Genomic DNA, 115,343 nt, shown 5'->3' with positions numbered 1-115,343 from the left:
CAGAAAGCATTCTCCAGTCCAAGTGCAATATCGTTGTCATCCAGCATAAATGCCATGTATTGTCTAAGCAATTCAAGCACCATAAGTGCGGCCGCTGCATTGTCACATTGATGTGAGCCCTGCATGCGTATGCGAACGTCCAGATCACGGAACGGGCCTGTAAAATGAAAAGATTGTCCGTTCTCATTGCTGTCCAGTCTATGATAAGAGAATTGATCTCCAGCCAAATACACGCTTGATTGAAGCTGCTGTGCTTTCTCCTGAATCACCTTCACAGCTTCGGGTTGAGTCGCGCAAGTCACAACGGGTACTCCCGGCTTGATAATACCTGCCTTTTCTCCAGCAATCTGCTCAATCGTATCTCCGAGCACATCCGTATGATCCATACCAATGTTGGTGATGACGGACACAACAGGTGCGACAATATTCGTTACGTCCATCCTTCCCCCTAGCCCCGTCTCCCATACCACAACGTCAGGGTAACACTCCTCTGCATAGTACAGAAGCGCGAGAGCCGTGGACACCTCAAACATCGTGGGTGATCCAAGCGGAGTGGAGGCCATTTCCATGACCAGTGGATGTAATCGGTTCGAAAGCTTAAGCAGGATTTCTTCAGGAATATCCTCACCGTTGTATTGAAAACGGTTTGTAAACTTGGTGATATAAGGCGACGTAAAGGTACCCACATCATATCCAGCCTGAAGAAGCACTGACGTCAAAAAAGCGCAAGTCGAACCTTTGCCGTTCGTTCCCGCGACATGAATAAATTTGAGACGTTGGTGTGGGTTGCCTAACATGGACATCAGACTCTCGATTCGTTCCAATCCAGGTCGGATGCCAAAAGGAATAAGGCCATTGATCCAGTCCACGGCCTCGTTATACGTAAGTAAAGGAGCTGCTGCATCTGTCCCGTCTAATTCCGTCATCTGATTCACCTTCGGTCCCGAGTTTGAGTGAAAAAAGCGGCCGGATGGCATAATGGCTCTCCATCCGACCCAAATATATTAACCTTTAAGTTCCTTGATTCGTGCAATCACTTTATCCCGTTTATCGGAATAATCTGCTTGCTTGGCGCGCTCTTCCTCAATAACTTTGGCAGGAGCTTTGGCAACAAAGCCTTCGTTCGCCAGCTTTTTCTCTACACGGAGAACTTCGCCCTCAAGGTTCTCCAACTCTTTCTCCAAACGAGCCACTTCCTGCTCGATATCAATAAGACCTGCGAGCGGCAAGTATAGTTCTGCCCCCGTAATGATCGCAGTCATTGCCTTATCCGGTGAGTTTAAATCCAGCCCACTATCGAACTCGGACGTATTACAGAAACGTTTGATGTAGTGACTGTTACGCGCAATGATGCTGGACGTCTCAGCACTATTTGCTTTGACCATCAACTCGATCTTTTTGCTCATCGGCACGTTCACTTCTGCACGAATATTTCGCACTGCACGAATGGTATCCATGAGCAGGTTCATCTCGGCAACAGCCTCTGGGTTCTCAAGAGCAGGATCATATACCGGCCATGATGCCAGCGTAATGGTCTCACCTTCATGCGGCAGATGCTGCCAGATCTCTTCGGAGATGTATGGCATAAACGGATGAATCAGGCGCATGGTCTGATCCAGCACATAAGCAAGCACGGATTGTGTTTTCTTCTTGGCAACCGGATCTTCCCCATAGAAGGACAGCTTAGCAAACTCAATGTACCAGTCACACAGGTCATCCCAGATAAAGTTATACAACACACGACCCGTCTCCCCAAATTCATACGCTTCGATTAGACGCGTAATATCGCGGGAAGTTTCGTTCAGACGATGCAAAATCCAATAATCCGCTGTACCAAGCTCTCCGCTAATGTCACGTTCCTCATAGGTGAATCCTTCCAGATTCATCAATGCAAAGCGCGAAGCATTCCAGATCTTGTTGGCGAAATTACGTGCCTGTTCCACCCGTTCCCAACGGAAACGGAGATCCTGACCTGGCGTGCTGCTGGTTGAGATCATGTAACGCATTGCATCTGCGCCGTATTTCTCAATCACATCCAGCGGATCTACACCGTTGCCCAGTGATTTGGACATTTTGCGTCCATCTGCATCACGAACAAGACCATGCATCAGCACATCCTTGAACGGAATCTCATCGGTGAATTCCAATGCAGTGAAAATCATACGTGAAACCCAGAAATATATGATGTCATACCCTGTCACAAGTACACTTGTCGGATAATAACGTTGCAGATCTTCCGTATCTTCCGGCCAGCCTAATGTGGAGAAAGGCCATAATCCGGAGCTAAACCATGTATCCAGAACGTCTTCATCCTGTCTGAGCTTGCGTCCAGCATACTCTGGCAGCGTTGTTGGATCTTCAGCAGATACGATGATTTCACCCGTTTCTTCATCATACCAAGCAGGAATACGATGTCCCCACCACAGTTGACGTGAAATACACCAGTCACGAACGTTTTCAATCCAGTTCAGATAGGTTTTCTCAAAACGATCCGGAACAAAATTAACCCCTTCGCCGCTCTGTTGTTTCTTAATCGCTCTCTCTGCAAGTGGCTTCATCTCAACAAACCACTGTGTAGATAGATACGGTTCAACAACAGCTCCAGTACGCTCACTGTGTCCAACCTGATGCGTGTGATCTTCGATATCGATTAATACGCCTTGCTCTTTCAAGTCAGCAACAATCTGCTTGCGGCATTCACTGCGATCCAGTCCCTGATACTTACCTGCCTCTGCATTCATTGTGCCGCTCTCATCCATTACCGTAATTTGAGGCAGATCATGACGAAGACCTACTTCAAAGTCATTCGGATCATGTGCAGGCGTGATTTTAACTGCACCACTTCCGAACTCTTTATCCACATAATCATCAGCGATAATTGGAATTTCGCGTCCAATGATAGGCAGTACAAGTACTTTACCAATCATGTCTGCATAACGCTCATCCTTCGGATGTACAGCAACCGCTGTATCACCCAGCATCGTTTCAGGTCGCGTTGTTGCCACGGTAACGTAGCCACTTCCGTCTTTGAGCGGGTAACGCAGATGGTACAAGTGACCCTGAACTTCTTTATATTCAACCTCAATGTCGGACAGAGCTGTCCGGTTCACCGGATCCCAGTTAATGATCCGTTTGCCTCGGTAAATAAGGCCTTTTTCATACAATTGAACAAATACTTTGCGAACCGCTTGGGACAGACCTTCATCCAACGTAAAACGTTCACGTGAGTAGTCAAGCGACAAGCCCATTCTGCCCCATTGCTGACGAATGGTAGTGGCATATTGATCTTTCCAGTCCCATACTTTCTCCAAAAACTTCTCGCGTCCCAGATCATAACGGGTCAGACCTTCTTCACGCAGTTTCTGCTCCACTTTGGTCTGGGTAGCAATGCCTGCATGGTCGGAACCCGGAAGCCACAGTGCATCATAGCCCTGCATCCGTTTGGTGCGGATCAGAATATCCTGTAGTGTAAAGTCGAGCGCATGCCCGATGTGCAGCATCCCGGTCACATTTGGGGGTGGAATTACAATCGTATACGGCTCGGCATCTTTACGTTGACCGGCTTTGAAATATCCGCGCTCCATCCAGGTGGAGTACCATTTGTCCTCTGCCGCTTTAGGATCGTAAGTGGTCGGCATTTCTGTTGCAGCTGATTTTTTTTCCTCAGACATGTGTCATTCCTCCGTTACTTCATCATCTTCGCCAAAAAAAACAAAAAAAACCTTTCATCCATCAAAGGACGAAAGGTTAGCTTTCGCGGTACCACCTTTGTTTCACGCCGACAGCAAGATAGACTTCACCCTCTGTACATGACGTGACACTTCAAGCAGATAACGGCTGCTACCGGCCCATCCTACCTCAGAAATAAATGACGATAGATCTCATTCATCTCTTGTATTCAAACAGGCAACTCCCGGGCGACTTCGATCAGTTGGTTCCTGCGGAATCTCACAGCGCTGCAATTCCACTCTCTGAAAGGTCATACTGTCTACTACTCCCGTTCCACGTTGTTCTTCAAAAAACCTACACACATCATACCTTGCTCGTGCGCGATAGTCAACCTGACAATAGCGGATAAAGAGCGCTGGAATGCAGGTTTAGGACGAATCATGCAAAAACCCGCAATCCTCAAGGGGATCACGGGCCGTAACGAAGGCTTTAACTTCGAATTAAGGGATGTATAATATCTGACCTTCTTCCACAACCTGCTCAGATAATCGGTTATACAACTGAAGTTCCCTCGTGCTCAATTGATATCGATCTGCAATGGCATCCAGTGTATCTTCTCGCTGAACGATGCACAGTTTCACCTTGCGGAATGGAGTCTGGTCCACGATCGTTCCCAGGAACAGGTTCTTCCATTCCACATCATCAGCTTGATATGTTTCTTCCTGTACCACACCCGCAGGAACCTCATCGCCTCGCTCCACTTCAGCATCGCGTGCCGCTCTGCCCGAGGATAACAAGGAAGAGATACCTACGCCCTCTTCTTGCCGTGGCGCGGATTCTTTTTTGCTGCCAAAAGCAACCTTCAGCTCCGGCTTGTCTTCCGTCTCAGCCACAGGTTCAGGAACAAATGCTTCGTTCTGTACGAACTCGTCTACCCCAGTCGCTTCAAAAGACGGCCGATCTTCCTCAGCGTTGCCTGATTCGGACGAAGCAAATACACCTTGCCAGTTCTCCGCCTGTGATTCGCCCGGGACATCGGCAACTGCCTGATTCTCCTGCTGAGGTACAGATCTCGCTGATTCGAAGCGCCATACCTCTGGTGCGTCCGGTACATCCGGTGCTGCCAACTCACTAGATGATTGAGCAGTAGGCTCTGTGACTGCTTGATCTGCACTTCTCGAGTTCGCAGGCAATGCATCCACGGAAGGCTCGGACCACATAGAAGACTCTTCCTCGAGAGGCAGCAACGGATCTGATTCCGGATAAGAAGCTAGCCGGTCAGCGGTCTCAGCCATAAATGACGAGATGGGAGTAGGTTCACTGTATTGCTTATGAGATGCCAATTCATCTCCATCTGCTGTCAGAGATGCAAGATCTTCGTTTGCATCAGGTTGTCTGGGATCGTTAGCATCCTCTGCACTCTGCTCTTCCGACTGAATTGACTCGGTCGAAGACGGAGGCACATATTCCTGCTGCCATTCTTCGCTATTTCTTAAGGTCTCTTCTCTTGTGGACAGGTCAGCGAATTCCGGAGCACCATAGGCAAGTTCTGCTGCATTCGCAAGTCTCTCTTCCTCACTCCGCTGGAGCAGGTACTCTTGTGCAAATGTGTTGGGGGCGCTGCCTGTCTGTGCTGTTTCATCGGAACGGTTGGATTGCTGAGCATCAGGTGAGTGGACAACTGTAAACTCATCTGCTGACCACACTTGTGGCTCTTCAACAGGAAAGCCCTCGATGCCTCGCAGCGACAACACGCCTGTAATGTTCAGACTACGATTGGATAACAGATCCACGTCAAAATTTTCGATCTCGATGGAAATATCCTCAATCGATCTGACCCGGTTCAGCGGCACTGTGATCTCCACGGGAATAAAATGTTTGAGCTCCTCTGAAGCCTCATTTTCTCCTCTGTACGCACCTGTAAGTAAAAGATGCCCTCTTAACGTGGCATGATCATCCTGCCCTATGACTTGAATGCGCGGGTATAGTTCAATCTCCTCCAATTCCTCAATCGCAGGGACTCCCTCAGACAAATGAACGCGCTCATAAATATCGAACCGCAAACCATAAGGTTGATTCAACAAAGGTGGCGTCCTCCTTTCGGCATATGTTCACCATGATCCTTCTCATGGGACTGATCCATGGTCCAAATCCTTCGTTACCCCATCTATATGCCTTGAATGAGATGAGCATGCCACCTTTTGAAAAACCTTGTTATATAAAGCGAAATAGAGAATGTTGAACCTAGCCACTTCGATGACAGAATAACCTTCCGATCACTGTTATCCCCAGATTTTTTGATTCCCTTCTTCAAAGGGAAAATCCGGGGATAGCTTATGCTTCCGAAGCTTTCTTTCAGAAAGCTTTTAGGCGAACGCTCCGTTTCTTCACGTTATTTCTGTCCTCTCCGTTCTCGTGTAACTAGTAAAGTTCGCTCTATATCATTTATGAATACACCTTTTCACGTTCTGCCAATTGTGTGAAATCAGGCGGCCAAGGGTCATCCACTTCAATCACGGCTCCGGTTAAAGGATGACTAAACTTAAGCATCTCTCCGTGAAGTGCTTGTCGCCCAATGACATCCGCTCTACCTCCATACAACGCATCACCAATAAGCGGGTGTCCCGCGTAGCTCAGGTGTACACGAATTTGGTGTGTACGTCCTGTATCCAGCTTTAATCGCACAAGGGTTGCTCGTTCCCATACTTCGACGATCTCCACATGAGTAACAGCTTCCTGTCCACCTTCCGAGACACGCCTGCGCTGTTTGTGATGTCTATCCTTACCAATCGGAGCATCAATTTTGTGGAGTTCAAGGGGGATTTGTCCACCTGCAATGGCTATATAATGGCGACCAATCTCTTTGCGACGCATCGCTTCATCCAGTTTGCCGAGAGCAAAAGCATTTTTGGCATACAGAACAGGTCCAGTTGTATCCTCATCCAGTCGATGAACATGGCGTACGCTCGCCTGTATTCCGTTCATTTCATAATAAGAGGCAACCACATGATCCAGCGTGATGGCCTGATCGGTACGGCTTCCATCTGGATGCAGTTTCATACCTGCCGGTTTGTGCATAACCAGACAGAAATCATCCTCATACAATACATCCACATCAGCCCAGCGTGGCTCAACATCGATTGGCTGGGACGCAAAAAGGGCCAGCCGAAGCCGGTCCCCTGCAAGTTGTATTCCTCGGTTTGCTTTCAGCTGACGGAGCAGTTTCTCCGGAAACTGCAGCTCAGACAATAGCCATTGCTCTGCGGCCATCTGTTTGTCCAAACTGCCTGTTACGGCTTTCCCTGGCATCAGCTCCAGCCATTCCCCGCGGCGTTTCCAACTTTTGATGGTCATAGCGATTGAAGAGCTTTACGATTCGCCTCAATCGTATCGTCAATATCCTGCTCCGTGTGCACACCAGAGACAAACATGCCTTCGTATTGCGAAGGCGCAACACTCACACCTTGATCAATCATGGCCGCAAAATAACGACGGAATTGATCCAGATTGCTTTCTTTGGCAATATCATAATTGGTTACTGGAACGGCACTGAAGAATGGACAAACCATGGAACCCACACGGTTAATGGTTATCGCAATACCCGTCTCAGCTGCATTTTTCTCGAATCCGGCTTGCAGACGTGCGGACAATGTCTCCAGACGGTCATAGACCTCTGGTGTTAACAATTTGAGCGTTGTATATCCTGCTGCCATAGCCAGCGGGTTCCCACTCAGTGTACCCGCCTGATAGATTGGTCCTGTTGGAGCAATCTGTTCCATCAGATCCCGACGACCACCATAAGCACCAACCGGGAGTCCGCCACCGATAACTTTACCCAGACAAGTCAGGTCAGGTGTAACCCCATACCGTCCCTGAGCACAGTTCAACCCTACGCGGAAACCGGTCATGACTTCGTCAAAAATAAGCAGGCTGCCATATTGGGTCGTCAAACTGCGCAGGCCTTCAAGGAAACCGTAAGCCGGTGGTACAACCCCCATGTTACCTGCCACAGGTTCCACAATAACAGCAGCCAGTTCTTCACCATAACGTTCAAAAGCAAGCTTCACGGACTCCAGATCGTTATAAGGTACCGTAATTGTATTCACAGCTACACCTTCAGGTACACCTGGACTATCCGGTAGACCCAGTGTTGCAACACCTGAACCAGCCTTGATCAGCAAGCTGTCCGCATGTCCATGATATGATCCTTCAAACTTCAGAATTTTACTGCGTCCGGTTACCCCGCGTGCCAGTCGAATGGCACTCATGGTTGCTTCCGTGCCGGAATTAACCATCCGCACGATATCGATAGAAGGTACACGCTCACAGACCAGTTTTGCCATCTCGGTCTCCAGCAAGGTAGGCGCACCAAAGCTTGTTCCTTTGAGGGCTGTCTCACGCAAAGCTTCTACAACGTCAGGGTGTGCATGTCCCATAATGAGTGGGCCCCACGATCCCACATAGTCAATAAAAACATTGCCATCAATATCGTAGATTTTGGACCCTTCGCCGCGTTCTGCATAGATCGGAGTAAGTCCCACCGATTTGAATGCGCGTACAGGGCTGTTCACACCCCCGGGTATGTACTGCTTCGCTTCCTCAAACGCTCTGCGTGAGCGCTCATCATTGCGTCGATTACCTTGTTGTGCAGTCATGAATATCCTCCTTAATATAATTTATTTTATTTCTCAGCCAACCAGCGTGAAGCGTCTTTTCCGTAGTAGGTAATGATCATATCTGCACCTGCGCGTTTCATGCTGAGCAGGATTTCCATGGTAACTTTTTTCTCATCGATCCAGCCTTGAATCGCCGCCGCCTTCACCATGGCATACTCGCCACTTACATTATAGGCAACAAGCGGAAGATCAAATTGATCCTTGATGGTGCGCATAACATCCAGATAGGAAAGGGATGGTTTTACCATCAACATGTCCGCTCCTTCGAGCACATCCGTCTCTGCTTCACGTAAGGCTTCACGCGCGTTCGCCGGGTCCATCTGATAGGACTTACGGTCTCCGAATTGTGGTGTGGAATCTGCTGCTTCACGGAATGGACCATAAAATGCGGATGCATATTTAACAGAGTAGGACATGATCGGAATGTGACTGAATCCATTCTCATCCAGCCCGGCGCGGATCGCTTGTACAAATCCATCCATCATGTTGGATGGTGCAATAATGTCCGCTCCTGCTTTGGCTTGAGACACTGCCGTTTGCACGAGTAGATCCAGTGATTCATCATTTAATACATCTCCGCAGATGTGGCCGTCAATCTCCACGGTGTGTACCATACCGCAGTGACCGTGATCCGTGAATTCACACAGACAAGTATCCGCAACAACCAGCAATTCCGGGTACCAGGATTTGATCAATCTCGTCGCTTCCTGCACAATGCCATCTTCAGCGAAGCCAGATGAACCCACACTGTCCTTCGTCTCCGGAATACCGAACAATAACACGGCTGGAATTCCCAGCTCGGCAATTTCCGTTACTTCCTCCTGAAGACGATCCAACGAGAAGCGGAATACGCCAGGCATGGATTTAATTTCGGATTTTACATTTTCTCCATACGTCACATAGATCGGTTGAATAAAGTCATCCACGGTTAGATGGGTCTCTCTGACCATATTGCGAATACCTGTGGATTGGCGTAAACGGCGATGCCGTACAATTGGAAAACTCATACGTGTAAAACCTCCCTGAAAAAAGTTAAATAGAGCAAAAAGGGAAGCGCGCTGGTATCCTATCGAATTCAGCACGCTTCATATGTTGACATGATTACATGTGTATTAATTTCGAAGAGCGCCTTCTTTGGTGCCTGTCCGTTTCCAGTCGCATAGCACTGTGATCAAGCTATCCATCGTTGCTTCCTCTGCCATCAGTGTAACCTTTAGTCCAGCGGCTTCTGCCGTCTTCGCTGTAACAGGTCCGATACACGCAACCTCCACATCTTTCAATAAAGGCAATGGATCTTGCAACCCCATACGTTTCAACATACTCATGAAATTGGTAACCGTCGATGAACTTGTAAAGGTCACCGCATGAATACCGCCTTCTTCAAGCAGCTTGAGCAGTTCATCATCATCCTCACCAGCGAGGATCGTATCGTAGGTGATGGCTTCGGTGACCTGAAGTCCTCGTTCTCTCAACTGATCACGTAACCATGTACGTGCAAGATCACCGTGCGGGAGCAATACTCTCTGACCTTCCTTCAATTCGCTTTCAAAAGCCTCAAGCATGCCTTCGGCCTGGAAAGGACCTTTGACAACCTCTGCAATGATGCCATGTTTGCGCAAAGCATCTGCTGTGGAAGGTCCTACGGCAGCAATTCTCGCTTGATGAATCGAGCGAATGTCCTTGCCTTCCTGTTCCAGATGGCGGAAGAAAAACTCCACGCCGTTCACACTTGTGAAAAACACCCAATCATAGGTATTTAAAGCACTGAAGGCGTCTTTGACACTTTGCTGCGCAGATTCACTGGACGGCATGACCGTCTCAATGACCGGAAACTCATACGGTTCGCCGCCGAGTTCCTCAATGCGATTCACCAGTTCACTCGCCTGACTGCGAGCACGGGTTACCAGAATTCGTTTGCCAAACAGCGGCAGCGCTTCTGCCCATTTCAATTGTTCCCTTTGATTGACGACATCCCCCACCACAATAACAGCTGGCGGTTGGAAATTGGCTGCGATCACTTTCGCTTCTATATCTTCAAGGGTACCTGTAAGGGTATCCTGTTCCGCTCGTGTTCCCCAACGAATCAGAGCTACCGGTGTTTGCGCTGGACGACCATGACGAATCAATTGTTCGCTGATATATCCAATTTTGGCAACCCCCATCATAAATACAAGTGTGCCCGTTGCATTCGTCACTTTATCCCAATGGATACTGCGATCAAGCTTGTCCGGACTCTCGTGCCCCGTAATAATAGAGATGGAAGATGCATAGTCACGGTGAGTGACGGGAATTCCGGCATACGCAGGTACACTTATTGCAGCGGTAACCCCAGGTACAATCTCAAACGGAATTCCGTTTTTGTGCAGCAAATCTGCCTCTTCGCCTACACGTCCAAAGATCGTTGGATCGCCGCCCTTAAGCCGAACTACAACCTTGCCTTCAAGCGCCAGATCAACTAACAGTTGATTGATCTCTTCCTGTTTCATCGTATGCCGATCCGGGCGCTTGCCCACGTAAATCTTGACTGCGCCGGGTTTCATTTGTTTCAACAATCTCGGACTTGCCAAACGATCATAGACTACAGCATCAGCTTTACCGATGGATTCCCACCCTTTTACCGTAATCAGCTTTGCATCCCCAGGACCTGCCCCTACCAAAAAGACCTTTCCCACCATGTCTTCATCCCCTAACTTCTGCCAGTATCTGCTCTGCTCCCCGTTCAATCAATCTCCAAGCCACTTCTTCACCCAGACGAACCGGGTCCTTGCCGATCAGAGCTTCCTTAAGAATCAGTCCACCATCAGGCGTACCGACCATACCTGTTAATTGTAACGTGTTTTCACCATTCAGGGAATCTGCATCTTGCTGAGGCACCCACACCGCATGAGCACCGATCGGAACCTGGCAGCCCCCATTCAATACACTGAGAAAACGGCGTTCCGCCTGTACAGGAAATGCTGTCTCCGGATCATTATACAGCTGCAGCAAGTGCAACAGTTCCTCATCGTCTTCACGACATTCGATACCAAGCGCGCCTTGACCCACTGCCGGAAGGCAAGCTGTTTCAGTCAGGTACTCTGTGATTCGGTCTTCCCAACCCATACGGTACAATCCTGCAGCTGCCAGAATAATCGCATCGAATCCTTCGGTCTCCAGCTTCCGCAGACGGGAATCAATATTGCCGCGAATCGATTCCAATTGCAAATCTGGACGATAGGCTTTCAATTGACTCGACCGGCGCAGACTGCTTGTTCCGACTCTAGCTCCTTCTGGCAGTTGATCCAGAGTTAGTCCACCATTAGAGATCAGCGCATCCCGTGGATCTGCACGACGGGGAATAGCACCATTGATTAATCCTTCGGGTAACTCGGAAGGCATATCCTTCATGCTATGCACAGCCATATCAATCGTACGATCAAGCATCGCTTGTTCAATCTCTTTGACAAACAAACCTTTGCCTCCGACTTTTGACAACGTTACATCCAGAATGAGATCTCCCTTGGTAACAATCTTATGTATTTCAAAGTCAAAAGCTAATCCTTCCCGCTCACAAATATCGCGTAAATCCTGAATGACATGGCCTGTCTGGGTTAGCGCAAGCGCGCTCTGTCTACTTCCAACTTTAATTATACGCATATCTACACTTCCTCCTGATTACGGGATATCCAGTCCCCGATTTCTTCTTCGGTCCACCACCGAAAATGGCCTGTACGAATATCTTCTAATATGTTCATTTCAGTTAATTGCCGAAGCAACGTACTTCTGAGACTTGAACATGATACGCGTGACTTCACCTCGGTCCTCATCTGGTGCAAAAACTCAAGGTACGTCTCATACTCATCACCGAACTGTCGTTCGAGTGTGGCACGTATCTCCGCAGCTGCTGCCGGTCCCGCTCCTGCTGTGGATATCGCTATGCTTAATCTCCCACGCCTTACCACGCTTGGTGTAATAAAGCTGCTGTGCTTCGAAGACATTGCGTCATTCACCAATATGCCCGCAGCCTCAGCATCCCGAACCACAGTTGAATTGACCTCTGAATGGTCAGTCGCTGCATATACGAGAAAGGCCCCCCGCAAATCTCCATTGCGGTAGGACCGGTCTATCCATTGAATTCGGGATTCATGATGCAGTTGTTTTAATACGGGAGTAAGCTCCGGACTAATGACCGTAATCTGTGCCTCGGCATGCAGCAATCCCTTAATTTTACGTTCGGCAACATGTCCACCACCAACCACGCAGCACTTCTTGCCTGAAGTATTCACAAATATCGGCGTGTAACGGTCCATCCCCTTCACTCTCCCGTCCAACGATGAAACGCAGAATACGCATTGGATAAAAAACTTATTATGACAAATCCATACCCGATCAGTGTCCATCTTGCCATGATAATTGTAGAGAACTGTTTCCTTCTCTTGGATACGAAGTAACCCACATAGATGGCTATAGCAAGACCTGTCGAAATAACTTTGAGATCCAAGAGTAGAATCCAGCGTCTTTCCGCCACAATGGATAATACGGCAAGCATCACAGAAACACCAAGGAGCGGTGTTCCTATCAACGTAGCACCATCCATATACTTACCGATCACTTCCAGGCTTGGCAGCCGTCGCATCGTATCATTCCACTTTTTTTTCTTCAACTTACGGTGCAAGAACAGATATAACAAGGCAAATACCGTAGCAACGGTTAACGCCGCAAAACCAAGATTCGCCAAGGTAATATGCATGATAAGTAACCCATGTACCGTTTGCCAGTTATGCAGTGATATCTCTCCGGCCGTAAACCACAGTCGGTTTAATACCGTAACGGAAAAACCTACAACATTCAGCAACAAAATCACAAATTCGGAACGCTGAATGCGAGTCATGACGAGAGACATCAGCACAATACTGAATGAAAATATAAACAAAAAATCAAAGGTAGTGTAGATGGGAAAATGGCCTTCAGTCCACATGCGCAATATAACATGCGTTACCTGCAATCCCCAAACAACGACAAGAAACCCTGTGCCTGTCCGCTTCGCCCCCGCATTGCGTCGAATGCAGTCCGAGAAATAGAACAGTAGGCTCAGGGCATACATATAGATTAGAGCTTCATAGACTTGTTCAGCAAGGGTCAAGCTGCCCACCCGCCTTATACGCCTGCCGGAGCATAAGCCGGCACGGGGTCTTGCCGGTTTTCGTTAAGGTGAGCGGCTGGTTTCGCCAGAGCTGTGGCATCACTCTGACTCACTTTTTCAGCGGCCATCTCTACTGCATCTTCCAGAGCGAAAATCTGAGTAAACATGCGTAGAGCTTCATCACCTTGCTTCGTGCCTGCCATTTCCTTAATACGATTAATCGGATCTGTCGTCATTTGGTTCACAATACTCTTGGTCAAACGACGAATGACTTTACGTTGATGTTCATCGAGCTCAGGCAGTTTATTAAAGAGGCTATCCATCGTTTCTTCATGAATGGAGACACCTTTTTCCTGCAAAGCGCGAATAACGGGACGAACACCCAACGTTTTGAGCCAATGGTAATAATCCTCCATCTCAAGCTCGATCATTCTCTCAATCTTGGCAGCTTCCACCTTACGCATCTCCAGGTTGCTCTCCACGATTCCTTCCAGGTCATCAATGTCATAGAGAAATACATTGGATAATTCACCAATCGCCGGATCAATATCGCGTGGAACCGCAATATCAATCAGGAACAATGGACGAGATTGACGACGCTTCATGCTCTCCCGTACTACTGCTGCATCCATGACATAACGTTCAGCTCCAGTGGAACTAATCACAATATCAACTTCATTAAGTCGATCTAACGCCTGTTCCATCGTACAAGGTGTGCCCCGGAACTTGGCTGCCAATTCTTCAGCTCTTGCAAGCGTACGATTCGCCACGATGACCTCGGATGCCCCGTTGGCATAGAGATGTTTCACGGTTAGTTCACTCATCTTGCCGGCACCCAAAATGAGCACTTTCTTGTCTGTGAACATGCCAAAAATCCTCTTACCGAGTTCAACAGCAGCGTAACTGACAGATACGGCGCTCTCCCCGATGGATGTCTCCGAATGTGCCCGCTTACCCAGCGTAACGGCCTGTTTAAATAACTTATTAAACCAGGTACCTGTTGATTTCTCTTCCTGCGCTTTAAGAAAAGCCTGTTTCACCTGTCCAAGAATCTGAGTCTCACCAATGACCATGGAATCTAGTCCGCAGATGACACGGAACAAATGGCGCATGGCTTGATCATCTTCATATATATATAAGTGTTGCGTAAATTCTTCCCGTGGTACATTAAACCATTGTTCCATGAATGTTCGAATAAAATAACCACACATGTGAAGACGGTCCACCACAACATACAACTCGGTACGGTTACATGTGGCTACGATTACACCTTCCAATACACTCTTGGTCAGCTTGAGCTGCTGCAGCGCTTCAGACAAGTCCTTTTCTGCAAATGTGAATCGTTCCCTAACCTCTACAGGCGCCGTGCGATAATTCAAACCAACGACAACGATGTGCATTGCAAGTTCACCTGCCTAATAAATTTCCAATCAAAGTGCTTACTGCATATGTCTATCCATTTATGATTGACATGGTTAATTATATCACACATCATAGCCGTGACCGGGTCATTTTTATGAAATGTTTATGAAATCACCATGTTCATCATCATATGCACTGTCATTTATTGTAGTGTCTCACCAAAGTTCACTGTTATGCGTTAAAAAGTGTCGATTATGAATATTCATAACGATACGCATATTAAAACAAATAGCCATGGAATTATTCCATGACTATTAAAGTTTGGGAGGTTATGTGTCCATCCCGATATGTGAACATTGTGTATGCAATATACTTTTTATTTAAACCCGTTCAGTCTGGTTGTTCATCTCTGGTGTTTCAACTTGCAATTCGCCCAATCCACGTACCAACTTCTTTGCATACGTTTTTTCAGGCTTTAATACGGATACCAGGTAGTCAATAGCAAGCTGTGGATCTACGGTCTCCCCACAAGTGTAACAGTCTATTGCTGCAAAACCTCTCTCAGGATACGTATGAATGGAGAGATGGCTCTCAGACAATAGTACAAGTACGGTTGCTCCCTGTGGATCAAACTGCTTGGATTGTACGGACATCACTGTCGCGCCACATGCCTCCGCTGCTTCAACCATTTGGGCTTCCAGATACTCTGCATTGTTCAGTAGATTAAAGTCGACACCCCAAGTATCAACAGCAACGTGTCTTCCGAAAGTTGAATATTCCACCCTTCGGTTCCCCCTTCCTAGGAATAAAATGTTTGAAAAATTTCATCCGCTAGGACCTACGTCATTCACTTCCCGAGGGAAAAATCTCTCGCAACATATAATGTCCTGAGTGAATCCTGGTTCCTATATTGTTTTCAACGAGATTAAAAATAACATTGAATCAGAGTGAAATCAACCCTTTTCCAGAAGATTGTAAAATAAATATGCTCAATTCGGAATATTCGATTTCACATCAAAAAATCCCCCTGAAACCTCCGCATTGGCGAGTGCCACTGCCCGGAAGATACAGGGGAATTCATTATATACATACACGTTTATAAACATACAATTTTAAGCTAATAAGCTTCAAGCTCAAACAATCGTTTTTGATGACGAGCAAGCGTCTCATCAATATGATGGAGCTGATCAGCAGTCGCATCTTTTCTAGTATCCAGCAGTGAATCGATCTCGGCATACACACGGTTGATTTCGCGTTCTACATCTCTGGCCTGGAACAGATGTTGCAATTCAAGCAACGTATTTTTGTATTCATAGATCACTCGGGTGTTCTCCCCGGTCTTCTCCACAATTTTGCGGACAGTGCCTTGAGCATAAACATACGTCATGGTGAACCCTTTATAGATCCGATGAACGACCCCGTCACCTTTAAAAAGTCACAAAGAGCTTCCGGACAACATTGGTCAGATGCAGATTCACCAGGCGGCAAGATAACTCACAGATATAAAACCCTTCTATGCGGTCAAAAGGGAAATGCACTTCTTCTCCACTTACATCCCCCAGCACAACCTCCTGACAACCATTGTCCAACACCTTAACCCGGTGATGAAGCCTGCCATCTTCTGTCATGCGCAAAAACTGATGCATCTGGGGTTCTGACAATTTCAAAGTGGCCTTAACATACTCTGTGGCTAACCGCTGAGCCATACAAATCCCTCAATTCTTTCCCGATTGTTTTGTCTTCCTGCACATGTAGCAGTCATCTCAAAATTCTTCAGGCCGGCATGGCCGGTATTTTGGTACTGTTGGCAATATGCACCTATGCTCATTATACACTACCCTAACGTTATTTTTCTCCAGATCCAGATGATGAATTCTCACGAAATTCCATAAAAAACCGGATTAATCTTGATCTCATCAAAGATTCACTTAGCATGCTCACTTTCCTGCACTAAAACGATATACTATCTCGGTTATCCGTTAATTTCGTTGGTTTCTTCCTCATCAGAAGCACCCTCTGCATCCAGCACTGGTGCATACTTATCTATCTGAGCATGCCTGGTTATGATGTCCCATAACTCTTCTTTCCCCAATCCCTCTTCGGATGAAAACGGTACAAACAAATCCCCTGAACGAAGACCCAGTGATTCCTTAATGACTTTGATATGTTTGGCTCTGCGTGTTTTTGGAATCTTGTCCATCTTGGTCGCTACGACAACCAAAGGCAATCCGTTATGACGAAGCCACTCATTCATCATCTTGTCATCCTTGGATGGCTCATGTCTCATATCCACCATCTGCATAACCAGTTTCAATTCTTCGCGTCCCAACAAGTATTTCTCCATCATTTTGCCCCAGGCAAAGCGTTGCTCTTTGGAAACTTTAGCGTAGCCATATCCCGGGAAATCGACGAAGTAGAGATCCTGATTAATTTTATAATAGTTGAGTTGCTGTGTCTTACCCGGTGTTGAGCTCGTCCGAGCCAAATTTTTACGATTGATCAAACGGTTGATCAGGGAAGATTTTCCCACATTGGAGCGTCCCGCCAAAGCAATCTCTGGCAGACCGTCCTCGGGGTATTGTTCAGGCCGAACGGCACTGATAATAAATTCAGATTGATTTACTTTCATATTGTATCTTTCCTCTCTTGAACGCCTGTGCTATGCATCACCTGTTGAAGGTATTATGCCATGGATTGTTCTATCATACCAAAAAAACCGTTCCAGCGGACGCCGAAGCCTCCGCAGAACGGTCTAATCTTCATACGAACCTTTCGGATACGTGGATCACAGGTGAATTCCTGTCTGCTCAACAAGTGCATGCTGCAATACCTGATCCATATGGGCTACAGGGACAAACTCCACATCTTCCTTGATGCTGTCTGGAATGTCACGCAGGTCCCGTTCGTTATCCTTAGGCAATAATATTTTTTTATAGCCGGCACGATGGGCTGCCAGTGATTTCTCTTTCAGGCCACCAATCGGCAGCACACGTCCACGTAGTGTTATTTCACCAGTCATTGCGATATCCTTGGACACATGTTTGTTCGTCAAGGCTGAGATTAACGCTGTTGCCATCGTAATCCCGGCAGATGGACCATCCTTCGGAATTGCTCCTTCCGGAACGTGGATATGGATATCGTTCTTCTCATGGAAGTCAGGCGAAATTCCAAGCTGTGTAGCTTTGGAACGGGTGTAACTGAATGCGGCTTGTGCCGATTCCTTCATGACATCCCCCAGTTTACCTGTGAGAGTCAATTTACCTGTTCCAGGCACAACAGTCACTTCAATGACAAGGGTATCTCCACCCACTTCAGTCCACGCCAGACCCGTTACGGTACCAATCTGATCTTCAAGTTCGGCCATTCCATAACGGAACTTGCCAGGTCCAAGGTAGTCTTTGATCTCATCTGATGAGATGTTAATCTGACCTTCCACACCAGATACGATGTTCTTGGCAGCTTTCCGGCACAACGAAGCCATCTGCTGTTCCAGATTACGCACACCTGACTCCCGTGTATATTCACGAATTACACGCAACAACGCGTCATCCGGGATTTCCAATTGCTCTTCTTCCAGACCATGGTCCTGCTTCTGCTTGGGCAACAAATAGTTTTTCGCAATTTGCAGCTTCTCCAGCTCCGTGTAACCAGGGATGTTGAGCATTTCCATCCGATCCAGCAATGGACGCGGAATATTGTGTACCGTGTTGGCAGTTGTTATAAACATAACGTTGGATAAGTCAAACGGCAATTCGACAAAGTGATCACTAAACGTATTATTCTGTTCCGGATCAAGCACCTCAAGTAACGCTGCGGAAGGATCTCCGCGGAAGTCTGAAGCCATCTTATCGATCTCGTCCAGCAGGAATACCGGATTCAGTGAACCTGCCGTTTTCATCCCTTGGATGATACGCCCAGGCATTGCTCCTACATAGGTGCGTCGGTGACCACGAATCTCGGCTTCATCCCGTACGCCGCCAAGAGATATTCTTACAAACTCCCGACCCAGCGATCTGGCGATCGAACGAGCAAGTGATGTTTTACCGACCCCTGGAGGTCCAACCAGACAGAGAATTGGCCCTTTGAGCTTCTTGACGAGCTTCTGGACAGCCAGATATTCAAGCACACGCTCTTTGGGCTTTTCCAGTCCGTAATGATCTGCATTGAGCACATCTTCGGCTTTTTGGATATCCAGATCATCCGCTGTCATCTGACTCCAAGGAAGGCCAAGCAGCCAATCCACGTAGTTGCGAATGACTCCGCCCTCGGCTGAACTTGCAGGCATTTTCTCCAGTCGATCAATTTCTTTCTCTACCTTTTCTTTCACCTTGTCCGGCAAGCCGAGTTCTTCCATCTGAGTGCGAAGTTCCTCGACCTCACCCGCACGGCCTTCTTTTTCACCCAGTTCTTTCTGGATCGCTTTCATCTGCTCGCGCAAATAATATTCCTTCTGCGTTTTCTCCATCTGTTTCTTCACACGTTGGCTGATCTTGCGTTCAAGCTCCAGCACTTCGCGCTCATTGTTCAGGATATCCAGCAATTTCTCCAGACGTTCCCGAACGTCGATGGTCTCCAGAATTTCCTGTTTATCCTTGATCTTCAAGGACAGGTGACTCGTGATGACATCGGCCAGACGTCCTGGTTCTTCGATGTCAGACACCGCTGCGAGTGTCTCTGGTGTCACTTTTTTGGACAGATTAATATAATTCTCGAACTGGTTCAGAACAGTACGCATCAAGGCATCCGTCTCCGGATGGGTATTCTCCTCTTCAGGCAGCTCTTTAGCCAGTACTTCATAATATTCCTCGTTGTCCGTATATTCAATAATTTCAGCCCGTTCCAAGCCTTCCACGAGTACACGAATCGTACCGTTCGGAAGCTTCAGCATCTGTCTGACCTTGGCCACGGTTCCGATTCTGAAAATGTCCTCTTGTGTTGGTTCTTCAATATTTACTTCGGCTTGGGAACATAGGAGAATCAGATGTTCTTCTACCATCGCTTTTTCTAAAGCCTTGACCGATTTCTCCCGGCCCACATCGAGATGCAGTACCATACTCGGGTAGACGAGAAGTCCTCTTAAAGGCAGTAAAGGAAAACGACGACCTTTCGCTTTGCTCGGTCCCATCGCTTTCGCACCTCCAATGGCTCTCAGGTTGTAGTCATTCATTATTCTATCAAATGTTCACATAAAAAACCAATGAAGGGAAGCGCTTAGCAGCTTCCCGAATCTGTAACCTGTCCTGGACGAGGCACGTCCGCACGCAAATAGGAAGCGGATGCCGGTGGAAAAATCTCCGGTGCAGGTGCAACTGTCTCCTCTGCAAGCTTCGTTTGTTCCATCTGTTGTAATTCCGGAACCCAGGCAAATACTTCACGGAATACGTCCTGTACCGTATCTACCGGGATAACGCGCAAGCCATCCAGATTCTCAAAAATGGACTGCCAGTTCTCCGCGGGAATAATAACGGTCTTCGCTCCTGCCTGAAAGGCAGCCTCCACCTTGGCCAGCACGCCACCAATAGGCTTAACCCGACCATGAATACTGATCTCGCCAGTCATCGCTGTCTCATGATCCACAGGGCGTCCCTGAATGGCTGATGTAATGGCAGTCGCCATCGCAATCCCGGCAGATGGACCATCAATAGGCGTCCCACCTGGGAAATTCACGTGTAAATCGTAATCATTCGGACGAATACCCATGGCTTTTAATACGGTTAACACATTTTCAACCGACCCTTTGGCCATACTTTTTCGCCGGAGTGTACGCGAACCGCCTCCAATCTCTTCTTCATCCACAACGCCTGTAATGTTGATTCGGCCTTGATCTTTAAGAGCCGGAACAGCAGACACTTCGATCTCCAAAATGGTTCCCATATTCGGCCCGTATACCGCCAAGCCGTTAACAAACCCCACCTGCGGCTGTGTAGGGACCTTCCGATCAGGCCGTGGCTGAATCTGGCTGCTACCCGCCACCCACTCCACATCAGACGCCTGAAGCGTCTCACGCTTCTCTGTCAGCGCAAGTCCAGCAGCCAGCTGGATGATATTGACTGCTTCACGTCCATTGGTTGCATATCGCTTGACCACATCAACGGCATCCGGACATGGACTGAACCCTATTTTCTGAACAGCATCCTCTGCAATTCGCCCAATCTCCTCAGGCAACAAAGGACGGAAATAAACTTCCATGCAGCGGGAACGCAAAGCTGGTGGCAATTCATGAGGCGAACGAGTCGTTGCTCCAACAAGGCGGAAATCGGCCGGCAGGCCATTTTGAAAAATATCGTGGATATAAGCAGGAGTATGCGTGTCTTCCGAGTTATAGTACGCACTCTCCAAAAACACCTTGCGATCCTCCAACACTTTCAACAGCTTATTCATCTGAATCGAATGTAATTCACCAATTTCATCAATAAAAAGCATTCCTCCATGCGCTTTCGTCACAGCGCCCGGTTTTGGTTGGGGAATACCAGCAACGCCCATAGCTCCTGCTCCCTGATATATCGGATCATGAACCGAACCAATTAAGGGGTCCGCAATACCACGCTCATCAAAACGGGCTGTTGTTGCATCCAGCTCCGTGAATTTGGCGTCTGGCTTGAAAGGAGAAGATGGATTCTTCTTGGCCTCTTCCAACACAACCCTTGCGGCAGCTGTCTTCCCGACTCCGGGAGGGCCATAAATGATAACATGTTGCGGATTCGCACTGCATAATGCAGCTTTAAGGGCACGCAACCCATCTTTTTGCCCAACAATATCGTTAATGGTAGCTGGACGCGTCTTCTCCGACAGCGGCTTGGTGAGTGAGATCGAACGCAGCTTGCGCAGCTTCTCCAGTTCCTTGCGAGATTCACGCTCAACGGCACTGCGGTTTGTTTTCTGGCCACGCAGCAGGTTCCAGAAATACAAACCAATCACCACTCCAAAAAATAACTGAATCAACATGATGACCATACCAAATTCCATGTCTTCACATCCTCCTATTTTGTCGCTATTCTCATATGAGATCATGCTAATACTTGGTAGTATAGCCTTTTCAACGCGACGTAAACGGGCGATGCGGAATTTGTATGCGAGAAAATAAAAAGCCCGCCATCGCTGGCGAGCTTTTGTTGTAACAAGATATGAATCAATCAGTGCGAACGACCAGGAATAACACCTGTCTCTTCGTAGGCTTCGACGATTTTGTCGATCTCTTTTTTTAATTCCTCAACCATGATTTCTTCAGGCACTTTACGGATCATCTTGCCGTGACGGAACAAGAGACCTTCTCCACGAGCACCGGCAATCCCGATATCCGCTTCTTTGGCCTCACCTGGACCATTAACCGCACAACCCAACACCGATACTTTAATCGGCACCTTCAGTTTGGAGATATACTCTTCCACTTCGTTGGCAATGGAGAACAGGTCGATATCCAAACGTCCACACGTTGGGCAGGAGATCAATGTAGCTGCATTTGTGATGAGTCCAAATGTTTTGAGCAGATCACGAGCAACCTTGATTTCTTCTACCGGGTCCGCACTCAGTGAGATCCGCATCGTTGAACCAATACCCATAGAGAGCAAGGCTCCCATACCTGCGGAGCTTTTGATCGTACCGGAGAACAATGTACCCGCTTCGGTAATCCCGAGATGCAACGGATACGGAATGATTTGAGCCGCTTTGGTATACGCCTCAATCGCCATCGGCACATCCGATGCTTTGAGAGACACGATGATATCATGGAAATCAAGCTCTTCCAAAATACCAATGTGATACAATGCACTTTCTACCATAGCATCTGCCGTAGGATACCCGTACTTCTCAAGGAGATGGTTTTCCAAAGACCCCGCATTTACTCCAATCCGAATCGGAATGCCGCGGTCTTTACAAGCCTTAACCACTTCTTCCACTTTTGCACGTTTACCGATGTTCCCTGGATTAATCCGAACTTTATCGATGCCGTTCTCAATCGCAAGTAAAGCCAGCTTATAATTGAAATGAATGTCCGCTACGAGCGGTATATGAATGCGTTTTTTGATTTCCTTGATGGCTGCGGCAGCTTCCTCATTATTCACCGTTACACGTACCACTTGACAACCCGCTTCTTCCAGTCGCAGAATCTCTGCAACCGTTGCTTCAACGTCTGCCGTTTTGGTTGTACACATACTTTGGATAATGACTTCGTTACTGCCACCGATCGTTACGTTTCCCACTTTTACGGGACGTGTATCCTGTCTTAAATACATGAGTGATTTCTCTCCCCACAACGTCAAAGCTCCACCCTGACAGAGACATGAATTCGCCTTCTGCCAAAGTGGAGAACTGACAAGTCTATATTTCAGAGTTCAACGGGATTCAGGCCTTTATTAGGCGCTCTCTTCCTGCTTATCGTCCTTCGATTGGCTTAGTTCAGGCACGACTCTTTTCTCAACAACTTCTTCGGTAATGACACAGTTCGTAACATCTTCACGTGAAGGCACTTCATACATGATTTCCAGCATGATACCTTCAATGATGGCACGCAATCCACGTGCACCTGTGTTACGTTTAATTGCTTCTTTTGCAATCGCGAGCAATGCAGCTGGTTCAAATACCAGATTCACATTATCCAGCTCAAGCAGTTTTTGGTACTGTTTGGTAAGCGCGTTTTTTGGTTCGGAAAGAATCCGTACCAGCGTATCTTCATCCAGTGGCTCCAAAGTGGAGATGACTGGCAGACGGCCTACAAATTCCGGAATCAGACCAAATTTCAGCAAATCTTCCGGCAATACCATACCCAGGTATTCACCTGGTTTCAGATCTTTTTGCTCAGAAACAGTATTAAAGCCAATGACTTTTTTACCGATCCGGCGTTTGATCATTTGCTCCAGACCATCAAAGGCACCGCCGCAAATGAACAGGATGTTCGTTGTATCGATCTGAATGAATTCTTGATGAGGGTGTTTACGACCACCTTGTGGTGGTACAGAAGCCACAGTTCCTTCAAGAATTTTCAAGAGAGCCTGTTGCACACCTTCGCCCGATACATCACGAGTAATGGATGGGTTTTCGGATTTACGCGCTACTTTATCAATCTCATCGATATAAATAATGCCACGCTCTGCTTTTTCCACATCATAATCAGCAGCTTGGATTAGTTTGAGCAGGATGTTCTCTACATCCTCACCCACATAACCCGCTTCTGTTAATGACGTAGCATCCGCAATAGCAAAAGGAACATTCAGAATTTTTGCCATCGTTTGCGCAAGCAACGTTTTACCAGAACCTGTTGGTCCTAACAGCAAAATGTTACTCTTTGACAATTCAACGTCTTCAATTTTGCTTTGTGTGTTGATCCGTTTGTAGTGATTATACACGGCAACAGACAATGATTTTTTCGCTTGTTCCTGTCCAATAACATATTGATCCAGAATATTACGAATTTCTTTTGGTTTCGGAATATCTTTCAGGTCTACTTCTTCATCGTGACCAAGTTCTTCCTCAACGATTTCGGTGCAAAGTTCGATACATTCATCACAAATGTACACGCCTGGTCCAGCGACCAACTTGCGTACCTGCTCCTGAGATTTACCGCAAAAAGAGCATTTCAATTGCCCTTTCTCATCGTTAAATTTAAACATGAAACCACCCCTTTAGGAATTGATCGGTCTACTGAGCACCTGGTCAATAATGCCGTACGTCTTAGCTTCTTCAGCGCTCATGAAGAAGTCACGGTCGGTATCCCGCTCAATTTTCTCAAGAGGCTGACCCGTACGATCGACGTATATTTGATTCAGTTTCTGACGTGTTTTAATAATCCATTCTGCGTGTATCTTAATATCCGCAGCCTGTCCTTGAATGCCGCCAAGCGGCTGATGAATCATTACTTCGCTGTTTGTCAGCGCATATCTCTTGCCAGGTGCACCGGCTGTCAGCAATAACGAGCCCATGCTTGCTGCCATCCCTACGCCAAATGGTAGATACATCCGGCTTGATAAATTGCATCGTATCGTATATACCCATCCCTGCGGTGACAGAACCACCAGGTGAATTAATGTACAAGCTGATATCCTTCTCAGGATCGTCGGCTGCCAAAAACAAAAGCTGTGCTATGACAAGATTGGCTACATCGTCATCAATCGCACTGGTTAGAAAGATAATGCGATCTTTCAGCAAACGCGAATATATATCGTAAGACCGCTCGCCTCGATTAGTTTGTTCTATAACCATTGGCACCAGACTCATGAGACCAACCTCTTTTCTACATGTAATTAGACATAGGCCACCTGTAAAGCAAACCCAAATTCATTCTAACACTTTCCTGTGACAATGTCATTTTTCACAAGAGGGGTCAGACATCCGTTTGTTTACTTTTTAGCCTGATCATATTTAACCATGTTTTCTATGTATGTGCAAATTGAAGGCATCCTATGCCGTCTTGCCGTTTTTTATTTCATGAAGTACATAGGTATGTAAAAAGTGTACGTGGATCAATAAAATTAGTATTCATCCATATAATTACTTCATTTTCTATAAAATGGATGTCATAATTTAAAAATAAGGCACGCAATAATTCACGTGCCTTATCGTTTATTCAACTGACAAGTTGATAACAGCTTGTCTTATTTTTCGTCAGCTTCTGCAACAACTTCTTCAGCTGGAGCTTCAACTGGTTCAACAACTGTGCTGTTCTCAACGAGAACATCAATCGTTTTACGCAGTTTTACTTCATCGCGAAGGCTGTCCAGGGAACCATTACCTTCGAGGATGCCACGGATCTCATCAGCAGGACGCTTGTAAGATTCAGCCATTTTCTCGAGTTCTTGATTCACTTCTTCGTCAGATACTTCAATGTTTTCCGCTTTACCTACAGCTTCAAGCACCAGGTTGTTGCGAACACGTTTGGAAGCATCTTCTTGCATTTGTCCTCTCAGGTCAGCTTGAGTCTGGCCAGAGAAGCTCAGGAACATTTCAAGGTTCATACCTTGGTTACGCAGACGGTTGTCGAAATCACGCATCATGTTTTGTACTTCGCTCTCAACCATTGCAGCAGGAATGTCCACTTCAGCATTCTCAGCCACTTTTTCTACAACTGCATTTTCTTGTGCAGCTTTGGCTTCGTCAGCTTTACGGGATTCCAATTGTGTTTTCAGGTCAGCTTTGTACTCTTCAAGTGTATCGAATTCGCTAACATCTTTAGCAAACTCATCATCCAATGCAGGAAGCTGTTTGCGTTTGATTTCGTGAATTTTCACTTTGAATACCGCTTGTTTGCCAGCAAGTTCTGCTGCATGGTAGCTCTCTGGGAAAGTCACTTCTACGTCTTTGAAGTCACCTGTGGACAGACCCACAACTTGCTCTTCAAATCCAGGAATGAATGTGTTGGAACCCAGTTCCAGGGAATAACGCTCAGCTTGTCCACCTTCGAAAGGTACACCATCAACGGAACCGTCGAAGTCGATTACTGCAACGTCGCCGTTAGCAGCGGAACCTTCGTCAATTACAACGAGTTCAGCGTGACGTTGTTGAAGACGCTCAAGTTCTTCAGTCACTTCTGCGTCAGTTACTTCACCTTTTGCTACAGCAACTTCGATTCCTTTGTACTCACCAAGAGTAACTTCAGGTTTCACAGTTACTTTTGCTTTGAACTTGAATGTTTGTCCTTTAGCAAATTGTTCAACATCTACGTCAGGACGATCAACCGGGAAGATATCCGTTTGGTCGATTGCTTCTGTATAAGCTTCAGGAAGCAAAATGTCGATTGCTTCTTGATAAAGGCTCTCTACACCAAAACGTGCTTCGAAGATGGAACGTGGTACTTTACCTTTACGGAATCCAGGTACGTTTGCTTGTTTAACCACTTTATTAAAAGCTTTGTCGAGTGCTGCAGTTACACGATCTGCATCCACTTCAACCTCAAGAACCCCAAGGTTCTTCTCTATCTTTTCCCAAGTTGCTTTCATTGTATACTTTCCCCTCCAAAATTCACATGTTCACGTAGGCAATCACGTACAAAATAACCATTTTAGTATAAACAAGATTAGATTCTTTTTCAAGGGGAATCCCTTGATACGGTTTAAGGAAAACGTTTCCGGCCTCGATTAACCATCCAAACCGGCAGATACAAACTGTTTCATGGAACGATAAGCCTGCTCCAGTCGAAAGCGCATCGCGCCTGTCACAGCATACATTGAGCGGGTATTCTCCTCATCATGCGAACCACCCAGACTGTCTGCAACGGTCATATGTAGAGCTGCTGCCCATATATCTGTCATGGAATCATTTTCTTCCAGCATCGATACATAATCACGGGTTCCATACACCGCCATGACATATTGTATCCACAGTTCCTGGGCAAAATAAAAGAGCGTAGGTTCATGAACCTCCGTCTGATCTGCCACTCGTTCCAGAATCTGAACGATTTGGATTGGGAATTCCTCTGGTCTAAGAGGCACGGTGTCGATCTCGACTTCAACCTGCTCTTCACCTCTCGTAAACAGGATCATACCTTGAACACCTCGGCGACGCAAGGTTTGCAGCACCCGGAATTGAAGCAGAGGGTGAAGCGACTTATCTTTTAACCAACTTGTAAGTGCCTCGTCAATCTTCGGCAGATCAAGATAGGCCAGCTGCTCCAAAGCCAGCATCGTCTGTTCAGACAGCGGCTCCTCCATGACTGTGCGAAGCATCTTATCTGCATAGCCATCATCCTGTTCAAGCTTCATTCGAGCATGATGCCGTGCCATGTCTTCCTCACTAATCTCTTCTTCTTCTCGTTCTTCAAGCACGACAGGCGAGGTTTCTTCATATTGAGGAAACGCAGCCTGAAGCCATTCAAGCAGGGCCCGCCATTCATCATAGTGGCGCTCTTCCTGTCCCTGACATTGCAGCAAAAAGTGAAGCAATTTCATCGCTTCACCATACCGTTCATTTTCAAGCATAACTGTCAATTGAATCTGGTAATAGTCCAGCGTCTTAGGAAACAGCACAATATTGTTGTTATGCTCGGTTTCCGGGGTCGTGGATTCCTTAATGGGAGCACCTCCTCTATATCCTGAATATCCAGTTGGAATCAACCTAAATAGATGTATATATTAAAACGATTGTTGATCTATTTTTGAGTTCTCCTGATATTCTAACATAACCTTAAATATAATGAAAAAAACGTTACTGCCGCAAAATATCATATACGAAAAACAGTTTAAAATAAAATGCTTGATATTCCTGTATGCATATGATAACATCAATTTTGCTTGAAAAAATTCATGTCTCAGTAGCTCAGCTGGATAGAGCAACGCCCTTCTAAGGCGTCGGTCGGGGGTTCGAATCCCTCCTGGGACGTATTAAAAAGGAGCTTCCTTCGGGAAGCTTTTTTTGCGTTCTAGGGATGAGAACCCCAACGGTTCGTCGGAGCATTCACTTCGTTATATGCTCTATGCCGCTGTATTGGAGCGTCCGCACGAGGCACCCACGGTCCATTGGGTGTTTTTTCATTTCATTGCTCAATATTGACATAGAATGTTATGCTTACGGAGTGGATTATGTAACAATCCATACATATTAACTTCTTAGGAAACAGGAGATTTTATCAATGTCATCTTCAATACAGCAGCACTCACCTATCCATACCGAGGAAGAGCATTCTTCGACATCCAAAAGATTCGGCCTGTTGTTAGCAGGCATTATCGTCATCGCCGCTACCATGAGATCACCGATTACAGCAACCGGACCTGTAGTGGAGATGATCCGCTCAGATACAGGTATCGGCCATACAATGGTCGGGCTTCTGACCTCACTTCCTTTGCTTGCCTTTGCAGCAGTCTCTCCTTTTGCACCACGTCTTGCCAAGCGGTTAGGACTCGAATCTGCTCTGCTATTGGCTGTTATGATTGTAACCATTGGGGTGGCCTTACGCTTGTTGCCTTCCGTTCTCTCCTTATATGCAGGAACCGCAATTTTGGGGTGCGGCATTGCATTAAGCAACGTGCTTTTGCCAAGTTTGATCAAACGTGATTTTCCATTGCGGGTAGGTATCGTCACCGGATTATACTCTGTATCCATGAACATATTTGGCGCCATCGCCTCAGGTGTGAGTGTGCCCGTAGCAGGAGCCACATCTATGGGTTGGCGTGCTTCGTTAGGCATGTGGGCCTCGTTGTCCATATTGGCGCTTCTCTTGTGGCTCCCCCAGATCGCCGCAGGACGTCAGCGAATGTTATTCATAGCCACACAAAGTGAAGGGACGCCTGTACGTCTACGGACCTCTTCTCTGGCCTGGTTCATTACTTTATTTATGGGTCTGCAATCTCTAATATTCTATACAACGATTACCTGGCTTCCCGAGATTCTCGCTGAGCAAGGATTCAGCCCCACCTCAGCAGGGTGGATGCTCTCCCTAATGCAGATGGTTAGTGTACCGGCTACCTTTATCGTTCCAATCCTCGCTGGCCGAACGCGAGATCAGCGTGTTCTAACCGCGATAACGTGCTCTTCTTTAATTGTCGGGTATGCTTTATTGTTAACTGGTATCGCTTCGCTCGTTACCATTGGTGTCACGTTGGCAGGAATAGGTGCTGGAGCTTCATTTGGAATGGTAACCATGTTCTTCGTCCTTCGCACAAAAGATGCCAGACAAGCTGCCAGCCTGTCCGGGATGGCTCAGTCCTTCGGATATATGCTTGCTGCAGTGGGACCTCTACTGTTCGGCATGCTTCATGACTGGACAAAAGGATGGACCCTTCCGTTGCTAATACAGGTCATTCTGGCCATCGCTTTGCTAATCGCAGGGATTCAGGCCAGCAAAAATAGAATGATCGGTTAGCCATTTACAATTCATTTATAAAAACAAAACGGCCTCCATCCTGCAAATCAGGATGGAGGCCGTTTATGCATAGAACAATTCCTTCATTAATTTATTCAATTTTAATCAATTTCAATGAGGAATGAAGTTACTTCACTTTTACCTTAATCGTGTCTGTGCTGGTAACGCCGGCTGCGTTAATTAACTCTGCCCGATACGTATACGTGCCCGATGCTTTCCCGGACAGTGTAGTCACAGCACTTTGCGCATAAGGTGTAGCCGAACGGAGTTCTTGCGTATCAATCAACTTATCATTTTCATAGAGACGATACTCTGTAGCGTTGGTCCCCCACCACAGGTTCATGGTCACCTTATAATGGCCGTCGCCATCCCAGTTATCCTGAGAGAGAACCGCTTTGCCTGGCGTTGCGTTGGTAACCCGAACAGTCAACGTTTGACTACGCGTTGTTCCCTTGTCGTTAGTCAGCTCAGCCACGTACGTATACGTGCCATTGGCTTTGCCCGTGATCTTCGTCTGAGCAAACTGCGCCCAAGGTGCGTTGTAAGTCAACTTTTGCGTATCAACCAAAACCCCGTCCTCATATAACTTGTAGCTAGTTGCGTTCTCGCCCCACCACAGGTTCATTGTAACGATATACGCGCCCTCTGGTAAGCCGTTGCCTACCCAGTTATTGTGAGACAATACAGGCGTACCTGGGGCCTTAGTTGCCGGAGTTTCTGGTTCGGTCTCCACGGCTTCCAATTTCAGTGCCGTATTGGCTGTACCCGAAAGCCCCTGTTGGTCTTTTACCGTAAGTTCAACAGAATACTCGCCTGCTTCAATTCCCTCCAAAGGAAGGCTGAAGGTACCATCAGCTTGTACTTCAAAGACTCCTTCTTTATAAACCGAACCATCCTCTTTTTTCACAACATACGTTGCTTCCAGGGAAGCGGCCGGATCAAACGTGATGTCCCATCCGCTGGCAAGCGCAGGAGCTACACGGAAGTACAAGTCCTCCACGCTACCATTAAGAACAGCAGACTCATCCTCTTTGAACTCCAACGCTTCTGGTGCAGTTACAGCCGGAGCTGTCTTTTTCACCAAAAATGGCGAAGTGTCTTCCTTATAAGTTTTGCCGTCCGTACCAATAGTAGTGATGTCTACCGTATATAAACCATCAGGAATCTCAGTCACTTCATCGGTTGTGTAATCTGCATATGAGCCGTCCCAAGCAAGGTTGTATCTTGCATTGGCATTGAAGTTAAAATAGTTACCAAAGATGGAGCCGATATAACCATCTTGATAATATCCACCTTCCGGATTAAGACCATCATAGATCTCAATCAGGGCAAATGTCATTGGATTATAAAATTCCATCGCTACATTAAGGGTATCCAACGTACCATCAGCCTTCAATGGATAGTGGAATGGATTTTTTTCAGTACCTTTTACAGTTTCAATATACTTAACTCCACTCAACGTAACATTGAAATGAGCAACATATGGCACAGTAAAAGTATTGGTTCCATTCGAGAACTCGATGTATCCTTGTGCTTCTGTAGTTGCAGTAACCCCACGCGGAACGGTGATTGTCACTGCAAGTTCTTCCTCACCATTCAGAGTGAAGGAACTTTTATCTACGGCAACAGATACACCAGCGACATTACGAGTTGGATTCACATTTACGGTGTAATCCCCGCCACTACCATTCAGCGCTTCAACTTTAATCGTTTTGGTGATCGTCTTTTCATCTGTGCTCAGGAAATTACCGTAGTTGATACTTCCGGTGATATTTTCCTTTTCAACAACAGAGCCACTCTCCGTGTATTGAGTTACATCAAGCACTTTGACAAAAGCTGCAGGATCAATGGTATTAACAGCCTGAATACGGCCAGCACCTTGATCAAATACATCAAACTTGGTTGTATCCAGCACCTTACTATTGTTCATCAGTGCAACTTTGATATCAAATGGTGTCCATTCCGGATGCTTCTCGATCAGCAGCGCAATCAAACCTGCTACATGAGGTGTAGCCATACTTGTACCTGATTTACGATCATAAGCTTGTGCGTAATCTGCGTCTGGCTCATCCTTGCCGTAGGCAGGAATCGTAGACAAAATGCTTGTACCTGGTGCAACAATATCCGGTTTGATGTCCAGTGTTACCTTTGCAGGTCCACGTGAACTGGATGAATTCATTTCATCGCCCGGAGTTTGGGAACGTTCAAAATCACTAAAGCTCACTTCAACGGCTTGGCCTGCGTCCAGCTCAGCCTTGATCACATCTCCATCTTCCTTGGACATGCTCAGTGTTGGAATGAGTTCAAAGTTATCGCCCAGGCTTACACCGATTGGACCGGGAATGTTGTTATATACAATAACAGCCAAGGCTCCGGCCGCTTTGGCATTGGCGATTTTCTCTACAAATGCGAGTTCACCACGCTGTATTAATGCCACTTTACCTGTAAAATCCTTACCTTCAAAATCAGTTGGCTTACCCAGTGCTGCAAATTCAAGCTCATATTTTCCTGTCAAAACAGTTTCAGGGTCTGCTGACAAGCTCCATCCCATCAGATCCAGACGGTAAACCGACTCTGTAATAGCCAGTAGAGCTTCAGTCGGAGCAATTACAGACTCTTCTTCCACAGGGGCAGCTTCAGGAGAAGCTTCAACCGGTGCAGAAGGTGATGCTGATGGAGTATTTTCTTCTGCTATAGCTTCTTCTACATTCGGAACTTCAGCGTCGACAGGCGTTTCAGTTGTAATTCCATCTTGTTCTGATCCAGCAACTAAAGTTTTATCAGAAACCGCGTCCTCCACAGCTGCTGCACTTTCCTCAATAGCAGTTGCGGGTACACCTTGCTCTGAACCTTTAGACTCTTCTGTTCCAGGTGCCGTCCCCAGTTCAGGAGACTGTTCAACCTCTGGCACCGGTTGTTGTTCAGGTTGTGTCTCTTCGCCTTCCTCACCAATCCAGAAGTGAGTATCAGCTGTAATCACCTGGCTAGGTCCTGTAGAGTTACCTACCGTAATAGCCATTGCAGACGCACCTGGAGAACCGAGTGTATAACGGTTGGGTCCGCTGTTACCACTTGCTACAACCGCTGTCACACCAGACAACATCGCATTGTTCAGGGCAACTGAAGTAATATAACTCGGGTCGTTGGCTGCGTTACCCAACGAGAGATTGATTACGTCCATGCCATCTTGAACAGAACGATCAATTCCGCCGAGTACCCATGAGGTTTGACCACTACCATACGGTCCAAGTACACGGTAAGCATAGATATCTGCTTCAGGAGCAACACCAACAATACCATAGTCCCCCGCTTCGCGAGCAGCAACGGTACCCGCTACGTGCGTACCGTGAGATGTGTAATAAGGGCTTCCAAGCTCATTAAGCTCAGGCTCGCCCGATCCTTTCCATTCTTGATATGTTGTTTCATATGGATCATTGTCGTTTCCAACAAAGTCCCATCCGCCTTTGTAAGCTTCCTGCAAATTAGGATGTTCATAGTCAATGCCTGTATCAATGACTCCGACTTTAATACCATTTCCTTTGTAACCCAGATCCCATACTTCAGGTGCACCAATAAAAGGCGCTGTGTCTTTCATGTACGGATTCACTTCATCTGTTTCTGGCGCAATTGTAACTTCAAGGTCAGGATATACGCTGACCACGCCAGGTATTTGAAGCAATTGTCCCACCTGGTTTCCTTTAAGCTCAATCGCTACACCATTCAGGGCATATGCATATTCTTCCAATACTTCATGTTTGATTTTCTTCTGAGTGAGGCTATGTACAAATGACTGTTGTTGTTGCTCAACTTGAGTCACAGCCTTTGTTTCCATAGAGGAGGTAAAAGATTTTCCGGAGAGGGTTGATTCACCTTGCGCTACTGCAACAGGTTTATTGGAAAGCTCAACGATCACTCGGGTGTTCTCTCCACCCAGACCTTCCAAGCTTTTATCCAAAAATGGATCTGCGGCAAGTTTTGCTTCCCGTCCTGCAAGAATCTCTCTCCATTGTTTGGCTTCGGCTGTACTGGGTAAGTTGTCAAGCTGAATAACTGAATCTGCGGGAGCGGCTCCAGCAGCGGGGAGAATAATGGAAAAGACCATCAGAACACTTAATAACGTGGATATCAATCGTTTACTCAAGGCTTTGCCCCTCCTTTTAAATGTGAATACGTCACCAAATGATGGGTTCCTGCTGTTTGTGCGTACTGCAATACGCGCTCCAATTTCACCGCCTATCTGCAAGAAGGATTGACCCTTGGTAAATTATTCTATCAAAATACCACATTTTCCTTCTAAATACTTACAAATATGATATAGAAATTACTTATATGGGTCTTGAGTATGATGAAAATATCCATTTGTAATTATTTGTCGTTTGAATATTTCATTTTTAAAATAATGCATCAAAAAAAGACCAAGAGCCTCTTTATCCGAAAGAGATTCCTGGTGTATAGGGGAAGCGTGGTTAGCATACAAAGGATCTTGATAATTCGTTTAACATCGATAAAAATTGCTACATATCACAAAATTCTACTTATTCTGACTTCACGGCTTCAATACGCAGACGTTTGTAATCGGCATACAGAGCATCATCTTTCCAAAGGTGAGGCTTCACGATCTGACTGGTTTCCTTGCATATTTGTTGTATCTCTTCATGACTGAGACCCTCAAAATAGTCCCCTCCAAAATGAGTCAACCAGCCTACTATACCTTGCTCACCATCTTCCAATCTGGTAGGACGGTCATAGTGATAGGCATGACGCACCACAAAACCACGTTGCTCTAAAATATGGCTATATTCTCCGATCGACGGAAAATACCAAGGATTACGTTCCGATGCACGAATGCCCGTGTTTCGCTCCATAACCTGCTCTAATGCATTCACAATGGTCTGCACGTTCCCTTTACCACCAAATTCTGCGACAAAACGCCCTCCAGACTTCAAAGATTTCCATATACTATCCACCACTAATCGCGGGCTTCGCATCCAGTGCAGGGCTGCATTGGAGAAAACGGCATCATACAGTCTATTCGTCTCAAACTGATGACCGTCTCCTTCCACGAACTCAAGTTCAGGGAATTTCTCCCCCGCACGGCGAATCATGTCTGGCGATGCGTCCATGCCAATAACTTCAGCTCCGGTCAGAGAAATTTCATGCGTCAAATCCCCTGTCCCGCAACCCAGATCAAGAATGTATTCCCCTTTTTGGGGTTGAAGCCAAGAGATCAGATTTTTGCCGTATCCGGACACAAAAGCCAGTTTGTTGTCATACTCATCTGCTTGCCATTGATTTAATGATTTCATGAATACCACCGTCGCTTTCGTTATTGATATCCTCATTGTGGCATAGAATTGTTTATTCTTTAAATATATAAATTCTATATTGTTTATAGGTATTACAAATAAACCAATTCCCTCAAAACGCAAAAAAAACTTCCCGAAGGAAGTTTTCTTTTTTTACGTCCCAGGAGGGATACTCTCCTTCCAGTCGAGACTGCGAAGTAGTGCTAACGAAGCGAATGCTGCGACGAACCATTGGGGTTCTTCCCTTGAACGCAAAACAAGAAGCTTCCCGAAGGAAGCTTCTTGTTTTTTTACGTCCCAGGAGGGATTCGAACCCCCGACCGACGCCTTAGAAGGGCGTTGCTCTATCCAGCTGAGCTACTGAGACAAATATGTATAATAAATTTTCGGCGCGGTTCTTATTATACTCTGATTTCTATATTTTTCAATAGTTTTATAAAAAAATTAATAATTATACTTAACCACGGGTTCAAAAGGTCCGGTTTTCAGTACCGAGAAGATGGAATGAAGCTAGAAATGGAGTAGCGGAGCGTAGGCAAACTACGTGAGCAACGGACATTTCGGCTGAATTCCATATTCGATGTTGATGATGCCACTAGGCATCATTCGTAATCAAAGGCGATAAATGTACTTTACCGTATTATTCTCATACTCCAGTCCCTTTGAGAATATGATAGCTTGAACCAGGTTATATTGAGGAGATTGGGACATTTAGAGTAAGATTAACATCAGACATTTTCAATGTCAGAATTGCTGGGTAATCTTTTGCATACATACATTTCAATGATCCATTGAAGGAGAGAATCGTCATGAGACAACTTTTATCAGCCCTGTCCTACTTTAGTATTTTCTTTGCTCCGTTCCTGTTTCCGATCATTATATGGATTGTTGCCAAGGATGATTACATTGAGGGACATGCAAAACGTGCCTTATTCTCACATGTATTCCCCTTTCTCGCTGCCATTCCGTTATTTTATTTCTTCGTGACTGCGCATAGTCTGGGTTCCGCCGTTGGGTTTGTCATTTTATTCTTTGTGATTTACGGATTAAGCTTTGTGTACAATGTGGTTAAAGGGATTCAAGTACTGCGCGAGTATGCTTGATCACATCTCCACCTGATCTGACCATTGCATAACAAAACCCGCCGTTCAACAACGGCGGGTTTTCCAGTTACAGATACAGTCAGAGCAACCAGTAACAGCAACAGGTCACATCTACATGTAGCTCAACATCGAACTCTATCCCGCTAACACCACATGTATTGCCGGAGCGTTACCTGTTAAGCCTGCCCGATCAGATAACGCTGAAGTGTTGGACCAAGCAAACCAAAGGCAAACAACTCACTTTGAAACCGAGCTTTATCTTCTTCGACTGTCATGCCTTCACTGTTCTCAAATGCGGTATCTGTCGCCTCTTCAAACGCAGTATGCATATTATTGTTATACCAGTCGATCGCCGAATCGGAGTGATTGCGTACAATCCGAACAACTTCCAGCGAATTTCCGGGCTGTGTTGAGGCCACGTATACAAGTAACGACGGATCTCCGGCATTTCCAGGCTGCACTTCAACCTCTGCACAAGACAATCCATCTACCTCGGTTAATCTGCGTATTTTGGCATCTTGAATGGCATACATTCGTCATCGCGCTCCTTTTCCTTTGTGCTTATCATGTACTTTGTTCAATCTGGTATCGTGTCTCTGGTGTGCCCAATCGGTAAATCTCCCGATACACCTGTTGTAATACCGTTTCATACGCTCGGTTTACGGACTCCTCCGGTGTATCTGGCCATGGGAATACCATGCCAGGAAAGGCCTCTTCCTCCTTTTCCTGCATGAGGCTCAGCAGTCCCAGTAATTGCTCCGCTTCCTGCGGCGTTGCCTGAATGATCCATTCATACGATGTTACCGACGGATCCGGAATAACGGAGCGGCCCATGACAGACACATAATACTTCATACTGTCCATTGCATGTTCTCTCCTTCACAGGCATGTTGAGGCCGTTGTCCCTAGAACTAGTTTCCGAAGAGGACAGACATTTTATGCCTGCTTTCGGCATATATTTGTTACGACCTCTGACGAAAAAGACAACATTTGCTGGTTGCCAGTAACTAAGCAGCCATACGGATGAATGACTCGACCAAGAAAGGATGAACAAACCATGTGCGGTATTACCGGCTTCATACAGTGGAATCGGGATTTGACCCAGGAATCAGAGCTGCTGGTCCGTATGACGGATAGCTTGTCGAACCGAGGGCCCGACGCTTCAGGTACATGGATCTCCAATCCTTGTGCCTTTGGACATCGGCGTCTTAGTGTAATGGACCCCGAGAACGGCGCACAACCCATGCATGCGTTACAGGGAGATACCTCCTATACCGTCGTGTATAACGGAGAACTATACAATGCACCCGAGTTGAAAAAGGAATTGCTCCAGCGGGGGCATCAGTTCCGCACGCAATGTGATACGGAAGTGTTGCTCGCCTCTTATATTGAGTGGGGACCGGCATGTGTTGACCGGTTTAACGGTATTTTTGCTTTTGCCATATGGGATGGGGGACGCGAACAGGTTTTTATCGCACGAGATCGCCTTGGCGTGAAACCTCTGTTCTACAGTAATGCCAAAGACACACTCGTATTTGGCTCAGAGCCCAAAGCTCTGCTTATTCATCCAGATGTAGAAGCCGCTGTTGGCCCGGAAGGATTGGCCGAAGTGTTTATCGTAGGTCCTGCACGGACACCAGGACACGGCGTATACTCTTCACTAAGCGAACTCAAGCCTGCGCACGCGCTGATCTATAACCGAAACGGGATCCGAACCTATGCCTACTGGAAACTGGAAAGCCAGAACCACGAACATAACCTGGAAGAGACGGCAGCCGAGGTACGATCTCTCTTGCAAGATACACTGGAGCGCCAGTTGGCTTCGGATGTTCCAGTATGCTCTCTTTTATCAGGAGGACTGGACTCCAGTGCCTTGTCTGCATTAGCCGTGGATTATTACAACCGGACCGGGCAAGGCCAAGTCAGTACGTATTCTGTCGATTATGTGGATAATGCCAAGCATTTTCAGGCGCATTCCTTTCAGCCGGGTGCGGATGGACCCTGGATTAAGCGAATGGTGGATGAACTCAAGACCGACCATCACTGGATTGAGATTGAGAACGGAGAACTGGTTCATGCATTGACACAGGCCATGCTAGTAAGGGACCTGCCAGGTATGGCAGATGTTGACTCCTCGCTCTATTTGTTCTGTAAAGAAATCAAAAAAGGGGCCACGGTTGCCATCTCAGGCGAAGCAGCGGATGAAGTGTTTGGCGGTTACCCCTGGTTCCATCGAGAAGATATGCTGAACTCCGGTACGTTTCCGTGGTCTGTAGCGCCTGATATGCGAGCAGCCTTGTTATCCCCAGACATTAGGGAATGGATTCGGCCACTCGACTATTTGGCAGACCGCTATTCGGATGCAGTGGCTGAAGTGCCTCTGTTGGATGGAGAAACAGGTAAAGCTGCACAAATGCGGGTGATGTCCTACCTGAACATTACACGTTTCATGCCTACACTTCTGGATCGCAAAGACCGGATGAGCATGGGGGCAGGACTGGAAGTGCGGGTACCTTACTGTGACCATCGTCTGATCCAATATGTGTTTAACATCCCGTGGGAAATGAAAATAACCGGCGGGCGGGAAAAAGGTATTCTGCGCAAAGCACTCGAAGGTGTCCTGCCTGACGATGTGTTATATCGCAAAAAGAGTCCATACCCAAAAACACATAATCCGCAATATCTGGCCGCGGTCAAACAACAGGTACTTGATATCCTGGATGATCCCACATCACCTATTTTGCCTTTGATCGACAAAACTCAGATCCGCAATCTTGCGTCTTCACCAGATGCAGCTTCCAATCTTCCCTGGTTCGGACAGTTAATGTCAGGGCCACAGTTATTTGCATATCTGACTCAGATCAATACCTGGTTGCGGACATATAAAGTCGCTATTCGATAGAATTGCCTTTCTGATTTCCATTCACAAAAAAAAGACGTCCGGTGAACAGCATAACTGTTGCTCACCGGACATCTTATTGTTATACACAAATCAATTCATATGTGCTGAAATTGACATTGAAACCCGTCCATCGTTACATTTTTAGTGAACCTACTTTAATGTTTATTTCGTTCTCCCTTGCCGTGCTTATCGGTTAATGAATACCGGATTTCGCTCAAGCAGCCCGCTGCCAAACGTTTCCCTGAACGGGGAGTCCTCCATATGGATATAACCGATGTAACAGCCACATTTTTTCATGCAACAAGGCCGATCCTCAGACAAAGTCTGCAAACCATCGCGATATAGATGTCCAATGATTCGGCGATCCTTGTAACACCTCTTCACATGCCCGGACCCCTGTACATAAAATACTTCCGAACCGGCAGCACATCGTTTGCCCAAGCTCTCATAATCCTGCAGATTTCCTTCAAAAAGCGGATCAAGCCCACGTAAAAACTTAACCTCTTCCGGCGTGTAATACTTGGGCCGATCTTTGAAGGCATTTACCCACATATACACATCATCCGGCAAAGCCTGTCTCATGGACTCGATTGCGGGGAAAGCACTACGGAGTCCGACAGTACCGACACTAAAAGCAAGTCCCATCTGACGCAAGGTCAGACATTGTTTTACAAAAGAAGCCTCTTTTGTCTCACGAGGATGATACGTCGCCCAAAAGGCTGCTTTATTCGCATCCAGCTCTCTCGCCCAATCCAGTTTGACGGACAGGTTGGTTTGAATTGCAACTTTATCCACATGTGGCATATGTGACAGTTCAACCATCGCTTCCCGGTACCAACGACGCACCAAAGCTTCACCGTAGGGATTGAAGAATATCGAAAATTGATGCCCAGCACGCTCTTGCTCCCTGACCCAATTCACAAATTGACGCAATTGTTGTTCATCCACTTTCAATGTCTCTTTGGAATCCACGGTTTTGCTAAAAGGGCAGTATGGACAGTCGTAATTACAGGAAGACAACTTCCCCCGATAATACAAAGTCGCTCTCATGAGAATACAAACCCTTCCATCTGTTCACGAATTTCGGCAGATATAAGCCAATCTCCAATCGCATCGGAGTAACCTAGTCCTTCTTCTGTCAGACGCAGAACCTGCTTGCCCTCATCGCTCTCCAACTCCGCCATGCCCTCTGTCAACAGTTCAGCCAACCAGACATAGTCGGACATCACATCGGTACCAAAGCGCTGTTGGTAGTCAGACAACGTCAATCCCTCCCGATGCAGCAAGGCTTTCAGAATAAAGCGCCGTCTCTGTTCCTCACGGCTTAACACGATGCCATAATCCGCCACATCGTAGCGCTCAGTCGCTACATAATCGGCAATGATGCTCTGTGTGGCCTTGTAACTCACGCCGTACTTGGAAGCATAATGTACTTCACTCGTATAAGAGCGTGCGCCACACCCCAGACCAACCATGCCTTCCTCCTGACAGCTGTATGGCAGAAGTGCTTTCGAGGACGACTGTTCTTTGGCAAATCTGCGCATCGAATATTGCACATAACCTTTGCTTTTCAATGTCTCACGTGCAGCTATATACAGCTCCATCCGAATGTCAGGTCCCTGACGGCGAATATCATCAGGCTTTACGATTGTATTTTCCCGTGTGTACAAGGGATAGATAAAGATCTCGCCCGGTTCGTAGGCCAGCACTCTTTCCAGTGAATAGATCCACGATTCAACCGTCTGCCCTGGGAGACCATAGATCAGATCCAGATTTAACAATGGGAAATCGTACCGAGTAAGCTTCTCAAGCGCTCGTTCGACCTCCTGCGGTTTTTGTGGACGATAGATGGCAGATGCTTCAGCTTCAATGAAACTCTGGATACCCATACTAATACGATCCACACTTCGCTCCTTCATAATGGCCAGCTTGGCGTCCGTAACGGTATCCGGCGACGTTTCCACCGAAATCGATGCTTGCGCAGGGTCCAGCCCCATCACATGTTCAGCAATATCAAAAAGACGATTCAACTGAACCTCATTTAATAATGTAGGCGTTCCTCCACCAATCGCGAACCGGGAATACGGTCTTCGAGATGTAATGGGTGCCCACTGCTTCGCCTGACGTTCCAGAGCATCCACATAACGTTCATGCGTATCATCCCGTCGATCCGGCAGGGTGAACAGATTACAGAATCCGCAACGAGCAGCGCAAAAGGGAATATGCATATATAAAAAATACGTATCGGTATTTTCTCGTTCCCACAGTGTTCCTAACGGCAGTGGTGGGTCAAGCTCCCGATATGCGGTCTTGTGCGGATACGAGTATAAGTAAGAACGATAAGGGAATGCCAGTACTTCACTGAGACTTGTAGCTATATTGGATCCGGACTGTGTGGAATGGCCTGTTGTTGTATGTTGTAAATGTTCCTCCATCGGTTTCCTCCTGTCTCCGGTTGTTGTCCTCATAAGATCAATACATTCTATACTAAAAATTCACGGTAAGGCACCGTCCAGACGACATCATGCGCAAGCCGGTGTCCTTGATACCCGTCTTCACCGTAAGCTGTACCATGATCGGAAAAAGCCAAACAAAAGGTAGGCCGGGCTCGTTTCCTCATCGCCTCGAACAATGGCCCAAGAGCCTCATCTACATATCGAAGTGCAGCTCGCTGAGTCTCCACCGAGTCCTCCTTCGCTCCTTCTACAAAGTAACGATTGGGGCCATGAATGGCAGACACGTTCAAAAACATAAATATCTTTTCATCCTCCGCTGTCTGTTCAAGCAACTTTAATGCATGCTGTACCTGATGCTCTGTTGATTTGGGGTTGGTTACCCCAAAGTTCATTCGCCAGTAACTCTGTTGGAAATAGCTGGGCAATACTTTCGCAAGCGGGTTTTTTTTCGTAAAAAAAATGACGCCGCCAATACAGATGGTACGGTAACCTTCAGCTGCGAACCCGGATACGATATCCGGTGTATCAAACAACCAGGTGTGCGGATGTGTCTTGAGTCCGGTATTCCGGGAATGAAATAGCCGTACATGAGATGCCTTGTCCGTATTAGCAGGTGTCGGCATAAAGCCACCAAAAAAAGCATGGTGCGCCGCATATGTAAAACTGCCTGGGGTATGACGCTTCTCCCACGGACCCGAACCACATAGATTAGGACAATTCTCCTCTTCCAGCTTGGCTACGTCATATCGTAACGTATCCAGCGTAATCATTAACAAATCATGGGAGCCCACGATGGTGTTCATATCAGGCATGTTGAATAGGCTCCTTTCGTAAAAGTTCCATTTCCCACTCGTAGGTTCCGAGGCCATGATGCTCAACCCTGTATAACAGATCTCCAAACGGATTCACATCCAGCACATAGGCACGCGGATTCGACCCACTAGTAAGCATCACATCAATCCCGGCTGACCACGAGTTGGGAAATGCAGACATGGCTGCTTGCGCTACCGACCGAATCAGCGACATCCGCTGTTCATCCAACCCTGCTTCAGCAGGCAGCATACGCTCATTGCGCAGATGTAGATTAGTAATTGGCGTACGGCTCAGCCGCATAATCGCATGACCTGCCTGTCCACCCGCAACCAGTTGGCGAATATCGTAGGCCCGTTGATCAAGCGTGGCTTTGGGCATCCACCGTTCAATCTGTGCACCTTCTGCACATAAACAGTTCATCAGCGTAGCAATTTCTTCACTGCGGGTATACTTGCGTAGACGTCCTTCATTGAAAAAAATCGTCTTGCCCTGTCTCTGTTCCATCCCCATCGTTGTTACAGCGATTTCATCACCCGTTCTAGGATTGACTTGATAGGCAACAACTCCTGAAGCCCCGGAGCCACTTGCGAGCTTTACAAATACACGGTTCATACCGGCATATTGCATAGCTGTACGCAAGTCGGTGTAACTTCGAATCGGCTGTGAAGACTGGAGCGTAGGAGGTACCTGAACCCCATGAGAAGATAGATGCTGCTGACATGTTCTCTTGTCAAACATCAATTGGATATCGGCGGGATCATTCAAGAATCGGACTTCAGGCCATATTTCCCGAGACTCACGGCCGATTTGATCCAGACATGCTTTCCAGCCACGGAACCACTGGGCAGGAGCGTATATTCTTCCCCACTGCTGTTCCAGCGCGAGTGCCTGTTCTGCGGAAAATGCTTCTGCTCCCATTTCACCCGTTAATGTTGACGGTGACGTATCGTTCATAGCTCCAAGGAACAGTAGCTCACATTCCACTTCCCAATCCTCTCCAGGAGCATCAATCCGAATCAGGGGTACAGGCAGATTCGCATTTACTGTATCAGCGATGGTTCGTCCGTGTCTCCAATTCTGGAGCAATTGAGCATATGACAGTACAACCGCAGGTTTCAGACCCAATCTATGCCTAGCCTCTTGCAGCCCTTGTGTTCGTCGGTTATCAGGGTTTCCGATCAATAAAAACGGCTGATCTTGCGTTAGATCAGGTACATCTATTGGTTGATGCAGGCTTTCATTCATTTCCTTTACACCTGACATCGACTATTCCGTTAACGATGGATAGCGCCAGTCATCCTCATCACTCTGTTGCTGGTCGCTAACATCTACAGATATACCCGATTGGTTCCAGCGACTGATCATTTCATTGGTCATGTAATGGTAACTTAGATCAAGATGTTTCAGTTTCTTGATCTTGTCACTGGCAAGCAACGCCTCAGCCCCTTCATCGGACAACGTTCCTTGCGATAGATCCAGTACTTCAAGTTGATCCAGAATAGGTGCTTCAGCTGCTGCTTTGGCAATCTCATCCTGAATTTCACTGTCTTTCAGACCCAAGTAAACCAGCTTTGGAAATAATCCTTTTTCTAGCAAAGGGAGTACATCTTCAAGTGATCCATTGAAACCATAATTATCCACACCCAGGTACAGTTCCAGTTTACGCAATTCAGGCAACTTGGCATGGGTGATTGAAGATAACACTTCTTTCGGGAGACCACCACAAATAATAATCAATTCTTCAAGCTTGGCATGCTGGAGTGGTTCCAGACTGAGGCCGCTACTGCCCATTACAGAGAATGATTTTAATTCTGGAAAGGCACCTAACAGCGGTGTGAGATTTGTCTGGATAATCCACGATACTTCACATTCTTCGAATCCCATATCTCCAATAAACAGTTTCTTCAATGACGGAAAACTTGGAGCCGACTCGATAAGCGTACCCATGAACTCATCAGGCGAATTTTCATAAGCCTGTCCCCAATCTCCGATGACCAGACTTTCCAATGAGCTGGCCTCCGGTTTAGCCGCCAGTTCCTTTATTAACTTTTCCATACGAATGCCGTCCTCATATTCATCGTAAGATACAACAAGCTTCACTTCTTGCATGAGTAGATCCCTCCGTTTAAAGTTCATATGTGATTCGATAATTTGAATGTTACCCCATACCACACAAGGCTTGCAACTTCTTCCAACTCCAGTCCCAATGAGATTCCCAATCGTGCAATGTAAACCATTTCTCCTGTAGGTACAAGAACATATGTTCTGATGTGTAGTCGCAGAAAATAGCCCTCACCATTAGGTATATGGATGGACCTTCACCAAACCCGATCAAACACTTCATTTCATACAAAAAGCGTTAATGGCGGGTGAACCATTCCATCGGAATGTCCTGTCCCTCCATTAACGCTTTGATGTTCACATATCATGAAGTTAAATCAAGATGTTTCGTTTAGTCTCAGCCTTCAAGTCTGGATACAAGCGCTCTCAGCGCGTGACCACGGTGGCTAATCGCCTGTTTTTGCTCAAGCGTCAGCTCTGCCATCGTCATCTCGTATTCAGGTACATAGAAGAGTGGGTCATATCCAAAACCGCCAGCACCTGCAGCTTGAGCCGTGATCCAGCCTTCGGAAGTGCCTTCCGATTCATACTTATCACCTGTTGTCGGATCGTACAGTACCAACGCACAGACAAAACGAGCCGGACTTAGTAGCGGCTGTTCGGTGTCCTCACCGGATTTCAACGATTCCAGCGTCTCCAGCAACTTCGCATTATTCTGTGCATCCGTTGCTCCTTCGCCTGCATATCTCGCTGAATATACTCCCGGCTTCCCGTCCAACAGATCTACGCAAAGTCCTGAATCGTCTGCCAGAACAGGCAAACCAAGCGCATCACCAACCGCCTTGGCTTTCTTCCAGGCATTCTCCGCAAACGTTACGCCGTCTTCTATCACATCCGGCAGCTCCGGATAGTCAAACATGCTCTTAACCTCTTTACCAAGCGGTGCGAAAGCATGAGCGAATTCACGGACTTTACCCGCATTGCGGGTTGCAACAATGAGGATTGGGCTGTCCAAACTCATCTTAAGCTTCCCCTAATCCACGCGCGCCGATCTTGAGCGCAATCGGTCCGAGCACTTCTTTTTGACGCTCGATCATCTCCAAAATCCCCTGCTCGCCCAGTTCCAACATGGCGTTCAACTCACGGCGATCAAATGGAGCTTCCTCACCTGTTCCCTGAAGCTCGACGTATTTACCGCCGCCTGTCATCACCAGGTTCATATCCACCTTGGCTTTGGAATCTTCATCATAGTTCAGATCCAGTACAGGCTGTTCACCCACAACACCCACACTTACCGCAGCAATGAAATCCGTAATCGGGAATACTTGCAGTTTGTGTTGTTGGGAAATCTTGTTCACAGCAAGCGCCAGCGCTACAAACGCACCGGTAATGGACGTTGTGCGTGTGCCTCCGTCAGCTTGAATGACATCACAGTCCAGCGTAATCGTACGCTCACCAAGAGCATGCAAATTGACCACTGAGCGCAGTGCCCGACCAATCAGACGCTGAATTTCCATGGTGCGTCCAGTTAATTTGCCGCGATTGGCTTCACGTTGGTTCCGAGTATGTGTTGCACGTGGCAGCATGGAATATTCAGCTGTTACCCAGCCTTTTCCTTGCCCTTTCATAAAGGGAGGAACTCGTTCCTCCACTGTAGCTGTACAGATCACCTTTGTATCTCCAACTTCAATCAGTACAGAGCCCTCGGCGTATTTATTCGTGTTCACTGTTAAATTCAGCGGGCGCAGCTGTTCGCTGGTTCGTCCGTTTGATCTCATATTTTCTGCCTCCTACGACTTAAGCATCCTGTAATGTTGAGCTTGTTAACATTTTTACGAATCCCTTATATTTTACCAAAGAGTTCGATTAAAAGCATCCTTAAGCATTCCTTGCTCATTAAATCGGAATTTCGTTGATATATTCAGGCTTGGAAACCGGCGCACTGTAATCCCTGTTGTCGTCACCCATGACCGTTTTTTGGCCATTCCATTCGATCTGAACTTTGGCATCCTTGCTGGCTGTGTTCTCCGCAGTGGTTAATACGACAGACTGTAAAAGCTCGCTTGGCACGATATCCCCTTCGGCAAACATATCATCTTTCAAGGCAACCGTTACCGTGCCATCCTCTGCCGTTTTGACCGATTGCAGCTCTGTTCCGCCTGTCATGACCTCTTCCAATTCGCCACCTTTGTCAGGTCCCTTGATCAGTTCATTCAATGCTGCCTGCACCCGATCTTCACCAGGTGTAACCAGACGTGTCACCGGAACATAATATTGGATGCCTGCTGGCGAAGCAGCGGAGAAATAGACCGTTACCGGGCTGCTGTTCGTCACAAACGTATCACCCAGATCCAGATTAATTCCCACAGCCCGATTCAGCGGTTCAGGCAGCGGCGTGCTGTTCACCGGCATTTGCGTTAACTTTTTGCCATCCACCCAGATCTGCACATTCTCCACATCAGGAGTTCCCGTCAATGTCCACGTGACAGCTTCTAGCATTTTCCGTTCTTCCTTTGCATCATACTTGGCAAAATTACCCGAGAACTCAACGACCGCCAGCTTGTCATCCGCGTGAATCGTTACATTCTGCACAACCGTTCCCTGCGGGAGAACGCCCTGGAATCCTTCAGGCAGCATACCTGCATAGGCCCCGCCTGTGACAAGTGTATCCAGTGCTGTCTTTGGACTGCTGGCGTCTGTTCCAGAAGGAAGTGTCAGGGATACCGGAGCGAGCAGCCCCTGCTGGTCTTGCAGATATACCGTCGTTAATGGGAGCGTTGCGAGCGCACCATTCCCTTCGGCTGCTTGAATCATGGCTGCTTCCTGAATAGGCGGTGGTGGATCAACAGCTTCGGAAGACTGTGCTCCAAACATGCCGCAGCCTGACAATACCATAGGAATACTCAGCAGCGCTGCTGCCGATACCGTACGCAAAGATTGGATCTTTCTCATGATCACGTTCCCCCTCATCATTTTTACAGTTTGTACTACCATGTATACGAGCCTTTGTCCAAAAAATAACTAAAAGATAATCGCTTCGCTAAAAACTTATATATTATCTTTAAGAAACGTAAAACAGGTTAATAACGTATTAGGAAGCAAGAGTAGGGACATTGCTAACTTCAGAGGAGGAATCGCCCATGGAACATCCTGAGCAAGAAAAAATCCCTTACAGCCTGAATAGCCGCAAAGTGGCGGAGGCAACAAGGGAATGGCTGCATAAGCGGGGCGTCACGATCCCTGAGATCGCAGAGCTGGTTATGTTATTGCAGAAAAAGTACTATCCTGATCTTACGATGGAAGAATGTATTGAAAATGTGGAGAAGGTTCTCCGTAAACGCGAGGTACAGAACGCTGTCCTGACCGGTATTCAACTCGATATTCTGGCAGAACAGGGTCAACTCATATCTCCTTTGCAGGAGATGATTGAGAACGATGAAGGACTGTATGGCGTGGATGAGATTTTGGCATTCTCCATCGTCAATGTATATGGCAGCATTGGATTTACGAATTATGGTTATGTGGACAAGCTGAAACCAGGGGTGCTTGAACGACTTAATGACAAGAGCCTGGGCCCTGTCCACACGTTCTTCGATGATATTGTCGGTGCGATTGCATCGGCAGCGAGCAGTCGGATCGCCCATCGCAAACAATCCGAGCTTGAAGAAGCACTGGGAGAAAAACCTGTCAGTGATGACGCTGTATAATGCGTAACTCGTTTCATATCTGAAGTCATGTGGAACATTGGACATGTGTATGGATGCTTCGTGAAATAACTGTTCAATAAAATAACTGTTCATGGAAAAAGCGGCCAGATGGCCGCTTTTTTGCATGTGTAAGATACTTTTTGATGATCCACATGTTTTTATTTCAGATGTTTAGGTCGTACCTTTCCCACCAAACCAAAACCTTCAACCCAATTCTGCTCGGTAGGTGAACCAGATGTTGCCCGTTTCGGTCCAATCGTGATTTCCGGGCCTTTGCGCTCTCGCAACATGCCACGCAGCACAGTGATGCCAACGATGCTGAGTCCGGTAAATACATACATCATCCGCATGATAATGTTGCCTGAATCTGATCCTGTTACCATGCCGTGAACCAGCAGACTAATGAACACCGGGTAGGACAGCATGTGGAACATGAACCACCATTTGCTGCCCAGCTTGTTCCGCAGATCACTGGATAACAGGACAATCACTAATCCGTAGAAGGCTATCGTTCCCAGACCACTGCCAATCGGATGCACGGAGGCGGTAAAAGGAATCAGAAGTTCTCCCCAGGTAAATGGGCTGTAATGATCGATATATAACGTTAACGCATGTACGAGTCCAAGTCCGAAGGCGAGCCAGGTCGTTCGAGTATGCCATTTGAACATGGTCGCTTTAGGTTTGCCTTTGGCCATCGGCATCCCTTGAGCAATGCCCAGAAATACACCGACAAAGAGCAGCACATAAGCAGCAATCCCACTAATTCGAATGATATTCCACGTCGGCAGGTAATCTACAATCCATTGTGCCATAACCGGCTCCCCCATATCTGTTAGACTTGTCCCCGTTTATATCAGACTGAAGCGATGATCCGGATCAAAACCGGGCCAGTGCTCAGCGAGCGTATCCGTATTCCCTCTAAAATAAATACTCTCATCCCGTGTCATCCACAAGACGTCATGCCGATCGTAATGTCGGTTTAACCAACCCACCGCCTCGGCACTACCCAAAATGCAGACCGTCTTGGCAATGATCTCGCATTGCGAAGCATGCTGTCCCAGAACCGTACACTGCAATACGTCCGTATCTGCCGGCTCCATCGTCCGTGGGTCAATGAGGTGGTGTGCAAAGCTTCCATCCGTATTCTGCCATTGTCTGCGGGAAATACCCGATGTGGCAACAGCTCCTCGCTGTAAACGGATCGCTCCCGACACAGCACCCTGATTCTGCAAAGGATCTTCTACTTGCAAGGTCCACTGGGAATGGTCTGGTGAACCCCATACTTGAATATCTCCACCCGCGTTAATCAACCCCGCCGGAATATGCAACGTTCGCTGTAACCAGTCTGCGATACGCTCTACTGCCCAGCCCTTAACAATGCCTCCCAGGTCCAACTCAGCTCCGGGGTCCAGATGAACCATCCGACTACCTTCCCGCTGAATCCATCCCGGACGACTGTGGTCATGACGATCTTCCATCATTCCTGAGCTTTCAGGTGTTCTCGTTCGCAAAATGCGTTCAAGCAGCGGACGTTGCGGTTGTCGTTGTTGCACCTTCTCGAAGCTTAGATCATATCCCGAAGCCTGAAGAGCCTGCGAGATACCCGGTTGAAAAATCCCTTCAGTCAGTCCAATATATCCATAGGCCAGACTCAACACTTCATCCATCGCAGCGGAGATGGGTATCCATCCGGTTGCATGATTCAGACGATTCAGTTCACTGTCTGCCACAAATCGGCTAAAGCGCTGCTCTTGCGTCTCAAACCAATTCTTCACCACGGTTGCTGCATGTTCAGCTTCTTCCTGCCCAGCGGACAGCTGCACTTCAACATCCGTGTTCATTGCACGGAATTGAAATCGGAGCGGACGAGCAACTTGCTCCGTGCGGCTCATGATGCACCTGTACGTGACTGATAGTTGCCACTGCTGTATCCAGAGTCTTTACCCTGGTTATTTTGCCCGATACGCTGAGAATCTGAATAATTATCCTTGTTACTCACGCTCTGATCTGGCCGAGCTGCTTGTGTGCTATCGGATGTTCCATTATATTGACTATCATCATTATTATTGTCCTGCGTATTCCAGTTGTTGCTGTCCGTTGTGCTGTTGATCCATTCATCCATCACATCATCCCGCGTATCCACCTGGCTTGAAGCAGTAACGCTTGTATCCGTACCATTCGCTGCTGCATAAGCCACATCAAAGGCATCCGAAGTTCTTACATATTGAAAGAGTGCAGCCACGGTCAACGTTGCTGCCGCTGAAGCTTGCCATTTTCTCCATTGATTCCGTTTTCTTCTGGTCATCGCTCTTCCCTACTTTCTTTAGGGTGTGTCTCAAGACACGCCCTAGCGAAGTTCATAGATGTATCATAGGCGCGCTGGCTTAAAAATAGATGAATGAACCGTTAAGAGAGGCTAAAAAGGCCCAGAACAGGTGAATTTCCTGTCCCGAGCCTCTAAAGGTCGCATTATCATTTCATATCTATATCAACATACCTTTAAAATCGAAAATAGAACGTGCCATCCGGTTTCTGCTCTCGCTTCACTACTTCGCGTCGAATTAACTCCTGCAAATGGGCTAACGTCTCACTCATGGCAAACCGCAGTTGATGGGTACCCAGCCGATTCCCAAACATGTGCACACAGATGTCATAAGCATTCGCCGGTGACTCCTGAATTCGCTCTGTCATCTTCTGAAGACGTTCCTCGTGATGAGCCAGCAATTGTACTGTCCGTTCGGTGAACTGGGTAAAAGGATTCCGATGTCCCGGGTACGCATGCTTGACGTTCAGCTCCCCAAGACGTTCCAATCCTTCCATATAAGACAATAATGGCTGAGGGTCACTGCCGGGTTGCAGACTGATATTCGGTGAAATCTGTGGCAAAACTGCATCTCCGCACAGAATCTCCATGGACTCCGGCGCATAAAAGGATAAATGGCCTGGGGCATGTCCACCTGTCTCCACAGCAATCCAACGTTTCCCGCCCATATCGAGCCACTCGCCATCTTCAATAGGCGTGACATTCGGAAGTGGCGTGATCTGCGAAGCAAATGCCTTCATATGTTCATGTATCTGCTCAGTCTTGTCTTCCGGCATACCATGACAACCATAATAATCAGGTAATATTATATTGATGTGTGAATCAGGTCCCCACATATAATCAGCCTCTTTGCGGGAGCGTGTGGACATTCGAACGAGTGCCCCTGTCATCTGTTGCATCCAACCCGACAACCCAAGATGATCGGGGTGATGGTGGGTCAGTACAATTTGACGAATATCGCCAAAGGTCAGGCCGAGATCTGCCAACGCTTCACTCCACTCCTGTTCTGTTTCCGAATTGCGCGGTCCCGGATCTATAATGGTTATCTTTCCATCCGGTTCTGATAACAGATAACTGTTCACCCATCGTAAGGGAAACGACATGCTGATCTTGACCCGGTGTATGCCCTCTGTCATGGGCATCTCTTCTGTGCGCTTCATGTTATCCCCCTTCCAGACTGTCTCTGTTCACTCCACAGGACGATGACCCACAAAAATCATGCGTGGAGAAGTCTGCTCGTCATATTTCTCTTCGTCATAGCCACCATGTACCTGATCTACCCGGAGTCCGGCGGCACTTAACATCTGACTCAGTTGATCCCGTGTGTACAACTTCACACGCTCCTGATATACCCGCGGTTCATGTCCGGATGCGGTGTCCGTAATGCGAATCTCCTTCTGCACAAATCCTTCCTCAATCTTGCGATACTCCTCAATCCGCTGCCCCTCATCCTCTCGGACAGAGTGGGGCATCAGATGCCGAGTCACATAAGCCGTATTCATAAAATCAATAATATAGCTGCCACCCGGGCGAAGCATGCGATGAATGGCACGTAATACTTTCAATTGTTCTCCGTCCTCCAGGAAATAACCAAACGATGTGAACAGATTAACTACAGCGTCAAAGCCACCTTTCAACGGCAGTTCACGCATGTCCGCATGACACCACGATACTCGGTGTTCGGTGTCCATTAGGCGCGCTTCACGTAGAAGCACATCGGACAGATCAACTCCGGTCACTCGCAATCCTGCATCAGCAAGTGCCATGGAGTGCCGTCCCATACCGCAGCATAGATCCAATACTTCAGCATTGGGCTCAAGCTTCAACCAATTGATCATTTTATGTACTTCCTGATAGGCACCCTGCACATCCCGGTGCTTGTATACGAGAAGATAATCTTCTCCAAAACTCTTTTCATACCATTCCGTCATCCATTCTCGCCCTCCACTTGGTCACTGGCTCTCTATCTATAGTCACTGTTGTACAAGCCTGATCATTTCCCCTAGCTTTAATGTATTGTACCGTCTTTATTCTGCAAACTCAAAAAATTCCAGTGATTTTCCAACATTGAACAGCCAAAATGCACACGATATAATGTTAGACATATGCCTGCAGATCGGTTAATTATAAGCAACAGGAGGTGTTCTTATGATTCACATCGGACTTACCGGATGGGGGGATCAGGAAGATCTCTATCCAAACCGTACCAAAGCCAAAGACAAGCTCAGTCTATACGGACAATACTTCTCCACCGTGGAGGTGGATAGTTCTTTCTACGCCGTTCAGCCGCGAGATCGAATGGCACGATGGGCTGCCGAGACGCCCGAATCCTTTGCTTTTATCATCAAAGCCTATCAGGGAATGACCGGACATCTGCGGGGCAAACCCTACTTCACCAGCACGTCGGAGATGTATAAAGCTTTTCGGGAATCACTGGAGCCTGTCATTGAAGCTGGCAAGATGCAGGCAGCCTTGTTTCAATATCCACCTTGGTTTGAGTGCAATAAGGACAACGTAAAAGAGCTTCGTGAAGTGAAACTGAGAATGGAAGGTATTCCGTGTGCCCTAGAATTCCGTCATCGCAGCTGGTATGAAGATGGCATGCGCGAGCGGACGCTTTCGTTCATGAAGGAGCAAGGCTGGATTCATAGTGTCTGTGACGAACCTCAGGCGGGTTTAGGTTCCATTCCTATCGTGCCACAGGCCACGGATTCGGAGATGACGCTGGTTCGCATGCACGGACGCAACGTGTCCGGCTGGCATCAGAATGGTGCGCCTAATTGGCGCGAGACCCGTTATTTGTACCGTTACAATAAGGAAGAATTGTTGGAATGGAAAGGGTATCTGGAGCAATTGCAAGAGCAGAGCAAAGATGTCTATGTTATTTTTAATAACAACTCCGGTGGCGATGCAGCGGCGAATGCACAGATGATGATGGACCTGCTGGACCTGCCAGTGAAGCCTTTTCCTGACCGTACTGAACCAGAACAGGAAGAAGGACCGGAGCAGCTGGAGTTATTTTAATGCACGCTAAAAACAGAGTTATTCATATTATTAGGTGAAGGTAAGTGTATTTATCATTGTTATCATGCTGATCAAATTCGGGATTAGAATAACACTAAAAAGCGGCAAGCCTGAGGGCATTGCCGCTTTCTTTAGCTGGTAATCTACCTATAGAAGGCTATCCACATACATTCGTTTCGTTGCGTCAAACATCAGCGCTGCGCGGCTGTAACCGAAGAATCGATATGCGCCTCACGGAGCTGCTGATTCATTTTATGCGCTTCAATGCCAGCCAAGAGCACAATGCCAATCCCGTGGGTATCGTTCAGATTCCATCCCAGATCATCGCGATAATACAAGGCGGTAAACGAGTACCCGGAACCGCGGCATACCCCGTATATATTACCTTTATAGTCAATCGACAAACGCGTCATGCCTTTCCATCCTTTGCGCACTGCCTCCAGATAAGGCTCTGGCTGTTCCAGCCAGCCTTCCCGAATACCACGGGCATAAGCGTAGATGAACATGGACGTGCAGGAGGTTTCTTCATACGAATCCGGGCGGTTCAGCACCTGATGCCATAGTCCATTTTCCCCTTGCAGCGCCAGATAACCTTCACTTAAATCACGGTAGAAACGTAGCAGTTCCGACCGTTTCACATGATCATGTGGCAAGATGGATAACAATTCGGTTAATGAAAAGAGCACCCAGCCGTTCCCTCGTCCCCATGGGATACCTGTCGCCCGACCACGCACAAAATCATACACATGGGACATAATCTGTTGTTCGGGAAGGTAGAGGTATTTACGGAACATCAGGAACTGATTGATCGCATCATCCCAGTACGCCCTATCTCCTTTCAACTGACCATAACGCATCAGAAAAGGTGTACTCATGTACAAGTCATCACACCACATGGTCTCCTGACGCATCTCCCCACTGCCGCGAACCCGGTAAAAGGCACCATCCTCCAGACGTTCTTGCTCATCCGTAATGTAGCCCGCAATCCGATCCGCCGTGTCTCTTCCCCCACGAATATCACCCAACTCCATCGCAGCAAGCAGTGTAGAGCCAAACGAACCACAATCATCCAGACTGTCTATCGCAGACAGTTGATTATTGATTCCTGCCGCACCGTATCCTTCCCTATCCCATAGACCGTAACGATCAAATGAAGTACTCAGTTCAATATGTTGCCGCACATACTGAATGTAATCATCCCGTCCCAATTCCTGTCCTGTCTGGAGCAGTCCAAGCAGGGTAACACCGAGCGGATAATTCCACTTCCCGTAATGTGTATTCTCCAGGTAAGGACGAACATGGGTATCGGGAAGATCTACCCGCCAATATACACCTTGTGCGCCATCATCAAACACGGTATCTGTTCGCACGATGTCAGCATGGGATGGTTCAGCGCCGGGAGCAAATACACCTGTGTAGAGCCAGGGGTCAGAGCACCCCGCAACCGGATGAGGTGATCTTAGTCTCCAGCCTGTGGAACCCGAACTTTCGTCATCTTCCAACGTGAATCCCCAGGAGCCACCTTGTGCCTGGATTTCACCTTTCACGACTAGATCCCAAGAACCGTAACGGCGGGGGATTTCTGCGTGGAAGTTGGCACTGCTTCCAGCAGAGTATATTTCCGTCCCATCCACATACAGAGTCAAAGCACCATCATGATTTCCTTTTAAAATAATTGGCGTTGATCCCGGCAAGATTACATCCAGTCTCGTCCATGCATAAGCCACAGCGGGTTGTTCCGTACCAAAGATGCGAGCAAATGAACCCTTGCTCTGCTCCTCATCTCTCCAGCCCCTTCGCGGATACCAGGAAAGGACCGTTTCTTCTTCCGTCATGCCGTCACGAGGAAGAGATAATACAGGTTCATCGACGGGTTCCGAATATAACCAGCCCTCCTGTCCTTGACGATCTGCCCCAGGAGTGAGGAAGTGCAGGGGGAAATTTTTGAAAGAGGCTGTTCCGTAGATACCGCCGAATCCTACTTCTGTTTTGACAAAACATAGCAACACATCATTCCAGCCATAGTTCACGGAAATTGGAATCTGGGTTCTTCGCTCGGGAAATAACTCCTGCAACAACTCGGATTTGAATACCTCTTCGCCGTTCACGTAGATCGTCACCGGACTATAACAGTTCAGGCCCGTATTTAACGTTGTATTCTGCTCGCTCCATAACTTGCCCCACACATATACGTATTGCCCTGCACGCGCCTCTACGCATTTCTCATTCAGATTCAGGTCGTAGCGATAGTCCCCAAGTCTACGAAAACCACCCTGATGAAAAGCTCTGAACAAAAAGGAATGTTTCGGATGATCGCCAATATAACGCTGAGCCACCGTTGTCAATATATCCGGAATTGAATCGTACACCTTGCCTGCAATCGCCTCGTTCTCATGAAAATAACGAATGATCGTCAGCTCCCTTCCTTATACCTTGATTCGTTCGCTTAGCCGCAATGTCTCTCCGCCCTGCACTTCAACAACCTGTTGATCTGCCGTGAACCAAACCGGGATGGCAGACGGATTATGGATGATGGATCGATCGGCTGAACACTCCAGTCGTTGCACCGCTTTCCAATAGGCAATCACTTCGATGTTCGTCGCGTACCAGATGTCGTTCCTGCCGCCAATCTGCTCACCAAACTGTTCGATGATCTCCCAGTTGTCGTTGTCATTGAACTCATAGCTGTGACCCCAGACGTAGAGTAATAGTGGCGTACCTGTTTTGGAATGTTGGATAAAACGTTTGGCATGCCCCGCCAGATCATGGTTATGATGACACGTCGGATGCCATTCAAGCGGCCGATCTGGCAATGTGTATCTGCCGTGTGATTCAACGGTACGGGCATAATCAATGCCAAGCCACTCCAACTTTGTACTTAACGCACGGTCGTACCCTCCGTTGGGATAAGCCATGCCTCGTACCGGATAACCGACGAGCTGCTCCAATGCTTTTCGGTCTTCGATAATCTCTTCGGTCAATAGTTCATTCGGAACATAAGGTAGCGTAGGGTGAGTAACGGTGTGAACGGCTACTTCATGCCCCGTATAAAGTTCAGCGACTTCCCCAGCCTCAATGCGGCCTGGATTACCCAAGGTACCGGAGTTCAGATTAAAGGTTCCCCGTAGACCATACCGATTACAAATCTCCACCAGTCTGCGATCATGCACCACTCCGTCGTCATAACTGAGCGTTAACGCTTTCATCACACCACCTGGATAGCGGTCAAACTGAATACGATGTCCCATCCCTTACTTCCACTCCTTTATCCCAATTCTTCAACAGGTACATGACCTGCATCCTGTAATTGATGATGTTCTGAATCAAAATACGTACCTTCCAGCAGGCCGATCAATGTGTTGATAATCCGCACTTCAATGTCATTGTCTCCCGGACGCAACCAGGAGCCCTCTCCCTTCCAGCGATACGGAGACCAGCATCTCACACCCAGATTATGTCCGTTCACCCGCACTTCCACCACATCCTGCACACGCCAATCGCTAAATTCCAGTTCAAACGAGGTAATATCTTCCCCTGGCTCATCCAGCCCGAACGTGCGTTTATAACTCATTTCCCCGGCAAAATAGGGATACAGCGGCTGCGGTTCAGGTCCGATACGAAGGGCCGTGTCCGACTCCCGTACAAGCGAAGCCATGCCTTCATGATGGAACTCCACGCCGAATCTTCCCTGTAGATACAGGGGATCCACGATGCCATCCTCATCTTTCGTTACCTGCACAATCACCGTCATTTCGTTAAGACCGCTGTGCAGCAGCTCTGTAATATCACAAGCGATATTATTGTGGTCGGTTATTTCAATTGGATCGAATTGTTTCTTTTCAAGCGGTTGCCCATTAATCTCCATCGACCAAGTGCCTGATATCGCCGCTCTGTCCATGAATAAAAGGCATGCAGACAATGCCGTTTTCAGCTCAAATGTGGTCGTATAACGGCACTCGATCGGGTAAGCAACGGATGCCTTTTTTGGTGTGCCAAACACCTGATTAAACTGGACTGGCAGATGCTGCTGCTCCGATAATTCTGCCGCCTGATCAATAAACGGTTTTACAGCTACATGCTGGCTTTCCAGAATCACACCATTAGCATTGGAAGCCTGAAGATGGAATTGCCCCATTCGCAAAATGTTAGGCTGCACCGTTTCCAGTCGCCATGGCCCTTCCGAAGGGACCATGATCTTACGAGCCTGATTAGCTCCTGCCGATACAGCCGTTACGAACGCCGAACCCGTTTTGTCTGTTACATCCACCTTCGTTGTTAATGCCTCTTCCTTCGCAGGTTGTAAAGTAAGACGAACAGCATGTGCTTCATAAGGCGCCAGCGTAAGTGAAATACAACATTCCCCGCCACTGCTCGTATACGGTAATGTCTGAAGCTGTCCTGTCTCCAGATCAAGTCGTTCTGCCACCAGACAAGCACCCTCTGTCAGCTCCGTTCCATCCCACAACTGTCTGGCGACCAGCTTCAACTGTCCCTTCAGGTCCTGACCCTCCTGATTGGTCAAGAAAACCATATGCTCCCCATCGGACAATTGACGGGTGTGCATCAACAGGGAGGCGCTCTCCTCCTCCATAATCCAGCAGATAGGTTCCGGCAATACCTGATCGAGCAGGAGAGAGATCAGCTCCAGCGAAAAGTCATCTCCTTGCCCCGTTCCTGCGGGTAGAAAATAAGCATTCCCCTCACCTTGATGCCACACGGTTTCACGGTTATCGTGACCCGTGTCCCCTCCACGGCCCCAGTACACCTCTTGCGGCTGCTCGCCCGCACCAAAGAACTGGGTAGCTTCATCTCCCTCCGGACTTCCCGGCTGAATCGCAATATGTGGAGGCATTCCAACAGAGATGACAGTACCTCCCTGCCGAACAAATCGCTTCACCTGTTCCCAGGCCGCTGCCTCCAGATTCAGCATCGGTGGCAGAATCAGTACGTCATAACGGGCAACGCCGATCTGAATGATGCCATCCGTTAAGTCAGCTTCAGGCAACAATTCGGGGTCAAGGTGATCATAGTCACGTCTGTTTTCGAGCAGATGTGTCGTGATCCTCATCCAGTCCTTCGTCAGGCGCTCCAGTTGCGCGCGTTCTAATTCGTCCTCGCCGCTATACTCAAATCCATGCAGCGGATTCCCCATCAGACTCCAGAATGTCGTCGTTGGGTCAAGCACGGCAATACGGATGTCTGCTGTTCCGGTGCTCATGAGATAGCTCAAACGTCCGGTATAATCCCCCAACTGCCGGAAATGCTTCCAGTAGGGATTCTGTAAAAATTGAGATGGCGGTGCATCATGCTTTGCCAGCCCACCAATCGTATAGAAAAAGGCGTGAAAGTTATAAAAATTGGTGCCCATGGCGGCCATTCGATCGATCATCCACTTGGCATCCTGTAGCGTCATCGACCAGCCTACACTGTGAAAACATTCAATCAGATTGCGGCTTCGGCCCAATTGCCGGGCAAGCGAACTGACCATCTTGGGATTGTCACGCATCTTTTGGCCGTATCGTTCCAGAATCCACGATAAGGATCGTCCGATTTTCTCATGTGCCGAATCACCACCTGGCATATGGCTGAACAACTGGGTGGTCATCCGTACGCCAGGCACTTCAGCCGCATACTGGATTCCTGCTTCTTCACACCAGTCATGCACCTGTTTGTGATAGGACTCCCTGAGAAGCAGGTGCAGTGACTGGTAATAGTCATACCGAATACGATGCGCGTCCGGAACATCACCATATAACAGGGCCGGTAGCGAATCGATCAGACTATATCCACAACGCTCACTGAAATAACGGGGAAGCTGTTGGGACCAGGGGATACGGCCCAGCGGTGCAATCTCATCCGAGAACATGCCTTTGATTACGCTTTCAAATTGATCTCCAACCGCTGACTTATAACGCTCATGTGTCAGTTCAATAAAACGACTCATCGCTTCCTTGTGGCAAGGATCAACAAAGTTGCCGTAATATTTGAAATCATCGATCTCTTTTTCCTGAAATATAATCAACTCCCAATCACCTGCCGGAACTTCCCACAACATGCGGAATGCTGTTTGATAGGTGAAGAACCGCTTACGGTTATACGATGTGAGCCCTGTCTCCTGATACACCTGGTCCGTCTGGATATTGCCGATTTTATTTCGCAAGTCAATGGATTCATGCCACAACAGTTTGCCCTGTGCATCCTTGGGAATCGCCTTGGCAACCAAGACTCGTCCCCATGGCAACTCCAGATCCACAGCTTCTCCGCCCTGAACCACCAACTGATGATGCACGAGCTGGCGCTGCTTCGCTTCAGGGAAATCAAGGGTCACTTCCCCGCCAGCCATCCCGCTTGGATATGGATATTCGTCATATAACCATACCTGCATGCCATGGTCGGCCGCCGCTTCCACTGCAATCCGCACCTTATCAAACCACGCTTCGGAGAGATAGGGAAATTTGCAGTCCCTGACGTGGACAGATAAAGAATCCGCCTACACCTTGCGCGGCCATCTCAGCCACCTGCCGCTTAATCTGCTCTTCTTCCATATCCCCGTTCCAGAACCAAAAGGGATGAACCCGGTACTGCGCCTCGGGATTACTAAATGCATCCCCGTCCCACATGTTGCCTTCCTCCCTGCCTGTTCAAGAGTGGTCGTTAAACTTTACTAATAACGTTCATTTAAGTTCAAATAGGTTTGTTTCGCTTTGATTATACATCAAAAACCATATTCAGGAAGTCATAATTTCCAGAAAGTTGGATGATTTTTTTGTTCACGGATCAAGCCATTACAGCGATAAAAAAAGCCCGACTGTCCCCGTTACCCTGAAAGCACGGCTGCCGGGCTTTTGCTTATAAGACTACTTCAGTGCAGCGTACAGTTCATTGACTTCTTTCACATAATCGTCTCCGCCGTTGTTCTTCCACAGGGTAACAGCATCTTCGAATCCTTTCTCATCAATCTGACCTACGATATATTTGATCCGTGCATCGTTAATGATATTGTCCAGCTGCGGTCCTTTCTGAGCATAAACATCAGAGATCAGCGGTTCACCAGGATTGGCGATGACAATCTCTTCGTTGGCCTTCTGCACCTGTGCAACCTTTTCACGGACAGGTGTCTGTTGTACGCGAAGCGTTTTGTCCTCGGGAACAAACATCAAAATCTGATTCAAGCCCTGCAGATCGCGGAGAGCAAGCTTGTCAGTGGATGGAATGATATAGTTTTCTTTTTTCTCATACTGCTTGCCTTCCAGTCCATTCCCAAGCAGCGCCTGCAATTCTGGTTCATTGAGTTGATCCAGAAAGCTTAGCACCTTCTTCAGTTCCTCTTCCGTTTTGACACTGCCTTTGGAGATGGCAATCATTCCGGAATATCCGGACGTTGGCATATCCCGCAGCCCCTTCGGACCTTCCATGGCTTGCAGCACATCCACCCGTCCTGTCGCATTCGGATCTTTATCGAGTATTTTCTGGTCCATGCGCTGGGCATTGTCTGCCACATCGACCATGACACCCGCTTGCCCATTCACAAATGGATCAGGCAGTTTCGTCGCATCCATTACCGCAAAGTCCTTGTTCACCAGACCCTCGCTGTAGATCTGGCGGAAAAATTTCAGTGCTTCCATGTATTCTGGTGTCTCATGCGCAGGGATTAGCCCCCCGTTGCCATCATCTCCCCATTTGTTGGGGGCACCGAACCATACCTGCATGTTATCCCACGGGCCCGTGAATTTGCTGGCTACCAGACCGTACGTATCATCCTTTCCGTTACCGTCCGGGTCATCCTTCGTGAACGCTTTCAATACATTGTAAAATTCATCAATCGTCTTTGGCTCTTCCAGCCCCAGATTCGCCAGCCAGTCCTTACGGATCGTCACCCCATTACGTCCCAGAGGGCGAGCCCGATAAATCCCATACGTTTTGCCATCGATAGAGGCATTGTTGGTGATGATTTCATTCATCTGGCTCAGGTTCGGATAGTCCTTCAGATAAGGACCCAGTTCCCAGAATGCTCCGGTTCGTGCCGCATTAATGAAACTTGGAGACTTCCCTAACACCACCATAATCTGAGGCAGCTTTCCCGAGGCCAGTGTAATGTTGAATTTGTCTTCATACGAGCTGCTTGGCACCCACTGCAGGTTCACATCCACCTTGGTCAATTCCTCCAGCTTCTGAATCACAGGGCTGTTGTCCGGCGGATTCTCCGCTTCAAAGTTCGGTAGCATAATCGTGAGCTGATCGGTGCCACCCGCAGCGGTTCCTGAATCTGCTTTGTCCGTGGAGCATGCGCCCAGAATTGTACTAAGTACCAGTGACGCAGAGAGTAGCAGTGCCCCTTTTTTGAATCCCGTTTTTTGTCCCATACGTTCTCCCCCTTGGCTTTAGCCTTTGATTGAACCTAACATGACACCTTTGGCAAAATGCTTCTGCAAAAACGGATACACCAGCAAAATCGGAATGGTACCTACAACGATCACCGCCATTTTGATCGACTGCTCTGGTGGCTGAACAAAATTGGGGTCCATGTTTGCCATATCTCCGACACTGGCTTGCGAGAGTAACACGATCTGTCTCAGCATGACTTGCAGTGGCCATTTGTCACTGTCGGAAATGTACAGCAGTGCCGAGAAAAAGTTGTTCCAGTGGCCTACGGCGTAGAACAAGGCAAACGTGGCAATGACCGGCTTCGATAAAGGCAGAACGATTCGCCACAGCACCCCGAGATCCGAACAGCCGTCGATACGGGCCGCTTCCTCCAGCCCGGGCGGCATTTGCTGAAAAAAGTTTTTGACAACTATTAAGTTAAAAGCGCTGATCGCGCCAGGAAGCATAAGGGCCCAGTAGGAATCAAGCAGTCCCAGTCCACGAATGACGAGATACGTTGGAATCATGCCACCGCCAAATAACATCGAGAAAATTACCATGTTCATCATGACGTTACGGCCCCAGAAATCACTTCTGGATAGTGGATAAGCCATCGTTAAGGTGAAGAACAGATTAACCAGGGTACCTGCTACCGTGATGAAGATGGAAACACCAATGCTGCGAAAAATCGTGGACGATGAAAAGATATACTCATATGCACTGAAGGAAAACACCTTCGGAATGAGGAAAAAACTGCGTTCGGTGATCTCGGCTTCCGTTGCGAAAGAATTCCCTATAATATACAGGAACGGAAGGACGGTTAATATGCCCAGAATCCCCAGCATAACGTAATTGAAGATATCAAATACCTTGCCGGCAGGGCTGTTGTATAGACGGCTGTTCATGGGCGCTCCTCCTTAATAAATTCCGGGATGGCCGAATTTTTTCGCAAGTTTATTACTGCCAAGCACCAGGATAATCCCCACCACAGACTTGAATAGTCCAACAGCAGTACTGTAACTGAATGCACCTTGCGTAATCCCTACCGTGTACACATACGTATCAAATACGTCCGCTACATCCCGGTTGAGGGAGTTGGTCATCAGATAGATCTGCTCAAATCCGGTATCGAGGAAGTTCCCCAGTCTGAGAATAAGCAAAATGACTATGGTCGTACGAATGGCTGGAAGCGTGATATGCCACATCCGCCGTAATCGTCCGGCGCCATCCACAATGGAGGCTTCATATTGTTCCGTATCGACACCTGCGAGGGCTGCCAAGAAAATGATTGTGCCCCAACCCATCTCCTTCCACATCATCTGAACAATAATCAGCGGACGGAATGAACCCGGACTGGAGAGTACATCAATAGGCTTGCCTGTAATCCAGGCGATCAGGTCGTATAACACCCCGCCCTGCGGGGTCAGAAACACGTACGTGATACTGGCGATAATCACCATGGATACAAAATGGGGTACATAGACCAGCGTTTGAATCGTTCTTTTGAAGAAAGCGACCCGAATTTCATTTAATAATAAAGCTATAATGATCGGTGCCGGGAAAAAGAAAATAAGATCATACAGAGCAAGAACCAGCGTATTGCGTAATAGTCGGAAGAAGTCCGGGTTGGAGAAAAAGTTCGTAAAGTTCTCTAGCCCCACCCAGTTACTCTCCCGAATGCCAAGGAAAGGCTGGTAATCCTGAAAGGCAATGATGATCCCCCACATGGGCAAGTATTTAAAGATGACAAAGTACAAAAAGCCGGGAAGCACAAGTACATATAACCATTTGTTTCGTTTAATCTGCCTTTTCCAATTGGACTCCTGTTTTAATGGCCTTGTGGCCATATCCGCTTGAGCAGTTGCAGCGCCGTTGGTATTCCAGTCCGTCTTCCCGTTCATCATGTCTCCCCTCCCTCAACGATGTAAGCGTTATCAATTAACCTGATACTCAGACTATACAGCCGATCTTTTTCCGGCAACCTTCATTTTTTGCATACCTCCGGCACACTGGCTGGAAAGCCCGCTATAACGCCATTTTCACAAGAAATTGCACATAACGTAGCAGGTAGAATTGCACATTTTTGCGGGTTTATCCTTCTTTGTATCACGGTAAAAAAAGAAAAAACCGACATCCGCTAAAGCTGAATGCCGGTCTGAAATGACAAAGACATAAACGGTTATTGTCCAAACCATTGATCGCGATACTGACTCGGAGTAACTCCCTCCTGTTTCTTGAAGATCCGATTAAAATAACTATGCTGATATCCCACAGCCGTCGCAACATCATTGATTTTCATCGTTGTCTCCCGTAACAATTGCTTCGCCGCATCCATTCTCACACGTGTCAAATAATCAATAAAATTGATGCCCGATACCTGTTTGAATGCCTTGCTCAGTGCATAGGGTGTCATCTGCTCCTCGTCAGCACAGTTTTCCAGCGAAATGTCGCTGCGGTAATGTGTATCGATATACAACATCGTTCGTTCCACCACCAGTTTCAGCGGTTCCTGCGATCGTGCTTCAACCTCTTGTATATAAGGTATGAATACCTCATTCATCATCCATTGCTTCATCTGTACAGGTTCACGAATACCGGATAATCGCTCATACATGTTGCTACCACCAAACAGCTTATAAGGTGTGACCCCGGTTTGCAGCATCATGTGCTGAATACTACCGAGCAATTGAAGCATCATTTGCTGCACTTGGAATTCGGTACTGCCCGTCCGCGTAATCTCACTCATGAATTGCTCCAGCACACGTTCCGCTTCGGCTTGTTTGCCCAGTCTGACTGCCTGTAGCAACTCACGTTCCAGCCCCAGGGGATAGGAAGCTGCTTCGTTTCTGTGGAAACACTCCTCATCCTCCAGATCGAGAATCTGACTTCCTTCCTCCACACTGCGATAAGCCACGGCCTGTTCCATCTCCACGAATCGTCCAGGCAGTTCCTGAAGTGAAGCTGCTGGGCGACTGATCATCAAGGTCACCTTCATTTTGAGTGTTCGTCCAATGACCTCCACTAGCTCTTGTCCCCATAACATCGCTTGTGACTTCACAGGTTCGTCCTGAGGAGCGATCACAAGCATGGCGGAAGACAGGTCATGAAAGTTCATGACACTGATCTGCCTGAAATAATTTTTTGCCACTTCCTGTGTAATATTCACTGCTGCAAAGGTGACTAATCCCGTGTCCTGGCTTCCAAATCTGCCTTGCAGCTGCTCGTACCCCGTAAAATACATCTGCACCAGCAAATACTGCTGAGCCTCCAGCTCAAAACCAAGATTACGCATCCGCTGCTGAAGATCCTGCTCGTTATAGGCATATAGATGCCCCTGTACAAGTTGTAAGACAAAGCTGTCGCGCAGATGGGGCAGCTGCTCCTGCAATTGGCGATGTGCCGTGACACTCCGGGAGGTCAGTTCGTTCCACTGTTGCTCCAGCAGCTCAAACTCGTCCAGCTTGGCATCCATTGGTGTTGTTTCGTTTCTGCCAGGCGTAAGCAGATGCAGCATCCGTGCTACAGGCGAATAGATGCGGCGGGAAGCAAACCAGGATAACAACAATCCCAGGATGAGACTGCCTGCACTCGCAATAACGATGATTTTGGATACCAGCTTGACTGGCGAAGTGACAGAGGTCAAAGGTGCTGCGGAGACGTAAGTCCAGTCTGAATCGATCCGACTCAATGAACCGTATGAGACAGAATAGGTCTGATCCTCATATCGGAACAGGAATGAGCGGCTGCCCGCATGCAGGGCTACTTCTTCTTTTAGCTGCTGCTCAAAAGCAGAAGTCTCTCCCGCCGTTCCCGGATTCCCGGTAACCAGTGTGTTTCCTTCCTGATCCATAAGGAACGTTAACCCTTCGTCATAAGGAGTAAGCGTTTTCAATAAACTGGCGACTTTCTCGTTATCCAGCGTGATGATCAATGCACCAAACGGATTAATGCTCTCCCCCGGTATCTTATGTACTAGAACGAGTGCATTGCCTGCATCCGTATGCAGTGGACTATCGTTGGTCGAAGGTTCGGTATCTCTGTTGACGCTGGAAACCCAGTCTGTCCAGTACACGTGGTTCCCCATGGAAAGGTATCGATCATATGCTTGTACTTTGGCTTCATCGTTCAATTCGGTATAATCCCGATTAAACAAGATTGGCTTCGGTTCCTGCAAATACAACTGTGCTGACTTGATCAGCGGATGGGAACCTTGTAATACGTATAAGGTAGTCACAATCTCCTGCGTTTCATTAAAATAATACACAAAATCCAGCGTTCGCAGTGCATTGCCAAACCTCGGTTCAAAAGCCCAATGGGATAAGTTCATCTCCAAGTAAGCCAGCTGGTCATCCACATTGCGTGCCCGGTTCTCGATCTGGTTCTGATGCATCTGATTGAACTCGGTTTCCATCCGGCCAACAACCTGTTGATACATGACGATACCTGTGATTAGTCCGGGAATGCTGGCAATGAGTAAAATAAGCATCAGGCTGTTTCGATAAAATCGTCCTTTATGCCTTCCTGCCTTCAAATCGGATAACCGCTTGAATCTGCCAAATATTCGATCGCTCCTAGTCGGTTCCATCGCTGCTCACCTGCCTGCTTGCATCGGGTCTGACTGTCATGGAAACTTCCTCAACTCCCCTGAGAATATATGGATGAAATCCTTTTCTTGTATTATACGCACAATCCTCAGGTGAATGAAACGATCTGTAACCGATCATTTTTTTAACCAATGTTTTATTAACATGACAAAATGGATTACAATGAGATATAGCAAACATGAAGGAGGCCTTTTTAATGAAAGAACAGACTTATTTTGAACAAAATAGAGAAAAACACCTGGCAGAACTGAATGAATGGTTGTCCATTCCAAGTATCTCTGCCATTTCAGAGCATAAAGAGGATATTAACCGTGCAGCACAATGGGCAGCAGATGCGCTCACACGTGCAGGCATGGAAAACGTAGAGGTCATTCAAACGGCTGGACATCCGATTGTCTATGCAGATCACCTGCATGCACCCGGCAAACCGACGGCTCTGATCTATGGACACTACGATGTACAACCTGTAGACCCCCTTAACCTGTGGGACACGCCACCTTTCGAACCCACCGTTCGTGATGGCAAGCTGTATGCCCGTGGTGCAACGGATGACAAAGGACAGATCTTCCTACATATCAAGGCAGTTGAAGCCATTCTCGCCGAAAACAAAGAACTTCCAGTTAACATCAAGTTCTGCATTGAAGGCGAAGAGGAAATCTCCAGCCCGAACTTGCCCATCTATCTGAATGAACATACAGACAAGCTGCGTGCAGATATGGTTCTGATCTCGGATACGTCCTTGCTTGAAAAAGGTAAACCGGCGATCTCTACAGGCCTGCGTGGCCTATGCTCGCTTCACGTAGATCTGAACACAGCCAATACCGACTTGCATTCCGGTTCATTTGGTGGCGGTGTACCCAACGCACTGCACGCACTCGTATCCTTGCTCGCTTCGTTGCATGATGAGCAAGGCCGCGTGAGTGTAGATGGTTTCTACGACGGCGTACTGCCACTGTCTCCTGAGATGAGAGAAGAATTTGTGAAACAGGGCTTCAATGAAGAACAGCTTCGTCAAGACCTCGGGCTGGAGCAATTGTACGGCGAAGAAGGTTACTCGTTCGTGGAACGTGTAGGCGCTCGTCCAACATTGGAACTGAACGGCGTATGGGGCGGTTTCCAAGGCGAAGGTAGCAAAACGGTTATTCCGAAGGAAGCTCATGCCAAAATCACCTGCCGCCTCGTGGCGGATCAAGATCCACAACATGTACTGGATCGTATCGAAGCACATCTGCGCGCTCACGTTCAACCGGGTGCAACGCTGCATGTGAAACAGATCGAGAAAGCTTTTGCTTTCAACACTGATCCTTCCAATCCAATTCTGCAAAAAGCAGCAGATGCATATGAGCACGTGTATGGCGTTCGTGCCCTCTTTACCAAAGATGGCGGCTCCATTCCTATTGTTGAGAAACTCTCACGTGTACTCGAAATCCCTGCTGTCATGATGGGCTTTGGCTTGCCGGATGAGAATCTGCATGCACCAAACGAGCACTTCAACCTGGAGAACTTTGATAAAGGGTTGTTGACGATTGTTCAGTTCTTGAAGAGTTTGTAAACACTCTTACACGGAGGTCACTACGCGGGGAGAATAAGCTTCCGATCGCTGTTATCCCCCGATTTCTTTGATTCCATTTTCTAAAGGGAGAAATTCGGGTGATAAAGGCGAACGCTCCGCTTCTTCAGCTTTTTTCTCCCCACTCCGTTAACGTGTAAATTATTTACTCAACTTCATAGAGGGGCAGGTAGATATTACAAAAACATGACCTACAGGTCATCGTTTTTGTTTGAATCGATTTCGTCCCCTTCACTACCTTGCAGCTTGTCGCAGACTGATTTTAGGATTGAGCCTACTTTACAAATGTAGGGTAGTAGGTAGGTATATAAGTATACAAAAGGGGTGTGCCGTCCAACTTCATGACGGTACACCCCTTTTATAATTGGTGATCTAGATCTATTTCGTTTCAATGTACGTTCATTAGCCCTGTAACTAGAAGGAGTATCCCACTTTCGGGACATCCTCCAGATTCTACTCCCCTCATTCCCTTTATGTGCGGAAGAATGTGAACTTCAGCATGTGCACAAGCTTGGATAAGTGTGCAATTTCCTGCTGGACTCCAGAGGTGTCCGTTCCTGCCATTGCCTGGTTCGCTCGCAGAGTTCTACGTGTGTTCAGCATACCCTCGATCAGTTTCATGACTGTGTTGCGTCCACGATGATCGACAATCATATACTTTTTGCGTGCATCCAGCTCTACCCATACGATGTTGCTGAATGATGTGAACAGATGCCTGCGGTACAGCTCCATATCGGTCTCATTGTAATGCTCGCCATAAAAGGCATAATATCCGTGTATGTGCAACTTCTCCGCCAACACTGTGATGAACGGATCATGTTCGAGCATAGCGTTACGTTCCATGTTTCACGCCTCCGTTATGCGTGATCCGCAGATCCCGTCTTTTTGAGATCTATTTTAACATATTGTGCAAGGTGTTGCCTCTCCACAGATAGAAGCCAAGTTTTAACTCCGAAGACCGATGCATCACAAACCGATCCGTCTGCCCTTTACCCACACACCCTCAATATCCAGCTCCGCATTTAGCAAAACGATATCTGCCTGTTTGCCTTGAGCCAGGGAACCTGTCCGGTGATCAATACCCAGCAGGCGTGCGGGGCTTAAACTTGCTGCACGTGATGCAGCGTTCAGACTCAGGCCCACTTCCTGTACCAGGTAACGGAAACCGCGAATCATCGTCAGTGTGCTTCCCGCCAGTGCGCCGCCGTCCTTCAGTCTGGCCTCTCCATGCTTCACGATTACGGGCAGGTCGCCGATTTTGTACTCCCCATCATCCAATCCCGCAGCAGACATGGCATCTGTGATCAACACGAGTTGATCGTTATGTTGCTTCAATTGAGCCAGAATTGATATCGCCGCAGGGTGAACATGAATGCCGTCAGCAATTACCTCAGCACTGATACGTGGATCACTCAGCACGGCTCCGGCAGCCCCGGGTAGCCGGTGATGTAGCGGTGTCATGGCATTGAACGTATGTACTGCATGATGTAGTCCTGCCTCAACTGCTTTCTCCACCTCTTCATAAGTCGCATCCGTGTGGCCGAGTGCCGCTGTAATCCGCTGTTCTCGCAGCCATGAAATGACTTCCAGTGCGCCTTCACGTTCCGGTGCCAACGTAACTTGACGGATCAGGCCAGGATACTGCTTCTCCCATGCTTCGAGCCAAGTTACATCAGGCAGAATGATGTGTTCCGGATTTTGCGCGCCAGGCCATTTCGGACTAAAAAACGGACCTTCCAAGTGTACACCTTCAAGCTGTGCATATGGCATTTCGCCTGAACGGTAGCGGTCCACTTCAGCAAGTACGCTGTCCAGTCGCTCTTTCGGAGCGGTCATGGAAGTTGCAAGCATCGCTGTTGTTCCCTGCGTACTATGAAAAGAAGTGATCTTGTCCAACACCTCCGGGCTTGCGCCCATAAAGTCTTCTCCGTTCCCACCATGCACATGGATATCAATGAATCCAGGCACAATAAGGCCGCGTTCCGGTACAGACAGCGGCAAAGCTTCTCGCCGAATCTGTTCAGGAAGACCTTCTGGTACCCCAGCATAAAGGATTTTTCCATTCCTCCAGGCTAATACACCGTCTTCCAATATCTCATTGGAAAGGAGTAGCTTGCCCCGAAGAAGAGAAATATTTTCATCACGCTGGCTCCCAGGTTCATGACTATTTGCTCCGGTCATCTCACCAGCCTCCCTGCTGCACGGTCCAGCAATACCACCACATTTGGATGACATTGCAAAAGCGATGCAGGACAGGCCGTTGTGATTGGGCCCATAAAAGCTTCGCGAATAATCTCGGCTTTTTCCTCGCCACGGGCAATGAGCAGAATTTGTTTGGCTTTCAAAATGGTACCGACACCCATTGTAATCGCCTGAGCCGGAACTTCATCGATGCTGTCGAAAAAACGTGCATTTGCCTTACGCGTCTCATCTTTCAAATCCACGACATGTGTTCGTCCAGTCAACTCCGTTCCCGGTTCATTGAAGCCAATATGGCCATTATGTCCAATGCCCAGCAGTTGAAGGTCTACCGGTCCACAATCGTCCAGCCGTTGTTCATAGGAATTACATTCCTGTTCCAGATCGGCAGCCTGACCATCAGGCACATGCGTTCTCGCAAGATCCATATCAATATGATGGAATAATTGTTCGTTCATGAAACTGCGGTAACTTTCGCGATGTTCTGTTGGAAGTCCAACATACTCATCGAGATTAAAAGAAGAAGCCTGTGAGAAGCTAACCAGCCCCTTCTGGTACAACGTGATAAGCTGTTTATATATGCCTACAGGAGAACTTCCTGTCGCAAGCCCCAATACAGCCCGTGGTTTGGTTTGCAACAAGCTGGCAATGAGGCCAGCACCCGTGGCGTTTAAATCTTCTTCATTTTCAAAAATGCGGATATTCATCTGTCAGGCACCTCCGTTGTGTTGTACGCGATAGGACTGCACGTTGTGATAGGATTGTTCCAGTCTGGGGATAAAACGGTCGAAGTCGGCACTTACCATGCCTGTGAACAAAATATCGACCACATGCAGCAGTGCAATACGTGAAGCCATATCTCCACGCCTCATGCCTTCTTCCAGAGAAGAGGTGAACAGTGGGATATCAGATACCGTTGCGAGTGTATTACTGCCATAGGAAGTCAGTGAAATCGTAGAAGCTCCGGCCTGTTTGGCACAATGCAGGGCATCGATGGTCTCTGGTGTTTCGCCTGAATAGGATACGGCCATCGCTACATCTCCCTCAGCGAGCGAAGATGCGGATGTAATCTGCATGTGGGAATCTGAGAAAGCAGTACAGCTTTTGCCGATTCGCACCAGTTTCTGATAGAAATCCTGTGTAACAATTGATGAGGTAGCCACACCGTACAGATCGATGCGGCGAGCCTGGCACAATAATTGCACTGCATGCTCCAATCTGCCCAAATCCAGTAAGCGGGTGGTGTCTGCAATCGATGCGAGGTGGTTGGCTTCGATAGCTTCAACAATTTTGGATAGTGAATTGCCCGCGACAATATCCTGATACGCCGTTTCCTCTGACGCGTGGGACAATTCTGCGGCAAGCTTCATTTTGAAATCGGGAAATCCTTTGAAATGAAACGACTTGCAAAAGCGGGTTACCGTCGCCGCACTTGTACCACTCTGCTCTGCCAGATGACTAATTGTCCAGCCGGGAATGTCCGATGGAGATTGCATAATGACTTCGGCAATACGTCGCTCCTGAGACGGAAGGTTATTCAGTTCTTGCTGCAACGCACGTAATATGGCTGCCATAAGGACCTCACTTAATGAAAATTATTTTTATTTATTTTAAATAAAATAAGAAAATTATTTTTATAACTTCATTCTAATCAAGACGATCCTGCAAATCAAGAGGAATTTAACATGACTTTTGCAAGTATGCTGAGCGTGTAAAGACCCTCACCTGCTTGATACGCATAGTGGATGTCCTTTATATTGAGAATCGAGATATGATCGTATTAAAAGAAGGAGCAATTCAATGAATCGAAGACAACGGAAAAAATTTATTCCTTCCACCTGGATTATTGCTACCAAACAAACAGAAGGACATGCCTATTATGCCCTCTATGCCATCGACTGGAAACGCGGAGGTCGGCTGAGTTGGGAAGGCTGGAATCGACTTGAAGACTTGCTGCAATTTCATATTCCGATCAAACGAAAAGCCGGAGGCCGGAAATCTTCTTCCCAGCCTGCCGCCAATATAGCAAAAAGAGCGCTCCATCTTCATCTGAATGAAGCACAGTTCGAGGAACTGGAGCGGCTCTTTTATCAGCCTTTATCGAAGAAAAGATGGAAGATGTTCATTCAAACAAATAGGAATCTATAAGTGATATGTATTCGGTTGTTTCATTTTTTCACGCTAAAACAAAAAAGCCTCTTCCCTTCTTTTGATAAAAGAATAGGAATGACTTTCGCGGTACAACGATTCAATTCAATTTGATTCATTCATATCGTTTTAAGAACTCACTGGCTAAGCTGGGGACTGTCATTTGATGAACCGATTGATTTTCAATCTCCTCTGCCAGATCGTCATCTGTTAGAGAAACAAAGAACGTAATGTCTGCTTTTGCTTGTCCATACCAGGCAAAAACGTCATCTGCTGTCTCATTCACAACTTTGGCAATGATTCGAATGATCTCATCCTTATACTCCTGAACTTCTTCTGTTGCATACAACAATCGGCTGATGTGGTTAAAGTGCGTATCCTCGCCATATTGATATTCGGAGCAGCCCCATCTGTAATAGATCTCGTCCTCCTCAGTATCACACAGCCCCTGCTCTTTCATACTCGAAATATGCCTAGCCAGGGATTCCTCTGTATTTACAGCCATGAACAGCGTTACCCAATCACTGTCTGTTCCAAATGCACAAGCATATACTTTCTCGTGCTCTATCTTAGCCAGCGTTTGTTCCAGATCGGGTAAAAAACCCGCTCGAAATTGTTCTTCGAATTCATTTAAGAAACGGTCCATTCAGCTCGTCCTTTCATGTTTTATATAAGTTGAATACCGAATAGTTACACTTGCCACTTCGCTGACAGAATAACCTTCCGATCACTGTTATCCCCAGATTTTTTGATTCACTTTTACAAAGGTGAAAATCTGGGGATAAAGGCGAACGCTCCGCTTCTTCAGGTCATTTCTGTCCTCTACGTTCTAATGTAAATGTGTAGTCTAACTGATGGAAATGTGTTTTAAGAACCCAATCGTCCGTTCAAACCATTGTTTCAATTCTACTGCTTATCTGTTTCATATATGTAATCATTATGGTCTACTAAAATAATGAAAACAAGCGATGCTACGTTTCGGATCTTCCCTCAATTTATTGTTAACTCCCTCATTTCATGGTCCATAGCAGCAAAAAAGCCTTGCCCCATTCTTCATGACAAAGAATAGAGAAAGGCTTTCATGCTGCTACTTAATCCTAACTGTAATTCGCAACTAAATCTTCAGTTCTCCAAGCTTAATCAGCTCGACAACTGCCTGCGAACGACCCTTAACATTGAGTTTCTGCATCACATTCGAAATATGGTTTGAAACACACAAAAAAACTATAGCCTACCCAATACGGAATGGATCTCAACATTGTTTGATTTATCAACAGTGATATTTGAAACTAACTTTCGCAGAATCAGGTTTACTTGGTCTACTTCAGTAAATTGACTCAGATTAGACAATTCCTCAAGTGAAATGTTTATTGCATTAAATTGCTCATTGTCATTCAAAGCTCGTTCTAAATCAGTTTTCATCTTGGATAACTGTTCCTGTTTCTGTTTGATCTCTTGCTCATACTGTTCCTTCTCAAACTCATATTGCTCATCATCAATTTCATCGTTTAACTTTTGCTTTCGGATTTCAAAAAGCAATTTACGTGCATTCTGTATCTGCTTCTCATATTTAACGATTAACTTTCCGGTATCTTTTTTCGCTTTTTTAGTGAAGGTTACAGTCATCCCCGACTTTGTTTTACTTCTAAGTTTCTCGCTCGATCTTTCAATAAGAGCATCTTTGAAATCGTCGTATGGAATCCTATTGTGATTTTCACATCCAGTTTCACCCTGTCTTCTTCTTTTAGAACAAACTAAGTAACGATAGCTGTTCTTCTTGCCGTTTGATGTCACAATGTTTAATGATGATCCACAATGCTTACACTTGATTATACCAGCGAATACATTGACCTTGTTTCTTACCCCTCCACGCTTTCCACCGCCACGCTCTAACCGTATCTCCTGTGCCTTTCTAAATAGCTCCTCACTAACAATTGCTTCATGAGTCTGCTTACCGCTTTCTTCCCATTGCGCCTTGTCACGCTTAACCAACTTTCTAGATTTATCAGAGATATTGTTGATATCGTTATAAACCTTTACAACTGTAAATTTATTGAATATGTTTTTACCTGTATATATCTCATTCGTTAGTATACGCTCTACAGACGTTACTCCCCATTTCCCTCCTCTGTAAGAGGGAACTTTCTCTTTATTCAGATACTTTGTTATAGCTTTCTCACCCATCTTTTGATTGACATACATATCAAAAATGAGTTGAACGATCCTGGCACGTTCATTAGGTATAATGGTTTTCCTATCATCGACCTTTATTTTGTCATAGCCCAATGGTGCAATAGTACCTATATAATTTCCTTTCATTCCAGACTGACGTATACCTCTTCGTGATGATATGCTAATTTGCTCACTCAACTTTTGGTTAACTGCTGAGAATATTTGAAATTTAAACTCGTCATGATCAACTTGTGAATCATAGTTCTCGTCCAAGGATACAACCCTTAAACCAAGCTTATCCACAAGAATTCTCTTCAAACCTAACGAGTCATACGTATCACGAGAGAATCTAGATAAAGAAGAAAAGAGGATGGTTTTAAAGTAACCCTTACCTGCATCCTCAATTAGTGTCTGAATAGATGGTCTTCCAACAATGGATGTACCACTATCCCTGTCTACATATATGTACTCTTCACGAACCTTTAAACTTAGCTGTCTGGCTTTCTCTTCACAATCCATCCGTTGGTGTTCTGGACTGAACTTTTGTGACTCCTTTGTTGTGGATACCCTAACATATATTGCTGCATCCTCATATCTCATGTGACATTCCCCTCAGTCTGTAGATTTAATTGTGATATCATAGTCTGTAGCGGGGAAATTTTTGATCGCTCTTTGTACTACAGTATCAACTACAAATTGAATTGCTGCTTTTGCTTCTTCTTCGCTACGGTTATCATCTATAAAAATAAAGTTGAATGATTTAGATTTTTTCTGATTGTTTGTCTCCTTCATCCGTTGTACACCACCCGTATGACTTTCGTACGGATAATGTATGCGAATGCTGCTTGGACGAATGACAGACAATGTTTTTGCTGCACATTGGATATTCACTCACCTCCTTACCTTGTATATTCGAGGTGATATAGTTGTCACCCTGACACCCCACGAGACTACTCAGTATTCAAAGACATGTTCCATTTGTGTTTAGTGTAGCTTAGAGTGCAATGAATAGATGGATTACAATTGAGTCTAGAGATAACCTTACATGTTCTTTTGTTATGTATTTCTATTCTTAATCCTTCAACTTAATTTGCATTTGTTCAAAGGTAAACGGTTGATGCACATTGTATATTTGACCATCAATCTCTATCTGTCCTACTGGTATGTATCCTTTATACACTTTCTGTTCATTCTCATTACTGTTTACTTCAATGCTTTTTTGACCAGTCGTTGATTGCTCCGATTGAATCAAAACTATTTTTCCATCTTGAGTGTTTTTAAAAACTCCAGTATCGTTTTCTAGCTTAGGTAAACCAAGTCTTTCTTTGCCTCTGTTATCGAATCATATCTTCTAAATGTGGGAATTACATTGGATTGCTTGTTTCTCATCTCAAATGCATAAACTGGCTTAGCCTGTGCCTTATATGAATTTTCCCCGAAAGTTAATATGGTAACACTGGGAATCCTTTAATTAGAAATGATTCCTACGTCTCTGATTCAGTCAACTTCGATAAGCTTAAGTGGGTAGTTGAATCCCCCTTCCTACATGGGAGAGTATTGAGAACCTTTATCCTCAGATGTTGAAAATGTACAATGAAGACTTGCTAGTTTTGAACAAATTGCAGAAGCCACTAAAACAGACTGGTGGACTATAAAACAAATGTATAAGGATAAGCGAACCATTTTGCTTACAACTAAAGAAAGAGGAGTAACAAGACGTGCTCGTAACTTTGAGAGGATATATGATTTGCACTTTGTTGATGGATTAGCTTTTACTCAAATTTATAAGGGATATGGATTAAGTCCAACTTACTGTAAACAGGTGCTCCGAGAAAACATACACAAGTTTAAAAAATGAAAAAAATACCCCTCAAGAGAATAATATCTCAAGAGGGGTTAAGTTTTACCTATATTTGTTATTTATTTATATTTGAGTGCTAAATTGCTTAACATTAGAACAGTTACAATTCTTCATCTCAAATTCATTCAGTGTATTATCAAGTTACTTATAAGTGTATTACCTATAATTTAACAAGTAAACATCATTAACTCCTTGTATTTATCACCATGCCATTATTCTATTATTAAAACGCCACCCAACCATTGGTAGGTGTCATATTAGAATGACTGGTTGTAAAAGAATAATATCTATGAGATGGCGTTGAAGCTTTAATATTTATTCCTAATGTATCGCTTATAAAGCCAGCAGCCCCTGTTGCTCTCATAGTCCAAGTGCCCGATGCATTGAAGTAGCCTTCAGAAATGAAACCAGGATTGTTGTTTGATGTTTCACTCAAAAGGTATAATGGGTTCTTATTCGTATGACCTTGTATGACTTGAAGAGGTTTTACTGCCACGCTTCCATTATGTTCCCAACTTACTGTCAGAGTGATAGTGGTTGTATCAATTCCGAAAACTGCTAATTTAACAGAGCGGCTAACTGATGCACGTTGGTTGGCTTGTGCAGCTAAAGCATTCGGTGAAAAATGATTTGATTGACTATCTTCTGTTGTGATAGTTTCAACATCAATAGAAATTTCCTTATACTTGTCTTCATATAATGAACCCTCCTTACCTGATAACATTTCGCCTACCGCATGTACATAATCTTCTGAAGCGATGAAGTTAAGGAAAGCGTTTTGTTTAGAGGGATCTAAGTTGGTAAATTGTTCTAGAGTCTCAGTTGCTCCTGTATCTCCCTCACTAATAAGTTGATTTAAATAATTTACATATTCCTCAACAGTGTATTCTACTGGTTCTGATGATGCATCTGCAAATGCTATAGATGCAAATAACATTGTTACAAGAAATAGTATGAGTGAACTTTTTGATAATTTCCTTAACATTGAATCAATTCCCTTCAATTGGTTATATAGTAGTATAGGCAAGGTGATATTAATAAGTTACCATTAATAAGGAATATTGAAACAAATATCCTAAAATATCTCAAAAAGGTGATGATAACTTGAAAAAAAATGGACTTATGTGGATTTTGATAGTTGTTGTAGCTATATTGGTCGTAATGGGAATTTTATATTTCTTCGTTGAATCTGCATAAACAATAAGGGAGACAGCTGAAAGACTATCTCTGGTCTCCCTTTGATTTTATAGTCTAAAGATAATTGTTAGTCATTTCACTCTAAGATATAGTTCTTTTATAAAATCACATTTATTAACACAGAAATACCAAAGTATAAAAATGTACGTTGATTAATTTTTTTACTTGTCTTTGTCTTATTGAGAGATGGCTGATGGAGGGTTATTTTGTGTAGATCGATGGCAGCATGGTGAGTAAATTATTCATATTATTTTAATCATGCATTGTTAACCTTCGTGTCGAAGTGGAAGTGCTAGAGGTATATTTTATAAAATGGATACTATTTGAGATTTAAAATAGCCCCCACCAATTAATAGATCAGCTAATTCAACTTCATGAAACAATTACAAGTGCTACAGCACTATTTGGAAAATACCAGCTAATTTCAGGTGTAAATATACCCCATACATATTCAATCTCATATCTAAGATAATTCCCGAATCACAAAAAGCCTAAGCACATGACCTAGGCTAATGAATGTTCATATTCCTTTACCCTTCGATAGAATGTATTGGGCTTCATATCTAGTTCCTTCAACGTTCAGACTCAGCCATATATGATAAAAGTTCTAACACAATACTGCTTATAACCTTCTCTAATCCATTCTTGTATTGCCGTGTATCTAACAGTGGCATGTCAATTATGACAATGTGAGCACCTATGTTCTGGGCAATATCCTGCCATTCATTCTTTATCTCTTCTGCATTCCGTCCTAATCGATCCAGCTCTTTAACGAAGAGAATATCACCTTTACGAAGCACATTCTTCATAGCTTGATAATATGGTCTGTCGAAATTCTTTCCACTCTGTTTGGGACTAGATACTAAGCGCCTTAATCTGCTTCTCTGTGATGTCTACTGTAATTACAATTCCTCAGATTAGTATTTTTCCTATCACTGCACCCGTATCATTCTTTTGATTGTCCCTCTTGATGCATGGTTACAACCTACCCACATGTTATATATACTACTATTTAAAATAATATAGCCCTTCCGAATTATAGCATTTTTATTAGTAAACGCTCTCTTCATGTTATATAATATTTTGCTTTCATTCCTATTTTCCAGATATCCGCGTATAAATCAGTAAAAGTGCATATTGTTTGTGTCAGATTTATGCCGCCCAGTGTCATCCTTATTTAAGGTTTATTTACTCATTCTAACATTTGGACAATCCATCTGGACAATCACTATGATGAAAAGATAATTAAGCAAGATTGAAAGTTAACCTAATTAAGCCATTCAAAATGGAATTAGGACTTCAAAGGTTTCCCTTTGGTACTACAGCATGGATAAAAAGCGCGAGTCAAAGTGCTGAATTCGCCCCTGTAACCCGCGCCTTTTTATGCTTCTATACATCAATCACTGTCCTATTGAGTAAAAAATCAATTTATAACATCCATTAAGCTCTCATAGCCACATAATCAATGGACGTTGAAACTCCGCTCACTTTAAATGATACATTCGATACTTAGACATAAACTTTACAGATGGAGCGCTGAATTAGCAATGAGGACACCTATCAGCTTACTACGGGGTATGGTAAGAGCGGAAAATTCATGTCGGAAGGATCTTTACATACAGACTTCAATTAGTTAATTATTTCCTATAAAATCGTTATTATTCCATATATCAGGATTATTGATCGTTTGATTTTCTCCACGTACAGTGAAATCATAACTATCCTTTGCATTAGTATACCAGTCAACAATGACTAACTTTCCATTCGCACTTTGCACAAGAAATTCAGTAGGTTCAGCAAAACTGCCTACATCCTTTTTAACTTGTGCATCTAATTTAAGATAGAAAAAGTTCTTACCCTCTCCAACATACTTTACTTCTGCTGCATCAACATCAACGCCTGTCACCAAATTATGAGTAAGATTGTTCTTAAGGAACAAATCGTATTGAGAGGTGATTTTTTTTTGCGTATATTGTTTAAGGTTTTCGTTATCTATATAAGTATCCAATTCAATGTCAGAACCGTTCCAGATCGCCCTATAATATTCAGACAGAGCATCCGTACACATTTTGTATGCTGTTTCAAAATCTGAAGCGGTTAGACCACTTTCGTCTTTCGCTAAAAAATAGGAGGAATCTTTTGATGAATTTCCTTTTGTTACAGGCGAAACTCTTGTGTTTTCAGCATTATTAATATCTCCAACAACGGGAACATTGTTATTTTCATTGTCACTAGTACTAGTCTGTTCGCATGCATTAAGAGTTAATAAAATCAATAATAACAGGTAAGCACGTTTCATTAAGTTTCCTCCTATGAAAATATTCTCGAACTACAGATAATTAAGGAGGAGAAATTAGTTTGATGCACAACGCCTCAAAAAACCAATGAAGTGTTGTGCATCTCCCCTCAAATTTTTCACTTGTAATAACCAGTCAATTTTATAACCCTTTTGCTATCACCAGGATAAATTTCCTCCGCCTTTTGGTTGTTGTTATAACTATTTTTACCAGAGCGTCCTGTAACCAATGCTCCAAGAACTGACATCGTATTAGTTTCGTAGTATTCAGTAATAATAGTCGAATGCCGCCAATTATTGTAAGATCCGCTCAAATAAAATTGCAATACATCTCCAATTTGATATGGATAGCCTGCGCTAGCATTATATTTGAACGTTGAGTATGTAGTACCCGTCCCAGCCGGACCCTTCGTTGTGTTATTCACCAAAAAATTATACAGGTTTGGTACACCTGACCAGGATGAAGCTCGATTACTCAAACTTCTATAATACCAGCCTGTAGAGGCAATGCCTGTTCCATTAGTATCGTAAGTAATTGCACCACCAGCGAGTAATGCATGAGATACGAAGTTTGTACAGTCCCAATTTCCAGTTATTTGTGAGAAATCGTAGTAAGAAACATTCGAACCACCACTTGCAGGCTGATCTTTTGCTTTATTATTTTTCGCGTAATTTGCTATCGCTGTCTTATTTAATGAAGATAAGGTTGCAAAAGGCGTAATAACCTGATTAGATGATCCGTCATTTTCTAAACTATTGATTTGTACTGGAGCTTCGCGATCAACAGAAAAATAATCGGTGATTTTATCGTTTAATTCCTCTTGTCTTTTAGCGGTATAAGAGCTATCCAGCTTAGAGTTGATATTAACGAGATTACTTATATGATCCCCTTCACCTCTAACATATTCATCATAATAGTCATATGGCATATACCAATCTGAAATAGTAAGCCCTGCATCTGTATTGCGAAATAACATTTTTGACACTTCGCCAAATCCAGACTCCACTTCCATACCCACGTAATTGAATGAGGCCTCAGTACCTATTGTCAAGAGGATGCCTTCTTCGGTAACTTCAGAGGACAGTAAATTGAATTTCAAGACGTAGTTTTCTTTTTGTGCATTTGCGGCATCTACCACAAATTGTTTTGTTTTCATTTTCTTTTCCAAGTAATCAGACAGTTCGGAATCAAGCAATTCTGTTCTGACAGTTGATTTGTTATCTAATTGCTTTGTTCCGAGATCGATATTTTCATAGTAATTCTTCAACAATTCTTTTGCAAGGGAATAACTAGTTGTCACGGCAGATAAGCTAATCGCTCTATCCTGAGTGTTCAATTCAATTTGTAATGGACTACTGGGTTCAACATACGAATCATCAAAATTATGGTCTGGTAGAATAATATCTTGAGTATCAATCTCAGATGGGTTACTTTGAGCCTGAGCAGCTGGAATATTCATGGAAAGTACAAGTGCACCTACAATCACATTGCTCATTATTTTTTTCAAAAAAAATCATTCCTCTCATCTCATTTGTATAAAAAAAACAATACTACAAACATGAAATTAAAGTTTTTTTGCAACACACCTCCTAGAACGATCATTAATAATAATCCTAACAATCGTTTCAATGAGCTATTTTTACGCCCTTGAAAAAAAAGTAAAAACATTACAATTTTTTTGAAATCTTTTCCAATATAAAATATTCCCTTAAATCTGTCAATTATAATAGAGAAAAACAATAATGTTATAGATTACAGTCCTTCAGCCTAAAGTAGAAGCCGCTGCTAAAAAGGAGAGCACTGTAGCAGAAAAAGTGGCTTATTACCAAAAGCAAATCAAGAAACTTAAACATTTGATCACTAAGGTACAAATCGAACGTAGTACAGAGGGTTAAAGGTTCAAAAGGTTATAGCAAGTCTTGAATTAGAAAGGAAATATATTAAGCAAAGTTTGTATTATTCAGAGAAAATTCTTGAACTTTATAATTAATCTGCAAGCACTCCATTGGGTTGGGGTGCTTCTATCGTTCCACTGTTGATTGTTTCGATGTCTATCATTGTGAGACAACTTAGTACATAATCTTCCCCGAAATGTTCGTGGAAGCTGTCCCTCAAATTTGAGGATCAGGTATGTGTACACTGAGTACACAGTTAAACTTGTCAGATTGTCATGTGGGTAGTATGGGAAATGGTTGATATGTATAGACTTATTCGGGGAATCCCGAAAAACTATGACAAACAGGAGGAATAGGTAAGGGGTGGAAAACTTTTCACAGGGTCAGAAAGGAATCGTCATATTGACGTATTGCATAATCGATAACTATTTCTTACGGGTACTTGAAGAGGGTACATAATATACTATGGAAAAGTTAATGTGTGACCCCCCTTTGTCTGATTCAAGTCATCATGGATCAGTGTTAACCAAGTTGGTTAGGACTCAACTTGCTTCGCTAAATCGCGATACGATAATCGAATTCAAACCTTCTGACTCCCTTCAATCTGACTGTGAAAAGTTGCGAAGTGAACGGGTTTACGTCACGTCAACCTGTAAAAATATACAACACACACGAACTCTTTTCCACCCGTTAATTCTGCCTATTTTATAAACAATTTCAAAATACATCACATTCGAAATATGGTTACGCACCGTTTTCTCGCTGATGAATAACTGCCCTGCGATGTCACGCGTTGTTTTGTCTTGAACCAGTAATTCGAATACTTCGCGTTCACGGTGGGTCAACAAAAATTTGCTTTTATGATCGATACCCTTCAATGTTCACCCCTCCTTGCTCGGGTTGTGTTGGTGTAACAAGGTTAAGGGGATACAGTCAACTCATCTTATGTCAGGTCAAGGGCGTTGGTTCAGTTTTATAAGAAAAATGGGCAGTAAACATGTGATTCATTGTCCAAAGAGAACGTATGCAATTGTATATGTATTGGATCATGTAAAACAAACATGCCTCTGCAGCGGATGTTACCATCTGCGCAAAGGCACACTTGTTCATGTCTTAAAAAACTACCGATTCATTCGGTTCATCATGCCGCCATCATTGTGATTACGGTTCATCAGGCCATCGTCAAGGATGCCATCGCGGTGATTCATACCTGTTCCGTTCGTTGGGAAAATGCGCTCCACCATCGATTGGAACGTATCGATCATGCCACTGACTGGCTTACCATTACGAATATCTGTGGCATAGTTCTCGACATGCTCCACAAATTCCGGATTGGCTGATACATATACATTCTCGATGTTTGGTGCAAACTGCTTGATTTTGGCTGAAATCTTACCCTTAATCTCAGCTGATGTGTTATCGTCCGTGCTATCTACACGTTGTCCTTCACTTTTCATACCATAATGCCCATCGTCCGTCCCACGTGCTTTGCCGCTGTTTGTCAGACCACGCATCATGCCAATGGTTCCTGTGCCCATGGTTCCATAGATGCTGCGGTCATTCCCCATATGGCTGCGATCCGTAGCCGAATTTGTGTTCAGTCCTGGAGCAATTCCGCTAGTGCTGTATGGAGACATTGTGCCCGTACCACCATTCACACGCATACCACCCATATCGTGATTCATGTTGCCCCCACGCATGGTATCACTGGCATGATTACGCATTGTTCCATTCAGCATGCTCGTACGACCATTGGACTTGCTTTCCAACTTGCCTGCATGACCATCTGCCAAACGAACCGCCACATAAGCATTACGATCCGTTAACATGACACGGGCGGATTTTACTTCCTTCATCTCCGTGATGCGTTTTGCCAGCTCTTCACTGGATTTCAGGTCAGTAACATTGTGCATGCGATAACTTTTCGCACGGATGCCATCCATGCCATTTGTTTCCACACCATAACGGTTGATGCCGTTGGCTTGCTGACGAACACTTTGCGTATGCATATTGTTGGTATCCCGATTCGTGCCACAACCTGTCAAACCGGCCATTACAAAGATTGCAGTAGATAATGATAACGTAATAGCTGTTGCCTTTTTGACTGCTGGCATGTACTCATCCTCCAATGTTTGTTGGTTTTGGTCACAAAGATAGGATGCGCTTCTGTACGTACCGATATGCTGAAAGGATATGGTACCTTACCCTGTAGGTCTGGGTCTTCTGGTTTAGGTCTTTCAGCTTTGCTTATTGATCTTTGGTTTTGATCTGTGGACCGTGAGATTCTTCGCTATATAAAATAAAAAACAGTGCTGCTTGTTCGCAGCACTGCCTCGAAATAATATTTGCATCTCAACACAATAATATCACTTATCTTCCGCCCCGCTCATTTCCCGTCTGTTGATGAGGAAGTCGTTGCGTCATGTGCAGAACTCGACGACTCTTCCGAAGAAGTTGTGGATGCTTTAATTGTATCCGGGAATTTCTCTGCTTCCGTTAAACTGGTTGCATCCATGCCATATGCCCATTGACCATCCGGTGTAATGACCCAGATCTGATCCGGTTTGGATGGCACCGTAAGTCCCCGATACACATCTCTAACTGGTTGCCCATTTACCGTCTGTTCAATAGACAAGGTGAATCGTGGAACAGTACCTTTCAGCTCGGACGCTTTGCGTACATCATCTGCTGTTGACAGGTTTTTGATTTTACCGATAAGGGATATGGCGTCTGTGGAATCAATCGTTTTTCCATTCAGTGTCCAGGTCTGCTCTGCAGCACCGTTCTCCGATGTTGATGTTAACATCCAGGTAGCTGCTTCACCTTCCCACTCCAGAGATCCAACATTTGTCTCATCCATGTTGAACGGTGTAGTATCCAACAAATCACGACGAGACAAAGCTATGTTAGTAATCGCCTCTGTCTGCACGGCAACCACAGGGCCCGAATCAACACGCACATAACGTGCATCATCTGCTGGAAGCTGGCCACCAATAGCCAGTTTGATCTCCCGATTATCTTTGAGTTTGATATCCATACGTGTAGCATCTGTTCCTAATCCGTACTTATCCAGATCCGTTGGCGCTTCTTCCACCACCAGTTCCTGATTCGCACCACTCAGAGCATCTAACCAACTGCTAACACTGTAACCGTTCAGAGGATAGGCTTTTGGCTCAACCATCTGCCATACACCATTTTCAAGCGTCAGGGTTGAAGATGCTGCTGTACCAGATGTCTCCTCCGTTGTGTCATGTATTGTGATAGATTGAATATCCCCGGATTGAATACCGAGCAACTTGGCTTGCACCGCTTCTTCTTCTCGAAAATAATTTTGACTGGCCGCGTACACCCAGCCCACAATCAGTACGATGACCACCAGAATTGTTGGGACCCATTTTCTCATACCCGTCTGCGCCTCCACCATAAGAGTACACCTATGATAACAAAGATGAGTGGGAATGCTACAATAGCCACGAAGAAAATCGTTCTGGCCTGTTCGCCATTCAGGTATGCCATCTCATACCCGGCTTGTACCCTTGGGCGAATCGTCAATCCATTTTCTTTCTCACTCAAATAGTTTACCGTATTCAAAATAAAGTCCCGATTGCCACCATTCGCAATTTCCGAATCCTGCATGAAAATGGACGAACCCAGAATAACCGCCTTCGGTTTGCCATCCGTCGTATCGGCTGCATATCCTAATTCAACGGGTCCCTGAATGTCCTCTTCGGCATCATTGGTTGTTTCATTCTGCAATAAGCCGCCGATATTCGTCTCCCCATAACTGTCATTCGAAGAATGCATTAACGGTGAAAGGGTATATTTATCCTGTTCTTTGCTGGTCAGCGCAATCGACAACGACAACATCGGATACAATTGGCTTGCAGCAAGTTTGTCCGTAATTGCATGTGTACCATACTCCGGCACCACCCAGAGTGGCCCCATCGTACTGGCTTGCTGATTATCCACCATGACCGCATGCTCATCAACGACGCCATAGTCAGCCATGAGGGCATCGATGTTTTTCCAACTGGATTTCATATCTTCCACAAATCCGAGGGATAATAACAGCTTGCCTCCATTACTCAGATATGTGCGAATGGCTTTCATTTCCGTATCACTGAGATCACGTTGTGGGCCAATAATGGCGAGTACATCTGCATCTTCCGGAACCTTCCCTGCTTGATTCAGCTGCAACTCTTCCGTCTGCACATTATTTTGTTCCAAGGAGGATTGCAGCGTAGTCATCTGAGCGAGACTCAGCTCTTCATGTCCAGTCAAAAAGACCATTTTGTGCATCTCCGTGGATGACATATTCATGAGCGCCTGCGTAAGTTTTTCCTCACCTGTGAACTGATATGATCCGTCACTTCCGTCACCTGTCGCGGTGAACAAACTGGCGATATCAATCACTTTGTGTTGATCTCCCTGCTCCAGTACAATGGAGCTGCCTGTTATACCGTATTTGGATGCAAGCGCAGGTTCCTGCGTCAGATTATATTGTTTTATTTTCAACTTGCTATTGCGTTTCGTGTATTCCTCGACCATATCCGTGACCTCACGGTTCAGGACGGTGTTGTTGGCATTTTCGACGGTTAACACCAGAATGTTTACGTCATCCTTCACATTTTTGATCGCAGTAAGAGACTGGTCTGATAACGTGTATTGTTTGTTCGAGGTCAGATCCAGCTGGAAGCCGCCAAGTGAATTCAGGAACAGTGTTAGCAAAATAAAGATGCCAATCACCGCTACGGACAACACGGTACTGTTGGTATGACTTAACCATTTTTTCATCTTCTCACCTCCACCGCTTCCGTTCCACAATTTGAATGCTTAACAGCAGAAACACACCCGAAAGGGTGACATAGTACAAGATATCCGGCCCACTAAGCACACCTTTCATGAAGCTGTCGAACCGATTAGTCAGGGCAAACGGGTCCAGCCACTGTTGCAAAGCAGAACCTGTATTGCCTGCGAATGAATCAAGCATCCACAAAACGAGCAAAATAATAAAACCCGCCACCGCAGACACCATCTGATGCTGGGATAATGTAGATGCGAACAGTCCAATCGCCATCATGCTTCCACCCAGGAAAAATAACCCCAGCGCAGACATCCATACCGTCGTCATATCCAATGTCCCATAGAACGACATGATGAATGGGTACACCAGACTGCACAGGATGAGCACAACCAGAATGGCCAGAGAAGCAAGATATTTGCCAAAAATAATTTCTGTTACACGTGCAGGAGAAGTCAGCAACAATTCATCCGTTCCCTGTCTAAATTCCTCTGCAACCAGTCGCATCGTTAACAATGGCACAACAAACAGCAGCATGGACAACGTATCGCCCAACACGAGACGATAATCGACAATACTCGGCTGGTAATATACAAAGCTTGAATAGAACAGCAAACTGGTCATCAGTACATATACGGCAAAAGCAAAATAGGACGTTGGTGACAGAAAATAAGCTTGCAGCTCTTTATTACATACCGCCATCATTCGTCTCATTTGGAGTCCTCCCCTTTGCGAGAATGGGGCGAAGCATCGGCTGCTGTACTAACTGATGTTCCCGATATACTCGACGAGTCGATGTCCGAAGTTACGTCCTGATCCATCTCTGCCCCAGTAACCTTATCCACATTTGCCTCGGTTGTGGTCAGCTTCAGGAAGATTTGCTCCAGACTCAGGTTCTCCTTCTTCATCTCCAGTATCGGTAATCCTGCACCTGACAAAAGGTAGAACAACTCCTCCCGGAAATCTTCCGAGTTTTCTCCAGTAAGCAGCATTTTAACCGTTTCCGCTGAATCTGAAGTAAGTGAAGTATCTTTGCTGGTATTCACATCCGACGCTTGAATGACTTCACTCCGCACCTTCTCCCATGGTATCAGCACATTATGTAATTGCTCCGCAGTGGCCTTCACTTCAATCGACACCTTGAACTGATCCCCCATTGCTGATCCGAAATGCTGAGGTGAACCATCCAGCACGAGTTGTCCCTGATTGATGATCAACATTCGATTACAGAGCGTGCTCACTTCAGGCAAAATATGCGTACTGAGCAGCACCGTATGGTTCTCCCCAAGTTCCCGAATCAGATCCCTGATCTCGATAATCTGATTTGGATCAAGGCCCGATGTTGGCTCATCCAGGACCAGCAGATCAGGCTTGTGAATAATGGCTCCTGCCAGCCCAAGACGTTGCTTATATCCTTTGGATAACCCACGTACCATTTGTCTTTCCCGACCCTGAAGTCCCAGTCTGCTAACCATCTCACTGACCCGCAGCTTAACCTCACGTGCCGGGACATCTCGCAAATTGGCTACGAATTTAAGATAGGACTGCACCGTCATATCCGGATACAGTGGCGGAGTTTCAGGCAGATACCCAATCTTGGAACGAACACGCTGACCCTGCTCATGCACCGATACTCCATCCACCATAATGGAACCCGCGGTTGGATGCACATAGCCCGTAATCATACGCATCGTTGTTGTTTTTCCGGCACCATTGGGTCCGAGAAAGCCAACAATCTCACCACGTTCCATGGTGAAATCCAGTTGATGTACGCCGCGCTGCCCTTCGTAAACTTTGCTGACCTGTTTCACTTCGAGCACATCATTCATCCTTTCCCGTTAAAATACCCGTGCAGCATCGTTCGTTATATAAATTCAACTGAAAATATTACACTTGCACTCCGATGACAGAATAACCTTCCGATCACTGTTATCCCCAGATTTTTTTGATTCCTTGATTTAGAGGGAAAAATCTGGGGATAGCGTATGCTTCCGATGTAGCTTTCTTTTCAGAAAGCTTTTAGGCGAACGCTTCGCTTCTTCAAGTTATTTCTGCCCTCTCCGTTATCGTGTAAATGTTACGTTGAACTTATGTAATAGATAATGGGCACGGGAAGTTCCTTGTATATTACGTGAGCTATCCTAGCCTCAGCTTAATGACACTTAAAAGACAGCTTAAAAATATATGTCCAAAATGTGAACATTCTGACCAACACCCACACCCTGCGCTTAAAGCCAACGTAACATAGAGTACAGGAGAATGTGCTCCTGACCAAAAGTCAGAGGGTGAATCGTGTGAAAGTATTATTCACGTTTTATGTTCCGAGCGGTGGCGTGGATACGTTAAATCGACTGCGCACCACTGTTCTGAAACGCCATGGCATTGAAGCGCACCTATTGTATCTCAACACAGGCTCGGGATTGCAGAACAACAGTGATACGCCCATTTTCACCGCGTCCAGTGATGAGGATATCCATCATATCATTCATACTCATCATTATGATGCCATCATTGCCACTTCAGACATCGCTATGCCCGGCCGCTTGAGAGGACTTGGTTATACCGGACGAATTATTTTTGAAGCGCAGGGACTTGGAACACGCGATCAAGCTCTGGAAACGATACAGATGGGTGTCCCTTACCTTCAAGCCCATTGTGATGCTGCCGTTATACCTCCGACAGACCACCTGCTGGATATGTTCATTCATATCTGTCCTTGGCTTCATCGGTTTGTTATTCCCAATATGCTGGATACCGACACCTTCGCACCAATCTTGGTGGATACCCCACCCTATCCGGTGTTGGCTTGGGTAGGACGACTTGAACACAACAAAAACTGGCGTGAATATTTAATCATATCGAGTGAAATCGTCAAAAAAAATCCGAAAGCCAGACTATGGTTATTCCATGATCCAACTTTGGCTAATCCAGAAGATGAGGTCATGTTCCGGCACATGCTGGCAGAATACGGGCTTGAGGATCGGATTGGCATCTTCATCAATGTTCCTCATTCTCAGATGCCTGCATATTATTCCATGATTGCCGCTTCAGGGGGCATCATGTTATCCACTTCTCTGCTTGAAGGATTCGGTTATGCCGTCGCTGAAGCCATTAGTTGTGGCTGCCCGGTGCTCAGCACGGATTCGGATGGTGTACGTTCATTTATCACACATAATAAGACTGGAAAGTTTTATCCGATTGGCAATGTCATGGCAGCTGTCTCCGAAGCAATGGACCTCATGAACAACAAGAAACTGCGTGAATATATTAGCATTCAGGGCAGACAGCATATGAGCTTGTCTTTTTCACCAGATCGATATGCCATATCTTTCCGTGAAATGATGACAGCACTGCGAATTTTCCATTGAGCATAGCAAAAAAGGCAGTTCAGCAAAATTTCTCTGAACTGCCTTCGTATGGTTTTTATAGAGTCTTAGTGTCCCATCATCATCGCGGGATCAGGCTTTTCGCCATTTTGAAGTTCTTCTTCCGGCATCGGCTTAGGTTTGCGCAGAATCAGACTGAGCAAACATCCGAACAATGCAATGCAAGCGGCCAGGAAGAACGTATCATTAAAACCAGCCACCAAACCATGAACGATAGCGGTCGGCTCTGTACTCGTTGTATTGTCTGCGATTCTTGAAGTAAGGAAGCCTGTAAGTCCTGCAACCGCAAAGGACACAACCACTTGCTGTGCAGCGGCCGTGAGCGGTGTCACCCGTCCAACCAACTTGCGCGGTGCAGCATTTAATACATGTGTATTGAGTGGCATCATGGACAAGCCCATACCCAGACCCATCATGACCAGAGCCGTTATAATCAGGCCAAGACCTGTCTCTGCCGTAATGGAGGACAGAATAAACAATGCTCCCGAGATAATACCCAGACCCACGAAGGCCAAAGGTCTAGCACCGATTTTATCAAACAACCGACCACCAAGCGGCATACCTACTCCGGAAGCCAACGCCTGTGGCAGTAGAATCAATCCTGTTTCCAGTGCAGTGTATCCTTTGATCTGCTGCAAATAAAGCGGGATCAGGATCATCGCACCGAACAGCGCCACTTGTGACACCCATGCGAGAATAATTCCCCGTGAGAAATCAGATGATTTGAATACCCGGAGTTCGAGCAAAGGATTTTGATGACGAAGCTCCACAATAATGAACAAAATGAGCGCAACACCACCCACAATGACACCCGTCAAAGTTGTTGCAGACGTCCAGCTCGTTCCACCCTCACTCACACCGTAAGCAAGCATCGAGAATGCAATTGGCGCCAGAATCATGCCGAGCAGATCCAGTGCAGGTGTGCGTCCACGATCTGTATCCGGCAAAAACTTGATACATAGAATGAAAGCTGCAATACCAATGGGCAAGTTAATCAGGAAGATCCAGTGCCAGCTCAGTGATTCAATAAACCACCCGGACAACACCGGACCCAATGCAGGGGCAAGCAGCATCGGAATTCCCAGCATCCCCATGATGGAACCTCTTCGATCAGGAGGAGCCAGACGAAAGACCATTGCCATACCAATAGGGGCAACCATGCCTCCACCAAGGCCTTGAATGATACGGTAAATGATCAATTGCTCAGGCGATTGGGCAATCGAGCATAATACAGAACCCAAGGTAAACATGGCAATCGTGAACAGGAACACTCTTTTGGCACCAAAACGGTCCGTTAACCAGCCTGCCAGTGGAATAACTGCAGACAAAGCCAAGGTGTAACCCGTAACCGTCCATTGGATCGTTTTAAGATCCGTCTCGAAATATTGAACGAGATTCGGAATGGCCACGTTCACCACCGTGCTGTCCAGAATAACCATAATCATTCCGACGATAATAGCCAGGAGTGGCAGTATAATCGTTTTGATTGAAAACTCTGCGGGCTCCTGGGATACTGCTGTTTGTTCTTTCACGTTCTCCACACTCTTTTCCAGCCAGGAGATCGCAGGCTTATCCATGCGTCTCACTCAGCCTATATTGACGACTAATTTCAAACTATCGTTTTAAATCGTTGTTTTAAACTTTCGTTTAATACTGATCTAATTCTAATGAAAATACCTTTGCTGTCAAGCTATTTTTTCAAGCATTTCTACTATGGATGCACCACAAAAAAATGGAACAGGCACCTTCCCTGCTCCACACGTTGGTTAATCATGACTATTCAATGATGTCCATATCAATCTGCAAGCTGCATCATCTGATATTCTGACAGTATGCCCAATGTCTGACCGTGAATACTTCTGCAATATATTCGAATAACCAGATGCTTCGGTGAAGAGCTGTTGCTGATGATCCTCAGTTCATAAGGCTCGGATGACACATCCAGATTATGAATGACCTGATTACCGCCCGCTCCCCCCGAATTTGACGTTAGGTGAAAAAGGTGTCGGTACAGTTCTCCGTGAATACTGGCTCCACCAACAAATACATCCGTCCCTTCCTCGCCGCCCACATAGGCCAACTCCACATCCATGTACTTGACGGGAACAAATGTCTGTAACAGATTCTCATGAATCTCAAGTAAATATACCGCCACTGTAGATCCCTCCTTCGGAGCACATGAACCTTCCTGTACATAGGATATGCTTCCTCTCGTCCATTGCCATTTGCATTCACCCATTTTCGACCAATTACACGGAAATGCCCGACCTTCCGGTCCTCTTTTTTCATAGAATAAAAGGATAGAAGCTCGGCCGGTGCAGGCCGTGACAAGGAGGTAGCTATGAAAGTTCTGCTCGTTACGTATTGGGAGCTTACACATATGGGAGGCATATGGACATATGTTAAACAACTGGCCGACAGGTTGATCACACTTGGTGTAGAGGTTGATATCATGGGCACAAATGGTGCCAATAACGAAGTATATGTTCGTAATCTGAACCGCGCTTTCTCCAAGGATAAGGTGTGGCCCATGCTGCAAGCCAAGCTCAATCCGACTGATCTGCCACAATTCACTGCCGATCCTCTTCTCGCTTATTATGAACTGAATAGATATGCCTTCGAGATGGCAGCGGCTTATCTGGGGGTGGACCACTACGACGTTATTCATGCGCAAGATCCAGTAGCTGCCGTAGCCATAAAACGCATCTTGAACCGCAATATCCCACTGGTTACAAGCTATCATGGCGCTCTTGCACGCGAAGCCTTTTACGATGCACAAAATTCCAACCCACAGCTTACTCTCCCTTCATATTTGCAATCCAAGCGTGGACGTTATTTTCTCTCATTGGAAGAGCGAAGTGCAGCACAGTCCGAGCTCATTCTCGTGTCAAGCCACTGGATCAAGAGTACGCTTACAGAGCTTGCCGTTCCTGAATCAAAGTTCAGACAGATTCCCTATGCTGTAGATCTCCCAGCCTACCGTGCCTCAGCAGCTGTGAAGTTCCGCCAACGACCACCTGCGGGCAAGAAAGTCATTGCCTTTACCGGACGACTTGAATACATCAAGGGCGTTCATGTGTTAATCAAGGCCTTAGCCAGTCTGAAAAATAAACGTTCCGATTGGGTCTGCTGGATCGCAGGAGAAGGCAATCTAACCGATGAATTGCGAGCACAGGCCGCGTCAACGGGTATTGGAGCGGATGTTGTGTTCTGGGGCAAGCTGGACAATATTCCTTCCTTCCTGCGCCATGCAGATATCTATGTCCAGCCCAGCCTGCAGGACACCCAGCCGTTCTCCGTTACCGAAGCGCAACTGGCGGGTGTACCTGTTATCGTCAGTGGTACAGCCGGCATGCCTGAGATGGTTGAACCTGGACGTACGGGATGGGTTGTTCCTCCGCAGGATGTCGACTCGCTCCGTGAACTGTTGGATGCACTACTTGAGGATAATGTTACCCGGAGAACAGTGGGTGCGGCGGCGAAAGCCTGGGCTGAACAATATCGTTCACTGGAAGTGATGGGATTGCGTACATTTCAAGTCTACCAAGAAGCCATCTACAGAGGAGGACATACGATATGACGTTACTTGTACCGAGTGATCTGTACAATCGCTGGTTTTCGACTCCAGTTTCCACACCTCACATCGACGTGGATTACGCTGTAATGAATGAATTGATGAAGAAGCTGCCTAAAGGATATGTATTTCCCGATCCTGCATCCATGGCGATCATGAATTCAAAAGATTGAGTTGTCTAATGATATGCCGTCTTTATATAACATGCCGAAATATCAAACAAGGGGTGTCCCATCTGTCATATGAATGACTGAGGACACCCCTTGTTTGCTTCAAATGTGTTCTAATGGACCGAGAACACGCTATTACAGATCTCTCTAATCTGTCGCCAACTTGGAATACATATTCAGATCACTGAACGTTTCGCCTACCCTCTCGTATGCTCTGAGGGTACCTTCGCATGTGAAATTGAGCTTTTGTAATAGCTTGATAGAATTCACATTACCGGGATCAACCTTTGCTTCGATTCGATTCAGCTTCATAGTCGAGAATGCATGAGCTAATAAAGAAGAGATCGCTTCCGCAGCATATCCTTTCCCCCAGTGTGATCTGGCAATGTCATACCCGATTTCTGCTTTAAGATTGTCAAAATCCAGTGAATTATAACCACATGAACCTATGATTTCGTTGGACTCTTGCGCAAAGATAGAGAACCGAATGGCCTTATTTTCCTGAGAAAGATCATCCAGAAGATTAATCATGGCTATAGCTTGATTTTCATCCGTAAAATGAGTGATATTCATAAATCTAGTTACATCTGGGTCAGACCATATTTTAAACAAACTGGCCGAATCCGCTACGTCCATTTTTCGCAAATATAACCGTTCTGTGTGTAACTCTGTAATCAATACTCTTACCTCCATTAGTTTATTAATAGTTGGGTTTAAGATATTGATATCTGCGCATAGTCCAGTCCCTTCCGTGTATGAATCATTTCATTATACAGAGACTTCAGCAATCGTTCACCCTTTCTGTCCACGAATCTGTCCATAGAGCAAAAAAAGAGCTTACCACTTATAACACTTAAAGAGTGTTTCATAAGGGTGCTCTCCTGTCCATTTAACATCTATTCCATTTAGCCATCATTGCCAAAGCCGTCTACTTCCAATACCCACCAACCTGAAGCAAGTTGAACAGAATAGGCCGATGCTTCGCCTGAACCCGTTCCATCTCGGCAACCAGTGCCTTGAAGTGACGTTTGGTTCCCATTGACTCATGCAATCGGTAGCACATCAGAGGTTCATTGTAGTAGAACAGCTCATACATTGGAAACAGCCTCATCCACATCTCATAGTCATGGGTGTAGCGAAAATCAGTGTCGAACAGTCCAAACCGCTCAAATGCTTCCATCTCTAACATGACAGTACAGCCGTTTATCGGACAACCTTCCAGCAGTACCTGCAACATCTCCAGACGACTTCCCACTTCCGGATGCACCGTATCCAACCATTCACTCTTCTCATTCACATAATGGTAGGCACCATGGCAGAATGAAGCCTTGACCTCTCGCATAAACTTCAGTTGTTTCTCTACCCGATCCAGCAGCATCACATCATCTGAGCTGAGCCAGACAAAGTAATCCCCTGTTGCATGCTTGATGCCCTCATTTAATGCTGTCGCTGTTCCACCGTTTTCTTTGTGAATATAGCGGATGGAATCCATAAATGGTTGTAGCTTCTCCACGTGCTCAGTTGACCCATCATCCACTACGATGACTTCGATATGCGGATATGTCTGGTGAATGGCACTGTGAACAGCCTGCTCGATATAAGCACAATTGTAAAAAGGAATGACGATCGATACTTTTGGCTCCATTCGGGCCTTCCCCTCCTCTTACTGTCTTAGGTAAAATGCTGCGCAAAGAGGGCGTTAATCAGCCATCTTTTGGCTTTCATAACTGCCCTCCCTACGCTACCCGCCAAGCGTCGCTATTCGCTGCAACAGCGGTTCCCGATATCTGGACCATACCATGGATGCCTCTCTGCCGATGACATCCGCATGACGTACCGATCCCATTCCACCATGCCAGCGATATGCGGTAAGTGACTCGTTCAGGTATGGAAACCGATGACCGTTCAGCAAAATCCGCATCCAGAGATCCAGATCATGGGTGTAGGGCAGAAGCTCATCAAATAATCCCACTCCGCTGAACAGATCCTTGCGGATCATGACAGTACAACCGTTGACTGGATTGCTGTTAACGAACACTCGCAGCCAATCCAGATCGGCCATCGGTGCAGGTCCTCCGTTTAACTTGGTCACTGCGGAATGTTCATTGATATAATGAAAGTTCGTATGGGAGACGAGCACATTCTCGCGTTGCATAAACTCCAGCTGATGCCGGATTTTATCCGGGTACAGATAATCATCCGAACTGAGCCAGGCTACATAATCACCAGAGGCATGGCGGATGCCATGATTAAGTGCTGAAGCCGTCCCGCCATTGCTTTTGCCAAGCACATTAATATAAGGAAGATAGGGTTGAAGCAACTCTGCATGCCGGGTTGAACCGTCATTCACAACAACGATCTCCACATGGGGATACGTCTGGTTCAGCGCACTCTGAATTGCCTGAGGCACATAAGGACAGTTGTAAAATGGAATGACAATGGATACTCTCGGATTCAACTTGTCGTCCTCCCTTGCTGGACACGAACATCACTCAGGATATCCTGAAGCGATGTGGCAAATGGAATCATCGGCTGCCAGCCAAGCTTGCGCAGCAGTGATAATTCCTCCTGTTTCCCCGAACCATCCGGACCAGAAGATGCCCCATCCCAGCGAACAGGGACTTCCGCTGCTGTCATGGACAACAGCAGATCTGCAATTTCACCAAGACTGCGCTCGACTCCAGACACCACCGGGTATACTGTACCGCTGGACCCGTGTATCAAAAGTGTCGCATACGCTCTGACGGCATCCCGCACATCCAGAAAGTCACGCGTATTGTCCCGTCCGGACAGACGGAATGCCTCGGTTTTGCCCGCCTGCTCACAGGCAACAACATGGCGTGCAAGCAGTGAACAGATGCCTGTGGAAGGACCCGCACCAATCAGATTGCCTGGCTCCGCCAACATGATCTGTTGTCCGAAGAGCGACATCCACGACAAGGACACCATCTCTTCCAGCGCTTTACTGAGGCTGTATGGATGCGGAGGCTGGGGAATCCGGCCAGGTTCCGGCGTATATTTTAAGCGCGATCCTACAATAACGGTTCGTGCTGTCGGACAACTGCGAAGCGCATCCAGCAGATACAGCACGGCCATCACATTGGTCTCCAGGACCAGTAGCGGATCAGACCACGAATCAGGCACTGAATTTTTACCAGCAAGATGCAGCACATAGTCGGGCTGCACCTCGCCGATCAGATGACGCACTTGCTGTTTATCGTTCAGATCACAGACATGGACCTGAGTACCATTACCAAACGAATACACATCCGGTCTCCGGACTACCGCCGCAACCACTGCACCAACTTCCCGAAAATAAGATACGGCATGTCGCCCGGTAAAACCGGAGGCGCCTGTAATTAGCACTTTCTTGCCTCTCAGCTCTGCTCCATCCATAATGCCAACTCCTTCAGCATTGTAGAATAATCCGGCAGGTCTGTCTTCACATCCTCGCGAGTGGACACCAGCGTACGGTCTTGCACTACACTGTCATCACGTACAATCGTCACATCCTGCTTATCCCAGGTCTGCTTGAATAACACAAGCAGGTCATGCTTGCTCACAGGTACCGGATGAGCCAGATGGATGAGACCACTAACGGGTGAAGCCAGGTAATGGTCTACCCATTTGGCCAGCTCAAGCGTGGTCACACCGTTCCAGAATACGCGGGTATACCCGCCGACTTCACCTGTGCTGGACATAAACCATTGCATCAGACCAATGCCGCCCTGCCGAATCTCGGGTCCAATGATGGACGTACGGATCGTCAGATGACCTTCATCCTGAACTTCGCCAAGTGCTTTGGTGATGGCGTAAGCTGAGGTCCCATCCGTAACATCATCTTCCCGGTATGCTCCCCGTTCCCCGCTGAACACACAGTCCGTGCTGATATGAATCAGGCGTGCACCAATCGTATCTGCAACCCGCCGCAGACGATGTGGCAGGAAACCGTTAATATGATATGCAGTAATTTTGTCCTCATCTGCGAAGTTGTTCAACACACCTACAGCATTAATAATCACATCCGGGTGCACAGCTTCTACCAATCGATCAACCATGAAGCTGTCGTTCACATCCAGGAGCAGACCATTGGGGTCCGTTACATCCCGAGATGTGTAGAAGACGCTGTGTACACCTTGACGGCGGAAATAGTCGACCAAAATATGGCCGGCCATTCCGTTTCCACCAAGTATCAGCAGTTTCATGACAAGAATCCTCCGCGCATCAGAATTTCACGAATCTCCTCTTTGGTCATGAGTTGGTGTTCAGAACTGAAACTGTTAAAGGAGACCGGGGGACAATTGGTATAATGTTCACGCAGACCCGGTATACCCAGGGTAGGCAGAATAACCAGGTACTGCTCATCGTAGACAACGGTGGTCATGCTCTCGAATTCACTCATCAATATTTCGTGGATTTTCTCTCCTGGACGAATACCACGTTCCACAATGGACACGTTCTCCACCCCGGAATCCTCAATCAGCACTTCAGCGAGATCCACGATTTTGCATGTCGGCATCGTCATGACAAAGATCTCTCCACCGACACTTTCCACCGAAGCTTTGAACAGCAGGGTAATCGCGTCCTTCAGAGTAAGAAAGAATCGAGTCATGCTCATGTCCGTGATGGACACCTGGCCTTTTTGGCGAATCTGATTCTTGAACAGATGCACCACACTGCCGTTTGTTCCCAGTACATTTCCACCCCGCACCGTAACAAATTTGGTGTCGCTGTGCAACAAGTTGGCATATACGATCAATTTCTCGCCGATGGCCTTCGTCATGCCATAAAAGTTGGATGGATTGGCAGCCTTGTCAGTCGAGATATAGATAACCTTTTTCACCTTGTTCTCAATAGCCGCTTCGATCACATTCTGTGTACCAATGACATTGGTTTTGAGTGCTTCGTACGGCTGATCTTCACACACCGGAACATGCTTGAGCGCAGCCAGATGGAATACATAGTCCACATGCTGGCAGGCAGCCGTCAAAGCGTCCTTGTCACGGATATCTCCAATCCGGAAATGAAGACGCGAGTCTTCAAAATCACGACTCATGGCCACTTGGCTGGACTCGTTCCGGGAATACACAATAATTTCTTTGGGCTGCTGGGGCAGCAGTTGAGCTACAAGTTCATAACCCCATGATCCCGTACCGCCAGTCACGAGTATACGCTTATTTTCAAACATGCATTTTCCCTCCAAGCAGAAATTTAACCACTTTACTGGATACGTCTGTTGCTTTGTAACCTTGCGGACAGTCCCAATCGTTAGACATCTGAGTCATGACCTTCACACAATCGGCGATACGTGCCGCATCCAGACCGGAGACCACATTGCTTCCGCAATCTACTGTTTCCGGACGTTCTGTCGTTCGACGCATGGTCACGGTCGGTACACCCATAATGCAGCACTCCTCCTGCACGGTACCGCTATCCGTGAGTGCGCAGCGTGCATGACGTTCAAGCATTACAAAGTCGAAGAATCCAAACGGCTCGTGAAACTCCACCAGCGGGTTCATCTCCAGTTGCAGATGCTCCGCAATCCGGATCGCTGTTCGTGGATGAATGCTGCAGATCACACGCAACCCATGTTCCTCAGCGACCTGGTTCAGTCCTTTCATAATCTCCAGCAAATGAGGAGGGTGATCCACATTCTCAGCCCGATGGGCGGTAACCAAAAAGTATTGCCCGGACTTCAGCTTGAGCTTCTTGAGTATTTTGCTGGAGCTTACCTGTGCGTCATAGTGCTGCATCACTTCATAGATGGGATTGCCCGTGAGCACGATGCGCCTGCTGGGCACCCCTTCGCTGACCAAATGTTTTTTGCTCTGTTCCGTGTAAGGCATATTAACGGTGGAGATGGCATCAATAACCTTACGATTTTTCTCTTCAGGCACATCCAGGTCGAAGCAACGATTGCCTGCTTCCATATGAATAACAGGAACACCCATGCGCTCAGCCAATATTGCACATAATGCGCTATTGGTATCGCCAAGCAGCAGCAATTTATCGGGTTTCTCCTGCAATATCAGATCTTCCATCTGCGTAAACATCGAGGATAGCTGTCGTCCCAGAGTGGCCGCTTCATCCTGAAGAACGTAATCCGGTGCGCGCAGGCCCATTTCCTTGAAAAAGAGACCGCTGAGACTTTCCGTGAAGTTCTGTCCCGTGTGCACCAGAATATGTTTGGACGCGTACTGGTCCAGCTTGGAGATGATCAGGCTGAGCCGTATAATCTCAGGTCTCGTACCCAGCACCGTCATGATCTTCATCGTAATCCCTGCCTTCATCTTGTATTGGAACCCTTGCGCCCTGCTCGGCTACGTCCTGCCTTGGCAGATTTGCGTCTGCGACTAGCCGATTTCCCCATATTTGGACGCGGTCCCTTCGTTGTACGGGTTCTCCCCTTACGTCTGCCAGTTCCGGAAGTACGTTTCAGCCCCTCACGGTCTCGGCGAGAATGAGGTGCAAGTGGCTTGCGACGACGTTTCCGCGTTTTGCCCCTCTGTTGAATCAGCTTTGCAGCTGGGCCAGTACCTGAGGCAACAGGAGCATCGTGACCCAATGCGAGCGGAGGTAATGAGGAATGTGGCAACGCCTGTATGACGGTCAGTGGGAATAACAGTGCCCGAACCGTAGCCGGCTCCAGAACCAGTACAGTGCGTAGTCCGCCCTCTCCATAGGCATACACAGGTCCATTCGGAGGTTGGATATAAGCAAACCATCCGGGAAAGCGCAATAACCACTGTGTCACCATCGTATGCAGTTTCGTTCGGTAGGTTTCAACGCCATAGAGCCTTTCCGCTTCTGTCCGATTGCGCCACCCCGTATTTGAGGCCAGCTCTGCATCATTCAGCAAGGTTGTTGCCAAGGTGACAAGCGCTTCGGTATCGCCCGGCGGGGCCAAAAATGCATCACTGCCTACGGATTCCATTAACTCCTTCAGTCCACCTTGGGCAAAAGCGATGACCGGTTTGGCAAAATAGAGACCCTCCAGTGCGGTCATGCCAAATCCTTCCTTGACCATGCTTGGGATGACCAGGATATCCATCGCGGTATACGCCAGAGATACGTTCTCTTCAAATGTGGTGAAGGTAAACCGGCGTGAATACCCCGATTTTTTCACCCGTGATACACACTCGTCGTAATACTTTTTATCCGATGGTGCCCCGATGATCCAAAAGCGACAGCGCGAATGCGTTTCACAGATCCTCAAGGCCATATCCACAAAAGGTTTCAACCCTTTGGCATCATATATAAATGAAGAAATATAACCGATACAGGTCTGCGATGATTTAAAACCGAGCTCCTTACGCTTGCGTTCGCGCAGATGAACCCAGCGGTCCGGTGCTGGTAGCGCGGGTTCCCAAGTTGGGGAAATGATGGTCACTTTGTCACCCATGCCGGCTTCTTGGAATGGGGCTACCGCTGTCTCGGATATACCGATAATCCAATCCGCGTAACGGCCAATCATCTGGATCGCCTCGGTTGTATGTTCATTCGTATGAATGATCTCGGTAATCTTCCAGATGACTGGAATCTGAAGGGACTTTGCCGCTACAGCCGGCATCACATTAACGCAGGTGTTCGTTAACACCATATCGGGAGCAGTCTCCCGTATGAGGGAGACCGCTTCCTGATACGCTGGTGTATGGCGAAGATGCTCCGCATCATCTGCAATGCCCAGGTAAGGTGTGTACACACCGTGAAGCATCGGCAGAGTGCATATTTTGACCTGAATGCCGAATCTCCGCGCAAGCCCCGCAAGCTTCCCCTCCTGAGGGGCTACGAGCACACATTCAAAGATCGCACCGATCTCTCTCATAAAATGAAGCAGCAGCTTCTCGGCGCCTGTAATGCTGCGAGTATTGCACACATGTGAAAATAACATCATCTTTGGTTTCGTTGCCATGGCCGCACGGACCCTGTACACGGGTATCGGATACAGGGTACTGTGCACACCTCCTCCCGGCCAGAATTAAGGGAATATGATGGTTAACATTTCATTAATTCTTTTGCCATACGTGTGGTCTTTCAGTGTACGTTCAAGTCCACGAAGTGCAATCTCACGGCGTTCCTTTTCATGAGTAAGATAATATTCCACTTTCTCGAGTAACTCCTGCGGCGAGGAATATGTCTCAATCTCCACACCCGGTTTGTAGAAACGAGCAATGTCATCCCGGGTGTCGGTCAGCTGTAGCGTCGTGGACGCGGCAATTTCAAACGTTCTCGGGTTCGGTGAAGCTGGCGCGATTTTGAGGTGATTATTATTGACGGAATCATCTTCGTGGGATCGATGCAGGTTGATGACAATTTTGGTGCCATTGTACACATCATTGGTCTCCGGCGGACTCATCCAGCGCCCGAGCTCAATCTTCTCTCCATAGGCAGTATAGTCAGGCAGACGGTCCCACCAGATTCCGTTAAATACCGTATTGTGTGACATCAACTGAGGCATGATCGGATTGAAGAAGTATACCCGGTTCCAATAGGCCGAGCCGATAAAGCTGACATCCCGTTTTAACGGGGAAGGAGTTGTAATCGGAAAGTAATGATTAGTGAATGCGGCAAAAGGGAGGTAGTGAACTGACGCGCAGCCGATTTGTCGATATAGATCAATACAGTTCAGTTCCAACGTGAAGACATGGTCAAAATGTGTCACAATATCCAGCGTCATATCTGTATAGTACGGGTCATCCGTGAGCCAGATCGCCGTCTGAATGCCCGCTTGGCGAATCGCATCGATATGCTCAATGGGGATATCCATTCCATCCAGCACAAGCACAAGATCAGGACGCGTCTGCAGCGCAATTTCAGAAACCGGTTGACGCGGATCAGAGAGGGTTACTTGAGCTACCATACCCTGTAGCGTGGCCATAATGGCCTCATCCAACGGGGAGTAAGGGAAGCCTTTACCCGAGGATACATACAGCACGTGAAGCTGTCGGAAAGGCAACGGTTCCTGTGCACAATTCACAATATAGTTGGCGCGACCGCGCAGATATCCTTCTTCCTTACCTGCGTCATATCCGGCATGTTGCCCATTTTTGCGTGCTTGATCAGACAGGCTTAGTACGGGTGCATGAACCTTTTTGGTTTTACGGTGTTTGAGAGACATACCGCCACTCCTTTATTTTTTGGGATAGGGTTCTCGTTGGTACTGCACTTCAGACGGGGATTACAAATGTTCCAGCAACTGACCGATCCGGCGAGTGAATGTATGCTGGTTCATCGTGGTGAGAAGTCCACGCCACGCCATCGCCTGTCGTTCTTCTTCATGCTTCAGATAATAGTGGATCTTGCGCTGAAGTTCTGCAGCGTTAGTGAACGTCTCGATGTCATATCCCGGCTTATAATAACGGGGTAAATCTGCACGTGCATCCGTAATCTGCATTGTGCCGCAGGCGCTGATCTCATACGTGCGTGGATTAATCGAGTGACCTTCAAGATGATGTGTGTTGCGATTGTCTTCCCCATTCTCGCAAGTCCGGTGAATGTTAATGACAATCTTGGCGCCATTGTAATAATCCACTGTCTCTCCAGGAGCAATCCATCCTTCGTGGATGAAACGGCCTAGTACATCAAAGCGTGCCAACCGATTCCACTGGCTACCCGCGATGAATACCTTTTTGTCCGCAAGAAAAGGGGCCAGCTCATCAAACAAGGCAATCCGGTTCCAGAATCCGGTACCGATAAAACAAATGTCGTGCTGATGCTGCGGTGCCGCGCGCCGCGGTTGAAACATGCCTGGATTCACCGCGAGTGGCATATAGATGACCTGGTTCGCTCCATGTGCCAGATAGAAGGGCACCGCGGCCTCTTCATGCGTGAACACGACATCATAGTGCTGGCAAAGGGACGTTGTATCTTCGGTGAAATACGGATCATCCACAAACCACACGGCAGTTCGGATACCGAGTGCACGTATGCCATTCACCTGCTCCACATGATCTGCGGGAAATACATGCAGACCATTCATGACGAGCACGACATCGGGCCGATGCTGACTGGCTTCCTGCAACATCGCTGCTGGCGATCCAACAACGCATTCACGTACAGATTGCTGCAGAGCCAAGGTGACACCTTCATCGATGGCATCGAATCCTTGCGGGATATATAACACTTTCATATCCCGCAGGGTCGGTTCAAACATCTGCACCCGCTCCATCATGGCTTGACAGCCGCCGAATCTGCGGCCTTCTGCATATCCGCCGCGGTAAGCCGTTTCCGCTTCGGTCAGCGGACGGTGCTTTCGTTTTGCCACATTCTTCACCCTGTCTTCCTTCAGGAGATCTCACTTCCAGACTCTCCCCGAGATTGGTCTTCCCTCTAAAGGATATGCCTCGGGGTCAGATGCATCATGGACGGGTGTCCTGCAAGGCGCAAAATTGGCGCTTGCCCTCCACATCCGCCTGTACGGGCATGTCCGCTTTTGCGGCGATGCAAATAACCCGGAGGGATCTGTCCCCCGGGCTAACTGCTAGCAGGTATCATTCCATGCAGAAATAATCCTGTCTACTCGGTTACTGTGCTTTGTACGCCAGCTGATGTCCGTCCTCGAATCCCTTGGCGAAACCCGCGTTGAATCCCTCGTTGTACGCCTCGTTGTATCCCTGGCTGTAAGCACCGTCCGGGTTCGGATCGGTAGGGGTAGCCGGGACGACTGGTTGTACGGGCTTTGGACTCCGGTGCCGCCGTACCGCACGTTTCTTTTTTTTTGAGCCACGCACTGCGTCCTTTAAGTGGGCGTTTGTGAAGAACACGTTTGGCTCTGAGCGCACGCAGTTTGCGAATTTTGCGCAGACGGGCTCCACGGATTAACAAAGCTCTTTTGGTTCTCAGTCGTATTTTCTTCTTCTTTAACATGTCAACATTCCTCCTGTATGTCCCGAACGATACGAATTGCACACCCGGGGTCTTTGAGCCACGGCAAGCCAGGCTCCCCATGCTGGATTCGGGCCAGCCTGATTCCCGTAACCATACGAGACATTTCTGCCTGATAGCGACTCAGCAAACGAATGTTCTCGGCCAGACTGCGGGCAGATACTTCCGAATGAGCGGTTACACTGGCTACACTGTCCAGAATGCGTGCCAGCGCCTGCTGACTGTGTGCAATGGATTCAATGAGCGCCAGTTTGGCTTCCTGCTCACGCCGCATCAGACTCATTTTCCCATGTCTCCCAGATCCATGCCGCCAAACATGCCACCGTCCATACCGCCGCCATCTTCGCTATCGTTCTGCACCATCACCGCTTTGAGATTGTTGCACAGTCCGGTCTCCATTCGGGTTAATCCTTCCAGCAATTCCACCAGCTGATCATGCATTTTGAGCGGTTCGCCTACCTGATCCCCATGCGTCAGAAAGGTATCCCCATTCAAATGATTCAGCGTCCAGTTCCGTACCTTCTCGGCCTCAATCGCTTTTGCCTCCAAGATCAGGGCAATATTCCACTGCATTTTGGCTGCTGCGTCCAGCATCAGAATGAGGCTCTGTTCTCTACTCATGTTCCTTCACCCGCCTTCCGGGCTTATTCTTCTTCTTGAACCGCGATCTCCCGCATGACTTGGGTCAGCGTTTCGGCTACAGCCTCTTCCAGATCTGCAAGGCCCCCCAAGTAAGAGATAATGCTTTTGTTGATTTGCCCAGAGCTATCCAGCAGACCGTCAACGCCATCCAACTCCGGTTCGATATCTGGCAAATGATTGATGATTTCAGACATGCGTACAGCGACTTGGCGTTTGGCATCCAGCACACGTGCGATCTGCTGGTGAGAGTGTGCAATATGTGTGATGATTTCATCGATTTTGCTCTGCATGGTCCTCCTCCTTACCGTCACGGCCTGCTTCACCCATAGAAAAACCCGGCCTATCAGCATTTGCCTGTTACAGCATATGCCGGGCCGGGATCGTCAGTTACTACAGCTTGCGCCTATATCGTCAGATGACATAACTCCAGTCGGAAGAATATCGACTGAGGAATTGGCGAGTACGTTCCTGCTTGGGACGTACAAACACCTCTTCCGGGGTTCCTTCCTCCACAACGGAACCTCCATCCATGAAAACAACCCGATTTGCCACCTCACGGGCAAACCCCATTTCATGGGTGACTACAATCATGGTGATCCCCTCCTGAGCAATAGAGCGGATGACAGACAACACCTCACCCACAAGCTCGGGGTCCAGCGCTGATGTCGGTTCATCAAACAAAATCACTTCGGGATTCAGTGCCAATGCTCTGGCGATGCCCACCCGTTGCTGTTGTCCACCTGACAACATACTTGGATACTCATTGATTTTGGCAGACAGTCCGACTTGTTCAAGCACTCGCAAGGCACGCGTGCGGGCATCGGCTTTGGACATTTTCTGGGCAATAATTAATCCCTCGGTGACGTTATCCAGCACTGTCTTGTGTTTGAACAGATTATAATGCTGGAACACCATCGCCGTTTTTCGTCTCAACTGCACAATGTCATGTTTGCGTGCATGCTTGCAATCGACGCTTAATCCACTGATCTGAACCTCGCCCTCATCGGCACGTTCCAGAAAATTGACGCAGCGCAGCAGCGTTGTTTTACCTGATCCGCTCGGTCCAAGGATCGCTACGACATCGCCCTGTTCCACGGTCAGATCAATTCCCTTCAATACTTCCTGCTTGCCAAAAGTTTTGTGTATGTTCGTTAGTGTAATCATGACACGCCTCCTTTGCTGTACACGGCAACCCGACGCTCAAGCAAAGCAGTGATCCGCTCCGCAATGATGGTCAGCCCCCAATAGATAAACGCTGCGGCGATAAAGGCCTCCAAAAATTTCAGACTGACGGATGCCACCACATCCGCTTTACCGAGTATGTCCATCTGAGACACGGTAAAAGCGAGTGTTGATCCATGCAGGAACCCAACAAACATACTGCACAGGTTAGGCAATACAGCCCCGATCGCTTGAGGGATGATGATACGCCTTAAAGCCTGGAATGTGCTCATGCCTACAGCGTGAGCCGCCTCCATCTGGCCGATATCCACAGAAAGAATGCCTGAGCGGATAATCTCGGACATATAGGCGCCCGCAGTGAGCGAGAAAGCAATTAGTACAAATACGAGAATTGGAATCGACGAGGATTGGAAAGCCCAACCGTAACGTTCCGCCAGCTTATCGATAATCATCGGAATGCCGTAATAGATGAGGAATAGATGCATCAGCATCGGTGTTCCACGCAAGAATGAAACGTAGAAGTCAGCAATGCGGTGTATCCACCGCACGCGATAGATACGGATCAGAGCCGTAACCAGACCGATTCCGAAGCCTGCAATCAACGGCACAATCGTAATGACGAGTGTCAATGGCAATGCCTTCAGGATTTGAAAAAAAGATGTATAGATAAACTGGAGATCAATCGACATATGCTCACCCCGCTATTCGTTTCAGGCGTTTGGCTCGAATTGCCGGTTTGTGTACAACCCTCTTGCGTTCATGACGCTGGAGTCTGCGTTCTGCAAAGGCAAATCCTTTTTCGAGTACAATGACAATGACATAATAGACCACAGACAGACTTATATACACTTCAAGTGCATGCGATGTAGCCGAAATTAACGTCTGCCCTCTGCCCACCATATCCATGACACCAATGGAGAAGGCCAGAGAAGTATCCTTCAATGAACCGATTAACGTATTGGCCATGTTCGGAAAAGCAACAATCAGTGCCTGCGGAACAACAATCCGCCGAAAAGACTGGAATGTGGTCATACCCGCAGCATAGGCAGCTTCCGTCTGACCTTTATCCACACTGCGCACCGCTCCGCGAAAGATCTCGGCAAAGGATGCCGCGTCACTAAGCGCATAGGTCACAATGACAAATAACAACGGGTCGGTTCTCGACAGGTCGATGCCAATGGGTTTGAGCAACTCGGGAAGTCCGTAATACACCAGGAACAATTTGATCAGGATCGGTGTGCCCCGCATGAATGAGACGTACAGGGTAGCCAACTGGCTTAGTACCGGAATCCGATACAGCCGGGGAATGGCCAGAAGCACGCCGCCCACCAGTCCGAGCACGATGGAACCACCCAGTACAATCAGTGTTATATGCAAATATCGTAGCAGTTCCGGGATGAAATCCAGAACCAATGACAGATCAAATGATTTTCCCATTACCGCTGCACACCTTTCTCAGACTACTCTTCAACCGTATAGTCAGCTCCAAGCCACTCAGTGCTCAGTTTGCCTAATGTTCCATCTTCTTTGATTGCTTTGAGCGCTTCGTCCACTTTGGTTTTGAGCTCCTGCTCATCTTTGTTCAGAATGAAGTACACTTTGGAATTGGAGAGGGCATCGCCTACCGTTTTCAACTGAGCATCAACCGCCTTATTCTGATAATCAATGGCAAATTGGGTACTGATCGTTGCATCCACCCGGCCTGTTTTGATCTGGGTAATGGTATCCTCACCCGCTCCGGAATAAACGATATCAATCCCGTTACCGTTCGCTGCATTCCATTTCTCAGCAAGTACAGCCGCATTACTTGTAGCACCAACAATCAGTTTTTTCCCTTTTAGATCCTCAATCGATTTTACTTCCTCATTTTTCTGACTTACGACAATTTTATTTGGAAAAATATTATAGGCTTCATCATTAAACAGGAACTTGGCCTGTCTCTCATCATTCACTTCCATCTGGTGAGCGATCAGGTCAATTTTTTTCGTTTCCAGACTCAGCAGCAGATTTTTAAAATCCATCGTGCTGAATTCGAATTCATATTCAGGCAAACGTTTGTCGATCTCCCGGATCAGTTCCACATCATAACCTGTTAACTTGCCATTCTCATCAATGAAGCAGACATTTGGGAACTGTGTACCTGTTCCTACAATGATCTTTTTCACTTTGGTGTCGCCTGCTGCCGAAGCAGATTCTGAATCATTGCTTGCAGTTCCTGTGCTGCATCCAGCCAGTACCGCCAGCATTGTAATGAACAGTAGTGCTGTCCGGAATTTTTGAATCCCCCGTTTTTTAACCATTCCCAATCTCCTCCACAGGCTGTTATCACAGCGAATATGATTTGTTCTCCTATTCCTCTATCCTATTAACAAACCATTCTTACTTGTATAGTCGGAATTAGGTTGAACAAAGAATATCACTACAAGTCATCTGAGGGCAATAACTAAACTAATAGGACATCCTGATATGGTTATAGGACTTCTCTATAGTACGAGAAAAAGCCATCCCCCATATCGATTGGCGGATGGCTTTTTCTCGTATGACTCTCACTGATTATACCATTTTGGCGGTGCATCACTTGGTGTATACACTACTCATCTATCTGCGACTCGCCCATTTAATTTTACGTGCAACTTCCACTCGCTGTAATTGTAAGAGACCGATCCGTTCCTCAAACTTCTTGCGTTCATCCATGGAATGAGCGGCATGGATCTGGTGGCACAGACCTGTCAGTTTGCTGTTGATGTAATCAAACCGTGTCCATAATTCCTCTTCAGGTGTGCGTTGCTGCTCCGTCGCCGTCTGAAATATTTTGAGTTGGCGGATAAGGGATTGCTGCCATTCCTGATCCTGAATTTGGATGGCAAAATGCAAAAGATCCAGATAGTCATCGATTTGCAACGAAACGCCGCAATCAGGTTTAGTGTTCATCGTCGTCTCTCCTTATTTCAGTACTTGGCTGGAATCCATTACTTCTATCTTACAGGAACAAGCCCACTGAAAGCGAGTACTGAACGATTAAATTTTGGGAATTTTTTTATTTTTTTATGTTAAAACAGCTTTACATTTCCATTAAGGTAAAATTCACATAACTTTGGTATTGATACATATTAAATCTGTGACGAAAAACCCGTATTAAGGAATCATTTCTTACCTTAACACGGGTTTTTCGTCATGTTTTATATAATATGCACACATGCAATGTCAGTTATTTTTTCCATCTCGCTGCTGTCTGGTCATCAGTAACATGAGAAACGAGATGATAATAATGGAAACAGTCCATGCCCAAGCCATGGTCTGATTGCCGGAATCCACAGCGACATAGATTGCCGTGGGTACCGTTTGCGTTTTGCCCGGAATATTGCCTGCAATCATCAGTGTCGCACCAAATTCCCCGAGTGCACGGGCAAAGCCCAGGATGAAAGCGGTCATCAATGCTCTGCCTGCGAGCGGGAGGGAGATGTAACGAAAAACCTGCCACTCATTTGCCCCAATCGAACGGCCTGCATCTTCTAAATCCCGATCCACACCACTGAATCCCGATTTCATCGTCTGATACACAAGTGGAAAAGCAACCACCACCGAAGCAATCACCGCAGCCCACCAGGTGAAAATAACCGGTGCGGAGAATATGGCTTCAATCCATTGTCCAAACAGACTTTTACGCCCCAGTATGACAAGTAACAGAAATCCAACCACCGTCGGGGGAAGGACTAGCGGCAGCATAAATGCCGTTTCCAGCAGAATCTTTCCCCGAAATGAAGAACGTGACATCTTCCAGGCTATCGCGATTCCGAGCACAGTGGCCACCACGCTGGATAACAGCGCAACCTGAAGTGACAAGCGCACCGGTGACCAGAATACGGACCAGTCTATGGCGTTCACATTCATTCCGGAATTGTGAATCCGTATTTCGCGAAGATATCGAGCACTTCAGGGGTTTGTAAATACGCATAAAATTGTTCGGCCTCTGTACGGTGTTTGGTTCCTTCAATAATGCCTATTGGATAATTGGCTGGTGTGTAGCTGTTCTTGTCCACCTCAAACGCAATTTTCACCTGATCCGAAGTAAGAGCATCTGTTTTATATACAAATCCTGCATCTGCATTACCTGTCTCTACATATTGAAGAACCTGTCTAACGTCTTTCCCCTGCACAAGTTTGCTTTCCAGTTCATCCCACAGCTTGGCATTGGTCAGAGCTTCCTTGGCATAGGTTCCCGCAGGAACACTTTCCGGAATCCCAATGGCTACCGTCTTGATGGAGTCGCTGGTGAGATCCGTTTCACTGGTTACTGTGTGGGTCCCATCTGCTGGCACTATGGCCACCAGTGAATTCTGTAGCAAATTCTTCTGATCACCCGATGCAATCAGGTTTTCATCTACTAGCGCATTCATATTTTTTGTTGCCGCCGATACAAAGACATCAACCGGGGCACCCTGTTCAATCTGCTGTTGCAAGGCACCCGAGGCGCCAAAGTTAAAATTAAGTTCTATATAAGGATTAGCTAGCTCATAATTGGTTTCAATCTCTTTCATCGCATCGGTCAGACTGGCCGCCGCAGAGATCGTCAGATCTACCGTTTCCTGCGGATCGGTATTTCCTGCTGATGAACTTTCACCTGATGCCGCTGGCGTTGGGGTTGTTTGTTCTGCACCTGTGGATGTATCCGTAGTGCCCGTGCTTGCGCCGCAACCAGCCAATACAAGAGCCAGTCCCAGTGACATACTTCCCAACACATATCCGATTCTCTTTCTCATTCATTTCTCCCCCAACGTTATCTTTGGTTATAACTAGTTATAATTGATTATATCTAATTATACACATGACAAAAAAAATGGGAAGGTGATTAAGATCACATTTGATTTTTGTTATCTGTCCTATGCGTTTATTGCGTGTTCTCAGGTTTATGGCATCCCTCAATTAATGATATAGTACAAGAAACATTCATAACAAAACCATAATTGCTCTATACCTTTGAAGGAGGATCTTCACTTATGACGGAGGAGCAATCCTACACAACCGAAGAAATATCCAAGCTGCTCAAAATATCGAAACTGACGGTCTATGACCTGATCAAAAAAGGAGAACTCGTCGCATACCGTGTAGGTAAACAAATGCGAATTGATGCAACCGATCTGGAGGCATATAAACGTCGCTCCAAGCAACTTCAGTCCTCAGGTCAGCGTATCCCGACTTCGGTTCAGACCTCGGTATCAGGGACTCAGCCAGGTCAGGGTGATTCTCAGGGAACTTCCTTACAAGTTACTTCACCCGTTGGGTCTGCGCATGCGATTACTCCAGCGAGTTCTACCCATACAATGACTTCTGCACCACGGCATCTAGTCATAACAGGTCAGGATGTCAGTCTGGATATCCTAATGCGCCATATGGAAAAAAAAACTCGGGACATCCGTCCGCTCCGCTCGTTCATGGGCAGTCTGGACGGACTTATCTCGATGTATCGTGGTGAGTCCGATCTGGTCAGCACTCATCTGCTCGACGGGGATACCGGTGAGTATAATCTGCCGTATATTCGCAAAATTCTGACGGGACGGTCCTATGTTGTGGTAAACCTGCTGTCACGTCCTGCCGGGCTGTATGTACAGCGTGGCAACCCGCAGAACATACAGAATTGGACCGATCTGGGCAAACCTGAACTTCGACTCGCTAACCGGGAGATAGGTTCTGGCGCGCGAGTATTGCTGGATGAGCAACTTCGGTTGCATGGAATTCCTGCCGCAGGTCTGATCGGATACGAAATGGAGGAAACCAGTCACATGGGCGTGGCTGCCAAAGTCAGTTCAGGTGAAGCTGATGTCGGAGTTGGCATTGAGAAAGCTGCGCGACTTGTGGGTCAGGTTGATTTTGTCCCGCTCACTCAGGAGCGCTATGATCTGGTCATGCTGAGGAAGCAAGGTAATGAAGCCTGGACAGAATCTGTACTGCGAATTCTCCAATCGCCGGAGTTCAGGCAGGAACTGCAATCATTCGAGGGATATGATGTATCCCGGACAGGTGAGATTTTGTACGAAGCATAGTTATACGAAATGTAGACAATAACAGCCCATACTCAACGTGTATTCAACATCACATCATGCATATATAAAACGCCTTGCATTCGCTGCAAGGCGTTTTTGGTGTTTCTTTCTATATATAACGCATGATATGGATGAATGAATTTCTTAATGTGGCAAATCGATCTCAAAAATGAACACACCATACGCGGGCATGTTGATCTCATTCTGAAGTGTTGTACCTGACAGTAACTCTGTGGCCTCCTTCTTAAGCTGGATGGCCACTTGGTGATCCGAGTAGTTGAGTAAAAATACATAAGCTTTATCCTTACCGGAACGGATACCAAGCTCAACTTCGGACGGTACCTCTACCAGGTCACCCACAGGTGAAGATAGCCCTATCTCATCTAGTAGAGCATCAACGACCGGTTCATTGTAAGCCGCTCCATAATACCATACTTGCCCCTGACCTACCGTACGTTTGGTCAATGCAGGACTACCTGCATAATATTCGGATGTATACTCAGCCATGACCTGCACGTCAGCATGCTCCACATGAAGAACTTCGTTAAATCCGGTCGTTGACGTTCCCTCCTGAAGCCGCTCACTCGTCCCATTCCATTGCAGTTTGGCTGCTGGAATGGTTCCTTTGATTAAGGTAAAGTCCTCTACGGTTACACCACACAACTCAGCGACAGCCCCAGGGAACGGTCTCATATAACAATGCCCCTTGAGATCCTTATATCCGGTGCGAGCACCGAAAAACAGAGTGCCTCCTTGACTGACATAGGCTTGGAGAAGTTCTGCTGTCTCGTCTGTCATGATGGCCGGGTGAGCATAGATGATCACCTTATATTCGGATAAATCCTCCAGTGTTGTCGTTGGTTGCAGTGTAACCATGTCCGTCGGAATATGACGATACTGGAGCTGCTTATACCAGGAGCGTACACTCTGTTGCTGAAGCGGACCGTGCCACTCGTCCAACTCCCCGTCCCACAGGTTATCGTAATCCTGTAGGATCGCAACATCGGCTTGATATGTAGTGCCCGCAATAACACGCCCGATCTTGGCAAACTCTTCCCCTACTTGTGCAACCTCGCGTACCCTTCTGTTGGGCTGATTATGGTAATCATTGATGCCATGCCAGTACATCTCGGTGCCAAATGTTGCCGTCCGCCAGCGGAAGTAGACGAGCAGATCTGTTCCGTGAAGAACAGATTGATATGACCATAATCGGATCTGTCCCGGTCTTGGCGTACCCATGCCTATACTGTCAACCCAGCCTCCTGGCCCAGACTGTTGTTCCATGACGCAGAAGTTCGGTGACATGTTACGTACGTTCGACAGTTTCATGCTCCAGGCCCGATCTTGTAATGAGTTATCGTCTGTCCCTGGGAAGATCGTGGCAAACTGCGGATACGAATCATAAGAGAAGAAATCCAATAAATCCTCTGTCATTTCATGATTATCCAAGTGTCCAAACGTACCGTTTGTTGTGATCCAATGCTTCGAATCCAGTTCCCGAATGATGTCCACCTGAAGCTTGGCAAATGAAATGGTATTAGCTGAGATGAATCTCTTTTCATCTAGTGCCAAATGAGGATTTGGCGATTGGCTGACCATATTTCGGGTAAGGTGAACTTGCTCCCAGTCAGTATAGGTCTGACTCCAGAAAACGGTTCCCCAAGCCTGGTTCAGATTCTCCAACGATTCATAACGATTCTTAAGCCATTCACGGAAGGCGACATGGTCCGCCTCAGCATAGAAAACATCCATATGACAATTGAATTCGTTATCGATCTGCCATCCAATAAGAGCCGGATGATCTTTATAGGCACTCACCATATTGCGCACGATTTTTTCACATTGCTGTCTGTAGATTGGGCTGCTGTAATTGGTATGACGCCGCATACCGTGTTGATACAATACCCCGTCCTTATTTGCGTTTAATACTTCAGGATATTTGGATGTTAACCACGCTGGTGGAGTTGCAGTAGGTGTTCCCAAAATAACGCTCAAACCATATTGATGCGCCAGATCCAGTGCCTTCTGGAAAAAACTAAAATCGAACTGACCTTCTTCCGGTTCAAAGATGGACCATGCGAATTCAGCCATCCGAATAACTGTGATATTCATCTCTTTCATTCTACGGAAATCGTCCTCCCACAACGCTTCCGACCAGTGCTCAGGGTAATAACAGACCCCCATTTTTAATTCATCCATTTGGATTGATTTTGCCACCTTTAATTGCCCCCTTAACCTGCCATATTGCCTCCATTCTATTGGAACCTTCACATATAATAAATGACAAGATTATGCGACTTATAATAAAATATTGTCATTGTCCAAGATTCAAATAACAGTAGACTGAATTGATTTCAGTTCACTACATAAAAATATTGCGTTCAAATGGAGGATGCACGTGAAAGAACACATCTTTCTCCCCAAGCCGATTTTTCCCAGACATGTATGTTTTCCCGATTTTATTGGAGGGTACAGTGACTTTCCGAAGCACCGTGTGCATCGAGAATATGGCACCACTGAAATTAATTTGGATCAATGCTACAATCTGCACCTTGTACTGAACGGCAAAGGATTCCTGGACACCGGAACCACACGATATGAGTTAATGCAAGGACAGGGTTTCCTCTATGGTCCCGGTCTCAGACAAACCTACTACTCAGATTCGTATGATCCTTGGAGTATTCGTTGGATTCACTTCTACGGCGTTCGTCTCGAAGAACTGTTAAATGGAAAAGGCGTTGACGAGCCCTGGCTGTTTCAATGTTCCAACTTCCCGGTGGTCACCGCGCTCATGGATCGAATACTGGAGCTCGGAAGAGGCTATCAAGTGGAGGACGAGCACAGTGTGGCAGCTACACTATATGAGCTTCTGACCCGATTGCAATCCGCAGCGAGCCAAATCAATGTTTCGTTGAATCACACCTCGGAGCGAATTCGTGAAGCAGGGAATTATATTCGTTCCCATAGTAACGAGCACATTACACTAGACCACGCTGCCGGGATTGCAGGATACAGTACAACATACTTTAGCCGAAAGTTCAGTCAAA

Annotated in this window: 97 protein-coding genes, 2 tRNA genes, 3 pseudogenes and 1 other annotated feature (2 of these 103 running past the window's edge); of the genes and pseudogenes, 13 read left to right on the top strand and 89 right to left on the bottom strand. The window is 46.7% G+C overall.

The genetic code is table 11. The annotated features are described in order from the left end of the window. The 21 genes and pseudogenes from QF049_RS29735 to QF049_RS29630 all read right to left on the bottom strand — a co-directional run. A protein-coding gene (locus QF049_RS29735; protein ID WP_036673600.1) for a bifunctional folylpolyglutamate synthase/dihydrofolate synthase crosses the window boundary here: on the bottom strand, positions 1-926 show its 5' portion. The gene continues 451 nt to the left of window position 1, outside the view; only the first 926 of its 1,377 coding nucleotides appear in the window; it begins with the start codon at positions 924-926; its stop codon lies off the left edge, out of view. A 78-nt stretch (positions 927-1,004) separates the two neighbouring features. Further along, positions 1,005-3,671, bottom strand: coding sequence for a valine--tRNA ligase (locus QF049_RS29730; protein WP_307542580.1), 2,667 nt, complete (start codon positions 3,669-3,671; stop codon positions 1,005-1,007). A 61-nt stretch (positions 3,672-3,732) separates the two neighbouring features. Then, positions 3,733-4,014, bottom strand: a binding site (T-box leader). Between the two features lie 155 nt (positions 4,015-4,169). Beyond that, the gene (locus QF049_RS29725; RefSeq protein ID WP_307542578.1) at positions 4,170-5,753 is read right to left on the bottom strand and encodes a LysM peptidoglycan-binding domain-containing protein; all 1,584 of its coding nucleotides are present in this window, start codon (positions 5,751-5,753) and stop codon (positions 4,170-4,172) included. Positions 5,754-6,114: 361 nt separating this feature from the next. Then, the gene (locus tag QF049_RS29720) at positions 6,115-7,023 is read right to left on the bottom strand and encodes an RluA family pseudouridine synthase (RefSeq protein WP_307542576.1); all 909 of its coding nucleotides are present in this window, start codon (positions 7,021-7,023) and stop codon (positions 6,115-6,117) included. Next, entirely contained in the window at positions 7,020-8,324 is a 1,305-nt protein-coding gene (gene hemL, locus QF049_RS29715; protein ID WP_307542575.1) for a glutamate-1-semialdehyde 2,1-aminomutase, read from the bottom strand. The genes QF049_RS29720 and hemL overlap by 4 nt, the downstream gene beginning before the upstream one ends. Positions 8,325-8,350: 26 nt before the next feature. Next, positions 8,351-9,352, bottom strand: a complete 1,002-nt coding sequence (hemB, locus tag QF049_RS29710; protein WP_307542573.1) for a porphobilinogen synthase — start codon at positions 9,350-9,352, stop codon at positions 8,351-8,353. Between the two features lie 105 nt (positions 9,353-9,457). Then, positions 9,458-11,020, bottom strand: a complete 1,563-nt coding sequence (cobA, locus tag QF049_RS29705) for a uroporphyrinogen-III C-methyltransferase (RefSeq protein ID WP_307542571.1) — start codon at positions 11,018-11,020, stop codon at positions 9,458-9,460. Positions 11,021-11,024: 4 nt separating this feature from the next. Beyond that, on the bottom strand, positions 11,025-11,981 hold the full coding sequence (gene hemC, locus QF049_RS29700; RefSeq protein WP_307542569.1) for a hydroxymethylbilane synthase: 957 nt from the start codon (positions 11,979-11,981) through the stop codon (positions 11,025-11,027). A gap of 2 nt (positions 11,982-11,983) precedes the next feature. Next, positions 11,984-12,634: a precorrin-2 dehydrogenase/sirohydrochlorin ferrochelatase family protein gene (locus QF049_RS29695; RefSeq protein ID WP_307542567.1), complete on the bottom strand. Its 651-nt coding sequence runs from the start codon at positions 12,632-12,634 to the stop codon at positions 11,984-11,986. A 5-nt stretch (positions 12,635-12,639) separates the two neighbouring features. Then, the gene (gene ccsA, locus QF049_RS29690; protein WP_371129100.1) at positions 12,640-13,467 is read right to left on the bottom strand and encodes a cytochrome c biogenesis protein CcsA; all 828 of its coding nucleotides are present in this window, start codon (positions 13,465-13,467) and stop codon (positions 12,640-12,642) included. A 14-nt stretch (positions 13,468-13,481) separates the two neighbouring features. Further along, positions 13,482-14,867, bottom strand: coding sequence for a glutamyl-tRNA reductase (hemA, locus tag QF049_RS29685; protein WP_017692596.1), 1,386 nt, complete (start codon positions 14,865-14,867; stop codon positions 13,482-13,484). Between the two features lie 342 nt (positions 14,868-15,209). Beyond that, a complete protein-coding gene (gene speD / locus QF049_RS29680) occupies positions 15,210-15,611 on the bottom strand; it encodes an adenosylmethionine decarboxylase (protein WP_091011877.1) in 402 nt (133 codons plus the stop codon). A 335-nt stretch (positions 15,612-15,946) separates the two neighbouring features. After that, positions 15,947-16,535, bottom strand: a pseudogene (locus QF049_RS31450) (non-ribosomal peptide synthetase module). Between the two features lie 266 nt (positions 16,536-16,801). Beyond that, the gene (gene yihA, locus QF049_RS29665; RefSeq protein ID WP_219845154.1) at positions 16,802-17,458 is read right to left on the bottom strand and encodes a ribosome biogenesis GTP-binding protein YihA/YsxC; all 657 of its coding nucleotides are present in this window, start codon (positions 17,456-17,458) and stop codon (positions 16,802-16,804) included. A gap of 156 nt (positions 17,459-17,614) precedes the next feature. Continuing rightward, entirely contained in the window at positions 17,615-19,954 is a 2,340-nt protein-coding gene (gene lon / locus QF049_RS29660; RefSeq protein WP_091037589.1) for an endopeptidase La, read from the bottom strand. 86 nt (positions 19,955-20,040) lie between these two features. Next, on the bottom strand, positions 20,041-21,795 hold the full coding sequence (gene lonB / locus QF049_RS29655) for an ATP-dependent protease LonB (protein ID WP_307542554.1): 1,755 nt from the start codon (positions 21,793-21,795) through the stop codon (positions 20,041-20,043). 167 nt (positions 21,796-21,962) lie between these two features. Then, the gene (ispG, locus tag QF049_RS29650) at positions 21,963-23,060 is read right to left on the bottom strand and encodes a flavodoxin-dependent (E)-4-hydroxy-3-methylbut-2-enyl-diphosphate synthase (RefSeq protein ID WP_076216934.1); all 1,098 of its coding nucleotides are present in this window, start codon (positions 23,058-23,060) and stop codon (positions 21,963-21,965) included. A 120-nt stretch (positions 23,061-23,180) separates the two neighbouring features. Continuing rightward, a complete protein-coding gene (gene clpX / locus QF049_RS29645; RefSeq protein WP_036605887.1) occupies positions 23,181-24,434 on the bottom strand; it encodes an ATP-dependent protease ATP-binding subunit ClpX in 1,254 nt (417 codons plus the stop codon). Between the two features lie 12 nt (positions 24,435-24,446). After that, positions 24,447-25,038 (bottom strand): annotated as a pseudogene (clpP, locus tag QF049_RS29640) (ATP-dependent Clp endopeptidase proteolytic subunit ClpP). A 377-nt stretch (positions 25,039-25,415) separates the two neighbouring features. Continuing rightward, entirely contained in the window at positions 25,416-26,756 is a 1,341-nt protein-coding gene (gene tig, locus QF049_RS29635; protein ID WP_150364100.1) for a trigger factor, read from the bottom strand. Positions 26,757-26,894: 138 nt separating this feature from the next. Beyond that, positions 26,895-27,827: a hypothetical protein gene (locus QF049_RS29630; RefSeq protein ID WP_124117785.1), complete on the bottom strand. Its 933-nt coding sequence runs from the start codon at positions 27,825-27,827 to the stop codon at positions 26,895-26,897. 233 nt (positions 27,828-28,060) lie between these two features. Between QF049_RS29630 and QF049_RS29625 the strand changes: the two genes are divergently transcribed. After that, positions 28,061-28,134: transfer RNA gene (locus tag QF049_RS29625), tRNA-Arg, on the top strand. A gap of 250 nt (positions 28,135-28,384) precedes the next feature. Next, on the top strand, positions 28,385-29,614 hold the full coding sequence (locus QF049_RS29620; RefSeq protein ID WP_307542551.1) for a CynX/NimT family MFS transporter: 1,230 nt from the start codon (positions 28,385-28,387) through the stop codon (positions 29,612-29,614). Between the two features lie 127 nt (positions 29,615-29,741). Here the strand turns inward: QF049_RS29620 and QF049_RS29615 are convergent, their stop codons facing one another. From QF049_RS29615 to QF049_RS29605, 3 genes are all read right to left on the bottom strand, one after another. Next, the gene (locus QF049_RS29615; RefSeq protein ID WP_307542549.1) at positions 29,742-33,755 is read right to left on the bottom strand and encodes a S8 family serine peptidase; all 4,014 of its coding nucleotides are present in this window, start codon (positions 33,753-33,755) and stop codon (positions 29,742-29,744) included. 394 nt (positions 33,756-34,149) lie between these two features. After that, a complete protein-coding gene (locus tag QF049_RS29610; protein ID WP_307542548.1) occupies positions 34,150-34,920 on the bottom strand; it encodes a class I SAM-dependent methyltransferase in 771 nt (256 codons plus the stop codon). 293 nt (positions 34,921-35,213) lie between these two features. Further along, positions 35,214-35,287, bottom strand: a tRNA-Arg gene (locus QF049_RS29605). A gap of 442 nt (positions 35,288-35,729) precedes the next feature. Here QF049_RS29605 and QF049_RS29600 point away from each other — a divergent pair. Beyond that, complete coding sequence (locus QF049_RS29600; RefSeq protein ID WP_017692583.1) at positions 35,730-36,023, top strand: magnetosome magnetite crystal formation protein family; 294 nt, start codon at positions 35,730-35,732, stop codon at positions 36,021-36,023. A 176-nt stretch (positions 36,024-36,199) separates the two neighbouring features. Here the strand turns inward: QF049_RS29600 and QF049_RS29595 are convergent, their stop codons facing one another. Together QF049_RS29595 and QF049_RS29590 are read right to left on the bottom strand one after the other, a co-directional pair. Beyond that, positions 36,200-36,556, bottom strand: coding sequence for a hypothetical protein (locus tag QF049_RS29595; RefSeq protein WP_076211283.1), 357 nt, complete (start codon positions 36,554-36,556; stop codon positions 36,200-36,202). Positions 36,557-36,587: 31 nt separating this feature from the next. Continuing rightward, on the bottom strand, positions 36,588-36,887 hold the full coding sequence (locus QF049_RS29590) for a hypothetical protein (protein WP_017692581.1): 300 nt from the start codon (positions 36,885-36,887) through the stop codon (positions 36,588-36,590). Positions 36,888-37,080: 193 nt separating this feature from the next. Here QF049_RS29590 and asnB point away from each other — a divergent pair, with 193 nt between their 5' ends. Then, complete coding sequence (gene asnB / locus QF049_RS29585) at positions 37,081-38,925, top strand: asparagine synthase (glutamine-hydrolyzing) (RefSeq protein ID WP_091037612.1); 1,845 nt, start codon at positions 37,081-37,083, stop codon at positions 38,923-38,925. A gap of 186 nt (positions 38,926-39,111) precedes the next feature. Here the strand turns inward: asnB and QF049_RS29580 are convergent, their stop codons facing one another. The 8 genes from QF049_RS29580 to QF049_RS29545 all read right to left on the bottom strand — a co-directional run bounded on the left by QF049_RS29580 (position 39,112) and on the right by QF049_RS29545 (position 47,207). Beyond that, positions 39,112-39,975: an STM4011 family radical SAM protein gene (locus QF049_RS29580; protein ID WP_307542546.1), complete on the bottom strand. Its 864-nt coding sequence runs from the start codon at positions 39,973-39,975 to the stop codon at positions 39,112-39,114. Next, positions 39,972-41,360: an STM4012 family radical SAM protein gene (locus QF049_RS29575; protein ID WP_307542544.1), complete on the bottom strand. Its 1,389-nt coding sequence runs from the start codon at positions 41,358-41,360 to the stop codon at positions 39,972-39,974. Before QF049_RS29575 ends, QF049_RS29580 begins: the two co-directional genes overlap by 4 nt. 47 nt (positions 41,361-41,407) lie before the next feature. Beyond that, complete coding sequence (locus QF049_RS29570) at positions 41,408-42,193, bottom strand: STM4013/SEN3800 family hydrolase (RefSeq protein ID WP_307542542.1); 786 nt, start codon at positions 42,191-42,193, stop codon at positions 41,408-41,410. Then, positions 42,186-43,439 (bottom strand): STM4014 family protein, encoded by a 1,254-nt coding sequence (locus tag QF049_RS29565; RefSeq protein ID WP_307542540.1) that lies wholly within the window; start codon positions 43,437-43,439, stop codon positions 42,186-42,188. The genes QF049_RS29570 and QF049_RS29565 overlap by 8 nt, the downstream gene beginning before the upstream one ends. A gap of 21 nt (positions 43,440-43,460) precedes the next feature. Further along, entirely contained in the window at positions 43,461-44,303 is an 843-nt protein-coding gene (locus QF049_RS29560; protein WP_307542538.1) for an STM4015 family protein, read from the bottom strand. A 349-nt stretch (positions 44,304-44,652) separates the two neighbouring features. Beyond that, on the bottom strand, positions 44,653-45,276 hold the full coding sequence (locus QF049_RS29555) for an XTP/dITP diphosphatase (RefSeq protein WP_307542536.1): 624 nt from the start codon (positions 45,274-45,276) through the stop codon (positions 44,653-44,655). Between the two features lies 1 nt (position 45,277). Next, complete coding sequence (rph, locus tag QF049_RS29550) at positions 45,278-46,033, bottom strand: ribonuclease PH (protein ID WP_307542534.1); 756 nt, start codon at positions 46,031-46,033, stop codon at positions 45,278-45,280. Positions 46,034-46,151: 118 nt separating this feature from the next. After that, a complete protein-coding gene (locus QF049_RS29545) occupies positions 46,152-47,207 on the bottom strand; it encodes a GerMN domain-containing protein (RefSeq protein ID WP_091037631.1) in 1,056 nt (351 codons plus the stop codon). Between the two features lie 188 nt (positions 47,208-47,395). On the opposite strand from QF049_RS29545, the gene QF049_RS29540 reads away from it, so the two are divergent. Next, positions 47,396-47,962, top strand: a complete 567-nt coding sequence (locus QF049_RS29540; RefSeq protein WP_307542531.1) for a phosphatidylglycerophosphatase A family protein — start codon at positions 47,396-47,398, stop codon at positions 47,960-47,962. Between the two features lie 158 nt (positions 47,963-48,120). On the opposite strand, the gene QF049_RS29535 is transcribed toward QF049_RS29540, so the two are convergent. The 5 genes from QF049_RS29535 to QF049_RS29515 form a co-directional block, all read right to left on the bottom strand. Continuing rightward, positions 48,121-48,774: a ferric reductase-like transmembrane domain-containing protein gene (locus QF049_RS29535; protein ID WP_307542529.1), complete on the bottom strand. Its 654-nt coding sequence runs from the start codon at positions 48,772-48,774 to the stop codon at positions 48,121-48,123. Between the two features lie 36 nt (positions 48,775-48,810). Continuing rightward, positions 48,811-49,854 carry an FAD:protein FMN transferase gene (locus QF049_RS29530; RefSeq protein WP_307542527.1) on the bottom strand — a complete coding sequence of 348 codons (1,044 nt, stop codon included), beginning with the start codon at positions 49,852-49,854 and terminating at the stop codon, positions 48,811-48,813. Further along, complete coding sequence (locus QF049_RS29525; protein ID WP_124117683.1) at positions 49,851-50,267, bottom strand: hypothetical protein; 417 nt, start codon at positions 50,265-50,267, stop codon at positions 49,851-49,853. The genes QF049_RS29530 and QF049_RS29525 overlap by 4 nt, the downstream gene beginning before the upstream one ends. Positions 50,268-50,461: 194 nt before the next feature. After that, positions 50,462-51,445 carry an MBL fold metallo-hydrolase gene (locus QF049_RS29520; RefSeq protein ID WP_307542525.1) on the bottom strand — a complete coding sequence of 328 codons (984 nt, stop codon included), beginning with the start codon at positions 51,443-51,445 and terminating at the stop codon, positions 50,462-50,464. Between the two features lie 27 nt (positions 51,446-51,472). Further along, positions 51,473-52,216: a class I SAM-dependent methyltransferase gene (locus QF049_RS29515; RefSeq protein ID WP_307542523.1), complete on the bottom strand. Its 744-nt coding sequence runs from the start codon at positions 52,214-52,216 to the stop codon at positions 51,473-51,475. A 217-nt stretch (positions 52,217-52,433) separates the two neighbouring features. Between QF049_RS29515 and QF049_RS29510 the strand changes: the two genes are divergently transcribed. Next, the gene (locus tag QF049_RS29510) at positions 52,434-53,309 is read left to right on the top strand and encodes a DUF72 domain-containing protein (RefSeq protein ID WP_124117678.1); all 876 of its coding nucleotides are present in this window, start codon (positions 52,434-52,436) and stop codon (positions 53,307-53,309) included. 191 nt (positions 53,310-53,500) lie between these two features. On the opposite strand, the gene QF049_RS29505 is transcribed toward QF049_RS29510, so the two are convergent. The 8 genes from QF049_RS29505 to QF049_RS29470 all read right to left on the bottom strand — a co-directional run bounded on the left by QF049_RS29505 (position 53,501) and on the right by QF049_RS29470 (position 66,258). Beyond that, entirely contained in the window at positions 53,501-55,678 is a 2,178-nt protein-coding gene (locus QF049_RS29505; protein ID WP_307542519.1) for a glycoside hydrolase family 88/105 protein, read from the bottom strand. Between the two features lie 57 nt (positions 55,679-55,735). Continuing rightward, positions 55,736-56,557: a polysaccharide deacetylase family protein gene (locus QF049_RS29500; RefSeq protein WP_307542517.1), complete on the bottom strand. Its 822-nt coding sequence runs from the start codon at positions 56,555-56,557 to the stop codon at positions 55,736-55,738. Positions 56,558-56,574: 17 nt separating this feature from the next. Next, positions 56,575-59,694: a glycosyl hydrolase gene (locus QF049_RS29495; protein WP_307542515.1), complete on the bottom strand. Its 3,120-nt coding sequence runs from the start codon at positions 59,692-59,694 to the stop codon at positions 56,575-56,577. A gap of 40 nt (positions 59,695-59,734) precedes the next feature. Continuing rightward, on the bottom strand, positions 59,735-59,929 hold the full coding sequence (locus tag QF049_RS29490; protein ID WP_307542514.1) for a hypothetical protein: 195 nt from the start codon (positions 59,927-59,929) through the stop codon (positions 59,735-59,737). A 237-nt stretch (positions 59,930-60,166) separates the two neighbouring features. Continuing rightward, positions 60,167-61,672 (bottom strand): extracellular solute-binding protein, encoded by a 1,506-nt coding sequence (locus QF049_RS29485; RefSeq protein ID WP_307542513.1) that lies wholly within the window; start codon positions 61,670-61,672, stop codon positions 60,167-60,169. Between the two features lie 18 nt (positions 61,673-61,690). Continuing rightward, positions 61,691-62,578 (bottom strand): carbohydrate ABC transporter permease, encoded by an 888-nt coding sequence (locus QF049_RS29480; protein ID WP_017692544.1) that lies wholly within the window; start codon positions 62,576-62,578, stop codon positions 61,691-61,693. Between the two features lie 12 nt (positions 62,579-62,590). After that, positions 62,591-63,520, bottom strand: a complete 930-nt coding sequence (locus tag QF049_RS29475; protein WP_026081491.1) for an ABC transporter permease — start codon at positions 63,518-63,520, stop codon at positions 62,591-62,593. A gap of 332 nt (positions 63,521-63,852) precedes the next feature. After that, positions 63,853-66,258: an AraC family transcriptional regulator gene (locus QF049_RS29470; protein ID WP_307542511.1), complete on the bottom strand. Its 2,406-nt coding sequence runs from the start codon at positions 66,256-66,258 to the stop codon at positions 63,853-63,855. A gap of 215 nt (positions 66,259-66,473) precedes the next feature. On the opposite strand from QF049_RS29470, the gene QF049_RS29465 reads away from it, so the two are divergent. Continuing rightward, a complete protein-coding gene (locus tag QF049_RS29465) occupies positions 66,474-67,829 on the top strand; it encodes a dipeptidase (RefSeq protein WP_307542509.1) in 1,356 nt (451 codons plus the stop codon). A 489-nt stretch (positions 67,830-68,318) separates the two neighbouring features. Here QF049_RS29465 and QF049_RS29460 read toward each other — a convergent pair whose 3' ends face one another. The 4 genes from QF049_RS29460 to QF049_RS29445 form a co-directional block, all read right to left on the bottom strand. Continuing rightward, positions 68,319-68,690 carry a hypothetical protein gene (locus tag QF049_RS29460; RefSeq protein WP_307542507.1) on the bottom strand — a complete coding sequence of 124 codons (372 nt, stop codon included), beginning with the start codon at positions 68,688-68,690 and terminating at the stop codon, positions 68,319-68,321. A 123-nt stretch (positions 68,691-68,813) separates the two neighbouring features. Further along, positions 68,814-70,028: an N-acetylglucosamine-6-phosphate deacetylase gene (gene nagA, locus QF049_RS29455; RefSeq protein WP_307542505.1), complete on the bottom strand. Its 1,215-nt coding sequence runs from the start codon at positions 70,026-70,028 to the stop codon at positions 68,814-68,816. Then, on the bottom strand, positions 70,025-70,753 hold the full coding sequence (gene nagB, locus QF049_RS29450) for a glucosamine-6-phosphate deaminase (RefSeq protein WP_307542504.1): 729 nt from the start codon (positions 70,751-70,753) through the stop codon (positions 70,025-70,027). Before nagB ends, nagA begins: the two co-directional genes overlap by 4 nt. Positions 70,754-70,756: 3 nt before the next feature. Further along, positions 70,757-71,620, bottom strand: a complete 864-nt coding sequence (locus QF049_RS29445; protein WP_091020915.1) for a MurR/RpiR family transcriptional regulator — start codon at positions 71,618-71,620, stop codon at positions 70,757-70,759. 226 nt (positions 71,621-71,846) lie between these two features. Here QF049_RS29445 and QF049_RS29440 point away from each other — a divergent pair, with 226 nt between their 5' ends. Then, positions 71,847-72,194, top strand: a complete 348-nt coding sequence (locus QF049_RS29440) for a hypothetical protein (protein ID WP_307542499.1) — start codon at positions 71,847-71,849, stop codon at positions 72,192-72,194. Between the two features lie 115 nt (positions 72,195-72,309). Here QF049_RS29440 and QF049_RS29435 read toward each other — a convergent pair whose 3' ends face one another. The 14 genes and pseudogenes from QF049_RS29435 to QF049_RS29370 all read right to left on the bottom strand — a co-directional run bounded on the left by QF049_RS29435 (position 72,310) and on the right by QF049_RS29370 (position 88,237). Next, positions 72,310-72,840: a DUF4303 domain-containing protein gene (locus QF049_RS29435; protein ID WP_307542497.1), complete on the bottom strand. Its 531-nt coding sequence runs from the start codon at positions 72,838-72,840 to the stop codon at positions 72,310-72,312. A gap of 468 nt (positions 72,841-73,308) precedes the next feature. Next, a pseudogene (locus tag QF049_RS29430) lies at positions 73,309-73,407 on the bottom strand (LuxR C-terminal-related transcriptional regulator); the annotation flags it as partial. Positions 73,408-73,418: 11 nt separating this feature from the next. Next, on the bottom strand, positions 73,419-74,966 hold the full coding sequence (locus tag QF049_RS29425) for a recombinase family protein (protein ID WP_307542496.1): 1,548 nt from the start codon (positions 74,964-74,966) through the stop codon (positions 73,419-73,421). A 12-nt stretch (positions 74,967-74,978) separates the two neighbouring features. Next, positions 74,979-75,230: a hypothetical protein gene (locus tag QF049_RS29420; protein WP_307542494.1), complete on the bottom strand. Its 252-nt coding sequence runs from the start codon at positions 75,228-75,230 to the stop codon at positions 74,979-74,981. Between the two features lie 1,220 nt (positions 75,231-76,450). Beyond that, on the bottom strand, positions 76,451-77,212 hold the full coding sequence (locus QF049_RS29415; protein WP_307542492.1) for a hypothetical protein: 762 nt from the start codon (positions 77,210-77,212) through the stop codon (positions 76,451-76,453). Between the two features lie 784 nt (positions 77,213-77,996). Next, entirely contained in the window at positions 77,997-78,233 is a 237-nt protein-coding gene (locus QF049_RS29410) for a recombinase family protein (protein WP_307542489.1), read from the bottom strand. 824 nt (positions 78,234-79,057) lie between these two features. Beyond that, positions 79,058-79,723 (bottom strand): hypothetical protein, encoded by a 666-nt coding sequence (locus QF049_RS29405; RefSeq protein WP_307542487.1) that lies wholly within the window; start codon positions 79,721-79,723, stop codon positions 79,058-79,060. Positions 79,724-79,839: 116 nt separating this feature from the next. Continuing rightward, a complete protein-coding gene (locus QF049_RS29400) occupies positions 79,840-81,216 on the bottom strand; it encodes an amidase domain-containing protein (RefSeq protein WP_307542485.1) in 1,377 nt (458 codons plus the stop codon). Positions 81,217-82,251: 1,035 nt separating this feature from the next. Continuing rightward, positions 82,252-82,494, bottom strand: coding sequence for a helix-turn-helix domain-containing protein (locus QF049_RS29395; protein ID WP_307542483.1), 243 nt, complete (start codon positions 82,492-82,494; stop codon positions 82,252-82,254). A gap of 243 nt (positions 82,495-82,737) precedes the next feature. After that, a complete protein-coding gene (locus tag QF049_RS29390; RefSeq protein ID WP_307542481.1) occupies positions 82,738-83,730 on the bottom strand; it encodes a YhcN/YlaJ family sporulation lipoprotein in 993 nt (330 codons plus the stop codon). 272 nt (positions 83,731-84,002) lie between these two features. Then, complete coding sequence (locus QF049_RS29385) at positions 84,003-85,019, bottom strand: DUF4340 domain-containing protein (protein ID WP_307542479.1); 1,017 nt, start codon at positions 85,017-85,019, stop codon at positions 84,003-84,005. After that, positions 85,016-86,410, bottom strand: coding sequence for a GldG family protein (locus QF049_RS29380; RefSeq protein WP_150366093.1), 1,395 nt, complete (start codon positions 86,408-86,410; stop codon positions 85,016-85,018). Before QF049_RS29380 ends, QF049_RS29385 begins: the two co-directional genes overlap by 4 nt. A 4-nt stretch (positions 86,411-86,414) precedes the next feature. Continuing rightward, entirely contained in the window at positions 86,415-87,131 is a 717-nt protein-coding gene (locus tag QF049_RS29375; RefSeq protein WP_017692528.1) for an ABC transporter permease subunit, read from the bottom strand. Continuing rightward, entirely contained in the window at positions 87,128-88,237 is a 1,110-nt protein-coding gene (locus QF049_RS29370; RefSeq protein WP_307543480.1) for an ABC transporter ATP-binding protein, read from the bottom strand. The genes QF049_RS29375 and QF049_RS29370 overlap by 4 nt, the downstream gene beginning before the upstream one ends. A 465-nt stretch (positions 88,238-88,702) precedes the next feature. Here QF049_RS29370 and QF049_RS29365 point away from each other — a divergent pair, with 465 nt between their 5' ends. Beyond that, complete coding sequence (locus QF049_RS29365) at positions 88,703-89,785, top strand: glycosyltransferase family 4 protein (RefSeq protein WP_307542476.1); 1,083 nt, start codon at positions 88,703-88,705, stop codon at positions 89,783-89,785. Between the two features lie 65 nt (positions 89,786-89,850). Here QF049_RS29365 and QF049_RS29360 read toward each other — a convergent pair whose 3' ends face one another. Both QF049_RS29360 and QF049_RS29355 read right to left on the bottom strand, forming a co-directional pair. Beyond that, entirely contained in the window at positions 89,851-91,380 is a 1,530-nt protein-coding gene (locus QF049_RS29360; protein WP_307542474.1) for a DHA2 family efflux MFS transporter permease subunit, read from the bottom strand. A 218-nt stretch (positions 91,381-91,598) separates the two neighbouring features. Next, complete coding sequence (locus QF049_RS29355; protein WP_307542472.1) at positions 91,599-91,958, bottom strand: hypothetical protein; 360 nt, start codon at positions 91,956-91,958, stop codon at positions 91,599-91,601. Positions 91,959-92,144: 186 nt separating this feature from the next. On the opposite strand from QF049_RS29355, the gene QF049_RS29350 reads away from it, so the two are divergent. Continuing rightward, entirely contained in the window at positions 92,145-93,383 is a 1,239-nt protein-coding gene (locus tag QF049_RS29350) for a glycosyltransferase family 4 protein (RefSeq protein WP_307542470.1), read from the top strand. Further along, positions 93,380-93,550: a hypothetical protein gene (locus tag QF049_RS29345; RefSeq protein WP_167483784.1), complete on the top strand. Its 171-nt coding sequence runs from the start codon at positions 93,380-93,382 to the stop codon at positions 93,548-93,550. The genes QF049_RS29350 and QF049_RS29345 overlap by 4 nt, the downstream gene beginning before the upstream one ends. Positions 93,551-93,694: 144 nt before the next feature. On the opposite strand, the gene QF049_RS29340 is transcribed toward QF049_RS29345, so the two are convergent. From QF049_RS29340 to modA, 21 genes are all read right to left on the bottom strand, one after another. After that, positions 93,695-94,225, bottom strand: a complete 531-nt coding sequence (locus QF049_RS29340) for a GNAT family N-acetyltransferase (protein ID WP_150366091.1) — start codon at positions 94,223-94,225, stop codon at positions 93,695-93,697. Between the two features lie 250 nt (positions 94,226-94,475). Next, the gene (locus QF049_RS29335; protein WP_307542467.1) at positions 94,476-95,192 is read right to left on the bottom strand and encodes a glycosyltransferase; all 717 of its coding nucleotides are present in this window, start codon (positions 95,190-95,192) and stop codon (positions 94,476-94,478) included. A gap of 96 nt (positions 95,193-95,288) precedes the next feature. Beyond that, positions 95,289-96,005 (bottom strand): glycosyltransferase, encoded by a 717-nt coding sequence (locus QF049_RS29330; RefSeq protein WP_307542465.1) that lies wholly within the window; start codon positions 96,003-96,005, stop codon positions 95,289-95,291. Next, on the bottom strand, positions 96,002-96,943 hold the full coding sequence (locus QF049_RS29325) for an NAD-dependent epimerase/dehydratase family protein (protein WP_307542463.1): 942 nt from the start codon (positions 96,941-96,943) through the stop codon (positions 96,002-96,004). Before QF049_RS29325 ends, QF049_RS29330 begins: the two co-directional genes overlap by 4 nt. Then, positions 96,925-97,752: a dTDP-4-dehydrorhamnose reductase family protein gene (locus QF049_RS29320; RefSeq protein ID WP_150366088.1), complete on the bottom strand. Its 828-nt coding sequence runs from the start codon at positions 97,750-97,752 to the stop codon at positions 96,925-96,927. The genes QF049_RS29325 and QF049_RS29320 overlap by 19 nt, the downstream gene beginning before the upstream one ends. Then, positions 97,749-98,735 carry a polysaccharide biosynthesis protein gene (locus QF049_RS29315; RefSeq protein WP_307542461.1) on the bottom strand — a complete coding sequence of 329 codons (987 nt, stop codon included), beginning with the start codon at positions 98,733-98,735 and terminating at the stop codon, positions 97,749-97,751. The genes QF049_RS29320 and QF049_RS29315 overlap by 4 nt, the downstream gene beginning before the upstream one ends. Beyond that, entirely contained in the window at positions 98,728-99,819 is a 1,092-nt protein-coding gene (wecB, locus tag QF049_RS29310; RefSeq protein WP_307542459.1) for a non-hydrolyzing UDP-N-acetylglucosamine 2-epimerase, read from the bottom strand. The genes QF049_RS29315 and wecB overlap by 8 nt, the downstream gene beginning before the upstream one ends. Positions 99,820-99,833: 14 nt before the next feature. Beyond that, the gene (locus tag QF049_RS29305) at positions 99,834-101,480 is read right to left on the bottom strand and encodes a glycosyltransferase family 4 protein (protein WP_307542457.1); all 1,647 of its coding nucleotides are present in this window, start codon (positions 101,478-101,480) and stop codon (positions 99,834-99,836) included. Positions 101,481-101,525: 45 nt separating this feature from the next. Continuing rightward, positions 101,526-102,665, bottom strand: coding sequence for a CgeB family protein (locus QF049_RS29300; RefSeq protein ID WP_307542455.1), 1,140 nt, complete (start codon positions 102,663-102,665; stop codon positions 101,526-101,528). A gap of 60 nt (positions 102,666-102,725) precedes the next feature. Then, positions 102,726-103,820, bottom strand: a complete 1,095-nt coding sequence (locus tag QF049_RS29295) for a CgeB family protein (RefSeq protein WP_091020899.1) — start codon at positions 103,818-103,820, stop codon at positions 102,726-102,728. Positions 103,821-104,062: 242 nt separating this feature from the next. Continuing rightward, positions 104,063-104,413 (bottom strand): hypothetical protein, encoded by a 351-nt coding sequence (locus QF049_RS29290; RefSeq protein ID WP_307542452.1) that lies wholly within the window; start codon positions 104,411-104,413, stop codon positions 104,063-104,065. 1 nt (position 104,414) lies between these two features. Further along, on the bottom strand, positions 104,415-104,714 hold the full coding sequence (locus tag QF049_RS29285) for a hypothetical protein (protein ID WP_017692511.1): 300 nt from the start codon (positions 104,712-104,714) through the stop codon (positions 104,415-104,417). Next, positions 104,711-105,052, bottom strand: coding sequence for an alpha-helical endospore appendage domain-containing protein (locus QF049_RS29280; RefSeq protein WP_017692510.1), 342 nt, complete (start codon positions 105,050-105,052; stop codon positions 104,711-104,713). The genes QF049_RS29285 and QF049_RS29280 overlap by 4 nt, the downstream gene beginning before the upstream one ends. 23 nt (positions 105,053-105,075) lie before the next feature. After that, entirely contained in the window at positions 105,076-105,363 is a 288-nt protein-coding gene (locus QF049_RS29275; RefSeq protein WP_017692509.1) for a hypothetical protein, read from the bottom strand. A gap of 121 nt (positions 105,364-105,484) precedes the next feature. Next, the gene (locus QF049_RS29270; protein ID WP_091020897.1) at positions 105,485-106,237 is read right to left on the bottom strand and encodes an amino acid ABC transporter ATP-binding protein; all 753 of its coding nucleotides are present in this window, start codon (positions 106,235-106,237) and stop codon (positions 105,485-105,487) included. Next, the gene (locus tag QF049_RS29265; protein WP_307542448.1) at positions 106,234-106,944 is read right to left on the bottom strand and encodes an amino acid ABC transporter permease; all 711 of its coding nucleotides are present in this window, start codon (positions 106,942-106,944) and stop codon (positions 106,234-106,236) included. Before QF049_RS29265 ends, QF049_RS29270 begins: the two co-directional genes overlap by 4 nt. Before the next feature lie 4 nt (positions 106,945-106,948). Continuing rightward, positions 106,949-107,692, bottom strand: a complete 744-nt coding sequence (locus QF049_RS29260) for an amino acid ABC transporter permease (RefSeq protein WP_150366084.1) — start codon at positions 107,690-107,692, stop codon at positions 106,949-106,951. 23 nt (positions 107,693-107,715) lie between these two features. After that, on the bottom strand, positions 107,716-108,537 hold the full coding sequence (locus tag QF049_RS29255; protein ID WP_036673581.1) for a transporter substrate-binding domain-containing protein: 822 nt from the start codon (positions 108,535-108,537) through the stop codon (positions 107,716-107,718). A gap of 316 nt (positions 108,538-108,853) precedes the next feature. Continuing rightward, the gene (locus QF049_RS29250) at positions 108,854-109,186 is read right to left on the bottom strand and encodes a hypothetical protein (protein ID WP_124117622.1); all 333 of its coding nucleotides are present in this window, start codon (positions 109,184-109,186) and stop codon (positions 108,854-108,856) included. Positions 109,187-109,459: 273 nt separating this feature from the next. Continuing rightward, positions 109,460-110,146: a molybdate ABC transporter permease subunit gene (gene modB, locus QF049_RS29245; protein WP_210109869.1), complete on the bottom strand. Its 687-nt coding sequence runs from the start codon at positions 110,144-110,146 to the stop codon at positions 109,460-109,462. Further along, positions 110,143-111,015: a molybdate ABC transporter substrate-binding protein gene (gene modA / locus QF049_RS29240; protein ID WP_307542444.1), complete on the bottom strand. Its 873-nt coding sequence runs from the start codon at positions 111,013-111,015 to the stop codon at positions 110,143-110,145. The genes modB and modA overlap by 4 nt, the downstream gene beginning before the upstream one ends. Before the next feature lie 237 nt (positions 111,016-111,252). Between modA and QF049_RS29235 the strand changes: the two genes are divergently transcribed. Then, positions 111,253-112,296 carry a substrate-binding domain-containing protein gene (locus tag QF049_RS29235; protein WP_307542442.1) on the top strand — a complete coding sequence of 348 codons (1,044 nt, stop codon included), beginning with the start codon at positions 111,253-111,255 and terminating at the stop codon, positions 112,294-112,296. A 144-nt stretch (positions 112,297-112,440) separates the two neighbouring features. Here the strand turns inward: QF049_RS29235 and QF049_RS29230 are convergent, their stop codons facing one another. After that, complete coding sequence (locus QF049_RS29230) at positions 112,441-114,513, bottom strand: beta-galactosidase (RefSeq protein ID WP_307542440.1); 2,073 nt, start codon at positions 114,511-114,513, stop codon at positions 112,441-112,443. Between the two features lie 181 nt (positions 114,514-114,694). Between QF049_RS29230 and QF049_RS29225 the strand changes: the two genes are divergently transcribed. Continuing rightward, on the top strand, positions 114,695-115,343 hold the 5' portion of the coding sequence (locus tag QF049_RS29225; RefSeq protein WP_307542438.1) for a helix-turn-helix transcriptional regulator. Its footprint extends 203 nt past the window's final position; 649 of the gene's 852 nt are visible here — the first part of the coding sequence; the start codon lies at positions 114,695-114,697; its stop codon lies off the right edge, out of view.

The sequence above is a fragment of the Paenibacillus sp. W4I10 genome, assembly GCF_030816325.1.
Taxonomy (GTDB): Bacteria; Bacillota; Bacilli; order Paenibacillales; family Paenibacillaceae; genus Paenibacillus; species Paenibacillus amylolyticus_B.
Note: the sequence above shows the minus strand (reverse complement) of the source record. Positions and strands in the feature narration are given on the sequence as shown.

Bases quoted from the DNA above. Each gene is read 5' to 3' on its own strand.
- QF049_RS29730 (WP_307542580.1), bottom strand. From the start codon at position 3,671: ATGTCTGAGGAAAAAAAATCAGCTGCAACAGAAATGCCGACCACTTAC.
- QF049_RS29720 (WP_307542576.1), bottom strand. From the start codon at position 7,023: ATGACCATCAAAAGTTGGAAACGCCGCGGGGAATGGCTGGAGCTGATG.
- hemL (WP_307542575.1), bottom strand. From the start codon at position 8,324: ATGACTGCACAACAAGGTAATCGACGCAATGATGAGCGCTCACGCAGA.
- hemB (WP_307542573.1), bottom strand. From the start codon at position 9,352: ATGAGTTTTCCAATTGTACGGCATCGCCGTTTACGCCAATCCACAGGT.
- cobA (WP_307542571.1), bottom strand. From the start codon at position 11,020: ATGGTGGGAAAGGTCTTTTTGGTAGGGGCAGGTCCTGGGGATGCAAAG.
- hemC (WP_307542569.1), bottom strand. From the start codon at position 11,981: ATGCGTATAATTAAAGTTGGAAGTAGACAGAGCGCGCTTGCGCTAACC.
- QF049_RS29695 (WP_307542567.1), bottom strand. From the start codon at position 12,634: ATGGACCGTTACACGCCGATATTTGTGAATACTTCAGGCAAGAAGTGC.
- hemA (WP_017692596.1), bottom strand. From the start codon at position 14,867: ATGCACATCGTTGTCGTTGGTTTGAATTATCGCACGGCGCCTGTAGAG.
- yihA (WP_219845154.1), bottom strand. From the start codon at position 17,458: ATGAAAGTAAATCAATCTGAATTTATTATCAGTGCCGTTCGGCCTGAA.
- lon (WP_091037589.1), bottom strand. From the start codon at position 19,954: ATGGGACCGAGCAAAGCGAAAGGTCGTCGTTTTCCTTTACTGCCTTTA.
- lonB (WP_307542554.1), bottom strand. From the start codon at position 21,795: ATGGAATTTGGTATGGTCATCATGTTGATTCAGTTATTTTTTGGAGTG.
- ispG (WP_076216934.1), bottom strand. From the start codon at position 23,060: ATGTATTTAAGACAGGATACACGTCCCGTAAAAGTGGGAAACGTAACG.
- clpX (WP_036605887.1), bottom strand. From the start codon at position 24,434: ATGTTTAAATTTAACGATGAGAAAGGGCAATTGAAATGCTCTTTTTGC.
- tig (WP_150364100.1), bottom strand. From the start codon at position 26,756: ATGAAAGCAACTTGGGAAAAGATAGAGAAGAACCTTGGGGTTCTTGAG.
- QF049_RS29620 (WP_307542551.1), top strand. From the start codon at position 28,385: ATGTCATCTTCAATACAGCAGCACTCACCTATCCATACCGAGGAAGAG.
- QF049_RS29610 (WP_307542548.1), bottom strand. From the start codon at position 34,920: ATGAAATCATTAAATCAATGGCAAGCAGATGAGTATGACAACAAACTG.
- QF049_RS29600 (WP_017692583.1), top strand. From the start codon at position 35,730: ATGAGACAACTTTTATCAGCCCTGTCCTACTTTAGTATTTTCTTTGCT.
- QF049_RS29595 (WP_076211283.1), bottom strand. From the start codon at position 36,556: ATGTATGCCATTCAAGATGCCAAAATACGCAGATTAACCGAGGTAGAT.
- QF049_RS29590 (WP_017692581.1), bottom strand. From the start codon at position 36,887: ATGGACAGTATGAAGTATTATGTGTCTGTCATGGGCCGCTCCGTTATT.
- asnB (WP_091037612.1), top strand. From the start codon at position 37,081: ATGTGCGGTATTACCGGCTTCATACAGTGGAATCGGGATTTGACCCAG.
- QF049_RS29580 (WP_307542546.1), bottom strand. From the start codon at position 39,975: ATGAGAGCGACTTTGTATTATCGGGGGAAGTTGTCTTCCTGTAATTAC.
- QF049_RS29575 (WP_307542544.1), bottom strand. From the start codon at position 41,360: ATGGAGGAACATTTACAACATACAACAACAGGCCATTCCACACAGTCC.
- QF049_RS29570 (WP_307542542.1), bottom strand. From the start codon at position 42,193: ATGCCTGATATGAACACCATCGTGGGCTCCCATGATTTGTTAATGATT.
- QF049_RS29565 (WP_307542540.1), bottom strand. From the start codon at position 43,439: ATGAATGAAAGCCTGCATCAACCAATAGATGTACCTGATCTAACGCAA.
- QF049_RS29560 (WP_307542538.1), bottom strand. From the start codon at position 44,303: ATGCAAGAAGTGAAGCTTGTTGTATCTTACGATGAATATGAGGACGGC.
- QF049_RS29555 (WP_307542536.1), bottom strand. From the start codon at position 45,276: ATGAGTTTGGACAGCCCAATCCTCATTGTTGCAACCCGCAATGCGGGT.
- rph (WP_307542534.1), bottom strand. From the start codon at position 46,033: ATGAGATCAAACGGACGAACCAGCGAACAGCTGCGCCCGCTGAATTTA.
- QF049_RS29545 (WP_091037631.1), bottom strand. From the start codon at position 47,207: ATGAGAAAGATCCAATCTTTGCGTACGGTATCGGCAGCAGCGCTGCTG.
- QF049_RS29540 (WP_307542531.1), top strand. From the start codon at position 47,396: ATGGAACATCCTGAGCAAGAAAAAATCCCTTACAGCCTGAATAGCCGC.
- QF049_RS29535 (WP_307542529.1), bottom strand. From the start codon at position 48,774: ATGGCACAATGGATTGTAGATTACCTGCCGACGTGGAATATCATTCGA.
- QF049_RS29530 (WP_307542527.1), bottom strand. From the start codon at position 49,854: ATGAGCCGCACGGAGCAAGTTGCTCGTCCGCTCCGATTTCAATTCCGT.
- QF049_RS29525 (WP_124117683.1), bottom strand. From the start codon at position 50,267: ATGACCAGAAGAAAACGGAATCAATGGAGAAAATGGCAAGCTTCAGCG.
- QF049_RS29520 (WP_307542525.1), bottom strand. From the start codon at position 51,445: ATGAAGCGCACAGAAGAGATGCCCATGACAGAGGGCATACACCGGGTC.
- QF049_RS29515 (WP_307542523.1), bottom strand. From the start codon at position 52,216: ATGACGGAATGGTATGAAAAGAGTTTTGGAGAAGATTATCTTCTCGTA.
- QF049_RS29510 (WP_124117678.1), top strand. From the start codon at position 52,434: ATGATTCACATCGGACTTACCGGATGGGGGGATCAGGAAGATCTCTAT.
- QF049_RS29500 (WP_307542517.1), bottom strand. From the start codon at position 56,557: ATGGGACATCGTATTCAGTTTGACCGCTATCCAGGTGGTGTGATGAAA.
- QF049_RS29495 (WP_307542515.1), bottom strand. From the start codon at position 59,694: ATGCAGGTATGGTTATATGACGAATATCCATATCCAAGCGGGATGGCT.
- QF049_RS29490 (WP_307542514.1), bottom strand. From the start codon at position 59,929: ATGTGGGACGGGGATGCATTTAGTAATCCCGAGGCGCAGTACCGGGTT.
- QF049_RS29485 (WP_307542513.1), bottom strand. From the start codon at position 61,672: ATGGGACAAAAAACGGGATTCAAAAAAGGGGCACTGCTACTCTCTGCG.
- QF049_RS29480 (WP_017692544.1), bottom strand. From the start codon at position 62,578: ATGAACAGCCGTCTATACAACAGCCCTGCCGGCAAGGTATTTGATATC.
- QF049_RS29475 (WP_026081491.1), bottom strand. From the start codon at position 63,520: ATGGCCACAAGGCCATTAAAACAGGAGTCCAATTGGAAAAGGCAGATT.
- QF049_RS29470 (WP_307542511.1), bottom strand. From the start codon at position 66,258: ATGGAACCGACTAGGAGCGATCGAATATTTGGCAGATTCAAGCGGTTA.
- QF049_RS29465 (WP_307542509.1), top strand. From the start codon at position 66,474: ATGAAAGAACAGACTTATTTTGAACAAAATAGAGAAAAACACCTGGCA.
- QF049_RS29460 (WP_307542507.1), bottom strand. From the start codon at position 68,690: ATGGAACGTAACGCTATGCTCGAACATGATCCGTTCATCACAGTGTTG.
- nagA (WP_307542505.1), bottom strand. From the start codon at position 70,028: ATGACCGGAGCAAATAGTCATGAACCTGGGAGCCAGCGTGATGAAAAT.
- nagB (WP_307542504.1), bottom strand. From the start codon at position 70,753: ATGAATATCCGCATTTTTGAAAATGAAGAAGATTTAAACGCCACGGGT.
- QF049_RS29445 (WP_091020915.1), bottom strand. From the start codon at position 71,620: ATGGCAGCCATATTACGTGCGTTGCAGCAAGAACTGAATAACCTTCCG.
- QF049_RS29440 (WP_307542499.1), top strand. From the start codon at position 71,847: ATGAATCGAAGACAACGGAAAAAATTTATTCCTTCCACCTGGATTATT.
- QF049_RS29435 (WP_307542497.1), bottom strand. From the start codon at position 72,840: ATGGACCGTTTCTTAAATGAATTCGAAGAACAATTTCGAGCGGGTTTT.
- QF049_RS29425 (WP_307542496.1), bottom strand. From the start codon at position 74,966: ATGAGATATGAGGATGCAGCAATATATGTTAGGGTATCCACAACAAAG.
- QF049_RS29415 (WP_307542492.1), bottom strand. From the start codon at position 77,212: ATGTTAAGGAAATTATCAAAAAGTTCACTCATACTATTTCTTGTAACA.
- QF049_RS29410 (WP_307542489.1), bottom strand. From the start codon at position 78,233: ATGAAGAATGTGCTTCGTAAAGGTGATATTCTCTTCGTTAAAGAGCTG.
- QF049_RS29405 (WP_307542487.1), bottom strand. From the start codon at position 79,723: ATGAAACGTGCTTACCTGTTATTATTGATTTTATTAACTCTTAATGCA.
- QF049_RS29400 (WP_307542485.1), bottom strand. From the start codon at position 81,216: ATGAGCAATGTGATTGTAGGTGCACTTGTACTTTCCATGAATATTCCA.
- QF049_RS29390 (WP_307542481.1), bottom strand. From the start codon at position 83,730: ATGCCAGCAGTCAAAAAGGCAACAGCTATTACGTTATCATTATCTACT.
- QF049_RS29385 (WP_307542479.1), bottom strand. From the start codon at position 85,019: ATGAGAAAATGGGTCCCAACAATTCTGGTGGTCATCGTACTGATTGTG.
- QF049_RS29380 (WP_150366093.1), bottom strand. From the start codon at position 86,410: ATGAAAAAATGGTTAAGTCATACCAACAGTACCGTGTTGTCCGTAGCG.
- QF049_RS29375 (WP_017692528.1), bottom strand. From the start codon at position 87,131: ATGAGACGAATGATGGCGGTATGTAATAAAGAGCTGCAAGCTTATTTT.
- QF049_RS29360 (WP_307542474.1), bottom strand. From the start codon at position 91,380: ATGGATAAGCCTGCGATCTCCTGGCTGGAAAAGAGTGTGGAGAACGTG.
- QF049_RS29350 (WP_307542470.1), top strand. From the start codon at position 92,145: ATGAAAGTTCTGCTCGTTACGTATTGGGAGCTTACACATATGGGAGGC.
- QF049_RS29345 (WP_167483784.1), top strand. From the start codon at position 93,380: ATGACGTTACTTGTACCGAGTGATCTGTACAATCGCTGGTTTTCGACT.
- QF049_RS29335 (WP_307542467.1), bottom strand. From the start codon at position 95,192: ATGGAGCCAAAAGTATCGATCGTCATTCCTTTTTACAATTGTGCTTAT.
- QF049_RS29325 (WP_307542463.1), bottom strand. From the start codon at position 96,943: ATGGATGGAGCAGAGCTGAGAGGCAAGAAAGTGCTAATTACAGGCGCC.
- QF049_RS29320 (WP_150366088.1), bottom strand. From the start codon at position 97,752: ATGAAACTGCTGATACTTGGTGGAAACGGAATGGCCGGCCATATTTTG.
- QF049_RS29315 (WP_307542461.1), bottom strand. From the start codon at position 98,735: ATGTTTGAAAATAAGCGTATACTCGTGACTGGCGGTACGGGATCATGG.
- wecB (WP_307542459.1), bottom strand. From the start codon at position 99,819: ATGAAGATCATGACGGTGCTGGGTACGAGACCTGAGATTATACGGCTC.
- QF049_RS29300 (WP_307542455.1), bottom strand. From the start codon at position 102,665: ATGTCTCTCAAACACCGTAAAACCAAAAAGGTTCATGCACCCGTACTA.
- QF049_RS29290 (WP_307542452.1), bottom strand. From the start codon at position 104,413: ATGTTAAAGAAGAAGAAAATACGACTGAGAACCAAAAGAGCTTTGTTA.
- QF049_RS29285 (WP_017692511.1), bottom strand. From the start codon at position 104,714: ATGAGTCTGATGCGGCGTGAGCAGGAAGCCAAACTGGCGCTCATTGAA.
- QF049_RS29280 (WP_017692510.1), bottom strand. From the start codon at position 105,052: ATGAGTAGAGAACAGAGCCTCATTCTGATGCTGGACGCAGCAGCCAAA.
- QF049_RS29275 (WP_017692509.1), bottom strand. From the start codon at position 105,363: ATGCAGAGCAAAATCGATGAAATCATCACACATATTGCACACTCTCAC.
- QF049_RS29270 (WP_091020897.1), bottom strand. From the start codon at position 106,237: ATGATTACACTAACGAACATACACAAAACTTTTGGCAAGCAGGAAGTA.
- QF049_RS29265 (WP_307542448.1), bottom strand. From the start codon at position 106,944: ATGTCGATTGATCTCCAGTTTATCTATACATCTTTTTTTCAAATCCTG.
- QF049_RS29260 (WP_150366084.1), bottom strand. From the start codon at position 107,692: ATGGGAAAATCATTTGATCTGTCATTGGTTCTGGATTTCATCCCGGAA.
- QF049_RS29250 (WP_124117622.1), bottom strand. From the start codon at position 109,186: ATGAACACTAAACCTGATTGCGGCGTTTCGTTGCAAATCGATGACTAT.
- modB (WP_210109869.1), bottom strand. From the start codon at position 110,146: ATGAATGTGAACGCCATAGACTGGTCCGTATTCTGGTCACCGGTGCGC.
- modA (WP_307542444.1), bottom strand. From the start codon at position 111,015: ATGAGAAAGAGAATCGGATATGTGTTGGGAAGTATGTCACTGGGACTG.
- QF049_RS29235 (WP_307542442.1), top strand. From the start codon at position 111,253: ATGACGGAGGAGCAATCCTACACAACCGAAGAAATATCCAAGCTGCTC.